Annotated in this window: 117 protein-coding genes and 6 pseudogenes (1 of these 123 running past the window's edge); 106 read left to right on the forward strand and 17 right to left on the reverse strand. The window is 41.8% G+C overall.

Annotation, left to right across the window (positions count from 1 at the left end; genetic code table 11):
- Window positions 1-94: 94 nt before the first annotated feature.
- Both NQ488_04345 and NQ488_04350 read left to right on the forward strand, forming a co-directional pair.
- Window positions 95-513, forward strand: a pseudogene (locus NQ488_04345) (recombinase family protein).
- A 15-nt stretch (window positions 514-528) separates the two neighbouring features.
- The gene (locus NQ488_04350; GenBank protein ID UWN96541.1) at window positions 529-1,005 is read left to right on the forward strand and encodes a hypothetical protein; all 477 of its coding nucleotides are present in this window, start codon (window positions 529-531) and stop codon (window positions 1,003-1,005) included.
- A gap of 184 nt (window positions 1,006-1,189) precedes the next feature.
- On the opposite strand, the gene NQ488_04355 is transcribed toward NQ488_04350, so the two are convergent.
- Together NQ488_04355 and NQ488_04360 are read right to left on the reverse strand one after the other, a co-directional pair.
- Window positions 1,190-2,407, reverse strand: coding sequence for an IS256 family transposase (locus NQ488_04355; protein UWN97103.1), 1,218 nt, complete (start codon window positions 2,405-2,407; stop codon window positions 1,190-1,192).
- Between the two features lie 155 nt (window positions 2,408-2,562).
- A pseudogene (locus NQ488_04360) lies at window positions 2,563-3,005 on the reverse strand (MerR family transcriptional regulator).
- Between the two features lie 174 nt (window positions 3,006-3,179).
- Between NQ488_04360 and NQ488_04365 the strand changes: the two are divergent.
- The 9 genes from NQ488_04365 (at window position 3,180) to NQ488_04405 (ending at window position 12,413) form a co-directional block, all read left to right on the forward strand.
- Window positions 3,180-4,841, forward strand: coding sequence for a methyl-accepting chemotaxis protein (locus NQ488_04365; protein ID UWN96542.1), 1,662 nt, complete (start codon window positions 3,180-3,182; stop codon window positions 4,839-4,841).
- A 423-nt stretch (window positions 4,842-5,264) separates the two neighbouring features.
- Entirely contained in the window at window positions 5,265-6,281 is a 1,017-nt protein-coding gene (locus tag NQ488_04370; GenBank protein ID UWN96543.1) for a ParM/StbA family protein, read from the forward strand.
- Window positions 6,282-6,291: 10 nt separating this feature from the next.
- Entirely contained in the window at window positions 6,292-6,789 is a 498-nt protein-coding gene (locus NQ488_04375; protein ID UWN96544.1) for a hypothetical protein, read from the forward strand.
- Between the two features lie 318 nt (window positions 6,790-7,107).
- The gene (locus NQ488_04380; protein UWN96545.1) at window positions 7,108-8,061 is read left to right on the forward strand and encodes an ORF6N domain-containing protein; all 954 of its coding nucleotides are present in this window, start codon (window positions 7,108-7,110) and stop codon (window positions 8,059-8,061) included.
- Between the two features lie 889 nt (window positions 8,062-8,950).
- Window positions 8,951-9,307 carry a plasmid mobilization relaxosome protein MobC gene (locus tag NQ488_04385; GenBank protein UWN96546.1) on the forward strand — a complete coding sequence of 119 codons (357 nt, stop codon included), beginning with the start codon at window positions 8,951-8,953 and terminating at the stop codon, window positions 9,305-9,307.
- A complete protein-coding gene (locus tag NQ488_04390; GenBank protein ID UWN96547.1) occupies window positions 9,308-10,879 on the forward strand; it encodes a relaxase/mobilization nuclease domain-containing protein in 1,572 nt (523 codons plus the stop codon).
- A gap of 93 nt (window positions 10,880-10,972) precedes the next feature.
- Window positions 10,973-11,536 carry a ParA family protein gene (locus NQ488_04395; GenBank protein UWN96548.1) on the forward strand — a complete coding sequence of 188 codons (564 nt, stop codon included), beginning with the start codon at window positions 10,973-10,975 and terminating at the stop codon, window positions 11,534-11,536.
- Window positions 11,514-11,681 (forward strand): hypothetical protein, encoded by a 168-nt coding sequence (locus NQ488_04400; protein UWN96549.1) that lies wholly within the window; start codon window positions 11,514-11,516, stop codon window positions 11,679-11,681. The genes NQ488_04395 and NQ488_04400 overlap by 23 nt, the downstream gene beginning before the upstream one ends.
- A gap of 216 nt (window positions 11,682-11,897) precedes the next feature.
- The gene (locus NQ488_04405) at window positions 11,898-12,413 is read left to right on the forward strand and encodes a hypothetical protein (protein ID UWN96550.1); all 516 of its coding nucleotides are present in this window, start codon (window positions 11,898-11,900) and stop codon (window positions 12,411-12,413) included.
- Window positions 12,414-12,437: 24 nt separating this feature from the next.
- Here the strand turns inward: NQ488_04405 and NQ488_04410 are convergent, their stop codons facing one another.
- Complete coding sequence (locus NQ488_04410; protein UWN96551.1) at window positions 12,438-14,846, reverse strand: ATP-binding protein; 2,409 nt, start codon at window positions 14,844-14,846, stop codon at window positions 12,438-12,440.
- 545 nt (window positions 14,847-15,391) lie between these two features.
- Between NQ488_04410 and NQ488_04415 the strand changes: the two genes are divergently transcribed.
- The 8 genes from NQ488_04415 (at window position 15,392) to fliB (ending at window position 21,953) form a co-directional block, all read left to right on the forward strand.
- Window positions 15,392-15,583 (forward strand): helix-turn-helix domain-containing protein, encoded by a 192-nt coding sequence (locus NQ488_04415; protein ID UWN96552.1) that lies wholly within the window; start codon window positions 15,392-15,394, stop codon window positions 15,581-15,583.
- 129 nt (window positions 15,584-15,712) lie between these two features.
- Complete coding sequence (locus NQ488_04420; GenBank protein ID UWN96553.1) at window positions 15,713-16,852, forward strand: site-specific integrase; 1,140 nt, start codon at window positions 15,713-15,715, stop codon at window positions 16,850-16,852.
- Window positions 16,853-16,935: 83 nt separating this feature from the next.
- A complete protein-coding gene (gene pyrE, locus NQ488_04425; protein UWN96554.1) occupies window positions 16,936-17,616 on the forward strand; it encodes an orotate phosphoribosyltransferase in 681 nt (226 codons plus the stop codon).
- Window positions 17,617-17,630: 14 nt separating this feature from the next.
- Window positions 17,631-17,783 carry a hypothetical protein gene (locus NQ488_04430; GenBank protein UWN96555.1) on the forward strand — a complete coding sequence of 51 codons (153 nt, stop codon included), beginning with the start codon at window positions 17,631-17,633 and terminating at the stop codon, window positions 17,781-17,783.
- A 29-nt stretch (window positions 17,784-17,812) separates the two neighbouring features.
- Window positions 17,813-18,259 carry a VanZ family protein gene (locus tag NQ488_04435; protein ID UWN96556.1) on the forward strand — a complete coding sequence of 149 codons (447 nt, stop codon included), beginning with the start codon at window positions 17,813-17,815 and terminating at the stop codon, window positions 18,257-18,259.
- Window position 18,260: 1 nt separating this feature from the next.
- Window positions 18,261-18,575 carry a DUF6142 family protein gene (locus tag NQ488_04440; protein ID UWN96557.1) on the forward strand — a complete coding sequence of 105 codons (315 nt, stop codon included), beginning with the start codon at window positions 18,261-18,263 and terminating at the stop codon, window positions 18,573-18,575.
- Window positions 18,576-18,598: 23 nt separating this feature from the next.
- On the forward strand, window positions 18,599-20,710 hold the full coding sequence (locus NQ488_04445) for an aminopeptidase (GenBank protein ID UWN96558.1): 2,112 nt from the start codon (window positions 18,599-18,601) through the stop codon (window positions 20,708-20,710).
- Window positions 20,700-21,953: a flagellin lysine-N-methylase gene (fliB, locus tag NQ488_04450; GenBank protein UWN96559.1), complete on the forward strand. Its 1,254-nt coding sequence runs from the start codon at window positions 20,700-20,702 to the stop codon at window positions 21,951-21,953. Before NQ488_04445 ends, fliB begins: the two co-directional genes overlap by 11 nt.
- Before the next feature lie 11 nt (window positions 21,954-21,964).
- Here the strand turns inward: fliB and NQ488_04455 are convergent, their stop codons facing one another.
- From NQ488_04455 to NQ488_04465, 3 genes are read right to left on the reverse strand one after another with little or no spacing between them, the layout of a single operon-like run.
- Window positions 21,965-22,480, reverse strand: coding sequence for a DUF4364 family protein (locus NQ488_04455; GenBank protein UWN96560.1), 516 nt, complete (start codon window positions 22,478-22,480; stop codon window positions 21,965-21,967).
- Between the two features lie 11 nt (window positions 22,481-22,491).
- Window positions 22,492-23,349 (reverse strand): TIGR01212 family radical SAM protein, encoded by an 858-nt coding sequence (locus NQ488_04460; GenBank protein UWN96561.1) that lies wholly within the window; start codon window positions 23,347-23,349, stop codon window positions 22,492-22,494.
- A gap of 56 nt (window positions 23,350-23,405) precedes the next feature.
- On the reverse strand, window positions 23,406-24,560 hold the full coding sequence (locus NQ488_04465; protein UWN96562.1) for an NADP-dependent malic enzyme: 1,155 nt from the start codon (window positions 24,558-24,560) through the stop codon (window positions 23,406-23,408).
- Window positions 24,561-24,910: 350 nt separating this feature from the next.
- Here NQ488_04465 and rho point away from each other — a divergent pair, with 350 nt between their 5' ends.
- The 22 genes and pseudogenes from rho (at window position 24,911) to NQ488_04575 (ending at window position 50,549) form a co-directional block, all read left to right on the forward strand.
- Window positions 24,911-26,254: a transcription termination factor Rho gene (gene rho, locus NQ488_04470; protein UWN96563.1), complete on the forward strand. Its 1,344-nt coding sequence runs from the start codon at window positions 24,911-24,913 to the stop codon at window positions 26,252-26,254.
- A 143-nt stretch (window positions 26,255-26,397) separates the two neighbouring features.
- A complete protein-coding gene (gene rpmE / locus NQ488_04475) occupies window positions 26,398-26,604 on the forward strand; it encodes a 50S ribosomal protein L31 (protein ID UWN96564.1) in 207 nt (68 codons plus the stop codon).
- A gap of 112 nt (window positions 26,605-26,716) precedes the next feature.
- Window positions 26,717-28,123, forward strand: coding sequence for a DUF1385 domain-containing protein (locus tag NQ488_04480; protein UWN96565.1), 1,407 nt, complete (start codon window positions 26,717-26,719; stop codon window positions 28,121-28,123).
- Window positions 28,113-28,982: a peptide chain release factor N(5)-glutamine methyltransferase gene (prmC, locus tag NQ488_04485; GenBank protein ID UWN96566.1), complete on the forward strand. Its 870-nt coding sequence runs from the start codon at window positions 28,113-28,115 to the stop codon at window positions 28,980-28,982. Before NQ488_04480 ends, prmC begins: the two co-directional genes overlap by 11 nt.
- Window positions 28,983-29,100: 118 nt before the next feature.
- Window positions 29,101-30,174, forward strand: coding sequence for a peptide chain release factor 1 (gene prfA, locus NQ488_04490; GenBank protein UWN97104.1), 1,074 nt, complete (start codon window positions 29,101-29,103; stop codon window positions 30,172-30,174).
- A 305-nt stretch (window positions 30,175-30,479) separates the two neighbouring features.
- Complete coding sequence (locus NQ488_04495) at window positions 30,480-33,662, forward strand: helicase-related protein (GenBank protein ID UWN96567.1); 3,183 nt, start codon at window positions 30,480-30,482, stop codon at window positions 33,660-33,662.
- Between the two features lie 15 nt (window positions 33,663-33,677).
- Window positions 33,678-34,379 carry an RES domain-containing protein gene (locus NQ488_04500; protein ID UWN96568.1) on the forward strand — a complete coding sequence of 234 codons (702 nt, stop codon included), beginning with the start codon at window positions 33,678-33,680 and terminating at the stop codon, window positions 34,377-34,379.
- 14 nt (window positions 34,380-34,393) lie between these two features.
- Complete coding sequence (locus NQ488_04505) at window positions 34,394-35,125, forward strand: DUF4391 domain-containing protein (protein ID UWN96569.1); 732 nt, start codon at window positions 34,394-34,396, stop codon at window positions 35,123-35,125.
- The gene (locus NQ488_04510; GenBank protein UWN96570.1) at window positions 35,118-35,663 is read left to right on the forward strand and encodes a hypothetical protein; all 546 of its coding nucleotides are present in this window, start codon (window positions 35,118-35,120) and stop codon (window positions 35,661-35,663) included. Before NQ488_04505 ends, NQ488_04510 begins: the two co-directional genes overlap by 8 nt.
- Window positions 35,664-35,695: 32 nt before the next feature.
- Window positions 35,696-37,261 (forward strand): site-specific DNA-methyltransferase, encoded by a 1,566-nt coding sequence (locus tag NQ488_04515; protein UWN96571.1) that lies wholly within the window; start codon window positions 35,696-35,698, stop codon window positions 37,259-37,261.
- Window positions 37,252-39,951 carry a restriction endonuclease subunit R gene (locus NQ488_04520; GenBank protein UWN96572.1) on the forward strand — a complete coding sequence of 900 codons (2,700 nt, stop codon included), beginning with the start codon at window positions 37,252-37,254 and terminating at the stop codon, window positions 39,949-39,951. Before NQ488_04515 ends, NQ488_04520 begins: the two co-directional genes overlap by 10 nt.
- Before the next feature lie 18 nt (window positions 39,952-39,969).
- Window positions 39,970-40,182: a PBECR4 domain-containing protein gene (locus tag NQ488_04525; GenBank protein ID UWN96573.1), complete on the forward strand. Its 213-nt coding sequence runs from the start codon at window positions 39,970-39,972 to the stop codon at window positions 40,180-40,182.
- Window positions 40,183-40,453: 271 nt separating this feature from the next.
- Window positions 40,454-41,056, forward strand: coding sequence for a TetR/AcrR family transcriptional regulator (locus NQ488_04530; protein ID UWN96574.1), 603 nt, complete (start codon window positions 40,454-40,456; stop codon window positions 41,054-41,056).
- A 121-nt stretch (window positions 41,057-41,177) separates the two neighbouring features.
- Window positions 41,178-42,968 (forward strand): ABC transporter ATP-binding protein/permease, encoded by a 1,791-nt coding sequence (locus NQ488_04535; GenBank protein ID UWN96575.1) that lies wholly within the window; start codon window positions 41,178-41,180, stop codon window positions 42,966-42,968.
- On the forward strand, window positions 42,965-44,698 hold the full coding sequence (locus tag NQ488_04540; protein ID UWN96576.1) for an ABC transporter ATP-binding protein/permease: 1,734 nt from the start codon (window positions 42,965-42,967) through the stop codon (window positions 44,696-44,698). The genes NQ488_04535 and NQ488_04540 overlap by 4 nt, the downstream gene beginning before the upstream one ends.
- A 97-nt stretch (window positions 44,699-44,795) precedes the next feature.
- The gene (locus NQ488_04545) at window positions 44,796-44,960 is read left to right on the forward strand and encodes a hypothetical protein (GenBank protein UWN96577.1); all 165 of its coding nucleotides are present in this window, start codon (window positions 44,796-44,798) and stop codon (window positions 44,958-44,960) included.
- Window positions 44,961-45,003: 43 nt separating this feature from the next.
- Window positions 45,004-45,129 carry a hypothetical protein gene (locus NQ488_04550; protein ID UWN96578.1) on the forward strand — a complete coding sequence of 42 codons (126 nt, stop codon included), beginning with the start codon at window positions 45,004-45,006 and terminating at the stop codon, window positions 45,127-45,129.
- A gap of 27 nt (window positions 45,130-45,156) precedes the next feature.
- Entirely contained in the window at window positions 45,157-46,056 is a 900-nt protein-coding gene (cysD, locus tag NQ488_04555) for a sulfate adenylyltransferase subunit CysD (protein UWN96579.1), read from the forward strand.
- A gap of 1 nt (window position 46,057) precedes the next feature.
- Entirely contained in the window at window positions 46,058-47,755 is a 1,698-nt protein-coding gene (locus NQ488_04560) for a GTP-binding protein (protein UWN96580.1), read from the forward strand.
- 230 nt (window positions 47,756-47,985) lie between these two features.
- Window positions 47,986-48,726 (forward strand): annotated as a pseudogene (locus NQ488_04565) (LacI family transcriptional regulator).
- Between the two features lie 51 nt (window positions 48,727-48,777).
- A pseudogene (locus NQ488_04570) lies at window positions 48,778-49,464 on the forward strand (sulfate ABC transporter permease subunit).
- Window positions 49,461-50,549 (forward strand): ATP-binding cassette domain-containing protein, encoded by a 1,089-nt coding sequence (locus tag NQ488_04575; GenBank protein UWN96581.1) that lies wholly within the window; start codon window positions 49,461-49,463, stop codon window positions 50,547-50,549. The pseudogene NQ488_04570 and the gene NQ488_04575 overlap by 4 nt, the downstream one beginning before the upstream one ends.
- A 38-nt stretch (window positions 50,550-50,587) precedes the next feature.
- Here NQ488_04575 and NQ488_04580 read toward each other — a convergent pair whose 3' ends face one another.
- Both NQ488_04580 and NQ488_04585 read right to left on the reverse strand, forming a co-directional pair.
- Entirely contained in the window at window positions 50,588-51,346 is a 759-nt protein-coding gene (locus tag NQ488_04580; GenBank protein ID UWN96582.1) for an ABC transporter ATP-binding protein, read from the reverse strand.
- Window positions 51,339-52,349, reverse strand: a complete 1,011-nt coding sequence (locus tag NQ488_04585) for an iron ABC transporter permease (GenBank protein UWN96583.1) — start codon at window positions 52,347-52,349, stop codon at window positions 51,339-51,341. The genes NQ488_04580 and NQ488_04585 overlap by 8 nt, the downstream gene beginning before the upstream one ends.
- Before the next feature lie 213 nt (window positions 52,350-52,562).
- Here NQ488_04585 and NQ488_04590 point away from each other — a divergent pair, with 213 nt between their 5' ends.
- The 11 genes from NQ488_04590 (at window position 52,563) to NQ488_04640 (ending at window position 61,032) form a co-directional block, all read left to right on the forward strand.
- Window positions 52,563-53,804, forward strand: coding sequence for a PLP-dependent transferase (locus NQ488_04590; protein UWN96584.1), 1,242 nt, complete (start codon window positions 52,563-52,565; stop codon window positions 53,802-53,804).
- A gap of 56 nt (window positions 53,805-53,860) precedes the next feature.
- On the forward strand, window positions 53,861-54,727 hold the full coding sequence (locus tag NQ488_04595) for a 4Fe-4S binding protein (GenBank protein UWN96585.1): 867 nt from the start codon (window positions 53,861-53,863) through the stop codon (window positions 54,725-54,727).
- Between the two features lie 66 nt (window positions 54,728-54,793).
- Window positions 54,794-55,045 carry a sulfurtransferase TusA family protein gene (locus tag NQ488_04600; protein ID UWN97105.1) on the forward strand — a complete coding sequence of 84 codons (252 nt, stop codon included), beginning with the start codon at window positions 54,794-54,796 and terminating at the stop codon, window positions 55,043-55,045.
- 11 nt (window positions 55,046-55,056) lie between these two features.
- Complete coding sequence (gene trxA, locus NQ488_04605; protein ID UWN96586.1) at window positions 55,057-55,377, forward strand: thioredoxin; 321 nt, start codon at window positions 55,057-55,059, stop codon at window positions 55,375-55,377.
- 100 nt (window positions 55,378-55,477) lie between these two features.
- A complete protein-coding gene (gene thiS / locus NQ488_04610; protein ID UWN96587.1) occupies window positions 55,478-55,696 on the forward strand; it encodes a sulfur carrier protein ThiS in 219 nt (72 codons plus the stop codon).
- Window positions 55,683-56,489 carry a thiazole biosynthesis adenylyltransferase ThiF gene (gene thiF, locus NQ488_04615; protein ID UWN96588.1) on the forward strand — a complete coding sequence of 269 codons (807 nt, stop codon included), beginning with the start codon at window positions 55,683-55,685 and terminating at the stop codon, window positions 56,487-56,489. The genes thiS and thiF overlap by 14 nt, the downstream gene beginning before the upstream one ends.
- Window positions 56,490-56,518: 29 nt before the next feature.
- On the forward strand, window positions 56,519-56,929 hold the full coding sequence (locus tag NQ488_04620) for a M67 family metallopeptidase (GenBank protein UWN96589.1): 411 nt from the start codon (window positions 56,519-56,521) through the stop codon (window positions 56,927-56,929).
- Window positions 56,923-57,819 (forward strand): FAD-dependent oxidoreductase, encoded by an 897-nt coding sequence (locus tag NQ488_04625; protein ID UWN96590.1) that lies wholly within the window; start codon window positions 56,923-56,925, stop codon window positions 57,817-57,819. Before NQ488_04620 ends, NQ488_04625 begins: the two co-directional genes overlap by 7 nt.
- Before the next feature lie 181 nt (window positions 57,820-58,000).
- Window positions 58,001-58,597 carry a 50S ribosomal protein L25 gene (locus tag NQ488_04630; protein UWN96591.1) on the forward strand — a complete coding sequence of 199 codons (597 nt, stop codon included), beginning with the start codon at window positions 58,001-58,003 and terminating at the stop codon, window positions 58,595-58,597.
- Between the two features lie 181 nt (window positions 58,598-58,778).
- Window positions 58,779-59,660 carry a formate/nitrite transporter family protein gene (locus NQ488_04635; protein UWN96592.1) on the forward strand — a complete coding sequence of 294 codons (882 nt, stop codon included), beginning with the start codon at window positions 58,779-58,781 and terminating at the stop codon, window positions 59,658-59,660.
- A 61-nt stretch (window positions 59,661-59,721) separates the two neighbouring features.
- Complete coding sequence (locus tag NQ488_04640; GenBank protein UWN96593.1) at window positions 59,722-61,032, forward strand: methyl-accepting chemotaxis protein; 1,311 nt, start codon at window positions 59,722-59,724, stop codon at window positions 61,030-61,032.
- Window positions 61,033-61,186: 154 nt separating this feature from the next.
- On the opposite strand, the gene NQ488_04645 is transcribed toward NQ488_04640, so the two are convergent.
- Both NQ488_04645 and NQ488_04650 read right to left on the reverse strand, forming a co-directional pair.
- Window positions 61,187-62,665, reverse strand: coding sequence for a sodium-dependent transporter (locus tag NQ488_04645; protein ID UWN96594.1), 1,479 nt, complete (start codon window positions 62,663-62,665; stop codon window positions 61,187-61,189).
- 2 nt (window positions 62,666-62,667) lie between these two features.
- Window positions 62,668-64,137, reverse strand: coding sequence for a sodium-dependent transporter (locus tag NQ488_04650; protein UWN96595.1), 1,470 nt, complete (start codon window positions 64,135-64,137; stop codon window positions 62,668-62,670).
- A 380-nt stretch (window positions 64,138-64,517) separates the two neighbouring features.
- Here NQ488_04650 and NQ488_04655 point away from each other — a divergent pair, with 380 nt between their 5' ends.
- The 9 genes and pseudogenes from NQ488_04655 (at window position 64,518) to NQ488_04695 (ending at window position 70,736) form a co-directional block, all read left to right on the forward strand.
- Window positions 64,518-64,961 carry an Rrf2 family transcriptional regulator gene (locus tag NQ488_04655; GenBank protein UWN96596.1) on the forward strand — a complete coding sequence of 148 codons (444 nt, stop codon included), beginning with the start codon at window positions 64,518-64,520 and terminating at the stop codon, window positions 64,959-64,961.
- A 22-nt stretch (window positions 64,962-64,983) separates the two neighbouring features.
- Complete coding sequence (gene sufC / locus NQ488_04660; GenBank protein UWN96597.1) at window positions 64,984-65,730, forward strand: Fe-S cluster assembly ATPase SufC; 747 nt, start codon at window positions 64,984-64,986, stop codon at window positions 65,728-65,730.
- A gap of 93 nt (window positions 65,731-65,823) precedes the next feature.
- Complete coding sequence (sufB, locus tag NQ488_04665) at window positions 65,824-67,230, forward strand: Fe-S cluster assembly protein SufB (protein ID UWN96598.1); 1,407 nt, start codon at window positions 65,824-65,826, stop codon at window positions 67,228-67,230.
- A 1-nt stretch (window position 67,231) separates the two neighbouring features.
- Complete coding sequence (locus NQ488_04670; GenBank protein UWN96599.1) at window positions 67,232-68,173, forward strand: SufD family Fe-S cluster assembly protein; 942 nt, start codon at window positions 67,232-67,234, stop codon at window positions 68,171-68,173.
- Window positions 68,163-69,386, forward strand: a complete 1,224-nt coding sequence (locus tag NQ488_04675; GenBank protein ID UWN96600.1) for a SufS family cysteine desulfurase — start codon at window positions 68,163-68,165, stop codon at window positions 69,384-69,386. Before NQ488_04670 ends, NQ488_04675 begins: the two co-directional genes overlap by 11 nt.
- Window positions 69,376-69,801 carry an SUF system NifU family Fe-S cluster assembly protein gene (locus NQ488_04680; GenBank protein UWN96601.1) on the forward strand — a complete coding sequence of 142 codons (426 nt, stop codon included), beginning with the start codon at window positions 69,376-69,378 and terminating at the stop codon, window positions 69,799-69,801. The genes NQ488_04675 and NQ488_04680 overlap by 11 nt, the downstream gene beginning before the upstream one ends.
- 122 nt (window positions 69,802-69,923) lie before the next feature.
- Complete coding sequence (locus tag NQ488_04685) at window positions 69,924-70,076, forward strand: spore coat associated protein CotJA (protein UWN96602.1); 153 nt, start codon at window positions 69,924-69,926, stop codon at window positions 70,074-70,076.
- Window position 70,077: 1 nt separating this feature from the next.
- On the forward strand, window positions 70,078-70,539 hold the full coding sequence (locus tag NQ488_04690; protein ID UWN96603.1) for a spore coat protein CotJB: 462 nt from the start codon (window positions 70,078-70,080) through the stop codon (window positions 70,537-70,539).
- Between the two features lie 2 nt (window positions 70,540-70,541).
- A pseudogene (locus NQ488_04695) lies at window positions 70,542-70,736 on the forward strand (manganese catalase family protein).
- 62 nt (window positions 70,737-70,798) lie between these two features.
- On the opposite strand, the gene NQ488_04700 reads toward NQ488_04695, so the two are convergent.
- The 3 genes from NQ488_04700 to NQ488_04710 all read right to left on the reverse strand — a co-directional run bounded on the left by NQ488_04700 (window position 70,799) and on the right by NQ488_04710 (window position 75,052).
- Window positions 70,799-72,406 carry a recombinase family protein gene (locus NQ488_04700; protein ID UWN96604.1) on the reverse strand — a complete coding sequence of 536 codons (1,608 nt, stop codon included), beginning with the start codon at window positions 72,404-72,406 and terminating at the stop codon, window positions 70,799-70,801.
- Window positions 72,407-72,621: 215 nt separating this feature from the next.
- Window positions 72,622-74,226: a GIY-YIG nuclease family protein gene (locus NQ488_04705; protein UWN96605.1), complete on the reverse strand. Its 1,605-nt coding sequence runs from the start codon at window positions 74,224-74,226 to the stop codon at window positions 72,622-72,624.
- Window positions 74,227-74,416: 190 nt separating this feature from the next.
- Entirely contained in the window at window positions 74,417-75,052 is a 636-nt protein-coding gene (locus NQ488_04710; protein ID UWN96606.1) for a helix-turn-helix domain-containing protein, read from the reverse strand.
- A gap of 148 nt (window positions 75,053-75,200) precedes the next feature.
- On the opposite strand from NQ488_04710, the gene NQ488_04715 reads away from it, so the two are divergent.
- From NQ488_04715 to NQ488_04730, 4 genes are all read left to right on the forward strand, one after another.
- Window positions 75,201-75,392 (forward strand): XRE family transcriptional regulator, encoded by a 192-nt coding sequence (locus NQ488_04715; protein UWN97106.1) that lies wholly within the window; start codon window positions 75,201-75,203, stop codon window positions 75,390-75,392.
- Window positions 75,393-75,435: 43 nt separating this feature from the next.
- The gene (locus NQ488_04720) at window positions 75,436-75,630 is read left to right on the forward strand and encodes a hypothetical protein (protein ID UWN96607.1); all 195 of its coding nucleotides are present in this window, start codon (window positions 75,436-75,438) and stop codon (window positions 75,628-75,630) included.
- Entirely contained in the window at window positions 75,617-75,907 is a 291-nt protein-coding gene (locus NQ488_04725; GenBank protein UWN96608.1) for a hypothetical protein, read from the forward strand. Before NQ488_04720 ends, NQ488_04725 begins: the two co-directional genes overlap by 14 nt.
- A gap of 72 nt (window positions 75,908-75,979) precedes the next feature.
- Window positions 75,980-76,129 carry a hypothetical protein gene (locus tag NQ488_04730; protein UWN96609.1) on the forward strand — a complete coding sequence of 50 codons (150 nt, stop codon included), beginning with the start codon at window positions 75,980-75,982 and terminating at the stop codon, window positions 76,127-76,129.
- A gap of 183 nt (window positions 76,130-76,312) precedes the next feature.
- Here the strand turns inward: NQ488_04730 and NQ488_04735 are convergent, their stop codons facing one another.
- Entirely contained in the window at window positions 76,313-76,531 is a 219-nt protein-coding gene (locus tag NQ488_04735) for a hypothetical protein (GenBank protein ID UWN96610.1), read from the reverse strand.
- 256 nt (window positions 76,532-76,787) lie between these two features.
- Here NQ488_04735 and NQ488_04740 point away from each other — a divergent pair, with 256 nt between their 5' ends.
- The 33 genes and pseudogenes from NQ488_04740 to NQ488_04900 all read left to right on the forward strand — a co-directional run bounded on the left by NQ488_04740 (window position 76,788) and on the right by NQ488_04900 (window position 102,339).
- On the forward strand, window positions 76,788-77,096 hold the full coding sequence (locus NQ488_04740) for a hypothetical protein (protein UWN96611.1): 309 nt from the start codon (window positions 76,788-76,790) through the stop codon (window positions 77,094-77,096).
- A gap of 152 nt (window positions 77,097-77,248) precedes the next feature.
- Entirely contained in the window at window positions 77,249-78,049 is an 801-nt protein-coding gene (locus NQ488_04745) for a hypothetical protein (protein ID UWN96612.1), read from the forward strand.
- Window positions 78,024-78,479, forward strand: a complete 456-nt coding sequence (locus tag NQ488_04750; protein ID UWN96613.1) for a hypothetical protein — start codon at window positions 78,024-78,026, stop codon at window positions 78,477-78,479. Before NQ488_04745 ends, NQ488_04750 begins: the two co-directional genes overlap by 26 nt.
- Entirely contained in the window at window positions 78,469-78,843 is a 375-nt protein-coding gene (locus tag NQ488_04755) for a hypothetical protein (protein UWN96614.1), read from the forward strand. Before NQ488_04750 ends, NQ488_04755 begins: the two co-directional genes overlap by 11 nt.
- 65 nt (window positions 78,844-78,908) lie before the next feature.
- A complete protein-coding gene (locus NQ488_04760) occupies window positions 78,909-79,490 on the forward strand; it encodes a hypothetical protein (GenBank protein ID UWN96615.1) in 582 nt (193 codons plus the stop codon).
- Window positions 79,491-79,501: 11 nt separating this feature from the next.
- Entirely contained in the window at window positions 79,502-80,101 is a 600-nt protein-coding gene (locus NQ488_04765; protein ID UWN96616.1) for a hypothetical protein, read from the forward strand.
- A gap of 9 nt (window positions 80,102-80,110) precedes the next feature.
- Entirely contained in the window at window positions 80,111-80,626 is a 516-nt protein-coding gene (locus NQ488_04770) for a hypothetical protein (protein UWN96617.1), read from the forward strand.
- Window positions 80,598-82,565 (forward strand): PcfJ domain-containing protein, encoded by a 1,968-nt coding sequence (locus tag NQ488_04775; GenBank protein ID UWN96618.1) that lies wholly within the window; start codon window positions 80,598-80,600, stop codon window positions 82,563-82,565. The genes NQ488_04770 and NQ488_04775 overlap by 29 nt, the downstream gene beginning before the upstream one ends.
- Window positions 82,566-82,574: 9 nt before the next feature.
- Window positions 82,575-83,861, forward strand: a complete 1,287-nt coding sequence (locus NQ488_04780) for a hypothetical protein (protein ID UWN96619.1) — start codon at window positions 82,575-82,577, stop codon at window positions 83,859-83,861.
- Window positions 83,862-83,884: 23 nt separating this feature from the next.
- Window positions 83,885-84,505 (forward strand): recombinase family protein, encoded by a 621-nt coding sequence (locus tag NQ488_04785; GenBank protein UWN96620.1) that lies wholly within the window; start codon window positions 83,885-83,887, stop codon window positions 84,503-84,505.
- Window positions 84,486-84,950, forward strand: coding sequence for a helix-turn-helix domain-containing protein (locus tag NQ488_04790; protein UWN96621.1), 465 nt, complete (start codon window positions 84,486-84,488; stop codon window positions 84,948-84,950). The genes NQ488_04785 and NQ488_04790 overlap by 20 nt, the downstream gene beginning before the upstream one ends.
- 7 nt (window positions 84,951-84,957) lie before the next feature.
- Window positions 84,958-86,088 (forward strand): hypothetical protein, encoded by a 1,131-nt coding sequence (locus tag NQ488_04795; protein UWN96622.1) that lies wholly within the window; start codon window positions 84,958-84,960, stop codon window positions 86,086-86,088.
- Entirely contained in the window at window positions 86,078-86,302 is a 225-nt protein-coding gene (locus tag NQ488_04800; protein UWN96623.1) for a hypothetical protein, read from the forward strand. Before NQ488_04795 ends, NQ488_04800 begins: the two co-directional genes overlap by 11 nt.
- Before the next feature lie 14 nt (window positions 86,303-86,316).
- Window positions 86,317-87,951, forward strand: a complete 1,635-nt coding sequence (locus tag NQ488_04805) for a phage minor capsid protein (protein ID UWN96624.1) — start codon at window positions 86,317-86,319, stop codon at window positions 87,949-87,951.
- A 2-nt stretch (window positions 87,952-87,953) separates the two neighbouring features.
- A complete protein-coding gene (locus NQ488_04810) occupies window positions 87,954-88,127 on the forward strand; it encodes a glutamyl-tRNA amidotransferase (protein UWN96625.1) in 174 nt (57 codons plus the stop codon).
- 226 nt (window positions 88,128-88,353) lie between these two features.
- Window positions 88,354-89,007 (forward strand): hypothetical protein, encoded by a 654-nt coding sequence (locus NQ488_04815; protein ID UWN96626.1) that lies wholly within the window; start codon window positions 88,354-88,356, stop codon window positions 89,005-89,007.
- Window positions 89,008-89,027: 20 nt separating this feature from the next.
- Window positions 89,028-89,924: a capsid protein gene (locus NQ488_04820; GenBank protein UWN96627.1), complete on the forward strand. Its 897-nt coding sequence runs from the start codon at window positions 89,028-89,030 to the stop codon at window positions 89,922-89,924.
- A 1-nt stretch (window position 89,925) separates the two neighbouring features.
- Window positions 89,926-90,150 carry a hypothetical protein gene (locus tag NQ488_04825; protein ID UWN96628.1) on the forward strand — a complete coding sequence of 75 codons (225 nt, stop codon included), beginning with the start codon at window positions 89,926-89,928 and terminating at the stop codon, window positions 90,148-90,150.
- Window position 90,151: 1 nt separating this feature from the next.
- Window positions 90,152-90,529, forward strand: coding sequence for a hypothetical protein (locus tag NQ488_04830; GenBank protein ID UWN96629.1), 378 nt, complete (start codon window positions 90,152-90,154; stop codon window positions 90,527-90,529).
- A gap of 6 nt (window positions 90,530-90,535) precedes the next feature.
- Window positions 90,536-90,874, forward strand: a complete 339-nt coding sequence (locus NQ488_04835) for a hypothetical protein (protein ID UWN96630.1) — start codon at window positions 90,536-90,538, stop codon at window positions 90,872-90,874.
- Entirely contained in the window at window positions 90,874-91,257 is a 384-nt protein-coding gene (locus NQ488_04840) for a hypothetical protein (GenBank protein ID UWN96631.1), read from the forward strand. Before NQ488_04835 ends, NQ488_04840 begins: the two co-directional genes overlap by 1 nt.
- Window positions 91,257-91,658, forward strand: coding sequence for a minor capsid protein (locus NQ488_04845; GenBank protein UWN96632.1), 402 nt, complete (start codon window positions 91,257-91,259; stop codon window positions 91,656-91,658). Before NQ488_04840 ends, NQ488_04845 begins: the two co-directional genes overlap by 1 nt.
- Before the next feature lie 2 nt (window positions 91,659-91,660).
- The gene (locus tag NQ488_04850) at window positions 91,661-92,119 is read left to right on the forward strand and encodes a hypothetical protein (protein UWN96633.1); all 459 of its coding nucleotides are present in this window, start codon (window positions 91,661-91,663) and stop codon (window positions 92,117-92,119) included.
- A 62-nt stretch (window positions 92,120-92,181) separates the two neighbouring features.
- Entirely contained in the window at window positions 92,182-92,505 is a 324-nt protein-coding gene (locus NQ488_04855; protein ID UWN96634.1) for a hypothetical protein, read from the forward strand.
- A gap of 20 nt (window positions 92,506-92,525) precedes the next feature.
- Complete coding sequence (locus NQ488_04860; protein ID UWN97107.1) at window positions 92,526-92,813, forward strand: bacteriophage Gp15 family protein; 288 nt, start codon at window positions 92,526-92,528, stop codon at window positions 92,811-92,813.
- 20 nt (window positions 92,814-92,833) lie between these two features.
- Window positions 92,834-95,485 carry a hypothetical protein gene (locus NQ488_04865; protein ID UWN96635.1) on the forward strand — a complete coding sequence of 884 codons (2,652 nt, stop codon included), beginning with the start codon at window positions 92,834-92,836 and terminating at the stop codon, window positions 95,483-95,485.
- Between the two features lie 16 nt (window positions 95,486-95,501).
- A complete protein-coding gene (locus NQ488_04870) occupies window positions 95,502-95,906 on the forward strand; it encodes a hypothetical protein (GenBank protein UWN96636.1) in 405 nt (134 codons plus the stop codon).
- Between the two features lie 17 nt (window positions 95,907-95,923).
- Window positions 95,924-97,819: a hypothetical protein gene (locus NQ488_04875; GenBank protein UWN96637.1), complete on the forward strand. Its 1,896-nt coding sequence runs from the start codon at window positions 95,924-95,926 to the stop codon at window positions 97,817-97,819.
- A gap of 16 nt (window positions 97,820-97,835) precedes the next feature.
- Window positions 97,836-98,036: a hypothetical protein gene (locus NQ488_04880; protein UWN96638.1), complete on the forward strand. Its 201-nt coding sequence runs from the start codon at window positions 97,836-97,838 to the stop codon at window positions 98,034-98,036.
- On the forward strand, window positions 98,029-100,284 hold the full coding sequence (locus NQ488_04885) for a pyocin knob domain-containing protein (protein ID UWN96639.1): 2,256 nt from the start codon (window positions 98,029-98,031) through the stop codon (window positions 100,282-100,284). Before NQ488_04880 ends, NQ488_04885 begins: the two co-directional genes overlap by 8 nt.
- 94 nt (window positions 100,285-100,378) lie before the next feature.
- Window positions 100,379-100,852, forward strand: a complete 474-nt coding sequence (locus NQ488_04890; protein ID UWN96640.1) for a phage holin family protein — start codon at window positions 100,379-100,381, stop codon at window positions 100,850-100,852.
- A complete protein-coding gene (locus tag NQ488_04895; GenBank protein UWN96641.1) occupies window positions 100,845-101,795 on the forward strand; it encodes a hypothetical protein in 951 nt (316 codons plus the stop codon). The genes NQ488_04890 and NQ488_04895 overlap by 8 nt, the downstream gene beginning before the upstream one ends.
- A gap of 109 nt (window positions 101,796-101,904) precedes the next feature.
- A pseudogene (locus NQ488_04900) lies at window positions 101,905-102,339 on the forward strand (manganese catalase family protein).
- 88 nt (window positions 102,340-102,427) lie between these two features.
- Here the strand turns inward: NQ488_04900 and NQ488_04905 are convergent.
- A complete protein-coding gene (locus tag NQ488_04905; GenBank protein ID UWN96642.1) occupies window positions 102,428-103,192 on the reverse strand; it encodes a type III pantothenate kinase in 765 nt (254 codons plus the stop codon).
- Between the two features lie 212 nt (window positions 103,193-103,404).
- On the opposite strand from NQ488_04905, the gene NQ488_04910 reads away from it, so the two are divergent.
- Complete coding sequence (locus NQ488_04910; GenBank protein ID UWN96643.1) at window positions 103,405-106,440, forward strand: gamma-glutamyl-gamma-aminobutyrate hydrolase family protein; 3,036 nt, start codon at window positions 103,405-103,407, stop codon at window positions 106,438-106,440.
- A 68-nt stretch (window positions 106,441-106,508) separates the two neighbouring features.
- On the opposite strand, the gene NQ488_04915 is transcribed toward NQ488_04910, so the two are convergent.
- Together NQ488_04915 and NQ488_04920 are read right to left on the reverse strand one after the other, a co-directional pair.
- Window positions 106,509-107,597: a hypothetical protein gene (locus NQ488_04915; protein ID UWN96644.1), complete on the reverse strand. Its 1,089-nt coding sequence runs from the start codon at window positions 107,595-107,597 to the stop codon at window positions 106,509-106,511.
- Window positions 107,598-107,615: 18 nt separating this feature from the next.
- Window positions 107,616-107,876 (reverse strand): hypothetical protein, encoded by a 261-nt coding sequence (locus tag NQ488_04920; protein ID UWN96645.1) that lies wholly within the window; start codon window positions 107,874-107,876, stop codon window positions 107,616-107,618.
- A 170-nt stretch (window positions 107,877-108,046) separates the two neighbouring features.
- Here NQ488_04920 and NQ488_04925 point away from each other — a divergent pair, with 170 nt between their 5' ends.
- The 7 genes from NQ488_04925 to NQ488_04955 form a co-directional block, all read left to right on the forward strand.
- Window positions 108,047-108,928: a DNA-3-methyladenine glycosylase gene (locus NQ488_04925; protein UWN96646.1), complete on the forward strand. Its 882-nt coding sequence runs from the start codon at window positions 108,047-108,049 to the stop codon at window positions 108,926-108,928.
- 232 nt (window positions 108,929-109,160) lie between these two features.
- Window positions 109,161-109,445 (forward strand): co-chaperone GroES, encoded by a 285-nt coding sequence (locus tag NQ488_04930; protein UWN96647.1) that lies wholly within the window; start codon window positions 109,161-109,163, stop codon window positions 109,443-109,445.
- A 77-nt stretch (window positions 109,446-109,522) separates the two neighbouring features.
- Window positions 109,523-111,145, forward strand: coding sequence for a chaperonin GroEL (groL, locus tag NQ488_04935; protein ID UWN96648.1), 1,623 nt, complete (start codon window positions 109,523-109,525; stop codon window positions 111,143-111,145).
- A gap of 162 nt (window positions 111,146-111,307) precedes the next feature.
- Entirely contained in the window at window positions 111,308-112,003 is a 696-nt protein-coding gene (locus NQ488_04940; protein ID UWN96649.1) for a DUF1275 domain-containing protein, read from the forward strand.
- Between the two features lie 29 nt (window positions 112,004-112,032).
- Window positions 112,033-113,373 (forward strand): MATE family efflux transporter, encoded by a 1,341-nt coding sequence (locus NQ488_04945; protein UWN96650.1) that lies wholly within the window; start codon window positions 112,033-112,035, stop codon window positions 113,371-113,373.
- Between the two features lie 143 nt (window positions 113,374-113,516).
- A complete protein-coding gene (locus tag NQ488_04950; GenBank protein ID UWN97108.1) occupies window positions 113,517-114,965 on the forward strand; it encodes a 4Fe-4S dicluster domain-containing protein in 1,449 nt (482 codons plus the stop codon).
- Window positions 114,966-115,005: 40 nt separating this feature from the next.
- Window positions 115,006-115,343, forward strand: partial view of a DUF2974 domain-containing protein gene (locus NQ488_04955; GenBank protein ID UWN96651.1) — the 5' portion only. The gene runs 775 nt beyond the window's last position; only the first 338 of its 1,113 coding nucleotides appear in the window; the start codon lies at window positions 115,006-115,008; its stop codon lies beyond the right edge, outside the window.

The raw sequence follows: 115,343 nt of genomic DNA on the forward strand, positions 1-115,343 counted from the left end.
GCTTAATCTATAAGGATTACTATAAAAGTATATAGTTGCAAATATATAAAACTGAATACATGCAATGAAAGAAGCAGATATGTGGAAATATTCCATGAATGTATTGAAAAAGAAAACAAAATGCTACATATATACTCGTGTATCAACAGCAATTCAGGTGGATGGTTACAGCTTGGATGCACAGAAGGACAAGCTTAGGGAATATGCTGAATTTCAGGATATGGAGATTGTAGGAGAATATTCCGATGAGGGGCATTCCGGTAAGAATATAAAAGGTCATCAGGAATTTATGCGGATGCTGAATGATATTGAAGATGGAATTGACAGTCCCAAAGAAAACGGTAAACTGCTATATCTATCATTGCTGCAGTAGCAGAGATGGAGAGGGGAAATATCAGAGTGCAGACAATGGCTGGGCGTGAGCAGAAGGCGAGAGAAGGTAAATAGAATGGCAGATTTGCTCCTTATGGATATAGGTTGGAAAATGGTGAACTTGTCATTGCAGAGGATGAAGAGGAAAGGTAGATAATGGGTGAAAAAAGTATAGGTGGTAAACTGATTATATTAGCTATGGTAATTCTAATTATTGCATTTATTTTTTGTTTGTTTTACGAAAGTATTTCTTACAAATCAAGATATATTAAAATCAATTATGTGTGTGAATTACCAATTAGCTCGAATATGGATAACATAGTTTTGTTGAAAGATCCATTTCCGAGATTGAGATGTATAAGTGTTTTAGAGTTTGAAAAACTTTTAGGAGGGATTCTTGATAGGACAGATTTGTCAGAGAGTGAGACTGACAATATTAAAGCTTTAATAGAAAATGTACCGGACGATAAGTATATCTATATTTCAATTAGATATAAACTGGAAGGTGTATTTTACAGTGAGAAATCTGGGTCCTATGGACACAATGGAATTTATGGTTCTCAAGAATATGAAGCAGTATTTATTTATTGGGCTGATGAACCATTGGGAAACATGATTGATGGTTATATCTAATAACGAATTGAGTGAAAAGTGGAGTGACGGGAGACCGTTTCAAGTTTTGTGTAAACGTTAAAAACTGATATAAGATTTGTGAATAGTTACAAATGGGCAGAGCCGATTTTCCGGATTCTGCCCATATCTGCATTATACAGTAGTTTTTTGGCATGTCAATAAAACCTGCCTAAAATTGACTGCTTTACAGGTTCCGTCCTGCCAGACGTTCTTCAAAATAAATTTCAAGCTGGGAATGGATCTGTCCCCAGTCCTGCCTGTGTCCGGTCCATTTTTTCGTGATATCCATGGTTGCCAGATACAGCATTTTCAAAAGGCTGTCATCTGACGGAAAAACGGTCTTGCTTTTGGTCACTTTCCGAAGCTGACGGTTGAATCCTTCAATGGCATTTGTGGTATAAATCAAACGTCTTACAGCTTCTGGATACTTGAAATAAGTGGACAGTGTTGCCCAGTTATCATGCCAGGATTTATAGATTTTTGGGTACTTGGAATCCCATTTATCCTTGAACAATTCTAACTCATTTAAAGCTGTTTCTTCCGTTGGAGCTGCATATACAAGCTTCAGATCAGCCATCAGTTTTTTGATGTCTTTGTATGAAACAAACTTCGTTGAATTACGAATCTGATGGATGATACACTGTTGAATCTCTGTTTTTGGATAAACAGCCTCGATTGCCTGTGGAAATCCATTTAAACCATCAACGCATGCAATCAGGATATCCTCAACGCCTCTGTTTTTTAATCCATTCATGATAGAAAGCCAGAACTTTGCACTTTCGTTTTCTCCAACATACATTCCAAGAACATCTTTTTTCCCATTCATATCGATACCAAGGGCAATGTAAACCGCACGTTTTACAATACGTCCTTCACTGCGGACGTGATAGTGGATTGCATCCATAAATACTACAGCATACACTTCTTCCAAAGGGCGTTCCTGCCATTCTTTTACAATCGGCAGGATTTTGTCTGTGATCCGGCTGATTGTGCTGTCAGAAATATCAATATCGTATAATTCACGCATGTGGGATTCAATGTCTCCAGTTGTCATTCCCTTGGCATACATGGAAAGTATTTTTTCTTCCATGTCCTGAGTTACGGTATTCTGATATTTTTTAATCAGCTGTGGTTCATAATCACCGTTACGATCCCTTGGTATAGCTACATCCATATCTCCATAACTGGTGTGCATGGTTTTGCTGGAATGTCCATTTCTACTATTGTCTGTTTCTTTGTTCCGATAGTCATACTTGGAATATCCTAATTCTTCATCTAGTTCTTCATCCAAAGCACCTTCCAAAATGACAGACATCATGTCACGCATGATGCTGTTAACATCAGTGCCATCTTTGATGCTGATATCATTATTTTTCAGATAGTCACGCATCATTTCTCTCATTGCTGCTTTTTGTGGGCTGTCTTTTCTTCTTGCCATAAAAATAACCTCCAAACTGAGTAATTTTATCTTACATCAGTTTGGAGGTTTACACAAACTTTGGGATACTCCCAGTGACAGCGAACTTTTTTCAATGGTTCGCCGTTGTTGGCTATTATTTATCTACATCCGCGCCATTTGTCATATAGCTCTTGTATATTTTTTGGAAGCTTGTCAGGTAACATGGCATTTATAGCATCTTCGTTACCATCTTTCGTTGCTGTTTTATAATACCAGCACTTAAACTTTAAGAGGGAGAGAGTTTTTTGAAGCTCCTGGATTTCAGTTTCAACAGCTGATTTTCTGGCTTCAAATAATGCTTTCCTTTTTTCATAGCTGGAGCTGCCTTCAGATACCAAGAAAAAAATTGCTTTATATCTTTAATCTCAAGACCGGATTTCTTCAGACATTCAATAATACGAAGTGCTTCTAATTCATTATCGCTGAAATAACGGATATTTCCCTTGCGTTCCAGATTAGGGAAAAAGCCTTCCTTGTCATAATACCTTAATGTAGAAACAGGAAGACCAAACATTGCAGAGACCTGACCGATTGTATACATAAAAAACCTTCTTTCAAAATACACTTGACCTAAAGTTAGCATTAGATTGTGTGATGTTTATATCATTCGCCAGTCCCAAAATGCTCGTCCTAAAACATACTTAGCCTTGCGCACAATATCCAATAAGTGTTAAAATATACTTTATAAATAATATATATAAGGAGAGTAAAAATTATGAAGAGTAAAAAGAAGAAGTACAGATATGGAATTAAGGAAAAGACACTGTCATTTATTTTATTCCCGTGTATAATGATTGCGCTGTTCTCATGCATTTACACCGGATACAGCCAGTATAATACGATTGAGGATGAGATAGGCACGGAGTTAAAGACAGCGGCATATGGTGCACGTATAATAAGTGAAAGTCTTGGAATGAATGCTGATGAGATGAAGTCTCAGATAGATACATATGCAGATGAAACTGACACAGAGATTACCATATTTAATGGCGATGTAAGAACTGTGACATCTATAGATAATGCGCTTAACACAAAGATGGATGCACATATAGAAGAACAGCTTATAAAAACAAAAGCAAATCTCTATGTGAAAGATGCTCTGGTAAATGGTGAAGAATATTTTGGATACTATATTCCGTTTGTGCAGAATAATGAATTACGTGGAGCAGCATTTTCAGGAATTCCCAAGGCAAAGGCACAGAGCATTATAATTAAGAAGGTAGTTGCCATGGTAATCAGCATAGTGATTATTATGGCAGTATTTGTAACGATTGCTGTTTTACAGATAGGCCGGATACTTAAGAAGCTTACAGTTGCCTCAGATTATGCAGAATCGCTGGATGAAAATGACCTATGTGTTGAATATGATAATAAGATAAAGAATGATGTCGATGAGTATACCGAGATTGCTAATATCCTTTACAGGGCAATTAATAAGTTACGCGATTTGATAACGAATATAAATACATCTTCACAGAGTTCTTTAAATATATCTTCAGAGCTGAGCCGGAACTCACAGAATCTCAGCCGTACAACGACTGAAATTGCCAACGTAATAAGTAATGTTACAGAAGGTGCGCAGAATCAGGCTGATGAGACGCAGAAGGTTGCAGAATCTATACAGAACATGGGTAAAGATATAGAAATAATCGTAGATAATGGGGACAAATTGTCTGAAGCAGCACAGAATATGTCAGCAGCACAGAATAAAGTAGTTGATACTATGTCTGTACTGCATAGTACGAACCAGACGATAATGAATGATGTAACAGAAGTTAATAATCAGATAGAAATAACCAACAATAGTATCAAATCAATATATTCTGCATTAAGTATTATTCAAGACATTGCAGAGCAGACGAACCTGTTATCCCTTAATGCGTCAATAGAGGCTGCAAGAGCAGGAGAGGCAGGTAAAGGCTTTGCGGTTGTTGCAAGTGAGATAAAGCAGCTTGCAGACCAGAGTTCTACCAACAGCTCTGAGATTGAATGCAGTCTTCAGGCGTTAATTGAGAACTATAAGCTCATCATTGATAAGATGGAGAATACAACAGCTAATATTGGCGAACAGAATGATAAGTTACGTGAGACAGAGTCTGATTTTGAGACATTAAACAGCGGTATTGCAGAGACTACAACTCAGATAAAAGAGATTAATGATATAGTTTCGGATATTAACAATCAGCGGGAAGTAATTAATGAAGCTGTTCTTAACCTGTCGGCTATTTCTGAAGAGAATGCCGCAAGCAGCCAGGAGGTTATGGCAAGCGTAGAAGAGCTTAACAGTATAGTATCGATTGTTGATGATAAGGCATCTGAACTTGAGAAGATGAATAAGGAGCTGAACGAACTGGTAGCGGTGTTCAGGATTGACTGATAAGCGTGCATGGGTGGCACTGGTGGTTGCACTTGAGGTTCAAATACACATTGAAACCAATAAATTTTTGTGGTAAAATGTGAACGATATTTGGAAGCTTTTATAATTTACATAAAAAATAACAATAACGGCACAAAGCCACATAAACAGGAGGTTCTAGGATATAATGGAAGCATATAAAAGTGAATTTATAGATTTCCTACCTGCTCCTTTATCTTAACCCTTGTGAATGCCCTCAAATGCTTGATTTTACAGGCTTTGAGGGCATTTTTAATTTGAGAGGAAACTATCGTAACTTATCATAAAATGGTGTAATTTGATGAAAAAAGTGTGTAGTAAAGTGTGTAGTAATTCGTAGGAAGGATACGCTAAATATCAAGAGTGGCAGTTGATTCGTCCATGTGTTTGTAGAGATACAGATGCATGGACTTTTTTATTTTGGTTACCGGCACAGATGCCGGAGAAAGAGAGGATTATATGACAGAGAAGATTAGAGAATACAGTATGAACGGAGCACTGATTATCGGTGTGGATAATGGCTACGGAAATATGAAAACAGCCAGAAGATGCTTTAAGACAGCAATTGCAAAGTATGACAGCGCACCTGTGTTAAGCAGAGATTATATCGAGTACGATGGTGGATATTATGTCATTGGAGAGGGAAGAAAGGGTTTTGTGGCAGATAAGCAGACTGATGACGACAATTATATGCTGACACTTGCGGCTATTGTAAAGGAACTGGAAGCAAGAGGAATGACAGACTCTGTAAACAGGGCAAGGATTCATCTTGCAGTTGGGCTTCCTCTGAAATGGGTGCAGGCACAGAGGGAGGACTTTAAGAGATATATGCTTAGAAACAGCAGTGTGGAGGTCGGCTATAAGGACAGACTTTATTGTATTGAGTTTGCAGGATGTACGGTTATGCCGCAGTGTTACTCGGCAGTGACAGAGAATCTGAAGGATTTTGCAGGTGTAACGCTTCTTGCAGATATTGGAAACGGTACCATGAATCTGATGTATCTGAATAACGGTAGACCAATGGAAAGCAAGGCATGGACCGAGAAGCTTGGTGTGTTCCAGTGCTTTCAGAAGATTCACAATATGGTGCAGGACAAAACGGGAGACAATCTTATGGATGATGTAATTGATAATATTCTCCGTAGCGGAAAGATTGAACTGCCGGATCCCCATGCATCACTCGTGGAAAAGGCTATTTGTGACTATGTGGAGGAGATTTTTCAGAAGCTTCGTGACCATGAATATAATGAGAAGCTGATGAAGGTTTACTTCATGGGTGGCGGAGCAAGGCTGGTTGAAAATTTCGGCGAGTACAATCCTGAAAATACAGTCTTTAACAATGATATCCGTGCTAATGCAAAGGGCTATGAGTATTACTGCTATATGCTTTTAAGACATCAGGAAAGAGCAGGCAGAAGGTAGGTGAGGCAATATGACAAAGCACTACAGGAATCACAACATCCGTTTCAATATGACGGATGAGGGAGGCGTGCAGGCGTGGGAACGCCTGCATTCCGCTGAAGTGGAACAGGACTTTAAGTCGCAGAATGCTTTTGTGGTGGCTGCGATTAATGATTATTATGAAAGGCATCTTGCCAAGAAAAACGATCCATATCTGGAGAGTCGGGAAAAGGAAGATGCCTTTGCAGACAGACTGGTGCAGACTGTGGAGCAGAAGCTTCTTTCAAATCTTCCGGCACTTGCAGCCATGTATCAGATGCAACAGCAGGCATTTTTTCAGGCGGGACTGCAGGCTGGTGGGATAATGCCTTATCCGTATCAGCAGGGAAATCCGGGAGCTGAGGCATCGGTGGGGGTAAAGCTAGTTACGGAACCGATACAGGGCAGTGAACAACCGATAGAAGTTGTAAAGCAAGAACTGTCGGAGCCAGAAGAGAATGAGTTTCTGGATTACTCGTTTGGTGTGTAAATTATGGATTCGTGTTGATTTTCAATTGATAAAAGAAGAAGTGGCATGATATAATTAACCACACAATGAGTGTGTGAGATAAAGGTTCAGATACCACTTCGAACGGTGGAAGAGTGGGAAGCGGGTCGAAGAAAGCCTCCTGAGTATATTCCACGGTTGAAAAAGTATCAGATTATGTATGAACAGCAATTTGGGAAGCAAAACAAGAAGGAACACGATGATACTGTTTGAGGTCACAGTTTGTGACCTCAGAATGAGTACACAGATTGTAGACTTGAAGTCGCAATTTGCGACTTCAAAAATGGATTGGAGGATTCGATGGCAAAAGATAATAGTGAATTGATTGACGTAAATTCAGATGTAAAGGATAGGGTTATGGAAGTGAGTCATATTCAGAGTCTTATATATGTTATTAGAGGAAAACAGGTAATGCTCGATAGTGACTTGGCAATTTTGTATCAAGTTGAAACAAAAACTTTTAATCAGGCTGTAAAAAGAAATATTGAAAGATTTCCTGAGAATTTCAGGTTTCAACTAAAAAAGGAAGAGTACGACTCTTTGAGGTCACAATTTGTGACCTCAAAAGAAGGGAGAGGTGGAAGAAGATATCTGCCATATGTTTTTACAGAACAAGGTATTGCAATGCTTTCTGCGGTGCTGAGGAGTGATATTGCAATACAAGTCAGTATCAGGATAATGGAAACATTTGTTGAAATGCGTAAATATATGGCAAACACGTCACTTTTGTATGATCGCATGAATGCAATAGAAGAAAGACAGATAACTTATCAAAATGAAACAAATGAGAAATTTGATAAAGTATTTGCATATATTTCTGACCACGAAGAATCACAGCAGAAAATCTTTTTTGATGGACAGATATATGATGCGTTTAGCTTACTGATAGATCTGGTAGCTAGTGCAACGAAAAGTCTTGTATTGGTCGATAATTATGTCGATGTGGGAACTTTAAATATTCTGTCCAAGAAGAAAGAGAATGTATCGGTAACGATTTACACAGTTAGAAAAACCAGATTGTCAGAAAAAGATATTGAAACTTTCAATCAACAGTATCCCAAACTTGAAGTGAACTACACAGGTGTATTTCATGACAGGTTTTTAATCATTGATGACAAAAAAGCGTATCACATTGGTGCATCATTAAAAGATGCAGGAAAGAAATGTTTTGCTATAAGCTTATTAAACGATTCTGGTGTGATATATGATATTTTACAGAGGCTGGATATAGAAACAGAAGAAAACGAATCATAAAGAGGGATAATGACTTGGGGTGGGTAACACCCAAGTCCCCCCCAAGTCACCCCCCCAAGTCTAACAGACTGATATTACAGAAAGAATTCTATTGTTTTGTAATGAGGGTAGAAGCAAGAAGGATATAGCCGATGATAATCAATTCAATTATCCAAGTAAACATCGGCTACATTCCCGGGTACAATTGCAGTAAAGACAGAAAGACACACCATCCCCTTTGTAGATGGTGTGTCTTTCTGTCTGGGGGTCTCGGGGGCGTAGCCCATGAGCAGGTAGCACCGATGGCGCAGACAATGAGGCGGAAATAAAATCAGGGTACCGGAGGGGACCCTGATTTTATTTTTGACGAGTTGGCAAGCCAGCGGTACTACCTGCCTATATCATCCCCACCACATCGGAAAGGGAATAGAAGATTTCAATAAGTAGTAGAGATGTGAAAAAAAGCAGTCCGAAGCGGTAAGCGAAGGGCTGCTTTTGTCTGTCTGACGGAGTCTTTTTTCCGTCAGGCTGACCTGTGGGGATGATGTGCCCTGCTGACGAAGCATCGCTTACACAAAGGCTACGAAGAAATACCAAGACGGATGCAGATGATAGCGGTTCTTATGGACAGTATAGCTATAACAGATACAGTTTAGACAACATCTGCAACCAAATGGCTACAAAGCAGAGCAACAGTAGAACCACAACAGGGGCATGACACTGCAATTTACCGGTGCAGACCACAATTTCTATTAGTATGTAGCCATAATCCGGTGCAATCGTAGCCAAAACACAATAACTGAAAATACCAAAAAATGAAGCCATGAAACAATTGGAAGAAAAGGCAGCAATGCCAATTCAACCAATGAGTTTTGTGGCTTTTTTTACAGATAAAAAGAAGGAGGACACTATGGGGAAACGAACAAGAGACGAGGTAATCTATTCTCGTGTGGATTACCGTGTAAAACAGGAATTTGAATCACAGATGAAGGAGAGCGGATATAAGACTTCCGCTGATTTCATCGACTATCTGCTCCGGGGCAACAAGGGCAGGCAGATTGACGGGACAACATTAAAGCAGTTTATGGAGGTCATGAATGAGGTCTGCTACGAACTGAAAAAGCAGGGAGTCAATATCAACCAGCTGGCAAGGAATATCAATGCCTATCCGGATTTGATATCCATGACAGCATTTGAACCGTTCCAGAGAGTATTCCGGCGGTTGGAAGACTCAGTATTAAAACTATATGAAAAGGTGGTGAGTTAGATGGCAGTATATGGAAATGTCAATGTAAAATATGCTCCATGCAAGTCTGTGGCACAGCTTCACAGTGCTGCAGATTATATTCTGGGGAAGAAGAAGGAACAGCTAAGTTCCAGTGTTATCAAGACAAAGTCGGAGTTATATAATGCTTTTGGCTGCAATCGGGATAACTTTGCAAACAGTGTCCTTATGACAAGGAAAATGCATCAGAAGAAGTATAGCCGGTTCTTCCCGCGGGACATTCTGGCACAGAAGCTATCAATATCCTTTCATCCGGAGGACAATGATAAGCTGACTTATGCAGAGGCTTACAAGATGGCAGAGGACTTTGCTCGTGAGTTCTTCTGGAAAAAGGGATTTGAGGTATTGTTTGCGGTTCATGTGGATACGGAGCATGTTCACGTGCATTTTCTGGTAAATAACTGTAATCAGAAGGATGGTTCTTCCTTTCGGAGAGGTCCGAAGGAGCTGGTGGAAATGTCGGAATATTTTGGAGAACAGTGCAGGAGCCGGGGCTTGACACACTCTGTCCGTGACAGCTTCTACAATCCGGATAAGACCAGGGAGGAACGCACCTTAGCGGAAAATCATATGCAGAAAAGGGGAAAACTTTCTTTCAAGGATGAAATGCGTGTGTATATCAGACTTGCCATGAATGATCCGACCACGCAGAACATTCATGATGTGGTGAATATGTTAGAAAGAACCTATCATATGAATGTAAGGCTGAAAGGTAATACCATTAGCTATGCCCTTCCCTATCGTAGCAGTAATGGAGGCAAGGTAAAGGCAGTACGAGGCAGTAAGCTTGGTAAGCGATTCACGGTTGCAGGCATCAGGGAGTATATGAAACAGAAGGAAAAAGAGGATTGGTTTGATTATCCAAGGCAGGAGCAGGACATCGAGCATTCCAGTCAGTCCATGAAGGATTATCCCAGATGGGAAGAGGATGAGGAGGAAGTGAAGGAGTCTGCTTCTAAGGCTAAAAAGCAGATACCAACACAGGAGTCACAGCCGACCAGAAAACCGGATGTTTCTGTATATGAGGCATATGACGAGTTTCAGGAAAAACATGAGATACCGGAGAATGACGAGTCTTTCTTTTATGGTGCTGCATTTGATGACTTCAATAAAGAGTGGCAGGGACTTGATGCAGGCGCAGGCTCGGTAAGTACTGAGTTTGGCACAACAAATAACTCAACCGACGCAGAACCATATAATGAGGATGAGTTAGACGAATTACTTGATAACAATTCGTCAACGGTGCCGGTTCAAAATAAGCCGTTTCCATCTCCAGCAGAATACCGCAAGCTCTCTCTGGAAAAACGTGCTAAACTTCTTCCGCCACCTTCTGATGACCGAATTGAAGAACTAAAGAAGTATCAGGACAGAATGGGATATACCGAAGAATCCATGCGGAGTATGCGTTACAAGATGTCTGTATATGATGATTTTACCGAGGAATATGATTATCGTGTGAAATACAACAGAAATCATTCTTCAGAGGAGCAGCTAAAAGCACAAGCGGAACAGCAGATAATCACACCGGTTCGTAGACGTGGGCGTGGCAGATGACAAGGCTTTGATTGCCTTTCAAACTCACTTTCGGTAAGAAAAACTCCATTGCACATAAAATGATTTTGAGCTATAATTTTAATGGATTTTTGTATGAAAGGCGGGTATGATATATTACCAAACATTATGCTGGTAGGAGCAGAGCAAGAGTTATCACAGACGGGAAAAGAACACCGTTTGAAAGAAGCTATTGCCCCCGTAGCGGAAAAGTATGATTATATCATTATAGACACGCCGCCCTCTTTGGGTGTGTTGACCGTAAACGCATTTACGGTGGCAGGTGATATTCTGATACCGACCACAGCGGGCATATTTGCCACAACAGGAATTAACCAGCTTAACGAAACAGTAAGGAGCGTACAGCGGTACTGCAATCCTAATGTAAAGATAACGGGTATTCTGTTTACAAGGTTCAATCCGAGAGCAAACATCAGCAAGCAGATAAAGGAACTTACGGAACAGTTGAGCGAGTACATTTCTGCACCGATATATAAGACCTATATTCGGTCAGCGGTAGCGGTAGAGGAAGCACAGGCAAACAGAACAGATATATTTGAGTATGCGGAGAAGTCCAACGTATCAGAGGACTATAAAGCCTTTATAGAGGAATTTTTGAAAGGAGAGGTAGAGAGTAATGGCAGGAAAGGCAAAATTTGACCAAGAAGCGGCGTTTAAGTCGATTATAGGTGCAGGAGCAAGCGAGGGTTCAGAGAAGCCAGTGGCAAAAGGCAGACCAAAAGCGGAGTGGGAAACAAAGAAGCCCATAAAAAAGCGTGTGAGCATTGGAACGAGGGTGGCTTAGCAAAGGTTTGGATAGATAAGGACGGGTATCTTTGTATCGAATATGAAAGCGGCGAATGGTGGCACTACAACGATAAAGGAGAGTGGTGGTAGATGAAAGTAGGAAAGTATCAGATAGGACGTTTCCATGCGATTATTCGCAAGGAATACGCAGACGGAAGTGTTGACTATTGGCAGGGATATAAGACATTATTAAATGAAGAATGAGGTGAAGAGAATGAATAAGAAACAAAAGAAAATATTTTTTTGTGTTTGTATGATTTTTTTTCTGTTTTTAATTGTTACTATATATTTATTGAAGCAGAAATCACCATATGAATATTTGAAAGAACAAAAAGGAATGACAGCACAAACTACTGCAAATGAATGTTTGGAAGAAATTCGATTCGACAATAAATATATAGTGTTTTTCATAAATGAGAATGGAAATCTATCATGTGCAGTTATGAAGAAGAAGATATTTTCTTATGAAATATTAAGAATTAGTGGAGAACTATCACAGAGCAAGAATAGTAAAAATTATTTATTTAGTTCATACGAAGATAATGGATATAAATGGATTGATTGGGGTGTGATAAATGATAGTGATATTGAATCAGTATTATCTAATGATAACAAGATGAATATTATTGATAATTTGCAGTATTCATTTAGAATATGTTGGATTATTGGAAACGGAGAAGAGAATACGCCACCAGAGCATGAAGAAATAAAAATAGGTAGTTCAATTTGAACTACCTATTTTTTATGGCAATACCTAATGCGTGCTGATTAGTATTTTTTTATATTGCTCCGCAAGCTCTTTCTTTCCCCATCTCATATACAAACTATACAAATAACGAGCAGTACTTTTGGAATAATCATTATCAGGGTTCTCGTTCATAACAGCATGAAAGACGGCATCTGCGTTAAGCAGGTGCTGTTCTGCTATCACAGGCTGAGAACGGGTATAAGCAATGACACCACGATAGAACTCGCACATACCATAATCAAGGTTATTTCTACCCATAACTTCATCAATGGTGGATTCACAGAAATCAATAATTTCCAGAGCAGAATCATATTCCTTATTCTGCACCAGCATGTTAGCAAGTGAGAGTGTCTGCTGCAGGGTATCATTATTCTCTATCAATCCAAGACTGGCATATTCCCTGCGTACTGTGAAAGCTGTCTTGAGTTCTGATACGGCTTCTTCCAGTTTCTTCCGGAACAGATAAGCTGTAGAGAGGTTGTTGTGCAGGTTTGAAAGCAGATTGGCGGAACGGGCATCCGCAGTATTGGTCTTATGGTAATTTTCCATGAGGGCAATCGCCTTTTTATATTTCTTAATGGCATTATCATATTCCTTGCGTGGGAACAGAAGCTGTGCTTTGTAATCTAATAATAATGCTTTGTCACAGGCAGAAATGTGGTTGGTTTCTTGCGTAATATCTGGTGTGCCTGATTTATCTGAATTATACGATTTACTCGTTTCATCCGACTTGCCCGAATCATTCATAAGATTCATCACATATTCTATACGTTCTACCAGCTCCGACAGATAATCGGTATCCAGATATTTGTCAAAGTAAGGGTACATATCCTGTAAGAACAGTAGATAGTAAGCCCTGTTATCTAGGATGATGTGTCTGTTGATGCTTTTCAGACATTCCATGACAGTCACCGGTCTTTTTACATCCAGACCGTGAGCAAGGCAAATCAAATGCAGGTGATTTAACATCACATGGCAGTCTGATACGGTTGGAATGGTCTCTGCGATTGCCACTTCCTGAATGAGAGGATGGAGTGCAATCGTCTTATTTTCGGTATCTTCACTGATAATGCCATAGCGTATCAGCTCATTAACATTTTTGAGAGAATCCAGTTCCAGCCACATTTTGAACGCACTTTTATAAACTCCTGATACCGGCAGGAGTGAGAGGTTACGGAGGATATCAATACTGTCCTCATTTAATCTATTAAGCTTCATCAACATGCGAAGGTGTCCTATCATACTGGCATAGGAGAATTCATCATCCTTGAATACCTCGATTTCTTCCATGTTCTGCCCGATACCGCAGGAACGCAGCTCCTGTAACAATTCTTCCGGTTCCATGCCGCTGGCTTCTAAGGTAAGAGCAGCCATGCAGACAGTCAGGGTATGACAGTTCACTTCTTCTATAATGGCAGACACACTGTCCGGATCACGTTTTGCAGAAGGACAATGCTTGTAGAACAGTTCTGTCAGTTCTTTTTCTTTATCCAATTCCTTTATTTCTATAGAATCATAATTCTTAAGTTTGCATCTGCTGGTAATCAATAGCTGCATATCATTCTTCATCAGTTCCTTTAAGAAGGGTTCGTCCTTTGGAAGCACATTGAAGTTGTCTAGAATCAGCAGTGTATCTGTGTGGAGTCTCTGCATCACCTTATAGTGATTCTGAAAACGGACTTCCTCATTCATTTCTACGGAATCATCTGCAAATGTAAGGTTTGCGATGTCTTTTCTCAAATCACCGGTGTAATACAGATAAATGATATTGGTGTACTTTTTACGGTTCGTCTGTGCATAGGCTTTGGCAACTTCGCTTTTTCCAATGCCTGCCATACCAGTAATGAATAAGACGGATTGATTGGAAAGATGGGATGCGATTGCTTTTATCTCATCCTTTCGTCCAATGAATGCCTGATTGCAGGAGGGAAGCTTATTGCAAAGAATCACTTCCGAAAGGTCGGGAGAATAGAGCGCACCTGTGCTATGGTCATTCAAAATCGCATATCTTACCACAGAGCAGAAAAAGGCTGCATTATCCGGCTCCTGAATCAGTGCATCAGCCATTTCCTGCCCGATGGTTTTTATACTGTCTGTAATCAATTCCTCCATCTGGATTCGAGCCTGTGCTTCGTTCAACAGGTTCGGAATAATCTTATCTCTGAAATCATCCTCCATCGTATCCCATTCATCCTCATCTTCATAAGTCTTTAGGATATCTATAGGAATCGGGCGGGCGCCATTGCACCAGCGGCTGTACATCGTCGTGTCATCTGCGATTAATTCCGAAGCTGTCAGAGTATCATCCAGATATGCAGAGAACAGACTGCGTACAAGCTGGTGCTGCGGGTAGGTTTTCTTTTTATTTTCCAATAATACACCAATCACATTGGCGAAGGTCAGTCTGTTTCTCATCTGTGTGCTCCTTTCAGAGAGGATTTATCAATCCCGCTATCTATCTTATCTGTCTTTCTATATTTTCATTCTTTGAAAAGTTTCTATGTCAAGTCGCGGTCAAGTGACCGTCAATTATTTTATTCTCTATATTTTACTACAATTAACTTACAAAACGTAGCCGGGCGGCATCAGAAATGAAGCAAATCGGCTACAACAATCATAACACAAAACAAACTTATGTTCTACAAGAATATCGAAATGTTTTAACTGTACATTGAAAACTTCATGAGTTGTATTCACAGTCAACGGACTTTGCGATGATACTTAAAGCAATTTAAGCGGAGCAAAGAACAGACACTTCCGTCAAGGGTGGGAGATGATCTCGCGCAGGAGAGGCCCACAGGCAGGTTTCAGTAGTGAGAAATCGGTGCTAAAGAATCCAGACAGTGGATACGTAGAAAACCAAACTAAGAGTACTGGAACAATCTTACTTTAGGAACCGCTTATTGCGGGTAGGAAAGAAGGTGGTTAATGAGAATATTACGAGAGGAGGCAGGACTACCATGAAAACAGAACTTGATACAAGAGCGTTATTAAATGTAAAGGAAATGTGTGAGTACCTTGGTATTGGACAGACGAAAGCAAGAGAATTGCTTTCCAATCCGGCCAATGGTTTCACGGTAAGAATCGGTAACAGACTATATGCTCATAAGGGCAGATTAGACCACTGGTTACTGAATCAGATTCTTTCATAAATAAGAACACGGAGGAGTTTCAAAATGAGAATTCAATTTTTGAAACGGATTGATAATTGTAAGGTTTTATGGTAGAATAGGGACGATATTTGGAATCCTTCCTATTCTACACTTAGGAAGGAGGCATAAATGGGTAAATCCCTTAATGGTAAAGAATTAGGTAAAGGCTTATCACAGAGAAAGGATGGTCTTTATCAGGGAAGATTCGTGAATCGTTTTGGCAAGAAGCAGACGGTTTACGCAAAGACGCTGAATGAGGTAAGACAGAAGCTTAGAAACGAACAGTATGAGGATGAAAAGGCACTCAATGTTGTTGCGAAGGACGTAACGCTTGACGAATGGTATGAAATCTGGATGGATACCTGCAAGAAGAATTGCAGAGACTCCACCAAGGAGACATACGCAGGTCATTATCGCAGAATACAGAAGGCTCTGGGATGGAGAAAACTCACATCCTTGAATTTACTGATTATGCAGCAGGCGATTAACGAACTGGAAACAGACAATGAGCGTAAGAATTCGAAAAAGATACTGGTCGATATGCTGGAGAAAGCAATAGACTCTGATTTACTTATCAAAAATTCTGCTAAGCAGATCAATACTGTGATTTCTAAAGAGGTTAAGAAAGAACGTAGAGTATTAACGGTAGGTGAAACGGAGCTTTTTTTTAGCTATGCGAAGGACACATTCTACTACAATTTATATGTAGTGGCAATCGACACAGGAATGCGTATTGGTGAGTTGATGGGGCTTCAGTGGTCTGATGTAGACTTTGAAAAGAAGGTTGTACACGTCAGACGTTCCTTATGCTATTTCCGCAAGGATGGCAAATATGTCTTTGAATGGCATGATACCAAGACGCATAACAGCAAGCGAACCATTCCCTTAACAACAAGAGCTATGGAAGCTCTGAAAAAACAAAGAGTTCGCGGGCAGGAGATTCTGCTTAAGAACGCACAAACAGCACAGGACGAATACAAGAATCTGGTTTTCGTAACCAGAAACAATCGACCTACACAGCAGTTCATCGTACAGGAATGTATGGATGTAACAACGAGACGAATTCAGAAGGAACACCCGGAATTTGAGAGGTTCTCTCCTCATTGTTTCCGTCACACCTTTGCAACAAGGGCAATCGAGAACGGAATGCAGCCTAAGAGCGTGCAGAAGCTTCTCGGACATGGCTCCTTACAGCTGACAATGGATTTGTATTGTCACGTAACAGATGATACCTTGTTTGACGAGATGAGGAAGATGGAAGCGGTGTAAAGTGTGTAAAAAGTGTGTAGTAAAGCAATTTGAGACAATAATAAAGGCGTGAAAGCCTTATAAACAGGAGGTTTTAAGATAAAATGGAACAGTATAAGCAGGAATTTATAGAATTCATGGTAGAGAGTGATGTGTTAAAGTTTGGAGAGTTTACACTGAAGAGCGGACGTAAGTCTCCGTTTTTTATGAATGCAGGAGCTTATGTTACGGGATCACAGCTTATGAGACTTGGTGAGTATTATGCCAAGGCTATTCATGAGACATATGGCGATGATTTTGATGTGCTTTTCGGACCGGCCTATAAGGGAATTCCTATAAGTGTAGTTACAGCTGTTGCATATAGCAAACTTTACAACAAGGAAGTACGTTACTGCTCAGACCGTAAGGAAGCTAAGGACCATGGTGCTGATAAGGGTAATTTCTTAGGGAGCAGCCTTAAGGACGGCGACAGAGTTGTCATGATTGAGGATGTTACTACTTCAGGTAAGTCAATGGAGGAGACAGTACCTAAGGTAAGAGGTGCTGCTGACGTAGAGATAGTCGGACTTATGGTTTCACTTAACCGTATGGAGAAGGGGCTCGGAGGAGTTAAGAGTGCGCTTGATGAGATTCGCGAGAAGTACGGATTTGAGGCTAATGCGATAGTTACAATGGAAGATGTGGTAGAGCACCTTTATAATCGTCCATGTCAGGGCAGAGTTGTGATTGATGATGAGATTAAGGCTGCAATAGATGCATATTACAGAGAGTATGGTGTACAATAAGGAGCATATATATTATGGATGAGAAGCTTTTTAAGAAGATGAAGTCAGTCGGGGCTGCTAATCTTGTGTGTGGAATAATTGCTATTGTAGCGGGAGTGGCAACGGGTATTGTGCTTATAGTCAATGGAGCCAGACTGCTTGCACATAAGTCAGACAGACTTTTCTGATTCTGTAAATATATATATTGGGAGAGTCTATGAGCAGTAAAAGAGGCAGGAACATTGTTAAGTGGATTATATTCATTGCCTATATTGCTGTTATGGTATATTTTCTGTTTTTTGCGGAATTGCTGGACAGAATGCCTGCTGAGAGTTACAGATACAATCTTGAACCACTAAGAGAGATTAAGCGATTTATTGCCTACAGGGACATAATAGGAACGAAGGCAGTATTGCTTAATCTTTTTGGTAATATTGCAGCATTTGTACCTTTTGGCATGGCACTTATATCCATGAGCAGTAAAAAGCCGGGCTTTATAGCAGCCGTTATTTATTCGGCGGCATTCAGCGCAGCAATAGAACTTGTGCAGCTTATTACACGTGTGGGAAGCTGCGACGTTGATGATATAATTCTTAACACATTGGGCGGTGCTGTCGGATATGTCCTGTATCGCCTGATTAAGATGTGTAAAAACGGTGGTTGAAATGAGATTATTTAAAAGATATAAATTCTCAGATAAGCAGCAGTCATTGGGCGGAACTATTTCAACATTGATGGGGCTTGGAGCATTAGCAATACTGATATATGGGATACGTCTGTCGTTTCTGGTGCAGGGACATGCAGGGGCATATGTCGGAAGTCTGGCATTGTGCAGCCTGCTGTTGTCATGCGTAGGATGCGGTATAGGACTTATCAGTTTCAGGGAAGAGGATAAGTTTTATTCACTTTCTAAGGCCGGCTCACTCCTGTGCGGTATGATTGCAATATTTATGATTGCAGTGCTGCTTATGGGAATATAGTGTTTTGAAGGGAATGGTAGTTTATGTATAATGACAATCTGGAAGAGAGATATGAGCTTGCTGTTGATCGCGTGAAGGATATTATTGAGGTATGTGACAGGGAGATAAGCGGAGAGTTTGTGTCATACTTTAGAAATGTTGCGAAGTTCATTATGAAGATGGATGAACTTAAGTCGCTGATAGATGGCAATGTCATTGATAAGATGAGCATGGAAGAGCTTGAGATGCTCAACAGGAAGCTTTACAGTGATGTGGCTGACGAGAACTATGAGACAAGCTTTGCCAATCCGGCATATGCCGTAAGCGTAATGGGCGAGCTGTACGGAAGAATACTTTCATTCCTGTACGTTGAATTAAGAGGTCTTATTGTGTATGCGTATGAGAAGAGAATGGCTGACATGACAGCGGCCGTTGAACTTTTTGTGGAGATATACTGCCTGTTTACTGCTGATGTCCGTCCAAAATATAAAGAAATATATGATACAGTATACTGGTATGTAAGTGATTACAGTGATGTTACGATTGAGGAGCGTGTTGCTGAGCAGCTCGATGTTACGAAGTCATTTGCAGTAGATATAATAATGAATTCGGATTTAAGTGACCTGAGATATCTCTACAGATTCGGTGAGTATATAACAGACAATGAGATTGAGACTGCAAAGTATCTTAATTCGCTTTCACAGGAAGAGATTGATGCAATGGCATCAACTTATACGGAAGGCTTTAGAATCGGCTTTGTCATTGGCAATAAGGATCTTACCAGGAAGAGCATTGTCAATATAAGATACTGCATCGGATTTGAACGTGTTGTAAAGGCTGCAATACTTCAGTTTGAAAAGATGGGACTTAAGCCGAGCATATACAGGGCAGCAGTCAACACGATTAACAAACGCATGAATGCAAAGATTGGTTATTACTCAACAAGCCCTAATAAGCAGATGGATTATGACCACAGATTTGATAATGCGCTGTATCTTGATAATGATTTTGTGGTAAGAAAGCTTGGTGCGCTTAAGGCAGCTTATGAAAAGTATAAGACAGAGGCAGCTGCATTTGCAGGACCTGCTGTAATAGAAGTGTTTGGTGAGAAGCCGTTCGCTCCTGTGAATAAAAAGGAAGCGCTTAAGCTTGATGAGAGGCAGCAGAAGCTTTCTGTTAAGTATGACAGTGAATCCGGCAGACTTGTAAATGAATATATAAAGGGAGAAGAACGCAGTTTTACGATTATTGCCTATCCGATTCCTGAGATTGCAGATACGATTGATGAATACAGAAAGATATTTGCAGAAACGGTCAGAATCAATACTCTTGATTATGACAAATATAAGCGTATACAGCAGAGCATAATTGATGTTCTGGATAAAGCGCAGCATGTTGTTGTTAAGGGCTGTAATGGCAATAAGACAGATATGAAGGTTAGTCTTATGCCAATCGGGGATCCTGCAAAGCAGACGATATTTGAGAACTGCCTTGCCGATGTGAACATTCCGCTTGGAGAAGTATTTACATCACCAAGACTTAAGGGAACTGAAGGAACACTTAATGTGAGCCGTGTCTACCTTAACGGGCTTCTCTATAAGAACCTTACACTTAAGTTCAGGGATGGAATGGTAGAGGATTACGTATGTGACAACTTTGACAATTCGATAGATGTAGATGACGAAGGTAATGCAATCAATAAGAATAAGAGTTACATCCGTGAGAACATTCTCTTTAATCATGATACACTCCCAATTGGAGAGTTCGCAATAGGAACTAATACGACGGCGTATGTCATGGCCAACAGATATGATATTGTCGGCAAGCTCCCTATCCTTATAGTTGAGAAGATGGGACCGCATTTTGCCGTGGGCGACACGTGTTATACATGGGCGGAGGATGTTGCTGTCTATAATCCGGACGGTAAAGAGATTATATCACGCGATAATGAGATAACTCTTTTGCGTAAGACAGAGCCGGAGAAGGCGTATTTTAACTGTCACACGGATATTACAATACCGTATGATGAGATTGGCGAGATAAGTGCTGTTATGTCTGACGGAAGTAAGGTACAGATAATTGCTGACGGAAGATTTGTACTTGAAGGAACAGAAGAACTTAACAGACCGTTTGACGAGGAAGCAGATGAAGCTTAGAGTACCTGATTATTACAAAGAATTCAGATGCATTGACAAGGACTGTACGGATACATGCTGTGCCGGATGGGAAGTTGATGTTGATGAAGAAGCATATGCATATTATGAGACAGTTGGAGGCGAGTTCGGTAAAAGGCTCGCTTCTGTAATGTCAAGAGAAGGCGGATGCCATTTTATCTTAAAACCTGATAAAGACTGTCCATTCCTTAATGCAACAGGTCTTTGTGACCTTTATACGGAACTTGGAGAGGATAAGCTGTGTGAGACATGTGCGATGTATCCGAGATTTGTGGAGGAATATGGCAATATACGTGAGATGGGAATAGCATTGTCATGTAAGACTGCTGCTAATCTGATACTTACTTATGAAGGCAAAGCCGGCTTTGAGACAATGGAGGATGGCAAGCCACTTACATCGTATAACGATATAGAACCAGAATTTTATTTTGCACTTATGCAGTCGCGCAGAGTTGCTTATGCAATTGTACAGAACCGTGCGTATGATATCAGAGAGAGAATAGCGGTACTTATGCATTACGCTGAGAAGCTGCAGAAGAGCATTAATGTACACAGATATTCATATATTCATGAGATTAATGCAATGTACACTGTTCCAGGTGATGACATCTATGCAGATGTGAGGACTGAGAAGTTTGATGAGGTCATTGCAAAGCTCAGACGCAAATATACAGATTGGTCGGGGGCTAAGAAAAAGAGTATGCCGAATGCATGCGGATATTATAAGCATACCGGTAGTCTGCTTGCTATATTTGACAGCATGGAGATGGTTAAGGGTGAGTTTCATGAGTTTATAGCGGCAGACAGAGACAGCTTTGGACGCATGCACGATGCCGTTGATGCTTCATTGACTGATGTTAAGAACTACATAAGTTCTGTGAGAAGGTTCTGGGCTTCATATCCTGAGTGTAACATGCAGTATGAGCATGTAATGGTATATTACATTTTCAGATATTTCCTTAAGGCGGTCTATGATTATGACCTGCTTGGCAAAGTTAAGCTTGCGGTTACAGGATATCTTATGGTTGTTGAGATGGATGTTGTAAGATTTATAAAAAAAGATTACACAATGCAGCTTACAGACCAGATTGAGATAACACATCTTTATTCACGCGAAGTTGAACATTCAGATGAGAACTTCGCGCAACTGGATGAGATGTACGGCACGGCTGAAGAGTTCGGGTGTGAAAGACTGTACAGGTCTGTACTTGCACCTTTGGAATAGAATCCCGGATATTACATAAGCTTGTGCATTATAAAATCATATATTTCCTGACTGGCGTCTTTCCATTTGGAACACATGGCGTTAGCCTGTTCTTCAAGAGGCACAGAGAGACTCAGCTCAATAAGGGTTGAGTCTCCTTCTTTTACTTGGCAGTGAACGATGTAGTCCTGATTGGTTGAGCGGTAAAAGTCGGCGATAGTGCCAACCTCATTCTTGAGTTCGTATTTGTTATCGGTAAGATACTGCTCGATATCATCCTTGATTGCGTTAGAGATACGTGTGTTGAAAAATGCAATTGTGTCAGTGCCTTCCTCTGTAAGATGATACTGCGTAGTGTTGCGGTATACATCGGCGGCTATAAAGTTGGACTCTGTCAGGTCATTAAGAACTTCCTGAAGTGTAAAATAATCAGTGTAGTTATTAGAGAGCATGAATTCCGAAATCTGATTATTATTCAGCGGAAAGTTAACTCTGCTTAACATATACAAAATCATAAGTTTATATAGCGTCATCGAATCAGAAGGCATAGTTGTTAATCTCACTTTCTATATAATGAACCCTGTATCAGGCAGTCATTCATAAATCTTTGGTTTATCGTGTTAAGAACATGTTTTTTATCTGCACTCCACATCGGAGCAATGAGAAGCTTCTTTGGACCGTCACCGGTCAGTCTGTGTACCACCATGCCTGGCGGAAGTCTTTTGATAATCTCCTCGAGTATATCAATATACTCATCAAGCTCCGGAAGGTGAAAATGCTGCGCAGCATAGTCATCAGCAAGGTCAGTGCCCTTGAGAATATGAAGAAGCTGGAGCTTTATTCCGTCTGCATACCGGGATATATACGAAGCAGTGGCAAGCATGTCAGCTGTAGTCTCTCCGGGAAGACCTATTATCATATGTGCGATTATATGTTCACAGGAATGAAAATGCCTGAGGCGCATGATGGCATCTGCAAAGCACTCATTCTTATATCCGCGTCTTATATAACGCACAGAATTACAGTTGGTTGTCTGGAGACCAAGTTCAATCCAGATGGGTTTGATGGAATTAATATCAGCAAGAAGCCTGCATATCCCATCATCAAGGCAGTCGGGTCTTGTTGCAATCGAAATTATACGGATATGGCTGTTAAGTGCAGCCTCCATGTATACATTGCGAAGATATTCGACAGGTGCATATGTATTGGTATATGCCTGAAAATACGCAATGTAATCGTCACCGTGATATTTGCCCGACACCTGGCTTATGCCGGCTTCAATCTGCTCTGTGACAGTAGGTGCATTCCCGGCAAAATCGCCTGACCCTCCGGCACTGCAGAAGATGCAGCCTCTCGTGTCAATTAGCCCATCACGATTCGGACATGTCATCCGGGCGTTCAGGGCTAATTTATACATTTTACTGCCAAATGTATTAAGCAGATATTCATTTAACGAATAATAATGAGGGAGCATTAGTCTTCAATGTTATCCATTACAGCCCTGGATACAACATCTGCAACACGAGGGTCAAAAGCCTCAGGAAGGATGTTTACATCACTGAGCTCATTGTCAGCTACAAGACCTGCAATTGCATTAGCTGCTGCAAGCTTCATCTTTTCTGTAATCTGCTTTGCACGTCCTTCAAGCGCACCCTTGAATATTCCCGGAAAAGCAACTACGTTGTTAACCTGGTTAGGGAAATCGCTTCGGCCTGTTCCGACAACTCTTGCACCGGCAGCCTTGGCCACATCAGGCATAATCTCAGGAACAGGATTAGCCATTGCAAAGAGGATAGCATCGTGGTTCATTGAAGCTACCATATCAGCAGTTACGATATTAGGAGCAGATACACCGACAAATATATCAGCACCCTTAAGTGCGTCGGCAAGAGTACCTGTCTTATGTGTAAGGTTGGTAACATCCATCATTGATTCCTGCATCCAGTTAAGACCTTCGCTGCCCTTGCTTAAGATGCCGCTCTTATCGCACATGGTCACATTCCTGAATCCATAGGTGAGAAGAAGCTTAGTGATTGCAACGCCGGCAGAACCTGCACCATTGACAACAACCTGGCACTCTTCCTTATTCTTGCCGGTAACCTTAAGCGCATTGATTATACCTGCGAGAACAACAATTGCTGTTCCGTGCTGGTCATCATGGAATACAGGAATATCAAGCATCTCCTTAAGACGTGTCTCAATCTCAAAGCAGCGTGGAGCAGATATATCTTCAAGGTTGATACCACCAAATCCGGGAGCTATTGCAGCTACAGTCCTGATAATCTCTTCAGTGTCCTGAGTATCAAGACAGATTGGAACGGCATTGACTCCACCGAACTCTTTGAAAAGAACAGCTTTACCTTCCATAACAGGCATTGCTGCGTAAGGACCTATGTTGCCGAGTCCGAGAACGGCACTGCCATCAGATACGACAGCAATTGTATTGGACTTGATAGTGTACTTATATGCAGCTTCCTTGTCTTTTGCTATCACCTTACACGGTTCGGCAACGCCGGGAGTATATGCAAGTGCAAGATCCTCTCTTGATGCAATTTTGCATTTGCTTGTAGTCTCAATCTTCCCATTCCACTCTTCGTGTAACTTAAGAGCCTGTTCATTAACTGTCATTGGTTATTACCAGCCTTTCTTAATTACTTATTGTGTTATTGTTATTTACTACTTATTATAAATATTCCGGCTTAACAGCCTATTTTTTTATGATATCACAATGACAGCAAACAAGCAATCAAATTATAAATTCCTTTACATTTGGAAGATGAGGCTGTATAATACAAGAGTAAATGAATCTATTTTATTCAATGACACTTTTCAAAAAATCCCCAGGTAAAGATTATTTTAAATATACGTTTGATAATGTAATTTGATTTAGAAGAGATATTATGTCCGGTTAATTCAGATTTATTTGGTTAGTTATTTTTGTGCTGAAAACAATTTATATAATAATGGAGATTAAAATTATGAGAGAAAAATTAATGACTTTGTCATTGGCTGCTCTTCGTGATATAGCCAAAGACAAGAATATCAAAGGAATAAGTTCTATGCGTAAGAATGAACTTATCGATGCAATTATTGCTGCAAGTGAAGCTGACGGAACATTGAAGCAGGAAGAGAAAGATAAGAAGATAGATAACGTACAGGAAAGACAGCAGGCGTATGAGAAGACGGCAATCAGGGAAGAAGGACCTGATGCTAACGGTATTCTTGAAGTTATGCCTGAAGGATTTGGTTTTATCAGATGCGAGAATTATCTTCCGGGTGAGAATGATGTATATGTTGCACCATCACAGATCCGCAGATTCGGACTTAAGACAGGAGATATAGTACAGGGACCGAAGCGTGCCAAGAATTCAGGAGAAAAGTTCAGTGCCATCTATCAGATTGATAAAGTTAATGGACTTCGACCTGAGGTCAACATGGCAAGACCGGCATTTGAATCGCTGACACCTATTTTCCCTAATAAGAGGATCCACCTCGAGCCTAATTCCAATTCAGTAGCGATGAGAATAGTAGACCTTATATCTCCTATAGGAATGGGACAGAGAGGTATGATTGTATCACAGCCTAAGGCAGGTAAGACAACACTCCTTAAGCAGATTGCCAAGGCAATTACAGTTAATAATCCGGATATGTATCTTATTATCCTTCTTATTGATGAACGTCCTGAGGAAGTAACGGATATTAAGGAATCAATAGAAGGCGAGCATGTTGATGTCATATATTCAACATTTGACGAGCTTCCGGAGAGACACAGAAGAGTATCTGAGATGGTTATAGAACGTGCCAAGAGACTTGTAGAGCAGAAGAAAGATGTAATTATCCTGCTTGACAGTATAACAAGACTTGCAAGAGCATATAATCTTACAATACAGGCAAGCGGACGAACACTGTCAGGCGGACTTGATCCGGCAGCACTCCATATGCCTAAGAGATTCTTCGGTGCGGCACGTAATATGAGAGAAGGTGGAAGCCTTACTATACTTGCAACGGCGCTTGTGGATACGGGAAGCAAGATGGACGATGTTATATTCGAGGAATTCAAGGGAACCGGCAACATGGAGCTTGTACTTGACCGTAAGCTGTCGGAGAAGAGAATATTTCCTGCAATTGATATAGCAAAATCAAGCACAAGAAGGGATGACCTTCTGTTATCACATGATGAATATCAGGCTATGGAGATAGCAAGAAAAGCTCTCAGTGGAATGCGTGCGGATGAGGCGGCGGAGAGAATTCTTGATCTGTTCCTGCATACGAAGAATAATGCAGAATTCGTTGAGAGAGTAAAGAAAAATAAAATTTTCTAATTTTCCTGAAAAATATATTGCATTAATAATTTGGGTATGATATACTTTAAAAGCTGTTTATCAGAAATAAGATTGGTTAGTCCAATTTTTATGATAAATTTGTTATTAACTATGAATTATCAGTAGAGTAAGAGGTGAAAGTAATGAGAGAAGGAATCCATCCAGAGTACTATCAGGCAAAGGTTGTCTGCAACTGCGGCAACGAGTTCGTAACAGGTTCAACAAAGCCTGAGATTCACGTAGAAGTTTGCTCTAAGTGTCATCCTTATTATACAGGACAGCAGAAGGCTGCTTCAGCACGTGGACGTATCGATAAGTTCAACAAGAAGTATGGTGTTGAGAGCAAGTAATTTGCACAAGAAGTTGATGGTGATAGGGTTGAGATTGTATAATCTCAACCTTTTTTACGATAAGGCAAATTACTTTTAGCGTATGGTTCGGTTGAACCAGACAGGAGGTTTCATGAAGCTATCTGGAATTGGCGGTCAGGCAGTCCTTGAGGGTGTTATGATGCGTAATAAAGATAAGTATGCAATAGCTGTGCGTAAGCCGGATAATGAAATAGATGTAGTAACAAGGCAGTGCAAGTCTGACAGGAACCGTAGTAAGATCTGCAATGTTCCTATTATAAGAGGCGTGGTAAGTTTTGTTGATTCACTGGTGCTTGGAATGTCTTCACTTACTTATTCTTCAAGTTTTTACGAAGATCCCAAGGAACAGGAGCCTACCAGGGCGGATAACGTGGCAAAGGCCATATTCAGGGAAAAGCTTGATTCGGTAATTATGACAATCACAATCCTCTTTTCTGTTATTCTTGCAATTGCCCTTTTCATGGTTGCACCATATTATATATCCAGACTTCTTGCAAAGTTCATAGTATCACAGTGGGTGCTTAATCTTATAGAGGGACTTGTAAGAGTGCTTATATTCATTATATACATATTGCTTATATCGCTTATGAGTGATATAAAGCGTACATTTATGTATCATGGTGCAGAACACAAATGTATCAACTGCATCGAACATGGAATGGCACTGACAGTGGATAATGTACGTGCAAGCTCTAAGGAACATAAGAGATGTGGTACAAGCTTTATATTCCTTGTAATGTTTATTAGTGTAATATTTTTTATATTCATCCGGATGCCTAATCCATTTTTACAGATAGCAGTAAGAGTTCTCCTTGTGCCTGTAATTGCCGGTGTTTCTTATGAAGTAATCAGATGGGCAGGAAGCAGTGACAGTAAGGCAGTTATGATAGTCAGCAAGCCGGGACTGTGGCTTCAGAAGCTGACTACAAGAGAACCTGATGATTCCATGATTGAAGTTGGAATAAAGGCAGTCGAGGCTGTATTTGACTGGAAAGAATTCCTTGATGAGTACTACGATGGTGTACCGGATGATCAGATTCCACCGGAAGCATTTTACTATGAGGATGAAGACGGTACTGCATATTCAGAGGCAGAGATTAACGAGATTGCAGATGATGGACAGGAAGCAGAGGAGCTTGATGCTGAAGGTTATCTTGAAGATGAAGTCGTGGATGAAGCTGAAGATGCGTACGAAGATGAGTCTGGTGAAAATGATGACGAGCCGGAAGATTATGAATCAGATGAATACGAAGATGAATCGGATGATGGAATAGAGATGCTGGATGATGATTACGAGCCGGATGATGCAGATGAAACTGATGCGGATGAAGCTGATGCAGATGCGGATGAAGCCGATTCTGATGATGATGATGATGATGACAAGCAGGATTCCGACGGTATTGAGTTTGTCGATGATGAAGAAGAGGAAGAAGAGATTGGCATAGAGATGCCTATATTCAAGCAGAGGCATACGGAAGTAGGCAGAGATGACAGATAGTACCGCACCGAAGCTGACATACAGACAGATGTGTCATAATGGTGCCGCAATACTTGCAGATGCCGGAATTACGGATGCGGAGTATGACAGCTTTGCACTGCTGGAGTATATTACAGGAATGGACAGGACTGCATATATCCTTAATGGGAGCAAATCAGTCCCCGAAGATATAGCTGAGCGTTATGACGCTGTTATTGACAGACGTTCATCGCATATCCCGTTGCAGCATATTACAGGGCAGGCATGGTTCTACGGACGCGGCTTTAATGTAAACAGTGATGTGCTGGTTCCGCGTCAGGACACAGAGGTGCTTGTATCAGAGGCGTTAAAAGTAATTAATGCCAAAGATTCAGTACTCGATATGTGTACAGGATCCGGCTGCATTATAATAACGCTTGCTCTGGAGAAGAAGCTCGGACGTGCTTTAGGAGCAGATATATCTGAGGCTGCGCTTAAGGTCGCCTCGGGTAACAGGGAAAAGCTTGGGGCAGATGATGTTACATTTGTAAAAAGCAACATTTTCTCTGATATAAATGTTAATGATGATGAATTGTTTGATGTAATAGTGTCGAATCCTCCGTATATTGCTACCGGAGAGATTGAGACACTCACTGAAGAGGTGAGAATTCATGATCCGTATATAGCACTAGACGGATTAGAGGATGGACTGCACTTTTACAGGGAGATAACACAGCAGTCCATGAATTACATTAAGTCAGGCGGATGGCTGCTGTATGAGATTGGCTGCACGCAGGCGCATGATGTCAGTGATATAATGTCAGAATATGGTTATAGTAATATAAAAGTTATAAAAGACCTTGCAGGTCTTGACCGTGTGGTTATGGGTCAGAGATTATAAGAGCCTGCAGAATGGATATTAGATTGAAAAAACAGAATTTTTTCAATCGCAAGATTTGTGCTTGCACACAAACTTGAGATGCCCGGAAAGACGGGCAGGAATGGAGATTAGTATGGAGATATTTGGAAGATTGGAAGATCTTGTACATCGTTATGAGGATATCACGCTCGAGCTGAGTAATCCTGATGTAGTTAATGATCAGAAGAGATTTCGTGATTTGATGAAAGAGCAGAATGACATTACACCTATTGTTAATGCCTATAATGAATACAAGTCATGCAAGCAGAATATAGAGGATAGTCTTACGATGCTTGACGAGGAGAACGACGAGGAACTTAAGGAGCTTGCCAAGGAAGAGCTTAATGATTCTAAGAAGCGCGCAGAAGAGCTTGAGAACGAGCTTAAGATACTGCTCCTTCCTAAGGACCCTAATGATGATAAAGATATAATCGTTGAGATCCGTGCCGGCGCAGGCGGTGATGAGGCAGCACTTTTTGCTGCGGAGCTTTTCCGCATGTATACTCATTACGCTGAGAGCCGCAGATGGAAGGTTGAGGTTGTCAACTCTGACGAGACCGGTATCGGCGGTATGAAGGAAATTGAATTCATGGTAAAGGGACAGGGTGCATACTCAGTGCTTAAGTATGAGAGCGGCGTTCACCGTGTACAGCGTGTACCTGAGACTGAATCTGGCGGACGTATCCATACATCTACGGCGACTGTAGCGGTTATGCCAGAGGCAGAGGAAGTTGATGTCCAGATTGATGAGAAGGATATCCGTATAGATGTTATGCGTGCTTCAGGTAATGGTGGCCAGTGTGTAAATACAACCGACTCGGCTGTGCGTCTTACTCACTATCCTACAGGAATTGTCATCTACAGCCAGACAGAGAAGTCACAGATTCAGAACAAGGAGAAGGCATTTGCACTCTTAAGGGCAAAGCTGTATGATATGGAATGCCAGAAGGCACATGACGCAGAGGCTGATGCCAGACGAAGCCAGATTGGAACGGGTGACCGTTCTGAGAAGATAAGAACCTACAACTTCCCACAGGGACGAGTTACAGACCACAGAATAGGTCTTACACTTTATAAGCTTGATAAGATTATGGATGGTGACATTCAGGAAATCATTGACGCATGTATTGCGGCTGACCAGGCTGCCAAGCTGGCGAAGATGGGTGAAAACTAAATATTATATAAGAATATTGAAAGACGGACTTTGATACCGGGTGGTGTTGGGGGACGTCTTTTTATGTTGGTAACAATATTTTAAATGAAATATTTTGTATAACGTATAAAATATATTGTGTGTTGTAAGAAATTTATGATACAGATGAAATCGTTAATGATTTGTGATACAATTATATTAAGATTTATATATTTAATACATATTACAGATAATAATAAACTATAAGCTGTTTTACAACTGATTTGTAATACTTAATCAGAACACCGATGGACCGGGGGAGTGTTTAGTAAGGAGTTGGCTGATATATGAATGCGATAAGTTCCAATGAGCAGATGATACAGAAAATTAATGAAGTTCTCCAGAACAAGAAGGATGCAATAGTGAATATTGTAAATGACAAGCTGACGATATCAGTATTCTCCTTGCTTGAGAAGAACCTGCAGAATGTGAAAGAGATTAATTTTGTTATTCGTGATGTGAAGTTCCTGCCACATCAGTCAGAGATAGCTCACGAATTTGAGATTAATCCTACAGATGTACTGTTTAATGCTTATGATATTACAGAGAAAAACAAGTTACAGCATTTTTCCAAAGCTAGGAGTATGCATGATTTTATCGAGAAGCACGTTAATATTCGTAAGGTCAATGCAGGTATTCGCATAGGTGGAAATATCTTGATAATAGATGATGACTTTATGATTCAGGGTAGCTCCTCGCTCGAAGTTTCAAAGAAAAGCAGCAGAGATGCTTTCAGTAATATTAACTTTGACACGATATTAAATGGTAGTGCTGATAAGGAGCAGATTCTGGCAGCTTTAGAAACCTTTAAGAAGATTTGGTTCAATGAACAGGTGTCTGTAGATTACAAGGATGAATTGCTTGCGAGTTTGCAATATGTATATAAGGAGCATGCTCCAGAGTTTCTGTATTATTTTACATTGAATGAGTTGTTTGGTAATCAGCTTGATGCCGGGGTAGAGCGTTTTGAAAGAGACAGTGTCAGATTTAAAAAGACAGAGATTTGGAATGCATTATATGATTTCCAAAAGGATTGCGTAGTATCTGCAATTCGTAAGCTCAATACTTATGGTGGATGCATTATTGCAGATTCAGTAGGTCTTGGTAAGACGTTTGAGGCTCTGGCGATTATAAAGTATTTTGAAATCGGAATGAACAGAGTTCTTGTACTGACTCCTGCAAAACTCTATGACAACTGGAATTCTTTCAGAGGAGATTATAAGGATTCATTTTTACATGAGACATTTAATTACAGAATTATGTTGCATACTGATTTGTCCAGATATAGCGGAATGTCAAGATCAGGACAAGATCTCAAAAAGTTTGACTGGGGATTATATGACCTTGTAGTTATTGACGAGTCACATAATTTCCGTAATAGAAATGACAGATATGATGATAACGACCAGCTGATAATGACACGATATGCAAGATTAATGCAGGATGTTATTAAGCATGGAAATAATAATACAAAGGTGCTGATGTTGTCAGCTACTCCTGTAAATAATAGCTTGGTAGATTTGAAAAATCAGATAAGCATTATTACAAGAGATACAGATTCTGCATTTGAAGAACAGGGCATCACGAGTGTTGAAAATCTTTTGCGTAGGACTTCAGCAAGTATCAATGCATGGGAAAAGATTCCACATCATCAGAAAGACCAGTTGTTGGATAGTCTGCCATCAGATTTCTATAAGTTGCTGGAACTTATGACGATATCACGAAGCAGAAAGCATATTACCAGTTATTATGGTGATAAGGGAGTAGGTCAGTTCCCGGAGAAGAACAAACCAGATACATATAATAGCGATATTGATACAAAGAAGGAACTTTTACATTTCAGAGAGACCAATGAGCTTCTTGAAGCCTTGATTCTCAGTGTTTATACGCCTACAAGGTACATCAAGGAAGAATACAAGAAGCTGTACATTGAAAAGTATTCCCTCAAAGGTAAGCATGGTGGAGACATGAACTTCGATACACAGGCGAATGGTATGATTATTCTTCATAGATTCAATCTGTTTAAGCGTTTGGAAAGTTCTGTGTATTCCTTTGAAGAAACGCTCCGTAGACTGTTAGAAAGAATTGAGCGTACAGAACAATTATTGTTGAAAGGAAGCGGGAATGTATCTGAGGAAGATGCAGATTTTGATGACAACGATTCAGAGGATGTATATATTGAAGGAAAATATGAGATAGATGTCAAACATTTAAGAGTGGATGACTACTTGGAAGACTTAGCCAGCGATAAATATATTATTGCTGAGATTCATAAAAGTGCAAAGCGTATCCTTGATGAGCAGAGAGACCAGAAGCTTCAAGATCTTATGGGCATTTTGGAAAGAAAGGTCAGAGAAACTCCATACAATGCTGGCAATCGCAAGGTTATTATATTTACGGCGTTTGCGGATACAGCAGATTATTTGTATAACAGTCTTTCAGAACATATGAAGGACTTAGGGGTATATTCAGCTTGCATTACAGGCAAGAGAGTTGTTACTAATAACAGGAATGTTGACAGTGATTTCAATTCAGTATTATGTGCGTTCTCGCCAGTATCGAAGATGAAAAAAGAGATACCTGCAGAAGAGCAAATTGATTTATTGATTGGAACAGATTGTATTTCAGAAGGTCAGAACTTACAGGATTGCGACACTGTAATTAACTTTGATATTCAGTGGAACCCAGTATCTTTGATACAGAGATTTGGTCGTATTGACCGTATAGGAAGTAAGAATACAAATATCCAAATGATAAATTTCTTCCCTAACATGGAGTTGAATGAGTATCTTGGACTTGAAGCACGAGTCAAAGGAAAAATGACAACATTGAATTTGGTATCTACTGGTGATGAAGACGTGCTTACTCCTGAGATGAATGATTTCAATTTCAGAAAGCGTCAGCTCGAACGACTGAAGGATGAAGTTATTGATATAGAGGATGCAAACGACAATATTTCTCTTACTGATTTGAACATGAATGAGTATTTGAATGAGTTGTCGGAATACATTCAAAATGTACCAGAGATTAAGAAAGTTCCAAAAGGTGTGTATTCTGTAACAGACGGAGATAATGCTGGGGTACTATTCTGCTTCAAGCATCGCAACGATGCAAATAAGCCTAAATCTGACAGCTCTTTGTATCCATATTACCTCATATATATGAGAAATGATGGAGAGGTACTCTTTGGAAATGGACAGGCTAGGGAAGTGGTAAAGCAGTTCCGTAAGCTATGCTATGGCAAGAGCAAACCTGTCATGGAACTATTTCAAAAATTCTTTGTACGCACCAATAATGCCAAGGATATGCAGTTCTATTCAGACCTGCTTAATAAAGCGATAAAATCAATCAAGGGCGAAGAGGAGTCAAAGGCTACTCAGCTTATGTTTGATTTTGGCGGATTTAATAATGCCTTTGCCGATGAAACTGCTGATGATTTTGAATTGATTTCATTCTTGGTGGTTGAATAAATATAGGAGCAAATAATGAATATTAATACATGTGAAGCGCTTTTAGCAGAACTTCAAATAATGCAGTTTAAGTTTGAGTCTTTAAATGGTCAAAATAAGGAAAATAATATTGCAAACATCGTTAGTACTCTTAAGAAATGTGATATTGTAACACCGAAGAAGGAAAAATGGTATAGGGCAAGGGAAATACAAAATAATGATGAAAATATTATATATAATGAGGTTGGAATACCAATAAGAGGATATGATTCTGAACAATCTGGGGTAGCACCTGCAAGATATATTTCAGAAGGTAGAGCGAATGATAAAAATGAGCAGGTTCTGTATGTTGCAGAAGATCAAAATACGGCTTTAAAGGAAATAAAAACGGTTAAAGATAGTTATATTTCTTTATCATATTGCGTTTTAAATAAGAATATAAGACTATTAGATTTTTCACCATACTCAAATAATGAACTTGAAGGATATGCAAATAATCAGTTTAACGATGGTACATATAAAATGATTTTTGTTGAAATACAAAGAATATTGACATTGCCGGAATATTCAGAAAACGAATATGTTATTTCAAGGAAATTGGTTAGATTAATAAAAGAGAATATAAAAGCATCAGGAATGCTATATATTTCACATTACACTGGAAAAAAGAATATAGCTATTTGGGATAATAATAAATTCATAACTTTTTCTGAAGGAAAAGTTGTACAGGGCATTTAAGGAAAGAGAGTATTATGTTTGGATTGCCAGATACATATAGAGTAAATGTTGATGTGGCTTTAAAAGATTTTATTCCGAAGGCTTTAAAGCCTAATGACAAAAAGAGAATAAAAGATGCTATTGAGTCTGTAAGGCTTGATTATCAGATTGCTGGAGAAGAGATTCCATCCGTAAACAATGAAGAGTATCGTTGTCAGGTCATACAGTTTTATGATATTGAAGTGATAAACATTAAGGATGCAAATTTTCTTGCATCCACTTATCAGAACCTTATAAAACCTTTATGTGTGATTCATATGCATGATACAAATGATGAAGTTTATTCAATGGCAATAAAGCGACTTAGCCAGATTGATGATATGCAAATTGTTGTAGAGCAGATGCTGCTTACAGATAAATATATGCTAGGTATTCCTGACAGTAACAGGGATAGACTTATGGCATATATGAATTATGCCACAGTAAAGAATAAGATAGACAAAGTACAGCTTTACAAAGAGTGGTTTTATAAAGCATATATGGTTGTTAATGAGAAAGCCTATATCCACACAGACAAATTGTTGGATGGCAATAGTTGGTATGATGCTGACAGAACTGCAAGAATATGCCAGAAATATGTAGAGCTGGTAACGTCCAGGGGTAGATTAAAAACAGCAGTTACTAATGCCGAAAAGATGAAACTCAATAAAGAGATTAAAACAGAAATATGTCAATTAACAGAACTTGGAGGTGTACAGGATGATTAGCTGTGTATGGAACGTGTTTGCAGATGCAATAATACCAATTGGGGTTGCTATATTTGGTGTGTATGTGGCAGAACATTATGCAAGAAAAAGAGACTGGAAACAAAAACAAATTGAAATACAGATTGATTATTTAAAAAGAGAAATTGAATATTTAACTGAAATGGAAAATGGGGTTATATCTGTCACAAGACTAGTCGATAAATGTTTGATAACTCGTGATACAGATAAAAAAGTTGAAATATATAATTTGGTAATGGGACGATTAAGTGAATTAAATATAAAAAGTCTTTCTGTGTATTATGAGCTTGATTGTTATAATAAAGCAATGAATTTGGAAATAGATATTGAAAAATATAAAAATTCAATTGGAACGTGTATCAGTAATTTTAAAAAAATGTGTGATAGTTGCCTACAAGAACCGAATAAAGAATTGTCTGAAGATAAAATAAATAATGAAATTAGTATTGTTAAGAATGAAATAGAGTGTGCTATCGAGAAGATTACAAATAAAATGGTGGAGTATTTAAAAGTAGAGTAATTTTGATATATTACGAATGGAGAATATAAAATATGAATAATAAAGTACCACAGCAGATTAATGATATCGTTGGAGATAATGTAAAGAAACTTGCTCAGTTATTCCCATCTGTTGTAAAGGATGGAGAGGTTGATTTTGAAGCCTTAAAAGAAGAACTTGGACAGTATGAGGAAGTAGGAAGCGAAAAGTATGAGCTTACTTGGGCAGGAAAAAAGAATGCAAAAAGGATTGCTCAGGAAGATGTTATTGGAAGAACACTAAAATTTATTCCAGAGGATAGTAAGGATGCAGATACTACAGAGAACCTCTATATTGAAGGGGATAATCTGGAAGTGTTGAAGCTACTTAGACAGAATTATTATGGTGCCATCAAGATGATTTATATAGATCCACCATATAATACTGGAAATGATTTTGTTTATAATGATTCATTTGAAATGAGTGAGAGTGAAAGCAATATAGTAGAAGGCACCATAAGTGTAGTTGGCGAAAAATATGTGATTAATAGTGCATCGACAAATAAATATCATGCTAAATGGCTAAGTATGTTATATTCAAGATTAAAGATTGCAAAAGATTTATTGAGTGATGATGGAATTATCTCGATTAGTATTGATGAGCATGAATTTGAAAATTTAATTAAATTATGTAAAGAAGTTTTTGGGGAGCAGAATTATATCGGATCTATAGTAGTAAAAAGCAATCCACGAGGTTCCATGTCTACAGCAGAATTGGCAAGTTTGCATGAATATCTCGTGCTATTTGCAAAAAGTAGGAATGATGTAAATATAATAGGTCATGCTTTATCTGAGAATATGTTATCAGAATATAAGTATGAAGATGCTGGAGGAAAATATCGTTTACTCGGATTGAGAATGAGAGGAGGATTTTGGAGAAGGAGTGAGAGGCCTAATCTTTATTTCCCTATATATGTCAATCCTAATACAGGGGGAGTGTCATTGAAAAAGAATTATGAATTTCCAGAAGAAGCACTTCCAATTCAGCCATCGACTATGGAAGATGGAACTTGGAGATGGAGTAAAGATAAAATATTATTAAACAGTGATCAGATAATAGGAAGGCAAGTCTCTAGGCAAGGAGAGCTTGAATGGGATATATTTCAAAAAGATTATCTTAGTAGAGGTGAAACAAGAAGGACTAAGGCAAAAAGTATTTGGGATGAGAGTGAAATAAATTATCAAAATGGTACGGAGGAAGTAAAGAGGCTGTTAGGAAAAGCAGGAGTTTTTGACTATTCAAAGCCAGTTTTTTTAATCAAACAAATAATGAATATGTTAGACTTGAATAACGGGGATATTGTTTTGGATTTCTTTTCAGGTGCAGCAACTACGGCTCAAGCGGTATTTGAGTATAATATTGAAAATAACGCTCAATTGTTTTTTGGATTAGTTCAACTGCCAGAATTATGTGATGAGAAGACAGAGGCATATAAAAGTGGGTATACGAATATTTGCGAAATTGGAAAAGAACGCATTCGTAGAGCAGGAGATAAAATAAAATCAGAGCATCCAGATGCAGATATAGATATTGGGTTTAAAGTATTTAGAACTGCTGATACCAATATCAAATGGAATTAGCTGACCATTTCAAGAGACTTTACAACATTGATATTGGTAAGCATAGCTTTATTTATGACAGTAAAAACCCAAAGCAAATCAGTTCAAAGTTAGTTGAGAGTAATGATTTAAGCATTTGTGTGTTAAATATTCAGGCATTTAATAAAGATACAAATATACTTAGGAAAACAGATGAGTATGAGCAAAATCTTTGGGAAGATATCAAATATATCAAGCCGATTGTAATTATTGACGAGCCACAAAAGATTGAAGGTACTGCAAAGAAAAAGTCAAAATCTTTAGTTGCTATTGAAGAATTAAAGCCACTTTTTACTTTGCGTTATTCTGCTACGCACAAGCAGTTATACAATCAGATTTATAAACTGGATTCCTATGCAGCATATCAGAAGGATTTAGTTAAAAAGATTGTTGTTAAGACAGTCTATGGGGTGATTCCAAAGGATTATCCATATGTCAGATATCTTGCATTTACTTCCGATTTGAAAGCAAAGATTGAGATATTTTCGCAAGATCAAGGTGGAACAATCAGATTTAAAACTTTCAATGTAGGTGGCGGAGCATCTCTTGAAGAATTATCGGGTGGTTTATCTCAGTATAAGGATTATCGCATTGCAGAGGAACCTCATAAATTAAAGCCATTGTCAGTTGCTACTAAGGAAGGATTCTTTGGTCTGGAGCTTGGACACAGTAATCATGAGATAGAGAAGAATGAGGCTGTGCGAATTCAAATAAGATTAGCGATACAGAACCATTTCACAAAACAGCTCAACATTATTCGTTCAGGTAGGAAAATCAAGGCTTTAACATTATTCTTTATCGATGCTGTAGATAAGGTGCGTGATGATTCAGCTCCTGATGGAAGAGGCGAGTATCTGCGTATTTTTGATGAAGAGTACAAAAAGTATGTAACAACTCATGCGCATGAGCTGGAAATGAATAAAGAATATTTTCCAGACTACATGAACGTACAGGCTGTAAGAGAGGGATATTTTGCCAGAGACAAGAAGAATAATGCGGTAGATGTTGAAGGTTGGGATTCATCTTTAGACGATAGCGATGTGAAACTAAAGGCAAAGTCACAAGAAGATATTGATAGAGGTATCAGTCTTATTCTTGAAAAGAAGGATGAATTGATTTCATTTGAGGAACCTCTTGCGTTTATCTTTTCACATTCTGCATTGAGAGAAGGATGGGATAATCCAAACGTGTTTACACTTTGTACGTTAAAAGCTGGCGGTTCTGATATTGCTAAAAAACAGGAGATTGGTCGAGGATTAAGATTGCCGGTTGACAACACAGGTAATCGTTGTATTGATCGTAGAATTAATGAATTGACTGTAATAGCAAATGATTATTATGACCATTTTGCATCTGCACTTCAGAAGGATTTCAATGATAATATGCATTTTGTCAAGGATGAGGTTACTGCTGATATTTTGATTGAAACATTAAAATCGGCAGGAATGCCAGAGGAGAAAATCAGTCCTAAACTGGTGGATACACTTAAGGAAGAACTGGTGTCTGTCGGAGTGATGAATACAGACAATGTGCTGAAGGGTTCTTCACAGCAGATAACAAAAACTCTGGATAATATGGTGTTTGTTGATGATACCTTGAATGAGCATGCACAACTGATTAAGCAACAGTTCAAGGAACTGATGGTTCAGAAAGGTACCAGAAAGATTGAGATTACAAATGGTGATAATGCTCCATATGATAATGGTGTTAGAGCCTATGTGACGCAAGGTGAGTTTGAAAAGATATATCTTGGACTTCGCAAGAATCTTATGCAGCGTTCTATTTATAAATTTAAGATTGACAAGGACAAGTTTATAGATGACTGTACTTTTCAGATTAATCAGTCTTTATTATTCAAGAAAGCAAAGAATGAATACAAGGTTGAAACGGGTAGAGCAAAATTTAATACATCGCAGATGTTTGTAATGGAAGAGTTAGCTTATGGCGATAAGGAGCTGGAAGTGGAAATTACTTCTGATCCAAAATCTGATTTTGAAATTGCAAATTTTATAATGTATCATACAATGTTACCTAGACTTGCAATTTTCAAGATTTTGCAGGGAGTTACTAAACGTGAGTTGCTTAATAATCAGGATATTTTGGATGAAGTGACTCAGTTAATCAAAGGAATTCTTAATGATACAAAGGCTTCCAATATTACTTCTTATGAAGTGATAAACGGATATGAATTAGATGAGCGAAATATCTTTGAGCTTGATACCATTACAGAGGCAGATTTCGAGCAGGAATGGAGAGTGTTCAAAGCAAAATCTGACAGAAGTTCTGCGATGAATGAATATTACAAGCTTGATAGTGAAGGTGAGTCAAAGTTTGCTCATAAGCTGGAGAATAATGAGAATGTTTTACTTTTTACAAAGCTGAAAAAGGGTGGATTTGTAATAGATACACCATATGGTAATTACAGCCCTGACTGGGCGGTAGTATGTCGTAAGGAGGCTTTGAAAGACCCATCAATCGGAATATATTTCATCGTTGAAACAAAAGCAGGTAAGACATGGGCTGACCTGACTGATGTGGAAAAGAACAAGATTCATTGCGGAGAACTTCACTTCAAAGCTGTATCCGATGATACCAAGTTTGATTGGGTAAATGGCTATGAGGATTTTGTAAATAAGTTTGGGGTTGCTGATTCTAACATGGAGGATTTATAAACATGGTAGATGTATTCAATGATTGAGGCTGATTATCTTATGGAAAATAAAATGGAAAGCAGAAATTTATTTTTATCAAATGATGATGGAGATAAATATATCTGTCGTTCGTTTTTTCCAGAAGAAAAGATGGATTATTCAAAGAATCAGGCATCATGGATACTTATTTATAAGAAAAAGACAGATTTAATAACAGAAACAGAGACAGTTCTTCACAATAGATTAAAATAATATATTTTTATAAGCCATTTGGACTAACGATCCATATGGCTATTTTTATGCTCCAATAATTACTTATATAACTACTTATACATACATGATAAAAAATATCACTAAGCACTCTTTGCGTTGACAACAGTAACTTTTAAACATAAAATAACACTGTTATTATAACGGCGTTACGTTAATGCCATTATATAGGCGCCGTTATGCTGAAAGGTTTGCGGTAGCATTATTTTGACTGCGGAGAAATACTCACGCATACTGAAAGGGAATACCATATATGAGAAAAGAGGCAGCAGGTGTTACGGAAAAGCTTATAGCGAGCGCAAAGAAGGAATTCCTTGAACATGGTTTTCACGATGCAAGTCTAAGAAGAATATCGTCAGACAGCGGAGTAAGCACCAATTCAATATATACACGCTTCGGAGATAAGAGCGGCCTGTTTACTGCGATTGTAAAGGACGCCGCAGACGGACTTATGGAGATATATCTTGACAGTGTCAGCAAAGCGGCAGACTCACATGATGTTGACAAGGCTGTGCATGAAGGCGAGAGAGGAACTTACAGTGTGCTTGAATATGTATATAAGCATTTGGATGAGTTCAGGCTGATATTCTGTCACTCGGAAGGTACAGAGTACGAAGGTTACTTCGATGAGCTTGCACGGATTGAAGAGGAGTATTACCTGGAGTTTGCAAAGCAATATTCAGATGGCAGTCATAAAGTCGATGAATTTTTCATCCATGTATATTGCAGAAACGGATGGCAGTATATTTGTGAGCTTATTGAACATGGCAAAAGCTTTGAGCAGGCATGTGAATTCATGGAGAATGTAAGGCTGTTTAACAGTGCGGGCTGGAAGGCTGTATTTGGGATTATGTGATATCAGATATATAAAAGAAGGCAGTAGCAATGCTGCCTAAAAAAATGATAATAGGTTAGACACAACTAACTTATTGATATATTTTATCAGCACAACAAAAATAATAGTAAAGGAGAGGACTATGAAAACAAAAAAACAAAGCGCTCTGTCAAGACTCATGGACATAGCCGGAGAACATAAATATCTGGTGTATCTGTCATGGATTCTTGCAGTTCTCAGTGCATGGATTGCACTTGTTCCTTTTTATGATGTGTGGCGCATCATAAAGGAAATACTGGAGGTAAAACCTGATTATGCCAACGCAACGCATATAACAGCATATGGATGGAAGGCTGTAGGCTTTGCCCTGCTGGCAATGGCGGCATACATAGCGGCGCTTATGTGCTCACATAAGGCGGCATTCCGTGTGCAGTCCAATATGAGAGTAAGCATGATGGAACATATCATGAAGCTTCCGTTGGGATATGTCGAGTCTCAGGGAACGGGTAAGATACGCAAGGTTGTTAACGATTCAAGTGCGGCAACAGAGACATTTATCGCACATAACCTGCCTGATAAGGCAGTGTCGGCCGCCACACCCGTAGGACTGCTTGTAATGATGATGGTATTTGACTGGAGACTCGGACTTATTAGTCTTATACCGGCGGCTATTGCATTTATACTGATGGGAACACTGATGATGGGCCCTAAGATGGCTGAGGATATGAAGCAGTACCAGAATTCGCTTGAAACAATGTCGGCAGAGGCAGTTGAGTATGTACGCGGAATTCCGGTCGTAAAGACATTCGGACAGACCGTATTTTCATTTAAACGCTTTAAGGCGGCGATAGACGATTATGAGAAATGGACACTTGACTATACTAAAAGCATGATGCTTCCTATGACAGGCTTTACAACAGCATCTAACGGAATATTTGCGGCACTGATTATAGCAGCTTATACGCTTGGCGGCAATCAGATAACAACACAGTTTGCACTTAATCTTATTTTCTACATACTTATTACATCAACGCTTACAACAACGTTAATGAAGGTTGCGTATGCAGGCGAGTCACAGATGATTGTTGAGGATGCACTTAACAGAATGGATGGAATATTTGCAGTATCACCGCTTCCACAGTCAGACAAAAAAAGCATTCCGAAGGATTCTTCAATAAGCATTGAAAACGTAACATTTGCGTATGATGAGTCCAAGGATAATGCAATTGACGGAATAACGATGCATGTAAAGGCGGGAGAGCATGTGGCGCTGGTAGGTCCGTCCGGAGGCGGTAAGACAACACTTGCTTCGCTTATTGCAAGATTCTGGGATGTTAAGTCGGGAAGCATCAGGCTTGGAGATGCTGATGTAAAGGATATTGACGCAAAAGAGCTTATGAATCAGGTTTCGTATGTATTTCAGGACAGTAAGCTTCTTAAGATGAGTATCCTTGAAAATGTAAGAATGGGAAGGCCATATGCCGGTGATGATGAGGTTATGAAAGCACTTCAGGCTGCACAGTGCATGGACATAATTGAGAAATTTCCGGATGGCGTCAATACCGTAATAGGTTCAAATGGAATATATGTATCGGGCGGAGAGGCACAGAGACTTTCAATTGCAAGAGCTTTTCTTAAAAATGCACCGGTACTGATACTTGACGAGGCAACAGCATTTGCAGATCCTGATAATGAGAGGCTTGTGCAGAAAGCGTTTGAGAATCTTGCCAAAGATAAGACCGTAATTATGATTGCACACAGACTGTCAACAGTGACAGATGCAGACTGCATATATGTACTTAAAGACGGCAGGATAGCAGAGAGCGGAACACATGATGAGCTTACGGCAAAGAACGGAATATATACACACATGTGGAATGAATATAACAAATCTGTTAACTGGCAGGTGGGAAGGAACGGTGAAAAATCATGACAGAAAAGCTTAAGCATAAATATGCTCTTTCGGATAAGGGTGCTCATGATATGATGCGCGCATTTGCTGCGGTTACAATCGCCAATCTTGTATTGATGCTTCCGGTTGGACTTTTGTATGTGCTTTCTTCATACCTGATTGAAGGAAGCCTGCCGCAGGATAAGAAAATGTTCTTTATCGCCGGTACTGTCGCAGTACTTGTGCTTATAATACTTACAACATTATTCCAGTACAGGTCAACCTTCCTTTCTACATATGTAGAGAGCGGTGTAAGACGAAGAATGCTGGCAGAGAAGCTGAGAAAGCTTCCTTTATCGTTTTTTGGCAAGAAGGATCTTTCAGACCTTACCAACACAATTATGTCAGACTGTGCGCTTATAGAGACGGCAAGCTCACACTGGATTCCTGAGCTTGTGGGAGCATTTGCATCAACGACAGTAATTGTAATAAGTCTGTTCTTCTTTGAATGGCGTATGGCACTTGCGGCTGTATGGGTTGTCCCGATTGCATTTTTTATAGTTCTTTATTCAAAAAAGGTAATGGATAAGGCACATAATAAGACTATTGAATACAGACTTGCATGTCTTGACGGCATACAGGAGGGGCTTGAGACAATCAGGGATCTGCGTTCCAACAATATGACGGAAGAATATATGTCCGGTCTTAATGTAAAGATTAAAAACGTTGAGAAACATGCGATTGTAGCGGAATTTGCCAATGCGGCATTTGTGTGCTCGGCACAGATGATTCTCAAAATCGGTATCGGAACGGTCTGTGTTGTCGGAGGTTCGCTGCTTGTAAAGGGTGAAATCAGCGTACTTACATTTTTTATGTTCCTTCTTGTGGTTACGAGAATGTATGAACCGTTGCAGATTTCACTCCAGAATCTGTCAGCAATAATAAGCATTAATAAGAACTGTGAGAGAATGGATGAGATACTTTCGCATGATGAGCAGACAGGAAAAGAAATCCTTGATAATAAAGGATATGATATTACTTTTGATCATGTTTCATTTGCGTATAAGAAGGGTGAGCAGATACTGAAGGATGTCAGCTTTACGGCGAAGCAGGGAGAGGTTACGGCACTTATCGGCCCGTCAGGAGGCGGTAAGACAACGATATCAAGGCTTGCTGCAAGATTCTGGGACAATGATGGAGGCAGGATTACTGTCGGTGGAATGAATGTATCTGAGATTGACCCTGAGAAACTTCTGTCGCTGTATTCAATTGTTTTCCAGGATGTAACACTGTTCAATAACACTGTAATGGAGAATATCCGTATAGGTAAGAAGGATGCAGCTGACGAAGAGGTAATGAATGCGGCAAGACTTGCCAACTGTATTGATTTTGTTGAGAAGCTTCCGGATGGCTGGAATACGATGATAGGCGAGAATGGATCGGAGCTTTCGGGCGGTGAGAGACAGAGAATATCAATTGCAAGAGCATTTCTTAAGAATGCACCAATCATACTTATGGATGAAGCCACAGCATCACTTGATGTAGATAATGAATCGGCAATTCAGGAATCAATATCAAAGCTGATCAGTGATAAGACTGTTCTTATAATTGCGCACCGAATGAGAACTGTAGATGGGGTTGACAGAATAGTTGTTCTTAAAGGTGGAACTGTGGCTGAGCAGGGCACTCCAAAGCAGCTTAAGGCGCAGAACGGAATATACAGACATATGGTGGATATGCAGCTCGCATCGGAGCAGTGGAAATACTGTTAAAAATGCATTATAAATGCCAATAAATATTTGTTTTGGGTATTGTATTTTCTCCGGTTTGACAGTAAGATAGTTAAGTATTCAAAGATTGGAGAAAGATATGAAGAAGAAACAAATCGGAATGCTTATATTTATCGCACTGATTGCGGTACTTTGCATTATATCATTCAGAACACCGGGGACGATTGCAGATTCTGAGAGTTACAGATGTGCGGCTTATTCAACAATATTGTCACTGCTGCTGGGGCTGCTGCTCATGTATTAAGGAATGCCACTTTGATGCGATAGGTCTCTATCTTGGAGCTGATATGGGAGGAATGGGAAGTGTCATGACAGTTAATTCCAAGGGACAGTTTCTTAACTGGAATATCCATAAGACAGACGGAAGCACAGAGACAATAGTTATTGATAAGAAAGAATCTAATAAATATTAAATTATACTTCGCAGGGAGGAATTATTAATGGAAAAGTTATCACATTTGGATCAGCTGGAGGCAGAGGCAATATACATAATCCGTGAAGTTGCGGCAGAGTGTGAGAAGCCTGTAATGCTCTATTCAATCGGAAAGGACAGCTCAGTAATGCTTCATCTTGCAATGAAGGCATTCTATCCTGAGAAACCGCCATTCCCATTCTTACATGTTAATACAACATGGAAGTTCAAGGAGATGATAAAGTTCCGCGATGAGCAGGCTAAGAAGCTTGGCATAGAGATGCTTGAGTATATCAACGAAGACGGAGTTAAGCAGGGAATAAATCCTTTTGACCACGGCTCAGCATATACCGACATCATGAAGACACAGGCATTGAAGCAGGCACTTAATAAGTATGGCTTCACGGCAGCATTCGGCGGTGGACGAAGAGATGAGGAGAAGTCAAGAGCCAAGGAGAGAATCTTCTCATTCCGTAACGAGAATCATGCGTGGGATCCTAAGAATCAGAGACCTGAGATGTGGAAGCTCTACAATTCAAAGATTCACAAGGGTGAGAGCATAAGAGTATTTCCTATCTCTAATTGGACTGAGACAGACATCTGGCAGTATATAAAGAGAGAGAATATAGAGATAGTACCTCTCTATTTTGCAGATGTAAGACCGGTTGTATACCGTGACGGTAATATTATCATGGTTGATGATGACAGAATGAAGTTAAGGCCGGACGAAAAGATTGAGATGAAGAGTGTAAGATTCCGTACGCTCGGATGCTATCCGCTTACAGGCGGCGTTGAGTCAACAGCCAGGACACTTGATGAGATTATAGACGAGACACTTTCTGCAGTATCATCTGAGAGAACTACAAGAGTTATTGATAATGAGGCGGCAGGCAGCATGGAGAGAAGAAAAAGGGAGGGTTATTTCTAGGATGAGAAGCTTATTAAAATTTATAACATGCGGAAGCGTGGATGACGGCAAGTCAACACTTATCGGACATATTTTGTATGATTCAAAGCTTTTATATGCAGATCAGGAGAAGGCACTGGAGCTTGACAGTAAGGTCGGAAGCCGTGGCGGTGCAATAGATTATTCACTCCTTCTTGACGGACTTATGGCTGAGAGAGAGCAGGGAATTACAATTGACGTAGCTTACAGATATTTCACAACAGATAACAGAAGCTTTATCGTTGCTGATACTCCGGGACATGAGGAGTACACACGTAACATGGCTGTAGGTGCTTCATTTGCAGACCTCGCGGTAATCCTTATTGATGCCAAGCAGGGTGTTCTCGTTCAGACAAGAAGACATGCAAGAATCTGTGCACTTATGGGTATTAAGTACTTTGTATTCGCGGTTAATAAGATGGATCTTGTCGGATATGATGAGAACAGATTCAATGAGATAAAAAAACAGGTTGAAGAGCTTGCAGATGAACTTAAGCTTGAGAGCATCTACATTATTCCGGTATCGGCTACAGAAGGTGACAACGTAACAACGAAGTCAGAGAACATACCTTGGTATAAGGGAGAGGCGCTTCTTCCATATCTTGAGAATATTGATGTTACCGAGAAGAAGCAGGAAGAGGGCTTCTACATGCCTGTACAGAGAGTATGCCGTCCTGACCATACATACAGAGGCTTCCAGGGGCAGATTGAATCAGGAGAGATTAAGACAGGTGATGAGATTATAACACTTCCAAGCAATGAGCGCGCTCATGTTAAGAGCATTCTTGTAGGTGACAGGGACTCAGACCATGCATTCATGGGTCAGCCTGTTACAATCCAGCTCGACAGGGAAGTGGATGTATCAAGAGGCTGTGTGCTTGCTGCGGGTAATAAGCTTCCTATAAGCAAATCATTTACAGCTACAATCCTGTGGATGGATGACAAGGAGCTTACACCGGGAACAGACTACATCGTAAAGCTCGGTACTAAGCAGATGCCTGCAATTCTTAAGAATATCCAGTATAAGATTGATGTTAATACAGGCGCATATATTCCTGCCAATAGCCTTAAGAAGAATGAGATAGCAGTATGTGATATCTCTCTTCAGGAAGAAATTGTACTCGATGAGTTCAAGAAGCATAAGACACTCGGAGAGCTTATACTTATAGACAGAATTACCAACATGACATCAGCATGTGGCGTAGTCGAGAAGCCTTCTGTAGATGACAGCAGGGATCTTAAGACTGCATTTGTATATGGTTCGCTTAAGGCAAACGGTGATATCTTTGAGGAGTTCTACTACAATCTTGACAGTATGACAATCAACAAGGTAAGACCTTCAGGAAGAACATATACGGTTGGTGACGAGATTCCTGTTAATGGTGAGAGCTACAGCTATCCTGACAGCTTTGACGTTGTTGTGCTCCGTGACAAGGTTGCCGTTAAGGTTCGTGATCGTAAGGTTGAGAGTATCGGAGAGCTTGCAGATTACAAGTATTCAGGAGTACCTGTGATTAACGGACGAGGCTTTGAGGTTAAAGTTAATGATGAAGCTTCATATGCTGCATTCGCAGAGGAACTTGCACAGCAGAAGGACAGCATAAGCAGCGGGTTCTTCAATAAGTGGCTCACATTTGAGACATACAGAAAGATAGTATTTAAGGACGAAATCTGGAACTAAGTATGGATAAAGCATTGCTGCTGTCAGCGGGGAATCCCCACACAGACTTATGCTGACACGGGCACGCCTGCGCTTGGTTGCAGCCGCAGCGGACATGTAAGGCGACAAAATACGGCGCCTTACGTGCCGGCGGCTGCAAAATGCCCGCTTACAGCACAAGCCGGTGTGTGTTTTCTTCCGGCTGTGGGGTGGAGAATGGAGGTCACATGTCAATTAAGAAAATCGCACAGATGACGGGAGCCTCGGTATCTACAGTGTCGCGTGTGCTCAATAATCCCGATTACAAATGCCAGGATTCCAAGCTGCGTGACAGGATATGGAAGGCAGCGGTTGAGATAAATTATGTACCCAATGAAGCTGCAAGAAGTCTTAAAAAGGGCGGTAATGCTGACGGACCGAAGAATTATTACATTAATATTCTTCTTACAAGGTCTGACAGTTCACATTCCGACCCTTTTTTTGATGAACTTCTGAGAGTTATTGAGTCAGAGATACATAAGAATTCCTGCATATTGTCGAGAGTATGGTACAATTCAACATTCTCGGATGACAGAAGGGCGGCAAGGGAGAAGGCTGACAGGCTGGCGGATGAGATGTATGAGCAGACCGGTGACAGATGTGACGGACTTATAATAATAGGGCGGTGTTCTAAGGATGCACTTAAAAAGCTGAAGGCAGCATTCAAAAATGTTGTATCAGTCAATCGTAATTCTACAAATTACGAGGTGGACGAGGTGCTCTGTGATGGAAGAAAGATAGCATCTATGGCAATTGAACATCTGCTGAAGCTTGGACACAGCAATATTGCATATGTAGGCAATATACGCAATGAAGCGCGTTTTGAAGGATACATGGAGGCGATGAGAAAGCATGACATAGAAGTGCTTCCGGAACTGATATTTGACACTGACCAGACAGAGAGCCATGGTTATGAGGTCATGGAAAATGTATTGAAAAGCGAGGAACGTCCGACGGCATTTTACTGTGCCAATGACATTACGGCAGTCGGTATGATAAAATGCCTTAAGGCTGTCATTGACAGATATGCGGTAAAATCAATATTGCTTACGGTTGAGGTTACACTGATAACCGTTACGGTTAATACGATATTCGGAATATTTGCGGCATGGGTGATTACAAAATACAGATTCAGGGTTAAGAAAGTACTCTCGGCTCTTATAGATCTGCCGCTTACGATATCACCGATAATAGCGGGACTTATATTTGTCCTGACATTTGGAAGAAACAGTATATTGTACCCATTGCTTACATCTCTTGGAATTAAGATAATATTTGCAGTTCCGGGCATAGTGCTGGCAACAATATTTGTGACATTTCCATTCATATCAAGGGAACTTATTCCTGTTATGACAGCAGCGGGAACAGACGAGGAAGAGGCCGCGGCACTGATGGGAGCGGGATTTTTCAGGATATTCACGCAGATAACGCTGCCTGATATAAAATGGGCGCTGATGTATGGAATAGTTCTCTGCTCTGCAAGGGCAATGGGCGAGTTCGGGGCAGTGTCAATCCTGTCAGGACATCTTAGAGGCAGGACCAATACGATGCCGCTTCATATTGAAGTAACATATCAGGCATTCGATTTTACGGGAGCGTTTGCAATGTCGGCAATACTTGTGGTGATGGCTCTGGTAATTCTTGTTATAAGAAATATACTTGAATATCGCGGGAGGAGAAATGACTTATGACATTAAAGGCAGTAGAAAATGATACATATGTTGAATTGAAAAATGTCAACAAACGCTTCGGCAGCTATGAAGCATCAAAAAATATAAGCTTTGCGGTAAAAAAAGGAAGCCTTGCAGCACTCTTAGGTCCCAGCGGAAGTGGCAAGACAACAATACTTAAGATGCTTGCAGGTCTTGAGAATGCCGATTCCGGCGATATTATCATTGACGGAAGAAGGGTTAATGACATTAAGCCGTCCGAAATAGGTATCGGTCTTGTGTTTCAGAACTATGCACTTTTCAGGTACAAGACAGTGTTTGAGAATATTGCATTCGGTTTAAGGATTGAAAAATGGAGTAAGGCCGATATAAAAAACCGTGTTGATGAGCTGATAGAGCTGGTTGGTCTTAAAGGACTGGAAAAGAGATATCCGCGCCAGTTGTCAGGCGGGCAGAGGCAAAGAGTTGCATTCGCAAGGGCGATAGCAGCGCAGCCGCAGCTGCTTCTGCTGGATGAGCCTTTTGCAGCAATTGATGCCAAGGTCAGAAAGGAATTAAGAAGCTGGCTGAGAGAACTTATTAATGAAGTTGGAATAACAAGCATATTTGTTACACATGACCAGGAGGAGGCTATCGAATTATCTGACCAGATAATCCTCACGAACGCGGGGCGCGTGGAGCAGACAGGTACTCCGATTGATATTTATAATAATCCGCAGACGCCTTTTGCGGCAGGCTTTATCGGAGAGAATGTAAAAGTGGAAAATTACAGAGAGTTCAAGGGCTTTGAAGATATTAAAGAAGGTGATGGAGCATTTATAAGACCAGAAGCAGTTAATGTCACACGTGCCGATAAAAGGCTTCAGTACCAGGCAACAGCAGAAACAGCGGTAGTTACGGATGTTACATTCAAAGGGAATATAATTGAATTAAAATTATGGCTGCATGGCAATACAATAACTGCATACCGTCAGACAAACCAGACACTTGTAGCACCGGGAGATAAGGTGAAAGTGTTTATAGACAGGATGTTTGTTAAAGAAGGTGACAGAACATATACACAGGTGAATGGTATATACCGCAATGTCGAAAGTGTGGTTATATAGTGTGCTGATTCCCTGCATGAAGGGTAAGATGGGGATTATTACGTGAAAAGGTAATAAGTCCCCTCTTCGTCGTGAAGTTCGCGGCATTGTGCGTGAAATACGTCTTCAAGTATGTGGCTTTCTATGCAGCCGGCGGGAGTGCCGCCGAATACAATCTCAGAATTATTCATTACAATTATCTTATCAGATATGGACAGTGCTTTTGATATATCGTGGAGGACGAGCAGAATCGTCTTCCCTTTTTCTTTCAGCTCGAGAATCATATTATAAAATATGCGCTGTCCTTCAATATCAAGGTATGTTGTAGGTTCATCAAGAATGATGGTGTCACAGTCCTGCGCCAGTATCATTGCAAAGAACACGCGCTGCCTGATTCCGCCTGACAGTGTATTGGCATACATATCTCTGTACTTATCTATCCCTGTAAAATGCATAACTTCATCTACAATCCTGATATCCTCGGCTGACTTTTTGCGTGCAAATCCCAGATGAGGGAAGCGCCCGTGCTCAACGAGAGTCTTTACCGGGAGAGCAGGAATTATCTGCCTTATCTGTGGAAGAAATGCGATAAGCCGGGCGCGTTCTTTGTATGAAAGCTTCAATATATCAGTGTCATCAAGTAGTATTCTTCCGCCTGTTACGTCTGAGCTGCCGTTTATTGATGATATGAGCGTTGTCTTGCCGCAGCCGTTAGGACCGAGAATTGTCGTTATGCACCCTGTAGGAATCTGTTCGGTGATTCCGTGTAATATCTCTTCGTGCCTGTATGATACATTCAGATTGTCGAATCTAAGCATTTACTCTACGGCCTCCTTTCCTGCGCAGAAGCAGATATAAAAAGAACGGACCGCCGACAAAGGACATGATTATTCCTGCCGGAAGTTCATAAGGAGCAGCGATTACGCGGCCTGCCAGGTCACACAGAATAACAAATACTGCGCCGAGAAGCGCACTGCATGGCAGCAGTATGCGCGCATCATTGCCGAACAGCCTGCGTCCGATGTGCGGTACAATAAGACCTACAAAGCTGAGAAGCCCCGCATAGCTTACAACACAGCCTGCCATGATACTTGAGAGCGTAAGCAGGATAAAACGTGTTACTGTAACATTAAGTCCAAGAGAACGTGCAATGTCTTCTCCCAGATTGAGAATATTGATGGCACGTCCAAAAAACATAGCTATTATTACCGCTGCAATAATTCCTATAGCGGGAAGTCTTATGGCACGGGCTGTAACACCGTTAAGCGTGCCTATCATAAAAGTTGTAATATTAAGAGTTATCTCGTTATCAATAAGCTTTATTGTATTAATTCCCGCGCCGAGAAGGGAGGATATAGTTATACCTGCAAGAATAATGGTTGTTCTCGACTGGTCGCCCATGTATGCAATCGCAAATACAAGAAGTGTCGTTATAAGTGCTCCGGCAAATGCAAATACGGAGGAATATGCTGCGCTTCCATGCATGATAAGAAGTCCGGCCATGACGGCAAAGCCCGCACCTGAATTCACACCTATTGTATTAGGGCTTGCAAGTGAGTTATTCATAACACTCTGAAGGATTACGCCTGCACACGAAAGCCCCATTCCCGCAAGAAGAGCTGCAAACATGCGTGGCAGCCTTATGCCGTATATAAGAACGGAAGCAACAGAAGATGCATCGCGTCCGGTCAGGCACGATATAACCTCACCCGGCTCAAGCCTTACACTTCCAAGGAGAATACTCAGGAACATAGATATAAGCAGAATAAAAATCAGCAAAATAAATATAGATAGCTTTTTGTGTTTTGTATTAAATATCATATGAAATATATCCTTTCAAACTGCATTTTATCATATAAAAAAGCATAGCACAAGAAGACCGTAATAAAAAAATATTACCCTCAAACGCCCTGTTTATGCTAATTCATACTAAAATAATATAAATTATATGAATTTGTAGTTGACAATTGGAAAAATAAGTGTATTATATTTATCATAGTAATTTGATAGGATTTATATAAAAAGGGGCATCACATGAGATTTAATACTGCATTACTGCATGGTGACTTCAGAGGAGATAAGGCAACGGGAGCCACGCTTACTCCTATATATCAGTCAAGTGCATTTGAACATGATTCAGCAGTCAAGCTGGAGAAAATATTTCATAATCAGGCTCCGGGATTCTCATATACGAGAATAAGCAACCCGACAGTTGATGCATTCGAGAAGAGAATGACGGCATTGGAGGGAGGTATTGCCAGCGTGGCATGTGCGTCAGGTATGGCAGCCCTGTATAATGCGTTTTGCAATATATTAAGAGCCGGCGATGAGATAGTATCAAGTGCCAGCCTGTATGGCGGAAGCATTGATCTGTTCAGGGATCTTGAAAGCTTTGGAATAACAACAAGATACGTTGAGAATAACAATCTTGAGGAATTCAGGGCAGCAACGAATGAGCATACAAGGCTTTATTTTGCGGAGACGATAGGTAATCCAAGACTTGATGTTACTGATATAGAAGCACTTGCCAAGCTTGCACATGATAACGGTGTGCCGCTTATTATGGATAATACCGTTGCGACGGCATATCTGGTACAGCCTCTTAAGCTTGGTGCCGATGTGGTAGTCAATTCAACATCCAAGTATATCAATGCAAACAGCAGCGCGATATCAGGTGTGATTACCGATGCGGGAAGATTCAAGTGGGATGAAGACAGATATCCGGGAATGAAGGAATTTAAGAAGTTTGGTCCATTTGCATATACGGCGAAGCTTCGTAACGGATTATTCAGGAATACAGGTGCATGTCTGTCACCGCAGAACGCATTCTACAATAGTCTGGGAATGGAGACTCTGGGACTTCGAATGGAGCGTGTTTGCAGCAATGCGGCAAAGCTTGCACAGTTCTTTACTGAGAATTATAAGGATATAACAGTTAATTACCCCGGACTTACAGACAGCAGATGGCATGATATAGCAGCAAAGCAGTTTGGCGATAACGGTTACGGCGGAATAATCACGATAAGGACAGGAAGTAAGGAAAAAGCGTTCGGTATAATAGATGCGCTTAAGCTTCCACTGATAGTTTCCAATATCGGCGATACAAAGACACTTGTAATCCATCCTGAATCGACGCTTAACGTACACAGCAGTGAAGAGGAGAAGAAGACAGCAGGCGTATTTGATGACCTGATAAGAATAAGTGTCGGCATCGAGGATATCGAAGATTTGATTGAGGATTTCAGACAGGCAGTTGATTCAGTTGAGAATCTGTAGAATACAGAACAAATCCGGTACAACATATTAATATTTATGACATGGAGGATACAACAATGGCTAACATTGATTATGCAGCATTAAAAAAAGGCGGTTTCATGAGACAGAAGCAGAAAGGCTATTTCTCTCTGAGACTTCAGACTGTCGGAGGTAATCTTACTGCGGAGAATATAAAGACTGTTGCAGAAGTAGCAGAAAAATATGGCAAGGGCTATATTCACATGACATCAAGACAGGGCATTGAGATTCCTTTCATTAATTTTAAGGATATTGAAGAGGTTCGCAGCAAGCTTGCAGACGGAGGTGTTAATCCGGGAGTATGCGGTCCGAGAGTAAGAACCATAACAGCATGTCAGGGACGTGAGATCTGTCCGAGCGGCTGTATTGATACATATGAGCTTGCCAAGAAGCTTGATGAGCATTATTTCGGAAGGGAGCTTCCGCATAAGTTCAAGTTCGGTGTTACAGGATGTCAGAATAACTGCCTTAAGGCTGAGGAGAATGATATCGGTATCAAGGGCGGAATGGAAGTAAACTGGGTCTCAGACAAATGTATCAACTGCGGTGTGTGTGAAAAGGCATGCCGTGAGCAGGCAATAACATTTACAGGAAGCGAGATAATTCTGGATAAGTCAAAGTGCAATAATTGTGGACGCTGTGCTAAGGCATGTCCTACAGATGCATGGGATACTGAGAGCGGATTCATCGTATCGTTCGGTGGTCTGTTTGGTAACAGGATTTACAAGGGGGAACAGCTTCTTCCTATGATTAAGGATGAAGAGACACTTTTCAGGGTAACAGATGCAGCAATCGGATTCTTTGAGGAGAATGCTAATCCGGGTGAGAGATTCAGACTCCTTCTCCAGCGTGTGGGTGAAGATGAATTCAGAAAGAGAATACAGGCAGCATACGAAGGAAAGTAATCTGAAAAGCTGTGCATATACACAGGCTTGTATGCCGGAAAAGGCAGGAAAGGAGAATATATGGAAATAGCAGGAATTAAGATAGATGATCAGGTGGATATAACAGATAAGGTATGCCCGCTTACATTTGTAAAGGCAAAGGTTGCTCTTGATGAGCTTGAGGACGGCGAAGTTATTGCAATTCGAATGAATGACGGCGAGCCGGTACAGAATGTTCCGAGAAGCATTAAGGAAGAGGGACATCAGATACTTAAGCTGGTTAATAATGAGGATGGCACATATAATCTGATAGTTAAAAAGGTTGATGACGAAGCATAAGAGAGGTACATATGGCAGCTAGAGTAAGTAAAGCAGATTTTGATGATAAGGTGCTCGGAAGTTCACTTCCGGTTCTGGTTGATTTTTATTCAGACAGTTGTGTGCCATGCAAGAGAATGTCTCCTGTAGTAGGTGATGTTGAGGATGAGAGAGAAGGCAGCCTGTCAGTGTATAAAGTCAATATTAATTTTGATACAGAGCTTGCAGAACAGTATGACGTACAGTCAGTTCCTACACTGCTGCTGTTTAAGGGCGGGGCAGAGGTTGCAAGACAGTCAGGTGCAGTAAGAAAAGATGCACTGAATGCATGGATAGATGACAATGTTAAATAAACATACGAGGTATTAAGCGTACATGGTATGTTAAGCGCACTTCATTTTAGCGCACAAATAAAGCAAAATATTAAGCCGCAGAGGCAGAAATGAGGAGATTATGAAGATCACAGTTTCAGGAACAGCAAAAGAAGTAAAAGACGGACTTACATTACCGGAGCTTATCGAACTTGAGAATGTTGAACAGCCTGAGTATGTTACAGTATCAATTAATGAGGAATTTGTTGCAAGTGCAGATAAGGACAGCACAGTTCTTAAGGATGGTGACAGTGTAGAATTCCTTTACTTCATGGGAGGTGGAAGCTATGGCGTTAACTGATGAGCAGATTGAAAGATATTCAAGGCACATTATTCTCAAAGAGGTAGGTGCCAAGGGACAGAGAAAGCTTCTTAATGCCAAGGTGCTTATAATAGGTGCCGGCGGACTTGGAGCACCTGCAGCAATGTATCTTGCGGCAGCAGGCGTAGGAACAATCGGAATCGTAGATGCCGATGAAGTAGACTTGAGCAATCTTCAGAGACAGATAATACATCAGACAGCAGATGTCGGCAAGGCGAAGGTTAAGTCCGCAAAAGAGACAATGAATGCAATGAATCCTGATGTAACTGTCAATACATACAGAGAGTTTGTCACAAGTGAGAATATTATGGACCTTATCAGGGACTATGATTTCATAATTGACGGTACAGATAATTTCCCTGCAAAGTTCCTTATTAATGATGCCTGTGTAATGGCTAAGAAGCCTTTTTCACATGCAGGAATCATCAGATTCAAGGGTCAGCTTATGACCTATGTTCCTGGAGAAGGACCATGCTACCGTTGTGTATTCAAGAATCCACCACCAAAGGATGCAGTGCCTACATGCAAGCAGGCAGGCGTTATCGGCGCAATGGGCGGTGTTATCGGAAGTCTGCAGGCAATGGAGGCAATTAAGTATATTCTTGGAGTTGGAAAGCTTCTTACAGGATACCTTCTTACTTATGATGCAATTAATCAGGAATTCCATAAGATTAAGCTGCCATCAGATACATCAGGATGCGCAGTATGCGGTGACCACCCTACAATTACAGAGCTTATCGATTATGAGCAGGTAGAGTGCACAGACCACTAATGTGACAGCCTGCAGAAATGAGGTAATTCATGATATCAATGAAAAAGTCAGATTATGATCTGATTCTTGAACATGCAAAGTCTGTTGTGCCTGAAGAGGCATGCGGACTCATTGCAGGAACAATAGATAATGGCAGTAAGACCGTTGGGAAGGTGTATATTCTTACCAATATTGACCATTCTAATGAGCATTTTACACTTGATCCGAAAGAACAGCTTGCGGCAGTTAAAGATATGAGAGCATCAGGCCTTGTTCCGCTCGGTAACTGGCATTCTCATCCGGAGTCTCCGTCAAGACCTTCAGAAGAAGATAAGAGACTTGCGTATGACAGCAAGGCAAGCTATATGATTCTGTCACTTATGGATGCCGGTAATCCGGTACTTAATTCATTCCACATTGAAGGAAATGAATCAACGAAGGAAGAGCTTGTTATATGTTAGATGTTATTATTATAGGCAGTGGTCCGGCAGGGCTTACAGCCTCAATATATGCAAAGCGTGCAGGACTTAATGCAGTTGTTGTTGAAAAAGAATATATGGGTACAGGTCAGATAGCCGACAGCAGCAGAGTTGATAATTATCCGGGAATGCCCGGAGTAGACGGATATTCTCTTGGAGAGAGCTTCCGCAGCCATGCAGAATCACTTGGCGTGGAATTCATTGAAAGAGAGATTGTAAAGCTTGATAACAGCAAAGGCAGCTGGGTATGCACATGCGATGACGGAAGCACACTTGAAGCTCAGACAGTACTCTATGCGGCAGGATGCAGGCATCGCAGTCTTGGAATAGACTCCGAAAGTGTATTTCAGGGAAAAGGTGTTTCTTACTGTGCAGTCTGCGATGGGGCATTTTACAGGGATAAAAATGTGGCAGTAGTTGGAGGTGGAGACACAGCGCTTGATGATGCACTGTACCTTTCTGATATATGCCGTAAAGTATATCTTATCCACAGACGTGACGGCTTCCGCGGTTCGGCATCAACACTTGCCAGGCTTAAGGAAAAGGCAGATATCGAGATTATAACCAATGCAAGGATAGAGCAGATTACGGGTGATAAAAAGGTGTCAGGTGCAGACTTAAGCAATGGTGCCCATGTTGATATTGACGGAATCTTTGTTGCTGTTGGCATGATTCCGCAGACTTCACTGCTTGAAGGCTTTGATGTGCTGGATGACAGCGGATATGTTGTTGCAGGAGAAGATGGTGTAACATCATGCAGTGGGCTTTTTGCTGCAGGTGATGCAAGAACCAAGAATCTCAGACAGGTAATAACTGCGGCTTCGGATGGTGCCAATGCCATGTACTCAGTCATGCATATGTTGTCAAAATAGACAAAAATAACGTCAAAATTTCTTAAAATTTGGTTAATCTGTTTAGCAACTAGGCGCTATAATATACGCGTAACAAGAAAAAGCAATACTTAACAAAACCTGCCTATAGCGATATGGTGTACAGCCATAAGATATAAGTTGAAGGCTGCTAAGCAAATCAGATTTTTGGAGGAAAAGGTAAATGAATACTTTAAAAGCTGAAAAGAGAAGTTTGGATGTTAAGGCAAAGAGATTAAGACGCGAAGGATTTGTTACGGGCAATGTATTTGGCAGAGAATTAGCAGAGTCAATACCTGTAAAGATGCAGAAGGTTGATGTGGAGCGTATGATGAAGACAGACCATAAGGGCAGTCAGATTATGCTTGATGTTGACGGAGAACAGTATGATGTTCTTATTAAGGATATTGCATTTAATCCACTCAAGGGTATAGTCGAGGAGATTAGTTTTCAGGCATTGGTAAGCAATGAGATGGTACATTCTGTAGCTGAGGTAATACTGGTTAACCATGATAAGGTTGCCGAAGGTGTCGTACAGCAGCTCCTGAATGAAGTTTCATATAAAGCATATCCGTCAGCAATCGTAGATTCAGTTAAGGTTGATGTAAGCCAGATGAAGATTGGTGATACAATCAGAGTTAAGGATCTTGATATTGCGGCTGATAAGGATGTAGAGATTCATACAGACCTCGAAGCTCCTGTTGTAACGGTAACAGCAGTTCATAATGATGTTCCTGAGACAGATGAAGAATCAGCAGACGGTGAGGCAGCAGCAGAATAATCGGAACAAAAGCAGTAGATTGTTCTGTATGCATTATTAGAACTTAATATGTAGTATTATAAAGGCGGCATTACTCCGGCAGAATTGTTGGAGGTGCCGCTTTTTGCTTGAAAATATGGCATAATTAGGATATAATTCAACATATTAGCGGACAAATACATAAAGAAAAGGAACAGGAAAAATGGCTAACATGAATATGGATTTTCCACCACAGGTAGTGGAAGGCAACATAAGGGCAGAAGTTGACAGAGTTAATATGCCTTTTGTAAGAATGGTACTTCTTGGAATATTTGCAGGAATGTTTATTGCCGGAGGCGCTGCAGCAAGCAGTGTGGCAATGCATGCGATAAGTAACGTAGGACTGGCAAGGCTTCTGGGCGGCGTAGTATTCCCGGTAGGACTTATGATGATAGTATTTATCGGTGGAGAACTTTTTACCGGTGACTGCCTTCTGATACTTGGCTTTATTGATAAGAGATATAAGGTTACTGCAATGATAAGGGTTCTGGTTGTTGTATACATAAGCAATCTTATAGGAGCGATGGTGATAGCACTTCTTGTATCGCTCAGCGGTCAGTACAATTACACTGACGGACTTCTTGGAGCGTATACAATCAAGGTTGCGATGGGGAAGGTTAATATGTCCTTCGGGCAGGCATTCTGTTCGGGAATTATGTGCAACATATTTGTGTGTGCTGCGGTACTTATGGCAGCGGCAGCCAAGGATATCGCAGGCAAGGTATGGGCTATATTCTTTCCGATAATGGCATTTGTTGTAAGCGGATATGAGCACTGTGTAGCCAATATGTATTATATTCCGGCAGGAATATTCGCACTGGGCAATGAAAAGTATGCAGCCAGGGCAGCAGCGGAGTACGGATACACATATGAGCAGATGTCGGTTGTTGACTGGAAGCACTTCTTTATTAACAGCTCAATTCCTGTAACTCTTGGCAATATTGTCGGAGGCATGCTTTTTGTAGGAGTAATTCTTTATCTTATATATGGTAAGAATATCCGGCATGATTCAACACCGGCATCACTTAAAAAGGAAGCAAAGTAACATTAGGATTACAAAATATAATTAGAATGTGCAGATGAGAATGCACGGAATGGAGGCAGATATGAATTCTAACAAAGGATCCAGAATAGCAAAGGCAGTTGCACCGGCAATAGTTGTCCTCACAGTTATGATATTGTGGCAGGTGATTGTGTTAGAGCTTCTTGAGAAAGGAATTATTAACACACTTATTGCATTCATACTTCAGACAGTATTAATCGCAGCAGTAGCAATTCTTGTAATTCTTATGGCTAAGTCAATTGTCGACCAGATTAAGGCAGCATCTGACGGAACAGGACAGGCAGAGAACAGTAAGTTTGCACAGAAAGCAGATAAGCTTGCAAGACGTGATGACAGCCTTGGTGAATTAGTCAGGACAATAAGAAAAGCAGCATCATCATTTGCGGGGATTGTAGGAGGAATCAATGTCGCAACTAAGGAACTCGGAGAAGTTTCTGAAGAGTTCAATGCAATATTTACGGACATGCAGAATTCTCTTGGAATGACTAATGAGTCAGTCAGCCTTATTGCAAAGAATACAATAGCACAGGCTGACAAGACTAACAGGATTAAGGACAGAATTGATGAGATAAGCCGGTCAATCAGCGGAATATCGGATAATGTCAATGCACTTACCGTAAGTGCAGATAAGATGGAAGAATGCAACAGCAATGCTGAAGAGATTATTAATAAGCTTATCGAGATAAGTGTCCAGTGTAAGGAAGCAATTGAGGATGTAAGAAAGCAGGCAGATCTTACTAATCAGTCTGCACAGCAGATTCAGACGGTTACAGAGATAATAGCGGATATATCGAGCCAGACCAATCTTCTTGCACTTAATGCTTCGATTGAAGCAGCAAGAGCGGGAGAGAACGGTAAGGGCTTTGCGGTAGTTGCAGAACAGATAAGGGTTCTTGCAGACCAGTCAAGAGAGTCAACGCAGAAGATTAATACACTTGTTACTGATCTTATCGGTAATTCAGATGTCAGCGTACAGATAACGGAGAGAGTATCAGAGGCTGTTGTGGAGCAGAACAATAAGATTAAAGAGACGGAAGAGATATTCAAGACACTGAATAACGAGGTAGGACAGGTTGGCAATGCAATATCAGGAATCGGAACTGAGGTTAATGACCTTAAGAACAGCAGTGACGAGATTGGTGCGGGTATTGAGTCACTTACTGAATTTGCTGATCAGAATGCTGAGAGTGCAAAGATAACAACAGATAAGATGGAAGACCTCAAGAAGACAGTAGACGGATGCACACAGGCAACAGATAAGGTAGTAAGTGTATCTGAGCGCCTTGTAAGTTTTGTTAAGGATGCAGAGAACGCAGGTTCCAGAGTTACACAGGTAAGAAAGAATCTGAAGTAAAGCAGGAATAATAGAATAGAATATCCCCATGTGTGGTGAAGCTAAGTAGAATGTTAAGCCACACATGGGGATATTTTTTATACTAATCTCAATTCCGAAGGCACAAAGTGCCGTAAGAGCCGCGAGCCGGATGTCAGATATGGCTCTGCGAAATTTATGCCTTTTCTTTGCGGCTCTTTGAAAATGTAATGAACATTATCAATCCTACAAGAATTACAGCGAATGCCATCCATCCGATGAGAACGGGAAGAGTTCTTGATGAGAATGTATCGTAGTAACCTTTGAGATAGATAAATATGATTATTGCCGGCAGTATGTAGCTCATGTAAGTACGAAGTGCAGAGGCACCTGAAAGCTTAAGTCCTTTACCGGTATCGGCCTCACTGATGAAGCTGTTCCAGCCCCATCCATTGCTGCGTGTACAGAAGAGCACGAATACGAGGCTTCCGAGAGGAAGAAGATTATATGAAACAAGAAAATCTTCAAGGTCCATTAATGTTGAACCGTCTCCAAGCGGCTGAAATCCTGATAATATGTTAAAGCCGAGTACAGCAGGCATTGAGAGTATTATTATAAGTACAATATTGAAACAGACTGCTTTGCGGCGTTCCCATCCACCCATATCAATGAAGAAGGATATAATATTTTCAAATACAGCGATAATTGTTGATAATGCTGCAAATGACATAAATATGAAGAAAGAACAGCCCCATATATTACCGCCTGCCATATTGTCGAATACGTTAGGCAGTGTAATAAATAGAAGAGACGGACCGGCACCCGGCTGTACACCATAGGCAAAGCATGCCGGAATAATTATAAAGCCTGCCATAAGTGCAACAAATGTATCGAGCAGAACGATATTTATTGATTCACCAAGCAGTGTGCGTTCCTTATTGAGGTAGCTTCCGAATATTGCCATGGCACCGATACCGATACTAAGTGTAAAGAATGCATGTGACATTGCGGCAAATACAACATTGCCGATGCCGGCTTCCTTTACAAGCTGGAAATCAGGTACGAGATAGAACTTAACGCCCGCACCTGCGCCCGGAAGCACAAGTGAATGAATGGCAAGGATAAGCATGAGCACCATGAGAATCGTCATCATTACCTTTGTAATCTTTTCAACACCCTTCTGGAGACCGAGGGCACATACACCAAATGAAAGAAGTACTGTAATTATCATCCAGAATGTCATCTCACCCGGAGATGCAAGCATTGCTGAAAATGTATCTGCAACTGCTGAAGGAGTGACATTGGTAAGCTGTCCGGAAGCTGTCTTGAATACATAACCTATCATCCATCCGCCGACCATTGTGTAGAACATCATAAGCAGATAACAGCCGAGTATGCTGATCCACTTAAGCCAGTGCCAGCGTGAACCTTTTGCTTCAAGTATGTCAAATGCAACAGCCATGCCGTGACCGCTTCCGCGTCCTACCGCAAATTCACATATTATAATCGGGAGACCGAGTATAGCAAGAAATACAAGATAAATGGCGATAAATGCCGCACCCCCGTATTGTCCGCAGATATACGGGAACTTCCACACATTGCCAAGACCGATGGCGCATCCTGCTGATACGAGGATGAAACCAAGTCTTGAACTGAAATTTTCTCTTGATGTCATAATTAATTTCCTTTCCTGATTTTTGCAAATGCTGTATAGATTATTATTCCGACAAGCAGGAGTGCAAATATCATCCAGCCTGTAAGTACTGCCGTACCCTGTCCGGCAAATGTATCATAGTAGCCCTTTAGGTAGATGACTACGATAATAAGCGGAAGTATGTAAGTCATGTAAAATCTTATCCATACAGGAAATTTCATTCCGAGTCCTGTGTTAGCTTCGGTAATAAAGCTGTTCCAGCCCCACCCGTTGTTATGTGTACAGAACAGCACGCTCATGAGGCTTCCGAGAGGAAGGAGATTGTACGATACAAGGAAATCTTCAAGATCCATTATCGTAGAGTTGGCTCCAATCGGCTGAATCCCTGACAGGACATTATAACCGAGTACTGCCGGAATTGATAATATTATTATAAGTATAATATTGAACTTAACGGCCTGTGAACGTGTCCATCCGCCAAGATCTATATAGAATGATATTATACTTTCAAATACTGCAATTATCGTTGAAAGTGCAGCAAATGACATAAATATAAAGAAAGCACATCCCCAGATTCTGCCTCCTGCCATGTGATTGAACACATTAGGCAGTGTAATGAACAGGAGTGACGGACCGGCATCAGGCTGTACACCGTATGCAAAGCATGCCGGAATAATGATAAAGCCTGCTGTAAGAGCAACAAATGTGTCAAGAAGCACAACATTTATTGATTCACTTAACAGACTGCGCTCTTTGTTAAGGTAGCTTCCGAATATCTCCATTGAACCGATACCTACGCTGAGTGTGAAGAATGCGTGTGACATTGCCGCAAATACAACATTGCCGATTCCGTAATCTTTCATATTATTAAAATCAGGAACAAGATAGAATCTTACACCCTCTGACGCACCCGGAAGCACAAGGGAGTGCAGCGCAAGTACTATCATAATAACAATAAGAATCATCATCATCACTTTTGTGATTTTCTCTACTCCGTTCTGAAGACCAAGCGCACATATTCCAAATGAAATAACAACGGCTGCAATCATCCATCCGGTCATCTGTACAGGTGACTGGAGCATGTCTGAGAAGGAACCGGCAATCTGTACCGTGTCAAGTCCGACAATCTGACCGGAAACATATTTCCACATATAGCACAGCATCCATCCGCCGACAAGTGTGTAGAACATCATAAGAAGATATGAACCTGCCATGCAGCCCCACTTAAGGCGGTGCCAGCGTGTCCCTTTCTTCTCGAGAGTATCAAGTGCGACGGCCATGCTTCCGCGGCTTGCGCGGCCTATGGTAAATTCGCACACTAAGATAGGAAGTCCCAGGATGGCAAGAAATACCAGATAGATAACTATAAATGCGGCACCCCCGTATTGGCCACAGATATAGGGAAACTTCCATACGTTTCCAAGACCTATGGCGCATCCGGCGGATACAAGGATGAAGCCAAGTCTTGATGCAAAGGTTTCTCTTTGTTTCATTGTTTTCCTCTTTCTAATACATTATTTACCCCTGACTATCGCAAACGATAGACAGCAATAATTAATGATACCATAAATTAAGAATTATTGGAAGATGAGAAAAGAGTGTGGATATTTAAGGTAAATAATAAAATAATATTAAAATAGCTGTGACACCTAATCAAACAAAGGATGTCATGGCTATTTTATTGTAATAATATGTACGGGTATATAAATGATATAATCAATATAATCATATGAAAAAATATATATAATTAATTATCTGGTTGAGAAAAATTGTACAGAAATAAATACATGCTATTCACCTATTGACATAGTAGGTAAATAGGCGATACAATTCATATACGCAATAAATACCGCAAATGCGATTGGAGTAGAGTATGATGATATCGACTAAGGGCAGATATGCCCTGAGGGTTATGACTGATCTGGCGCAGCATGGAACGGGAGATTTTATTCCGTTGAAGGAAATATCGGCCAGACAGGGTATCTCCTTAAAATATCTGGAAAGTATAATGACTATACTGTCCAAGGGACATATGGTCAGGAGTGCAAGTGGCAAAGGTGGCGGTTACTGCCTGATAAAGTCACCGGAGGAATACAGGGTCGGAGATATACTCAGGCTGACTGAGGGCGACCTTGCACCGGTTGCATGTCTTGCTCCTGATACGAAGAAGTGCGACCTTACGAATGAGTGTTATACACTGCCGTTCTGGAAGGGACTTGGAGATGCGATTAATGAGTATCTTGACGGACATACGCTCGCAGATCTGGTGTCAGGCAGCAGTATGCAGCATTGTACTGCATCACACGACAATAATTAATAATATATAGCAGGAGGATTATATGGCTGGCAAATCATTATTAGAGGTAAAGAATTTACACGTTAACATCGAAGATAAAGAGATTCTTCATGGTGTTAACCTTACTATAGGTGAAGATGAGACGCATGTACTTATGGGGCCTAACGGAACCGGTAAGTCAACTCTCGGATATGCGGTTACGGGCAATCCAAGATATTCAATATCAGAAGGACAGATAATATTCAATGGCGAGGACATTACCAATATGCCTGTCAATGAGAGAGCTAAGAAGGGCATATTCCTTTCATTTCAGAATCCGCTGGAAGTACCCGGAGTTACACTGAGTGCATTTATCAGAAGCGCACTTGAGCAGAAGACAGGCAAGAGAGTACGCCTCTGGGATTATAAGAAGAAGCTTGCACAGACAATGGAACTTCTTTCAATGGATGAATCTTATGCAGAGAGAGATCTTAATGTCGGATTCTCAGGCGGTGAGAAGAAGAAGGCTGAGATTCTTCAGATGCTTATGCTTGAACCGTCACTTGCAATCCTTGATGAGACAGATTCAGGTCTTGATGTTGACGCTGTTCGCACAGTATCAAAGGGCATAAGTATTTACAAGGAGCAATGCAGGGGAAGCCTCCTCATTATAACACACAGTACACGAATCCTTGAGTCACTTCATGTTGATGTAACACATGTAATGGAAGAAGGAAAGATTGCAAGAGAAGGCGATGCATCACTCGTTGATGAGATTAATGAAAATGGATTTGAAGATATAAAGGCGTAAATAATATATAGAATATATAGTTGGGGCTTTTGCCCGGCATTATCTGATCTGATTATTGCAGATTATTATAATACGCTGGATTGGAGTATTGGAATGAAAGAAAAGAGTCATGTAGATGATATAGACAGAAGTGTCTATGATATCAGGGATAAAGAGCATGATGCTTATAGAATCGAAGCAGGACTTACACCTGAGATAGTTGATAAGATATCAAAAGAGAAGAATGACCCGGAATGGATGCATGAGTTCAGACTGAAGTCACTCGAGATATATAATGGCATGAAGATACCTGACTGGGGTCCTTCAATTGAAGGTCTTGATATGGAGCATATTGCAACGTATGTAAGACCTAACACAAAGATGCAGGGTGACTGGAAAGATGTGCCACAGGATATTAAGGATACATTTGAAAGACTTGGTATTCCGCAGGCTGAGAGGAAGTCACTTGCAGGTGTCGGTGCACAGTATGATTCAGAGCTTGTATACCACAATGTAAAGGATGAGGTTGCAGCACAGGGCGTAATCTATACTGATATGGAGAGCGCGCTTAAGGGTGAATATGCCGATATGGTACATGAGTACTTTATGAAGCTTGTAACACCCAGAGACCATAAGTTCGCGGCACTTCACGGAGCTGTGTGGTCTGGCGGCTCATTTGTATATGTACCGAAGGGCGTTGATGTTTCAATACCTCTTCAGTCATATTTCAGACTTAATGCCAAGGGTGCAGGACAGTTTGAGCATACACTTATAATTGTTGATGAAGGAGCAAGCCTTCACTTTATCGAGGGATGTTCAGCACCTAAGTATAATGTTGCCAACCTGCATGCGGGATGCGTTGAGCTTTTTGTTAAAAAGGATGCAAAGCTCAGATACTCGACAATTGAGAACTGGTCTAAGAATATGTACAACCTTAATACAAAGCGTGCACTTGTAGAAGAGGGCGGTACGATTGAATGGGTGTCAGGCTCATTTGGTTCACATGTAAGTTATCTCTATCCTATGAGTATTCTCAAGGGAAGGGGTTCTAAGATGGAGTTCACCGGTGTAACATTCGCCGGTGAAGGACAGAACCTTGATACGGGTGCCAAGGTAATCCATGCGGCACCGGATACAAGTTCATATATGAATACACGTTCAATAAGCAAGAGCGGTGGAATAAGTACATTCCGAAGCAGTGTTGTTGTGCAGAAGAATGCATCTAATGCAAAGTCTGCGGTATCATGCCAGTCACTTATGCTTGATTCAGAGTCAAGGTCTGATACAATTCCGGCTATGGACATCCGTACTAAGGACGCAGCGGTCGGACATGAAGCCAAGATTGGAAGTATAAGTGATGATGCGGTGTTCTATCTTATGTCAAGAGGCATGAGTGAAGAGGATGCAAGAGCACTTATCGTAAGTGGATTCGCTGACAATGTTTCTAAGGAGCTGCCACTTGAGTATGCCGTTGAGATGAATAATCTTATACGTCTTGAGATGAAAGGAAGTATTGGCTGATATGACAAACAATGAAAATATAATTATCAACAGACTGCCTGCCAAGACATGGTACTGGCTTGATGTTAACGAAACAAAGCTTCCATGGGACAGAAGCAATACAGTTGAACTTGAATCACAGACGGTAACGGCAGCAAAGGCAGAGAAGCATGCGCCTGTGAGGATTCATGTTAATACAGTTGACGAATACAGTAATAAAAATATAAGGCTGGAAGCCATGACAGGCGGAGAGCTTACGGTATTCATGAATTATGGCACAAGGTATAATCTTGCGGTCCATACAGAGATTATTGCACATGAGAATTCGGTTGTGCGTCTTGTACAGACACAGCATACCGAAGAGAATGCCGTATTATATAACGAGATAAAGGGTGAATGTGCAAAAGGCGCTAGAGTTGAGCTTATTCAGGTATTCCTTGGCAAGGGCGATGTATACTCAGACAGCCGCTTTGAACTTTCAGGTGAGAAGAGCAGCCTGAAGGCTGATATAGGATATATAGGACAGCATGAGCAGAAAATAGACATCAATGTTGTTGCTAATCATACAGGCAGAGAGACGGAGAGTGAGATTAATGCCGGCGGAGCGCTTAAGGACGCATCTAAGAAGGTATTCAGAGGCACGATTGACTTTAAGAGGGGTGCCGTTAATGCTGTAGGCAATGAGCAGGAGACAGTGCTTATGCTTGGTGATGATGTGCAGAATAAGACGATTCCGCTTATACTGTGTGCTGAGGAAAATGTTGTAGGTAATCACGGAGCTACAATCGGTGAGCTTGATGATGATACGCTGTTTTACTTTGAAAGCAGGGGAATTGACAGGGAGCATGCAGAGAATATCATGGCAAGAGCTTCAATCGACAGGCTTTCAAGAATGACGGAGGATGAAGAAACACAGAATATCATAAGTGACGGTCTTAAGGAGGTGCTTGGATATGACGAATAATTCATATGATTATCGTCAGGACTTTCCGCTTCTTATGCAGGACAGGACAATATATATTGATAATGCGGCAACATCGCAGCGTCCGCAGTCCGTTATAGATGCGGAGATGGATTTTTACAGAAATCATAATGCCAATCCACTGCGCGGTTCATATCCGCTCAGCGTGGAGGCAACTGATATATATGAGAATGCAAGAGTTACTGTTAAGAATTTTATAAATGCATCCTCAACAGAAGAGATTATATTTACACGCAATACAACAGAAGGACTCAACCTTGTAGCATACAGCTATGGTCTTACTAATATCAGCGCCGGCGATGAGATAGTTGTCTCAATAATGGAGCATCACAGCAACCTTCTCCCATGGCAGATGGTATCAAGACAGACCGGTGCCGCTCTTAAGTTTATTGAGTGCGAGCAGGATGGAAGCGTTGATCTTGATAAGGTGGCCGCACTTATAACGGATAAGACAAAGCTTGTTGCAATGACACATGTATCTAATGTGCTCGGACGTGAGAATCCGATAGCAGAGGTGGCTGCACTTGCACATGCTAAGGGTGCGGTTATGGTAGTTGACGGAGCTCAGAGTACACCGCATATGGCAATTGATGTCAGGGCACTTGGGGCAGATTTCTTTGCATTCTCAGGTCACAAGCTTATGGGGCCTATGGGAATTGGTGTCCTATACGGACGCAGGGAACTGCTTGATAAGATGCCTCCGTTCTTATCAGGCGGAGAGATGATTGACTCAGTTACAAGAGACGGTGCCAAGTTTGCCGAGCTTCCGCATAAGTTTGAAGCCGGTACTGTCAATGCAGCAGGTGCAGCAGGGCTTGATGCTGCAATTAAGTATATTCAGTCGGTAGGATTTGATTATATGCAGGAGAGAGAACTTGCTGTTACCCGGCGTGCTCTTGAAGGAATGAAGAATATTCCGCATGTTCATATATTTGGTTCGGATAGGGCGGAAGAGCACACAGGCATTATTACATTTGCAATTGATAATGTACATCCGCATGATGTAAGTGAGGTGCTTATTGCCGACGGTATAGCAGTACGTGCCGGACATCACTGCGCACAGCCGCTGCTTGCATATCTTGGCGTTAATTCAACAACAAGAGCAAGCTTTATGTTCTATAATACTGAGGAAGAGGCTGATGCATTTGTTAAGAGTGTTGCAAGCGTAAGGGAGAGAATGGGATATGGAGAATAGAAGTTTTTATAACGAGATACTGACGGAGCACAACATACGTCCTGAATTCAAGCATGACCTTCCTGATGCGGATATCGTACTTGAAGGAGTTAATCCAAGCTGCGGAGATGATATATGGCTTAAGCTTAAGGTTGATGGTGATGTTATAACTGACGGAGCCTTTGTAGGCGACGGATGTGCAATATCACAGGCTTCTGCAGATATCATGCTTGGAATGGTTATCGGCAGGAAGAAGGAAGAGGCTCTTAAGATGGGCGAGATATTCATGAAGATGATAAAGGGCGAGGCAACAGAGGAGGAGATTGACAGCCTTGAAGAAGCTTCTGCACTTAAGGATATAGCTCATATGCCTGCCCGTGTAAAATGCGCAGTGCTCGGATGGAGAACTCTCAAGGAGGCAATTCAGGAGAACTGATATTATTCAGGGGAAAAATGATTACAGAATAAGAAGCCCATATATATCAGACTACATTTAAATACGAACAATTTCCACAAATCTCCATAGAATAGTATAGAAAACAATATGGAGATTTTTTTATGGAAAGACAACAGATTCCACCATCAGCTCCGCTTGCTATGGCATATGTGCCGTGGCAGGAATGGAACAGCCTGTTTGCTCTTGATGAAGCACTTCGCTGCGGTACGTTATTTAAAACTCTGTACAAACCATTTATGGGAGGTGGCAGGTAATATGATGAATTCTAATATGAACCGCCGCAACGTGCAGTACAGACAGGACCGCCAGCCGATGCCGCAGCCGGCAGTACAGCCACAGTGCCAGCCTTCATGCCAGACATGTCCGGGAACATGTAATGATGGCAGCATGATGACGGGGAATAATGGTAATCCCCAGATGATGCCTGCCGGCGGACCGGGACCTGAGAGAAGGCCGATGCCGGTACCTGACCACCAGACACTTATGAATGAGATATATCAGCTTGGCTTTGCAATTGTTGAGACAGTGCTTTATCTCGATACGCACCCGTCTGACGCTGATGCCCTTAACTATTATAATCAGATAAAGAGACGCTACAGCCATGTCATGGAGATGTATTCAAGAGAATACGGACCGCTTCTTAATACAAATGTTATGAATGACAACTACTGGAGCTGGGTGGCAACACCTATGCCTTGGGAAGTGGAGGGCTGTTAGATATGTGGAATTATGAAAAAAGACTTGAATACCCTGTAAATATCAAGAATCCTGACCCGGCGATGGCAGCTATGGTAATAAGCCAGTACGGCGGCCCTGACGGTGAACTTGGAGCATCAATGCGATATCTGTCACAGAGATACACAATGCCATACAGGGAAGTGGCGGGAATATTGACTGATATAGGCACGGAAGAACCGGCGCCACAATGATAACTGTGGCTCTGCTGCTGGGATTGAAGGCCTTTTTTTACCTGATTTCAGAATCTGAACTTAATCTCAAGCCTGAACGGAGGAGAATACCATCCACCTCTTTTAGCCATATCTCTATAATTTATACCATAATCTGAACAATTATCCGCCGTCAGCCTTACGGCACCAGGACGGGTATATATCATGTCATTTATTATCGCCTTAAGATACTGATTCTTAATCTCAGCACTTGCGGCAGGATTCTGCAATGCATTAAGTGCGTCACCAAACTTCGCTATACGCTCCCGGTAGTCAACCGGATCCGGCGAATCCTTTCTTGCCTGCTTAAGAGCACGCTCAACCTCTGCTTTATCTTCTTTGACATGCTTGTTGAGCTTATCGAATATAGCCCGCGGCATACCTTCCATTGAGTATACTTCCCATTGCTTTACTTCCTTGGCTTCAAGCGCTGTAAGCCGCGCCTCAAGGTCCGTGACAAGCGCTCTGTGTATATCCACTTCGTTAGCATTATCATGCTTAACCTTAATCTTAAAATCATCTATGTAAGCAGTAAGCACCTTACAGATATAATCAATCAGCTCTTCATAGCCAATGCTTCCGCTCTTACAATGCCGCTGGTCATCACATGACAGACGCAGGCTGCCGCGCCCATCATGCCGCAGGCTCATGCTGTAGCCGCAGGAGCAGTGCAGGATGGATGCAAACACGTTGGACACCCTGGTATCGGGGCGGCACCGGTGGGAACGTCCCTGTCTGGCAAGTGCGGCGTGGAACAGCTCTTCACTTATGATAGCTTCATGGCGTCCATCGAATATAAGCATGTTCTCATTCCAGGGGCGTGTCTTATAGACCTCCTGATTATCAACAACAGTTATTGTCTTGCGCCGGTTCCATACAACCTTGCCAATGTAATGATAGTTGCGGAGAATATCCTTAATAACGGCAGGGTTCCAATGAGCATTGTGCAGCGGATGTATCCCAAGGCTGTCAAGGTGGTTGGCAATACGCTGTGCGCCCCAGTCTTTGTTGACATACAGCTCATATATAAGGCGCACTACGTCAGCCTGCTCCTTATTGACTGCAAGGGTAGGGCAGTTCTTCTTGCCAATGCGGATTACAGCCCTGTCATATCCGTATGGAGGCTTTGAGCCGAGATAGTTACCCTCCTGAACAGACTGCAGGCGCCCACGCGCCTGTATCTTCTTAAAGTATTCAAGGTATTCGTTGCCACGCTTAAGCTCACGTTCAAATATATCACGGTCCCACTCATCCCTTAAGTCATATGTCTTCATGGGAGTTATTACCTGCGTATTAGTGTATCTTAAGAGCTTCATAAGCCTTCCGGCATCTTCAAGGTCACCACGGCTCAGACGCTGCACATCAACAACAAGAACGGCACGTATATCCGGTGATTCAATGGCACGGAGCAGACGGAGCATCTCTGGGCGGCCGTCTATAGTCTCGGAGGATGCCACTTCCCTGTACACGTTGCAATCAGGTACCGGAGCACCGAAGTGATTAACTGCAAAGTCACGCAGCATGTGCTCATGCTTCTCAAGCACCTCTTCAATTGTCATGTTAGGGTCATCAGAACGGGACTTACGAAGATACTGTATAACCTCTTCCGGCCTGAATGAGATATCATAACTGTTCATATTGCATCCTCCTTCTTAAAAGTATGAAAAAAGGGTATAAAAAATACGCCTACTTGCAAGCCGGGCGCATTATATGATACAATATGCAATGTGTTTGGGTATTGTATCAGGCTCCGGCTTGGTAGATATCGGTAAAGCTCTTGTGTTGGTAGCACAGGGGCTTTTATTATATTACCCTATTTGCTAATGTTCTACATATGAAAAAGCAACAGTTACTATTCTTCATCATCTTCATCATCAATAGAATATGAATTAGTATAATTCGAGTCAGATGAAAGTGATTGATGGTATTCACCGGCAATCATTGTTTTATTAAATTCTGCTGTTGGCTCTATTTCCTCAACTATTTTTTCAAGTTCATCTATAGATATCTTGAAAAATTCTTTGCGCATATTAACTTTATTTACACGTCTGTCATTAAGAATTTCATGCATTTTATTTTCAAGAGCAACAGCATCTTGAGAAAATATAAAGCTGTGTACATCGAATTTGAATGGAACACTCGCATTTCCTAGTTCATTGATTCTATCCTGAGGCTCAAGTCTACGTGTCATACCCACTTTAAAGATATCTTCACCAAAGGAACCTAAGTTACTGATTATATAAACAGTACCAGCCTTACCATTTTGCAGATTAGTAATTTCATGTTTTTTTACAACAACTTCGCCTAATTGTAATTGTAGTTCAAGAATCCTTGCTTTAAGTTTATCAATTTCGGATGAATCGGTTGCAGAAGATATAGTATCTTGTAATTTACTGATTTCGGTGTTGAACTTTTGTTCCTCTCGTAAAATACGTTTTTTCTCTTGTTCGAGGGCTTTGCGTTCTTCGACTTCTTGGCGCATTTGTTCTTTAAGAGCCATTTGCTCTTGTTTAGCTTGTTCACGTTTAACATAGTAATTGTATTCTATTTTAACTGCATTAATAAAAAGATATTCGATTTCTCCTATGAACTTTGTAAGCGTTCCGGCAATAGTTTGATTGCCTTCACCAGCAATTTTGAGATATTTTGCAGAGATATTTTTTACATGTTCAATTGATGTATCAAGTTTTTCATATTTTAATGCATATAAAACATTCTGTAATTCCGCTCTTAATGCTATAACCATTAAGTCATAAATTGATTTATTAGCTTTAGTAGTGTATCTATTTGAATATTGCTGCAGAAGATTGTCTATAAGTTTTTCGTTATCCTTATAAGCTTTTCTTAAACTCTTTACATCCATACAATGTAACTTAAGTGTTACTGATGGGGAAATTTCTTCAATATCTTCTAAATCTTTGGCGCTTAATAAGCAATTATTATAAGGAATTTGCAATGCTAAAAAGTTATCAAATGCATATGAACAACTTTTGTACAGTTCGTTGCAACGTGATATTTTATGTTGCTGAGAAGCAACAGACCTTTTTAGTTTGTCATCTTGTTGTTGCAGTTCACTTATTTCCGTCCTTAATTTATCGATTAAGACATTATTGCTTTGTATTTCATTATTAAGCAAAGCAAGATTTGCATTTGCATTACTTTCTGCAGATGCAATTTTTACAGCGGATTCTTGCTCCATTTGCTCAATCATTCTCTTTGTTTCTATATATTCAGTTGTACCAATTTCATCACAAGTTCTTCTCATTTCAGAATTTTCTTGTAACAATTGATTATTCTGAATAAGTGTCTGAGTAAATAGTTTTTGTTGTTGCTTATCATTTACAGCCTTTATGATAAGAAGAATAATACCTATAATAGGCGGAATGATAAGAAACCAAAATGCACATAAAAGTGCAATAAACCAAGTGCTTAAGTACCATTTGTTTTTTGTGTTCATAAGATTCTCCCTTTATTCTTTATGTGCTAAGGTTTCAATTAATTCGACGGATATTTTTTTATCAAAATCACCATTAATTATATACAGGAAATTGCACCGGTTTAACCCCAAACAATTCTCCCATAGCTTTCTGTGTAAGCCAGAATGACTCATCGTAGTATGCACATTTATACCTCATAAATAACGAATATCAGAACTTCCCTCTCAGCTCAACAACCTTACCGATAATTCTGACGGGCTTTGTCTGCACGTCCATATCAGAGAAGAACATAGGCTTGTATGAAGGATTGTTTGATATAAGCTCAATGCCGTCCTTGTATTTTCTCAGGCGCTTGCAGGTGGCATCATCACCATTCACCATAGCAATAATAACATCGCCATTCTCGGCTTCATCCTGTTTGCGGACAATTACGACATCACCGTCCATAATACGAGGCTCCATTGAGTTGCCTTTTATCTTAAGAGCAAAGAAGTCGCCTGTTTTAGCCATCTCTTCAGGAATCTCTTCGGTGTCTATAATATCGGTTGTAGCCTCTATTGGTATGCCGGCTGCTACGCGGCCAAGGACGTTGATTACAACTCCTTTGTGGCCTTGCGGCGTATGTTCAGTTTGTGAATTATGTTCATCCCATCCCATTAGTTCACCGGGTGATACTTTTAATGCTTTAGCAAATTCTCTGATTTTTGATTCTGAAATATCTACCTCGCCTTTTTCAATTTTAGCAATAGAAGACCTGTCTCGATATCCAGTAAGTTCGGCTAACGTATCTTGAGACATTTTAAGCTCAATACGTCGTTCCCTGATGTTTTTATATAAGTTGAGCATAAGCAGAACTCCTTCCATCTGATTGTAAGTACATAATAGCATGATGTGTAAAATAATTCAACAAAATTATTAAAAAGTGTTGACAGAAATTCACAGCGGTGATATAGTGAATTTAGTTCACGGAAGGGAGGTTATAATTTTGGCAAATGTGGAACTGTTAAAAAAGAAAATGGAAGAATCTGGAATGACTGTATCGGCCATAGCTGACAAGTCCGGAATCCTAAGAGAAACGTTGTACAATAGAATGAAAACTGGCAACTTTTATGCATCAGAAATTGTCTCGCTCACAAGAGTATTACGACTCACACGAAAAGAAAGAGACGAAATTTTTTTACCATAATACGTGAATTAAATTCACACAAAGCAGAAAGGAGGGTGAAAGGATGCAGAAAAGAACAGAAAAAGTAGCTTTTAAGGATGAAAGCAAGAGGGTAAAGAAGATATACCGGAAGCCGGCAATTATCAGAATGCCAGCCTCCGGAAAAGTAGATGCAGACAGAGTGGTTGAAAATCTTACTCATCAAATTCAAGAACATCTGTCAGAACTGAATGAAGGAATAAGCCATGACAATGAATAAAAAGGAATTTTTCAAAACCGAATTCGGAGCAGAACTTGAATGCACAGTGAAAGCCCTGAATATTGCACTTGAAGAAAGAGCAAAGTGTGGAAACCATAATTTCCAGGAAATAAGGAAAGCGAGCAAAGCAATAAATGAGCTAATGGCCAGGCTGGATGTTTATAAGCAGGGGCTCAGAACATTCTACGGATTGGATTTGCATTTCACCCGCACAGATGAATATTTTGGGCTATGCACAGAAGATGAAAGCTATTACCTGATGAAAGAAAAATATTAAGGTGAAGGTAAGGCGAGTAACACAGACACGCTGTACCGCATAGGATACAGCAGAACATGAAAGGAGAACGGCATGGAGAGAGTAATAGAACTTGAAGGTTGTACTGTAGTGCTGAACACTCCGGATATATCAGATGAGGAGAGAGCTAAACGCCGCAAGGCATTTGAGGAGGCAACAGCGAGATTCCTTATCAGGGTCGAAGAGGAGATGAGCAGGAAATGATAGAAATTCACGAAGGCACTGCTGAAAGACTAAAAGTCAGAAGCAGAGAACAGAGCGGCGATTTGACATTAAGGATTGAAACTGAGGCAGAGAATCAGGTGAACGCCCGCAGACTTTTAAGAAAGATAAGTGCGGCAATCCATAAGGAGGAACGCCGCACTAGAACGAGAATTTGTTATGAAATCAGTTGTCAGTTTTATCGATAATGGAGTAATTAGGTGGAAGCTCTACAGAATCGACAAAATCTTCACTACCTTCAAGTGAATCTACGATGTAATTGAGCACTAAAGATTCATCAGAATCTTCATCAGCTTCAATCAGGCTCAAATCAACGTATTCATAGCCATCGTGTTGGCTGCTTTGGAGAGTAGAAAGAAGATCAGAGATTTTATAAATAGCCATTTGAATGCATCCTTTCGTTTATATTTCAGCACGGAGGCTGATAAGGCGATTATAGGACGAGCAGGAGAAAAAGACAACAGAAAAGGCTTTTGAATCTGAAAATATTGAAAGGAGAGAAGAGAGATGGATACTAATTTAATCTATGGTGGCGCGGCCACGCTGGAGGACCTGTACAGGCTCAATGAGCTTGGATTTGAGTTTGTTATTGAGGATGGCAGGATAGTTGATGTCCTGCATGGATAAAAGGAGGCAGACAGTGTTAACAAGTGAGCAGATAGTGGACAGGCTCCGGGGACTCCCGGACGTTTTTGAGCAGGCAATGAAGGATAAACAGTATTACAAGGCGAAGTACTGTTATAACACGGCAGTGATAGTTGCAAGCTTCATTGAACTTGACAATACGGTCAGGGAAGAACTGTTCGGAGTGCATGGAGATGTGAATAAAGAGGTAAAGGAAGGCAGATTTGTTGATAAATGGGTCTGTAAAGCGTATGAGGAGTGCATAAAGCGCGACATGACGCATGAACACAGCATGCCTGTAAGAGTTGAATTTAAAAAGAGCTGATGCATTCGGCAAAACGCATCAGCCCAAGTGTTCCGCAATGGAAACCACAATACATCCAAAGTATACCATTGCGGAGCTGCAAAGTCAATAAACATGGGGCCGGGCGGCTCATTTTTATAACTATATAAGTATATTAAAGTTAGGACAACGGCATGGCATACAGACAGTACGAATGGATTTTTGACAACAGCATAGAGACAGATATTGTGTATGCCGGCAACTATGGTGCAAAGGGTGAGAAGAGAGCACCACGCAGGAAGGCAACACCGGAGCAGGTGAAGAGGCAGAACCAGAGAAACAAAGAGATACGGATGAGGAGGCTCATCAAGGCAAACTTCAGGGAAGGTGACCTGTGGGTCACACTCAAATATCCGGCAGGAACACGTAAGGAAGTAAAAGATGTACAGGCTGACCTTACAAGATTCCTGCGGAAGCTCCGTGACCGGTATAAAAAGCTCAATGTTCCGCTGAAGTTCATATACCGAATTGAACTTGGAACACAGGGAGGCATCCACACACATCTTCTGACCAACCGTGTACCGGATGCTGACAGGATTATACAGAGGCTATGGATCCATGGCAGGGTGAACTGGACAAGCACATATGAGTGCGGCGGGTTCAAAAGCCTTGCGGAGTACATAGTAAAGGAACCGGAAGAGATAGAGGGGCAGATGTCGCTCTTCGATGAGTCTGACAGGGGGAAGCTGATTAAGTACAGCTCATCACGCAATCTTGTCCGCCCGGAGCCGGTGAAGAAAGAATACTCACGCCGTACTGTCCGGAAGATACTGCGTGACGGTCCGAAGCCGCATCCGGGGTTTTACATTGAAAAGAATTCCATATGTATCGGTGTTAATCCATACACCGGCTACAGTTACATACACTACACGGAGATACGAATAAAACGAAAGCAGAAAGGAGGCAGTGATGCAGCATGTGAATATCTATGTTGAGAGCACATGGCGGGGACCACGTCATGCATCAGGCGTCTATGAATTTATCATGGAAGTACATATGCAGCCGGGACAGGATCCTGTGACACTCACGAAGCATACAGAACTTGATGACAGCACGGAGAACACATCATACGTGCAGGCAGCGGCGGAGGCTGTAAACCGCTTAAAGTCTAAATGCGAGGTCACTTTTTACACGCCGAACAGGTTCTTCAACATGGCGGTCAATGAATACCTTCCACGCTGGAAGAATAACGGCTATCTGTCAGCACGCGGGGACCTGATAGCAAATGCGGCCGAATGGCAGGCAATAGCACAGAAGACGGCAGCAGTCCGGGCAGAAGACCAGCACCACACATACCAGCAGTGCATGAGGGATGACATACGCAGGCTGCATCTGAAAATCAATGAAAAGCATCATGCAGAATAAGGCGGACGGCTGCTGTTACCTGTGTGCAAGGCTGCATGGCATATATGACCGGCAGGACAACCTGCAGGAGCATCATGTCATCTTTGGCAGGGCAAACAGGAGGCTGTCGGAAAAGTACGGCCTTAAGGTGTATCTGTGCCTGCATCACCACACAGAAGGACCGGAAGCGGTACACCATAACGCACAACTCCGGCAGCAGTTGGAGGAGGATGCACAGAGGGCATTCTTAAGGACGCATACAATGGCGGAATGGATGTCGATATTTGGCCGCAATTTCATCATGTCCGACAGCCCGCCGCATTTAGACTTTAAGCCAAAAAGTGAGGATTTGGGAATAACATTTTTTGAAGAGGACAGGGAGTGATGCATGTGTACGTCAGAGCCCCGCCGGAAAAAAGAATTAATATCATACAAAACAGGAGGTACAGGATGTTTTATTACAAAATTACAGATACGTCAGACGGTTCAGAACAGTTTCTGAAGCCGTCAGAGGCAAGAAGATTCTTAAGCCTTGAGGACGATGCCCTTAAGGCATATGCAGACATGGGGGCAAAGTTTGGCAGGTTTGTCATAAATAAGCTCACCGCTGAGCAGGCACTGTATGAAAAAGAAGAATTAAGGTTAAAGAGGCAGAAGACTGCAGAGGCAGACAGTCGCAGAGAGTACATAGCAGAGCATGGGGCAAGCATATGGTGCGGATATCTTCTGTTCGCGGCGAAGTTCCTACACAGGACTTCGGCAGCAGTCAGCATTGATATCAATATCAGGACATTCCGCAATGCAGACATATCAGGAATAACAATGCCATGTGTAACAGTATACGCCAGTCCGTCAGATTATCCCGGCTGGTATGTAGCAAGGCTGTTCGACCATGGACATCCGCTTAATGTCCATATACGCCGCAGAACAGTTGAGGAAATACGTGCGGACATAATCCGGAGATTCCCGGGAATGATTCCGTTTGCACCGGGAGCAGATGACGAACCCTGCATTGTGGAAATATGGTTATAGAGGAGGCAGTTATGTTTATCAATAATACAGAATTTAAGAGAACACTTAATAATTCATACAAAGCCGAGGGCATTAAGATAGCAAGAGCCTACTCAGAGGCAGCATCTGCCGGAATGCTTATGCTTGCCGGGGCTGACTGGATCATAAACATGAATGAGGCATATATCCCAAACAAAACAAAGGGTATCCTGTTTGAGATACTCGGTGGTCTCCCGCTTGACGGACAGTGCCTTGCCATGCGTGCCGGCAGGGAGATGCAACAGATAACAACGCCTGCGTGGATGGACCTGTACGGGATGCAGAACAGGTACACACAGAAGTACGGGACAACGAAGATGTCATATGGAATCAACGGCATGCTCCAACAGCCGGACAGCGGAAAGATATATCTTGTAAATGGCAGCAGGCTCAACCTGATAGGCCGCAGGGAGCTTAACCTTGACATTGAGACATCACCGGAAGGGCCATACGCAATGAATGAGGTTGACGGTTACACGGGATTCCTGTGGTACAACAACATCTGTGCAGTATCCGTGCAGAACATACGCATTGATAATCCTGATGTGCAGATGGTTGTTGAGGCACTTGAGAAAGTAGAGCTTGCGGGATAGGAGGCAGTTATGTTCGATAAATATGGGGAATTTGATTCGGCAGAAGAGCTAAATGCTGCGGCAGCAGGACAGAAGGCGGAAGGTGACACGGGAGCACTTAAGGAGCTGGCAGAAGAGAACGGCATCGATGAGGATGATGTACAGGACTACATGGACGGCGTTACAGACAGCCTGTGCACACCACTGACCGCGGCATACGGAAAGCTTGCAGTTGAGACGGCAGTGCTCAGACCTGTCGAGATTGTTGAAGACTGGGTAAGCTACATCCGTGTACAGTGCATGGACAACCCGGATATGGCAGCAGCAGTCCGGAGAAAGGACAGGCACTTAAAAGACTGCATAGCAAAGATACTTACATGGTCATTTAAGAATGCATATGAGGTTGACGAAGACATTGTCGAGGCAGCAGGCATCACTGCCAGTGTGAAGATGGGCATTCCCGGAATGGCAAGGGTGAAAAAGATCATATGTGACTATTATCTTGGAGGCGGTAAAAGTGAAAAAGAAGTCGGTACTCGCAATTGAACCTGTAAAGCCGAAGATACAGGAAAAAGACATGCTTACCGTACAGGAAGCAACAATAAAGGATGAAAAACACCTTATCATAGATTTGTTTGAGAACGGGGAAGCAGCATACAGGATTGCGCTGGCAGCAGATGATTACGCACATTACAGCTACGGCACCGGGATATGGGATGCGAAGACAGGCTGGAATAATCCATACAACACGGCAATATCAATGGCACACATATCACCAGCACATGAAAGGCTGCTGAAAAGGTGGACTAAGAAACAAAAAAGATATGCGGATGGAGATATTGCGGATGAAATATTCAGGTATGAATATGATATCAGCGGACGCCGGGACATGGCAAAGCAGAAAAAGGAGCAGGAGGAAATGGAGAAGCTTCTTGCAGAGATACCGGACGATATACCGCAGGCATTCCGGTCACGCATCATGAACAATATAGACGTATGCAACGTGATAGCGTACAAGCGTCACGGAAGCTGCGCAGATTACCGGTGCCTACAGTGCGGTGGACAGTCATCACGTAACCTGCGTGTGCGTGATCCACTTACCGGAATATCAGAGCTGCAGAATGTTCCAAGGGATGGAGAGGCATATATATGCCCTGTGTGCAAAAAAGCAGGGCGCCTGCGTCCGATAGGGTATATGAATCAGTGCACGGCATATGGACAGGAATTTGATTCTGTACTGTACCAGACATCAGGGGAAAAGCTTGTAATAAGAATCTTCAGGACAATAGTGACAAGGCGCATTACAGACAGCATGAGCATAGACACATATGAGCGCGGACGAATTATTTTAACCAGAAAAGGCGACAGGCAGTATATACAAACCTACTCTGGCAGCTGGATTAAGGCAAAGAATGTGGCAATCAATGCTCTTGCTGTTGAGTATGGCAGGGAGAAAGCAGTTGCGGACAGCATGTTCAGGTACTGCCCTGAAAATATGTACAGGCTGCTTAACTGTGACAGCAGTAAAAATAAGAACATGGCAGTCATCCAGGCACTTGTGACATATGCAAACTGTCCACAGACAGAGGCACTGTACAAGGTCGGGCTAAAAGGCATATGCCGCCGTCTCATGTATGTACAGGGACACACAAGAAAAATTGACAGGAGTGCAACAGAGGCTGCAAAGATACTGAAGCTGTCAAAGGAAGATTTCAGATATCTTGTTGAAAAAGCTGAAAAAGGCCACGATGAATCCATGACTCTGAAAATGATCAGATATGCAGTCTCAAGGGATATCAGCCGCAGGCATTATGACCGGCTGCAGGCGATATACGAAACTGCAAGAGGTGATGAAAAGGAGTGTGACATGCTGCTCGGTTATCAGAGCATTGACAAATTATACAATGCAGTCAGCAGGTATAAGGAGGAATATCGAGGTAAGTTCAGGGAAGCACTGAGAGAGTATGCGGATTACCTGCATGAAAGGCAGGCAGCAGGCGATGACATGACCAATGAGATATATCTGAGACCGCGGAGACTGCATGAAACGTATACACGGCTCAGGATTGAAAATGAGCATAAAAAGGACGAGATGTATGTGGAACGGATGAAAAGCATATATCCAAAAATCCCGGAAGCATGCATGAAAATCAGTAAAAGATACACATGGCAGCAGGGCGGGCTTATGATACGGCCCGCGGCTGATGCCGGTGAGATAGTCATGGAAGGACGCATCCTGCATCACTGCGTGGGGAGTGAATACCAGAGCTACATGAAGAACTACAACAATAACAAAGGGTACATTCTTTTTGTCCGAAGGGTGGAGGCTCCTGATGTGCCATATGTCACGGTAGAGATTGCAGGAGACAGGATACGGCAGTGGTACGGGATACACGACACACAACCTGACAGGGAAGAGATTGAAGGCTTCCTTGAAGGCTTTGTAAAGCATCTTAACCCAAAGAAAGTAAAAGCATCAGCATAGGAGGCAGGCATGGAAGAACTTAAAAAGACATTTGCAGGATATGAAGAGTTCAAGCAGACACTTGACACGGAGCTTACGAGGACAACGGAAGGCTTTGTAAGAATCGGATTTCTGCTAAAGACTGCAAGGGACAATCCGGCCATACTTGCAGGTTCGGGATATGCCAATATTAATGACATGGCAGCAGCCGAATATAACATAGATAAGACGATGGTAAGCAGGTTCATAAGCATCAATGACAGATTCTCGGAAGGCGGCAATTCGGACCGCCTTCAGGATAAATACGGAGGCTATGGATATGCCAAGCTTGCTATAATGCTGCAGCTCCCGGATGGGATTAATGATGAGATATCACCGGAATATTCCAAGAGTGAGATAAACACGATTAAGAAAGAATATGACGCGGAACAGCAGGTAACCCCGCTTGAAGTGCTGGCAGAGCCCAAAGATGCGACAGCCGACACACTTACACAGACAGAGCAGGTATTCTATGTGGTGATGCATAACGAACCGGAACTGTACAGACAGTTATGGGAAAGCATAACGGAATGGAAGAAATATCTGGACATACTTGCACCGGCAGGCGAGGCGGTATACATAGCAAGAGTATCAGGTGCCGGCAAGTTCATGGTGTCGGTAAAAGCTGACGGGATTACAGTGGTAAACATGAGAGACGCCTCAGACCGGGAGCAGATGTCTGGAGAAGGGTTCATACAGCTGTGTGGGAAGCTTTTTGCACATGATGAGCCAACAGTGGAAAGCAAATGGAAGGCACTGTTCAGGGAGGACATGCCGGAAACTGCCAAAGTTGCACCGGTGCAACAGGATAAAAAAGCACAGGCTAAGAAGCAACCGAAGGTTACCGTGACAAGACAGGACGTCAAGCCGAAAAAAAGCCCGGAAAAAGAGCCGGATAATCCGGTTAAACATGAAGAAGAACAGCTCAGGGGACAGATGAATGTGGGAGATTATCGGGGGGTGGTTCCTGAAAACAATAAGAATGACACAGATGCGGCTGATACTGTGCCGGACGAACAGCAAAAGAAACAGTGTATCCCTTACAGACCGATTAGAGAAGCATGGCATTCAGCAAAAGACAGCGTCCCGGACGATGACAGATACATACTGATATCGGTTGCAAGCAGGGCCGTGCCTGTAATCGGCATATATGACACGCAGGAGGCATCATTCTTCTTTCAGGATGATACAAAGATACATTATGCGGAGGCATGGATGGAGCTGCCAGAGCCGTATGAAAAAGAGGGAGGCGGCACCATAGCAGGAGCCGCCATGTAAGAAGTCAGAAAGTGAGGGATAGTATGGAATACGGCTATGTAAGAGTTTCTTCAAAAGAACAGAATGAAGCCAGACAGCTTGACGCTCTCTGCAAGCAAGGAATAGAAGATTGTAACATCTTTATAGACAAGCAATCTGGTAAAGATTTTAACAGACCAAAATATAAAACCTTATACCGAAAGCTGAAAAAAGGGGATGTACTGTATATAAAAAGTATCGACCGGATGGGAAGAAACTATGATGAGATAATTCAGGAATGGCGCAGAATTACACGTTTCCGCGAAGCGGATATTGTAGTGCTTGACATGCCATTACTTGATACGAGACGTGGAAAAGACCTCATGGGTACATTTTTAAGTGACATAGTATTACAGGTACTTTCTTTCGTAGCAGAAAATGAGCGCACAAATATAAAACAAAGGCAAGCAGAAGGAATTACCGCTGCAAAAGCAAGAGGCGTGAGATTTGGCAGACCGCCATTACCAATTCCAGATAACTTTTATCAGATGCGAGAGGATTGGAGAACAGGGAAAATTGCAATAGAAGAAGCTGCAAAGGCTTGCAATATGTGTCCTAAGACGTTTTACAGCAAAGCAGTGAAATACGAAAGGAGAGGTAAAGAAAATGGCAAAGAAAGAAGTTGACGGAGTAGTAGTAGAAGCAAAAAGCATATTGACAGCGTTGAGAATAATCAAGACAGTGTGCGGCGACAACATCCAATGTGAAACTTTTATATCACGATTAGAAGAAATGAGAAAAGAAAAAGGCTTCACCCAGCGAGAGCTGGCTAGTAAGGTCGGTGTTAACGAAGTATCTATGTCTAGGTACATCAAAGGTGAGCGAGTACCTACAGTCACGACAATAGTTAGCATAGCACAGGTACTGGGTGCAAGCGTTGACTATTTGGTTGGAACATCAAACGTAAAAAAGAGACAAAACAATGCTGACAGGATAAGGAATATGTCGGATGAAGAGCTGGCGCAGTTTCTTTGCAAAGTAAAATCAGATTATCAGTGGATGGAGCATGAATTTCCGAGTGAAGAAGAACATAGTGAGTGGGAAGAATGGCTTCAATCAGAAGCAGAATAGGAGAAGAATGAGACTAATAGACGCAGATGACCTTATAGCGTATCTGAATGATTACGCAAGACAGGAAACATCCTACAGCGATGAAGATAATGCAGATATACGTGATGTAATACAGGAGTGCATAGAAGCGGTTGAGGAGCAGCCAACCGCCTATGACATTGATAAGGCTGTTGAAAGATTAAAGGAAGAGAGCCGGCATAAAGAAGGCAGTAATATATATGTACTTCACGAACATTACGGACATGGATATATCATCTATAAGCTTTACAAGGATGAAGAAATGGTTGATATGAGTGCGGTCGAAAAGTTCCAGAACCTGCATGACGTGAAATTTGACAATAATGTAATGCTTGCAGTTCCAATCAAAGTCTATGAGAGTACAAAATACGAGAACAGGGGCGGCTCAATCTTTGACGGCAAGATAGATGCGTTTGATGCATTTGACGAAGTGTGGAGTCAGTGGATGGATGCCGTAAGGGCAGGAAGAGCCAAGACATATATTCCAGAGTCATATATCCCGAGAGACATGGATACCGGAAAGCCGATGTCACCAAATCCGTTCGATAACAGATTTATCGCCGGCGACAATGACATGTCGGAAGGCGCCAAAAACACAATCACAACGGAACAGCCGGACATACCGCATGACAGTTATGTAGCAAGCTACTGTACAGCACTTGATATATGTCTTCAGGGTGTAATAAGTCCTTCAACGCTGGGTATAGATGTTAAGAAGCTTGATAATGCCGAAGCACAGCGTGAAAAGGAAAAGACCACGCTTTATACGAGAAATGCAGTAATTGAAACCCTGCAGAAGAATCTTCCGAAGGTGGTTGAAGCCTGCCTGAATGCAGAGTATATGCTTAACAAACAGCCGGTAAAGAATGTGGATGTATTCATAGACTGGGGAGAGTATGCCAATCCGTCATTTGAAAGCCAGATAGAGACACTGTCAAAGGCAAGGACAGGCGGAGTGATGAGTATAGACCGTGTGGTAAATGAGCTTTATGGTGATACGATAGACGAAAGCGAAAAGGAAAAAGAGATAATGCGCCTGAAAGCAGAACAGGGAATAGAACACATTGCAGAGCCTGACATGAGTACAAAACAGGGAGAATTTGAAGTCAATGAAAGTTAAAGTGGGAAATAACCTTTACAGCATGAGCACCGGAGAGTACAGGGGGCTGTTAAAGACCGCAAGCGAACAGGTGCCATTCGGAATATACGCAGTGGAAAGAAACGGATATGCCGAACTGAGAAATGACAGATGCACAAGCATGTCACAGCTTAAAAACCTCACAAGGCAGTACAGGGCAGCAGGATTTAATGTGAAGTCCAATAAGGATAAGTAAAGGCAGGTGTAAACATGGATTATGATATAGGCGAAGCTTTTGCTGCTATTGAGGATGAACTTATATCATCCATGATACGTAATTTCGACAGGCATAAAGCTGAAGAAGACGAACTGGGCTTCAACTGGTCAATGTGGCAGGCAGAACAGCTGAAGTCACTTGAGGTATATAAGCAGACTAGTGCAAAGGTATATAAGGCACAGTTCAAGGACATTAATAAAAAAATAGAAGCACTGATCCAGATGTCAAGACTTGAAGGAGGCTTGGAGCAGGAACAGGAAATCCTTAAAGCAATCAGGAAAGGCCTCAAAGCACAGAAAGGCCCAAAGGGAGTAATGGGGCAGTTCTTCCGTCTTAATGACAGAAAGCTTGAAGCACTTATGAAAGCAACTGTAAACGATGTGAAAAAGGCAGAGACGGCAATATTGAGAATGGCCAATGATAAGTACCGCAGAATAATATATAATGCGCAGGTTTTTGCCAACACCGGCGCCGGCACATATGAAAAGGCTGTGGACATGGCAACAAAGGACATGCTCCGTGCAGGGCTTAACTGTGTGGAGTATTCCAATGGAGCAAGGCATACGCTTAAGGATTATGCAGATATGGCAGTGAGGACAGCCTGCAAGAGGGCATATCTTACCGGAGAGGGCGAGAAACGTCAGGAATGGGGAATATCCACAGTAATCATCAACAAACGTGGAAATCCATGCCCCAAATGTCTGCCATTTGTGGGGAAAATACTGATTGATGATGTATGGAGCGGAGGAAAACCGGAAGACGGATCATATCCTCTTATGAGCACGGCAATAGCAGCAGGACTGTACCATCCAAGATGCAAAGACAGCCACACCACATATTTTCCGGGAATATCCACTGCAGATGACAGATGGACCAAGGAAGAACTTGAGAACGTAAGGCAGGCTAATAAGAAGGAAGCGGAGCAGCAGTACGCCAGGCAGCAGTATGAAAAATGCTCAAGGATGTCAAAGTATTCGCTTGATGAGGATAATAAGAAAATATATGCAGCCAGGGCAGCCGACTGGAAAGTCAGGGCGGGTGAGGAAATTGCCAAAGATGCACTTGAAAAAGTTGGGGAAAGTAGTAAAATTAAATCATTAGATATTGATGATTTTAATATGATGGCTTCTTCAAATAAAATAAAAGACGAAGTATCTGCTGTGATAGGTAATACTATAAAAGAATTTGAAAAAAGTGGTGGAATGTATATTTTCGAAGCACATTTTGGTGAATTCTACAATGATGAAACTGGAAAACAAGCCTTATTTCAAATTTTTAATGGAACTAATGGGTTAACACAGTTAAATGTAAACAGTCGTATTCTTGGTGGAAAGACAGTTGATGAAGTTAATGCATTGTTAGCAGGAACAAAATCAAATCTTCCACAAACCATTGAAGAAGCTATTGCGCATGAATGCGGTCATGCAAAAGCATATTATGGAAAATCAGTTAAAGAAATTGAAGCCATGAATGAAGAATTAAAAAATATGGGTATTGAAGGAATTAGCCAAGATGCACTGCGTGATGGTGCTGAATGTATTGCTGAAGTGGAAGTGTTGATTTATCGTGGTTCAAAAGTTCCAAAAGCAGCAATGGATTTATATAATAAGTATGTAAGAGGTAAGTAAGTATGGTTTGTGTTGGATATGATTGTGACAACTGCATACATCAAAAGGAAAATATTGATGGTTGGAAATGCTGCTGTGATGCATTCCCTGAAGGTATACCTGAAGAAATACTTTATGGAAATCCCAGTCAGCTTAAAGAGTGCAGCAATGGTATTAAATTTGAAGAAAAGAAGTAAGGCATCTTGCAAATGTCAGGGTGCTTTTTTAATACAAAAAATTCCACAAATCCCAAAGTTGCACCGGTGCAACAATAATTTAGATATTAAGCAGTCCAAAAGGGCTGCTTTTTATATGCCTAAAAACAGGTCCAAACATGAGAAGACCAAAAAAGCTGCGTGGCCGGAGACACCGAAGACAATGGATTTAACAGGGCGACACCCTTAAAACGGAAAGGAGCAGCACATGAACAAATCAACAATGCTTCCGTACAACCTGCAGTTCTTTGCCGAAGACGGCAGCGAACCAAACGGACAGAACGGAAACCAGCAGCAGTCAAACCAGCAGGCAAATGAACAGAATGGCGGGCAGCAGTCAGGAGGCCAGAGCCAGCAGTCAATTGACTATGACAAGATTCAGCAGATGCTTAACGGGACACTTGCTGCAAAAGAAGAGACGGCATTAAAGGCTTATTTCAGACAGCAGGGATTAAGCCAGCAGGAAGTTGAACAGGCTATTGCATCCTTTAAGGAGCAGAAAGCGGCCAATCAGCCGGATGTAAATGCCATGCAGACAGCGCTTGATAAAGCGAACGATGCAATGAAGCAGGCACAGATTCAGAGCGAAGCGACCATGGCAGCAGTATCACTCGGAATTGATGCCAAGACAATTCCATACGTGCTTAAGATGGCAGATTTAAGCCAGGCTGTAGGGCAGGATGGAAAGATTAACACCGAAACAATCAAAAATGCCTTAAATAAGGTCATGGAGGATGTGCCGGCATTGAAACCGCAGCAGGCAGGTGCTTCGGGCTTCATTCAGGTAGGAGCATCAGGAGGCTCTGGCGGAGCAGGTGCAGTTGATAACGAGCTTGACCGCATTTTTGGCGTAAAAAAGTAAGAAAATGGAGGAATTAAACAATGGCAGTATTGAATTATGTAACACAGTTTGACACAAGAATCCGTGATATGTACGGACATGAGCTGGTATCAGATGCACTCTACCACACAAATGAGGACATCAAGGTCACAGGAGCGAAGGAGATTAAGATTCCACGCATGCAGGTAAGCGGTTATAAGGACCATGACCGTAAGACGCTGGGATTCAACAGCGGCAATTATTCCAATGACTTCGAGACCAAGTCGCTTGATCATGACAGAGACATTGAATTTGCAATTGATCCTATGGACGTTGATGAGACCAACCAGATTGTATCGATTGCCAATATCCAGGCAAGATTTGAGAAAAAGCAGGCGATTCCGGAGCTTGACTGTTATACATTCTCAAAGCTTTATTCAGAAGCGAAGAGAGTGGGTGCAGTAATCAGAAACACAGTCATCACACGCGCTAATATCCTTGAGGACTTTGATGAAAACTGTGAAGCATTTGAAAATGCAGGCGTACCCCTGTCAAGATGTATCCTTTACTGCACGGCAGCATACCGCAGGGAGTTAAAGAACGCTGATGGAATCCAGAGAACACTTGAGGTAAGCGGCGGCAGCAAGTCACTTGACAGAAGAGTGCATACTCTTGATGACCTGAAGGAAATCAAAACAGTGCCGGTTGAACGCTTCAAGACAGCATATGACTTCACGGAAGGTTATAAGGCTGATGCTTCCGGAAAGCAGATTAATTACATCCTCATTGATCCGGAGGCACAGGTATCGCGTGTCAAGTATGCTTACATTAACACATACACTCCGGGACATGATTCGAGAGTGGCTGATAATTATCTGTATCAGAACAGAAGATACAACGGTACTTTCGGACTTGATGAGGAATTAAAGCAGGCGTGCATTATTAATGCGGAGGCATGATATGAAGGCGAAGAAGGAAAATAAGATATATAAGATTGTCACTGAAGAGGAAAAAAACAGATACCTGAAGGAAGGATTTGATATTTATGATGATTCCGGCAAGCTGCTCGAGTATTCACCTGCAAAGAAGATAGCTTACAGCGAATACGCAAAGCTTCTGAAAGAAAATGAGGAGCTGAAGGCAAAGCTTAAGGCTTTAGGTACAAAGAATAAAGCTGGTGACTGATATGCTGTACGTTGATAAGGAGTTTTACAGGAACGAATATAAAGGGACTGCAATTCCTGATGAAAGCGTTGATAAATATCTGAAAATGGCATGCCATCACATTGATTCCCTGACTTACAACAGAATCGTAAGTCAGGGATTTGATAATTTAACGCCTTTCCAGCAGGAAATGGTGAAGGAAGTTGCATGCCGGCAGGCTGATTTTGAGTATGAAAATGATGACGTAATACAGAGCATATTATCATCATACAGCATTAACGGAACATCGATGCAGTTTGGAAGTTCATGGAATGTACATATGGACAAAGGTGTTGCAATGCGTAAGGACCTGTATGCGCTTTTGTCGCAGACAGGTCTGTGCTGCAGGTTAGCGAGGTGATTGTGTATGAAATATCCGTGTCTGGTACCGGCAAGAATGTGTAAGACAGATATCATGGTACATCTTGAGTCAGAAGAGGTTGACGAGTGCAGTAATCCTGTAAGAGCAATTGACATTGAAACAAAATGCAATTATCAGGACAAGGCAAAGACGGTATTAACAGCTGAGAAGAAACTGACGCAGATTACCGGAACGGCACTTTTTGCCGGAGACATTGCACCTGAATTTCCGACTGTCGGATGTGGATATGTTGTGATACATGGTGAAAAACGCATCATTGCACAGGGAAGCAAGGCACGTAATCCTGACGGAACTGTCAATTACACATCGCTGGAGGTGAAGTAATGGTTAAGGTAAGCTCCACTGTCAAGATCAACACAGGTATGATAAACCGCCTTAATGCGGCAGTATCGAAGGCACTTGAACAGACCGGGGAAGCACTGCACACGGAAGTTGTTCAGGCGCAGGTAATGCCAAGGGATACGGGTGCAATGCAGAATGAGAGTACATTTGTCGATTATTCGCAGTCTGATTCTGGGAAAGTATCAATAGTAACTTCAACACCATATGCCAGACGCCTTTACTATCATCCGGAGTATCACTTCGACAAAAGTGAGAATCCGGATGCAAAAGGCAACTGGTATGAGGACTGGATGGAGACAGGTAACAGGGCTGATTTTGTACCGAAGGCATTCAGCAGCTTTTATAAAAGGGAGGCAGGACTTTAATGCTGTCACTAAAAGATATCAGAGAATATGTGGACAGTCTTGGCATTGCCGAGAATGTCTATATTGGCAAGATGGACAACAAAAAGCCAAAGTCAATAGGAGTATACAACAGGCCGGCATCAGGACCACCGAGGACAACACTCGGAGGTCCTGAATATGGTACCTACAGAATAAAGCCGGTATCGCTGCTTATTCACTGGAATAAAAACAAGGATGAGGCAGAAAAGGCGGCATTCAGTCTGTTCGAGCAGATGGAAGGAATAAGCGGCATCAACATCAATAATACTGATGTCAGATATATTCAGCTTCAGGTGCCTGAGCCGCAGGATGTAGGAACTGATGATGCAGGCATATACGAATATGTGATATGGCTTGATTTTATCTATAACAAGGAGGAATAACAATGAAGGGAAAAGTATATCCGGTACATAATAACAAGTTCAAATTCGGCACGAACGGGCTTGAAAGTACTACAGAAGAAATGGTAATGCCAAAGGACCTTGAAAATTTTGCACCCAAAATTGACGGAACGGTTGAAGAATGGTATGCAATGGATGCTGCAGGCTGGGCGAAGTCATCTATGACAGGCAAAAAGCTGTCATGGACATTCAGCGGCAAGAGAAGCGTAGGCGATGCGGGCAATGATTACATTGCAGGCCTTGCATGGAAATTCGGACAGGATGTAATGACAAAGTTCGAGTGGGAGATGACAAGCGGTGCAAAGGTAGCATGTGATGTAGTGATTAATGTTACCACACCGGGCGGCGGTGACTCAACTAATATTGACAAGCTGGAATTTGAGGCAATCTGCTACGGCGAGCCGACATTTACTCCGGCATTAACGTCATCAACAGGCATTTAACAGGTTAATTTAATTGTTCAGGGGCGGAGATCACGGTCTTCGCTCCGGTAAAGGAGAAAAGCATGGCAAAGATAGTAGATATTACAGATAAACTTAGTTTTGACGAAAATCCGGTGATGGTAATCAGAGGACATATGATTACAGTTAATTCAGACGCACCAACAATGCTGAAGATTATGGCAATAGTGCAGGATGCTGACAAGAGCGAGATAGAAGCAAGCCTTGAAGCTTATGAGCTTCTGATTGGCGAAAAAGACAGGGAAGTCATAGACGGAATGCATCTGCAGTACAAGGACTTTATCAAGGTTATTAACATAGCAATGGATATTGCAACCGGAAGGGATAAGAATGACACGGGGGAAGTGCAGACCCATACTACGACATAATTGATGATTATGAACTGATAATATCATCATTTCAGGCGCAGTATGGGATAAGGCTTACAAGAGAGCTTAATGACATGAAATGGCAGGAGTTTAAGAGCCTGCTTGCAGGACTTGGACCTGACACACCTCTTGGCCGTGTAGTAAGTATACGTGCAGAGGATGATGCGGAAGTGCTTAAGAGATTCACGAAAGAGCAGCACCGCATACGTAATGAATGGCAGGAAAAGAGTGCCAGCAGCATGACACAGCAGCAGTATGATGCTGAAATGAGCAATCTGGAAGCTTTGTTTGCCTCTATGTGCAGTTAGGAAAGCAGGGAGGTGAAATAATGTCACAAGGAGCGATAGGTGAAATAGCGCTTGATCTTGTGGTTAACAGCCAGAAATACAAAAGCCAGATGGCGGGAATACAGAATATGGCAAAAAAAGCAGGATTGGCTCTTGCAGCTGCATTTTCTGTAAAAGGAATAACTGATTTCACAAAACAGTGTCTTGAACTCGGATCCGACCTTCAGGAAGTACAGAATGTTGTTGATGTCACATTCCCGTCAATGAAAGAAAAGGTTAATGAGTTTGCCCAGAGTGCGGCACAAAGTTTTGGACTTAGTGAGACGATGGCAAAAAAGTATACCGGAACATTCGGAGCGATGTCCAAGGCTTTCGGCTTTGGTGAAAGAGAAGCATATGAGATGGGCAGTACGCTTACCAAACTTTCCGGTGATGTGGCATCGTTCTATAATATAACGCAGGACGAAGCCTACACAAAGCTGAAATCAGTGTTTACCGGAGAGACGGAAACATTAAAGGATCTCGGTGTGGTAATGACACAGGCAGCGCTTGATGCGTATGCACTTGAAAATGGTTTCGGAAAGACTACAAATTCCATGTCGGAAGCTGAAAAGGTGGCATTAAGATATCAGTTCGTGCAGGAGAAACTGTCAGTGGCCAGCGGTGATTTTGTGCGGACATCCGGAGGCTGGGCAAACCAGATAAGGGTGCTTACACTGCAGTTTGATTCGTTAAAGGCAACACTGGGACAGGGGTTTATAAATCTGTTCACGCCAATAATTAAAGGAATCAATGGTGTGATTGGAAAGCTTCAGACACTTGCCAATGCTTTTAAGAGCTTCACGGCATATATAACGGGAAATGACACCGAAGAATCGACATCAGGAATCAGCAGCGGACTGTCAGAAGCTACAGATGCGGCCAACTCACTTGAAAGTGCCACAAGCGGGGTGGGAGATGCCGCCAAGAAGGCTGCAAAAGAACTGAAAGGTGTAATGAGCTATGATGAGGTCAACAATATTTCAGGCAGTTCGGACGAGGCATCAGGCACATCAGGTACATCCGGTACATCCGGGGAAAGCATTGACTTTGGTAATATCAATGCAGATGATGAAAAGCTTGCAGACAAGTTTGATGCCATAACAGGCAAAACGAAAGTATTCTTTGACAGGATAAAGAAAATTGTTGAAGATTTCAAAGCTGGTGACTATTTCCATGCAGGACGGGACACATCAGAGCTTGTGACCGGTATTTTCAATTCCTTTGCAGATGCCATAGATAATGTGGAATGGGAAAAGCTTGGCAAAAGCATCGGAGAATATCTTGCAGGAATTAACTGGAAAGACGTTATTATAGCAGGCTTTAAACTGAAATTCAACATATGGAAAGCTATAGCTGAGGTCTGGTTTGGCTCATTCAAGGCAGCACCGATTGAAACAGCGGTAATAACCGCCATTGGTGCGCTAAAGTTTACAGGACTGGGGAAAAAGATAGCCCCGGCACTTGGCAAAGCCATCATGGGCAGCAGTCTTGTTACGTCTATGACTTCTGCATGGGCTTCACTTGGCGGAATTGGCGGAATACTTACTATGGATGTGGCAACCGTTATTGGAGCTGGAACGGCAGCAGAAATTGGAACAATGCTTGCTACCGGTATCATAGGCGGAATAGTGGCGGCATTTGCCGGATGGAATATTGGTCAGGAAATATATACTAAAATTTCCGGTGAAATAATAGATATGTCTTTTGGCGAACAGATGGCATACCTGTGGGATTCAATTTTAAAGGGAGATTTCTTCCCGGCAGCAGGCAAACTGTTAGCAGAAGGACTTAAAGGAATATTTAACTGGAACGAAACGCTTGACTTGTTCTCAATGGCAAAAGAATCTTTTGGAATGGCTGCGGAAGCATTCAGAGAGCAGGACTGGGGAAGTATAGCCACTAACATACTTGAAGGAATTGTGCTTGGATTTACCGGTATACTGGATTTCTTTGTAGAGCCTATAAACGATTTATTCAAGGCGGTATGGGACGGAATATGTAGCATCTTCGGAATACACAGCCCTGCAACAGAGATGGAGCCAATTGGAGAAAATATTCTGCTGGGAGTAATTGAAGGCTTCAGAGGAAAGTTTTCTGAATTTGGCGATGCCATGTCTGAATGGTGGGATAAAAAGGTTAAGCCGTGGTTCTCAAAGGATAAATGGGTTGAAGGAATGTCAGGAATTAAAGATGCATTCCGGGAGATTTTTAAAAACGCATGCAATGCGGCAGCAGAAAAGTTCAACAAGCTTATCACATGGCTCAATGAGAAGCTGAATATCAGCTGGGAGGGATTTAGCGTGGCAGGAAAAGAAATCATTCCTGCAGGCTCTGTACAGCTGGTTAATATCCCTGAGATACCAATGCTTGCCAATGGCGGATACGTGAGAGCCAACACACCACAGCTTGCCATTATCGGCGATAACCGCCATTATGGCGAGATTACGGCTCCTGAAGACAAGATGGAAGCCATGGCAAAGCAGGCAGCGTTAGAGGCATTAAAGAACAGGGGCAGTGACAATAATGCTGATAACCCACAGCCGGTAACAGTAAAGGTATATCTTGAAGGAGATTCCAAGAAGATATTCAGGGTTGTACGCACGGAAAATGAGGCATACAGGCAGCAGACAGGGCATCCTGCATTTGTATAGTTGATGAGGAGGACATATGAGCTACAATGGATATATTTTAAAAATATCGGGGAATGTATTTCCAACAAAATACATAATAGCGGACACTTATACGGCAACTCCAAATCAGAGGACGGATAAGGATGATTACAGTGATGCGGATGGATACTTCCACCGCACCACACTGCCTCATACCAGGACAAAGATTGAGTTTCAGACACCTCCGCTAAAAACGGCGGAAAAGGATGAAATCATGGACCTGTTCAGAAACAGCTATATCCATGAAGGGCAGCGGATGGTTGATGTTGAGTACTGGGATGATGAAAATAGTGATTATTCATCAGGAACATTTTATCTTCCGGATATTGAATTCAAGTACAAGCAGCTGAAAGAAGACGGAATCATTTACAGTGGTATAAGGATTGCACTTATTGAGTACTAGGAAATGGAGAGATTAATATGCTCAAGATATCAGACGAACATAAAAAATTGTATGACCGGGATACCGTGCGGAAAATTGTCAGCATAAGCTTCCCGGGAACAGACATAGAAGATATCACCAATAACAGGATATACGGCGAAAGCCTTTCATTTACCGAAACGCTCTGTGATGAAGGCAGGCTCAGATTTGGCGCATGTACCGCATCAGAGATAAGCATACAGGTAAGGGATGGAGTTAATGCCGTGTCGGGACTTGAGATGCAGGTGACAATCCGGGCGGAAGGAGCCGACACGGCAATTCCGCTCGGGCTGTTTACAATTACGAAGCCGAAGATGGCAGCCAACATGGGATATAAAATCCTTACCGGATATGACAGGATGACATGGCTTGATATCGATGTGTCAGACTGGTATGAAGGTCTGTATCCCAATATAAAGTCGAAGCATACGGTTAAGGAACTAAGAGAAAGCCTTCTTGATTTTGTCGGCATACCATATGAGGATGTGAGCCTGGTCAATGACAGCGTTATTGTCGGTAAAAACATTGACACATCGGGGACGCTGACGGGACGTACCGTTATGGAGCAGTTGTGTGAGATTAACGGCGTATTCGGCAGGATATCACGTGAGGGGCAGTTCATATGGAAGTCTCTTAAAGGAGTGTCTTCACTGTATCCGTCAGAAGACCTGTATCCGTCAGAGGACTTATATCCCATGGATGCGAGAAGCAATCCCAATGCGAGAGTGCTGTCAGCGTATATATCCTGTGATTATGAGGATTATATCTGCCGGAAGATTGACGGTCTACAGCTGAAAGAGACGGGCGGCAACGAGTATCTTCTTGGCAATGCCGATGACAACATCTATTCTATACAGGACAACTTCTGCATCATCGGAAAAAGCATTGATGAGCTTCGGACAATTGCCGAAAACTTACTGGATGTCATGGAATACATTGAGTATATCCCGATGGAAGTATACTGCCGGGGTGTCCCTTATGTCGAGGCAGGAGACGGATTTGTTCTCGAGACGAGTACCGGAAAGACGATAGAAAGCATCATCATGACACGAACGCTTAAAGGCATACAGGGGTTAAAGGATACATATGCTGCATCAGGCCCTGAGTATCTTGACGGAATAACGGAAAGTCTTACGGACAGTCTGCAAAGACTTAATTCCGCCCTCTATAAGACAAGGATACGTGTGGAGCGTACCGATGATGCACTGGAGGCGGAAGTATCAAGGGCACAGTCAGCTGAAGAGAATATCAGTGCCGAACTCATTGAGAAATACAACGCATCAATCAAAATATCCGCTGATGCGATAGAGAGTGCGGTGACAAAAGAAACTCAGCGTGCGCAGGAAGCGGAAAGCAGCCTGTCAAGCAGGATAACGCAGACAGCGGAAAGTGTCACGGCAGAAGTAAAAAGATCCAAGCAGGCTGAGGAGCAGTTATCCGCCACTGTCAAAATTACGGCCGAGGGGATATCGCAAACGGTAAAAAAGGGCGAAGTGATATCCGAGATTAATCAGGAAGCCGGAAAGATTAAGATGGAAGCGCTTGACATCGACCTGTCGGGCTATGTTACGTTCAACAGCCTGTCAGCATCAGGAACTACAAAAATTAACGGTGACAACATCACTACAGGTACAATCAGGGGCAGGGTAGGTCTGTGGGTGGAATCGGACGAATCGGAAAAGGTAGTAACCATTAACGCACACGGAATTTACAATGCGGCAACGAGCTATCTTAATAATGTTGCCATATACGGCTCGCTTGTAGATGGCAATGGCAATCCGATAGTACCTGCCGGTGTACAGTACTTGTCTGACGGCTGGTGGGGAACATTTCCCGCAGGAAACGGATGGACAGTGACGGTGCAGAACGGAGTCATCACAGGTGTTGAAGCCTGAGCGTAAGGAGGCAGGAATGGACAAACCAACATCAATCAGAATAAAAGAATTCTGTCAGGGAGTCAGTGAAGCTTGCAATAACTCGGGACTCCCTTTTTACATTCTGGAAATCTATATGGAAAATGCCCTTGCACAGGTAAGAGATGCAGCGCAAAGACAGCGCATACTTGAGCAGGAGCTTTATGAGAAAGAGAGGAAGGAGGAAGAAAATGTTTAACTGGGAGAAAGTATTTGCAAGACGGAACTGGGAAAACAAGCCGTCCCAAAAGACACCGCTGAGCGCATCAAATCTTAATTCGGGTGATTATGCGATTAATGAACTGGACAACCGTGTGATTGCACTTAATACGGCAAAGTTTGACAGGACGGATGCGCAGGGACTTTTTAAAGACGTTTCGCTTGATAAAAAAACAGGCGTAATCACATTTACGCTGGTTAATGGCAGCACAAAGACACTTGATACGCTGCTCGAGAAGATAGCGGTCAATTTCGCCTTCGATGAAGAGACGCAGCAGCTTGTAATCACGCTTGATGACGGTACCGTCAAAAAGATAGACATGTCGGCACTCATAACACAGTATGAGTTCCTTGACAGTGATACCATCGCTTTCGTTCTTGAGGGAGGTAAGGTTAAGGCGATAGTTAAGGAAGGCAGTATCAGCGAGAAGCATCTGAGAACGGATTACCTTGCAGAGATTAAGGTACAGTCGGCAGGTGCAGCATCAAGTGCGGCATCAGCTGCATCAAGTGCCAATGACGCTGATTATGATGCCAAACTGGCACAGAGTTATTCAGTCGGCGGCAGCGGCATCAGGGAGAATGAGGATGAAGATAATGCAAGGTTTTACAAGGAGCAGGCAGCATTAAGTGCGACAGAAGCTATTCAGTCGGCATCAGGTGCGGCAGAATCAGAAGAAAAGTCTGCATTAAATGCAGGTCGGGCAGAATCATCAGCTACAGATGCCATTACAGGTAAAAAAGAAGCTGCACAGTCAGCCTTAAGCGCAGCAGAAGCAGCACAGTCAGCAGCAGGTGCAGCAGCCGGTGCGAAGTCGGAAGCAGAAGCGGCAGCAGTCAGTGCGAAAGCGGCAGAAAATGCCAAAGCAGAAGCGTCAGAAAGCGCAGCAGGAGCAAAGGAAAGCAAAGGCAGCAGTGAATCCGCTGCACTGTTAAGCCAGAGCTATGCGGTGGGCGGTACAGGCAGCAGAGAGGGAGAAAATACTGACTGTGCCAAATACTATTATGAGCATACAAAGGAAATATCCGGTGCTGATAACTACCTTCTTAAAAGCCAGGTCGGAGCCGCACTGGGTGTGGCAGGACTTGATGAGAACGGCTTTGTTCCTGCAAGCCAGCTTCCGAGCTTTGTTGATGATGTAATTGAAGGACAGTATATCAACAGTACTGAATTTGTCGGAACAGACGGAGTTGTAATTGTACCTGAGAGCGGCAAGGTATATGTGGATGTATCGGCCGGCAACATCACAAGCGGCAGGACGTACCGCTGGTCCGGAACACGTTATGTGGTGATAGGAAGTGACCTTGCCCTTGGCGAGACATCGTCAACAGCGTTCAGGGGCGATTATGGCAAGGTAGCATATGACCACAGTCGGCAGACGGGTAATCCGCATGGCACTACGGCAGCAGATGTCGGACTTGGCAATGTTCCGAATGTTGCTACGAATGAACAGCGTCCGACATTCACACAGGCGGATTCACGGGCGAATATTGTCAGCAATGAGAAAATGACAACTATCTTTGGTAAGATCGCCAAGTGGTTCAATGATCTTAAGAATGTTGCATTTACAGGCTCATATAAAGACTTGATTGACAAGCCGTCAGTAGATACGGCACTGTCTACAGCAAGTACTAATGCAGTGCAGAATAAGGCGGTTGCATCAATCGTGTATGGAGATGAAATCAGCACGAACGACGACTGGGATAACATTACAATCGGATATCATGTAGTCAATGGCGGTTCCCAGTATCCCTGGTCGGCAGACAAACATGCACCGGTTGGAGCGTGGGGCTGGGGATATGTTATTGCTTGGGTATATGGCACGTGCGGTTATCAGATATACATAACAGCAAGCAGTAGAAAGATGTATATACGTAGCAGATACGGATCTAATTGGACAGGCTGGGGCGAGTATGACAAGATAGACGCCGCTTTTGATGGAGCTATAGACGTATCTGCATATACATCGGCTTCACCGTATACAACGCAATCTGATGGATACCTGACAATGACTATTAATGGTTATGCAGGACAATATCTCCAGATGAGTATGAGGGATAAGAATGGAACCGAAGTCGATGAAATAATATTCCCGGATGGATCCAATGGTTACGGATGTTCGAGAAATGTCTATGTGCCAAAGGGCATGCGTGTATACAAAAAGGCAGGCAATCTTGTAACCGGAGGCATATCAAGTGCGGTATTCAGACCATTTAACAGAACATGATGCGGATATCCGGAAGAAGGTGATGCGTATGCTCTGAGAATTGCACCGGTGCAACTTACAACATATAAAATAATAGAAAAGGAAGGATAAAAAGATGGACAGATACGAAAAAATCAAGGCGGTAATTATTGCCTTATGCGGAATTATATCAGGAAGGCTGGGAGTGCTTGCAATACCTATGATACTGCTCATTGTATGCAATGTGATTGACTATGCGACAGGCATATTTGCATCGCATTACAGGAACCAGGAGATTGATTCTTACAAGGGGATAAAGGGAATTACAAAAAAGATATGCATGTGGCTGCTTGTTGGCGTCGGGGTTGTCATTGATAATCTGCTTGCATATACATCCGGAGCGGTCGGCATAACACTGCCGTTTTCATTTCTGGTTGCCTGCATCGTGGCGGTGTGGATTATCTGCAATGAGATTATAAGCATCCTTGAGAATATCAATGATATAGGCGTTACACTTCCGCCGTTCCTCATGCCGATTGTCCGCAATCTTAAGTCACAGGTGGAGGATAAGGCTGACATACTGAAAGAGGGAGGCAGTAACGATGATTAAGAGGTATCTTATGAGCGCAGGCGACATTCAGTTGTCTGCGCATTTCAGACTTCATGAGTTCCAGAGCCGCAATGGCTGGGATGAGGTTCTTGTGGATGAGGCGCTTATTGACATGCTTGAAAAGATCTATAAGCACTTTAACTGCTCAAAAGCTGTAATCAATGACGGCTTCAGACAGCCGGGAGAATACTGTCGTTCAATCGGAGAAAGCGACAGGGATGCGCATGCGTATGGAATGGCGGCAGATGTTGTATTCTTTGATTCTGAGGGAGATGTAATATCAGGCAGGTATATATGCTGCTATGCTCAGGACATCGGAGTACAGGGCATTGGCTACATGGGGAATGCCGTGCACCTTGATACACGGGGCAACGGCGGTTATAAGAATACGCATTGGTGGGGCGACGAGACCACCGGAGCTACGGTGACTGACTGGCACAGCTACTTTGCAATAACCAATTACCCTGCCGCTGAACCGGATGAGAATGAGGAAGACATCACGGATAAGCCGGATGATGAATCAGACAATCCTGCGGAAGATGGCAGCAGTTCAGATAATAACGTGACAGACTTTGACGGAGGTGATATGATGAACAGAGAGATTAGCAGGGAACAACTTAAGTATGAGGTGAACAGATACGCACTTACAGTGCTCGGACGTGAAATCGGTGATGCGGACACTTATGTGGAACTTCTCAGCACAGGTCAGCTTGACTGGTATGAATTCACTAAGAGGCTTCAGGAGAGTGAAGAAGGCGTAAAGCGCTGGATTAAGTATACGCTGTTTGTGGACATACTTGGACGTATACCGGAGCAGTCAGAGATAGACTGGTGGTACGCTCAGTATTCATTAAGATACGAAGTCAATAAAGCGCTTATGGCTGAGAGGTTCGCAGAAGACTATGAGCAGTTCAAAGATGAGTACATGAATAAGCCGTTATAAAGACACCAAAAACAGGTAAGAACAGGCAAAAAACCGTATGTCACAGATTGTGACAAAAAAATAATAAAAATGCCTTCAATCACAGAGGGAGAGCCACATATAACATCGAGGCACGGAAGAACTTGCACACCTCGAGATGGTCAGCACAATAGTTCACCAGCTTACACGCAATCTTACAGCTGACCAGATTAAGGGTACACCGTTTGAGGCATATTATGTTGATCATACAACGGGAGTATGGCCGCAGGCGGCGGGAGGAGTGCCGTTCTCAGCAATGGAGTTCCAGTCGACAGGTGACCCTGTAACAGATCTTGTTGAAAATATGGCAGCAGAGCAGAAAGCCAGAACGACATATGATAATCTCCTTAGAATCAGCTGTGATCCGGATGTGACAGAGCCGCTAAGATTCTTAAGGGCAAGGGAAATTGTACATTTCCAGAGATTCGGTGAGGCACTCAGAATAGTTCAGGACAGACTTGATGCACGTAACTTCTATGCATTCAATCCTGCATTTGACAAACAATCCTGCAACTGTAACAAATAAAATGCTGGAGTATACAGTATAGAAGTAAAAATGACACCGGGAATGGGCAGATATAATCAGACTGCTTCAATTCCGGTGTCATTCTGCTTCAGGCATTCTTGTCATAGAGAAGCTTAAGACCCATAAGTAAAAGTCTTGGTTCGATGATGATATCATGCCTGCAGTAGGGAATAACTATTCCGCTCAGACCTCCTGTGGCGACAACGGTTGTCCTGTAACCAAGTTCATCCTCAATTCTGTCAATCATTCCGTCAATACATGAAGCATTACCGAGTATAATACCGCTTTGCATGCATTCAACAGTATTCTTGCCTATTACTCTTGATGGAGCCTGAAGCCCTACATTAAAAAGCTGGGCTGCGTTGGAAGAAAGTGCATTCATTGCAATATTAACACCGGGAGTAATGGCTCCACCGATATAATTGCGGTCTTTGTCGATTACACTTATTGTTGTGGCGGTTCCCATGTCTATAATAATAAGTGGAGCTCCATATCTGTTAATTCCGGCTACGGAATCAACAATCAGATCACTGCCCATCTCTCTGGCATTATCCATCTTAATATTAAGACCTGTTTTAAGTCCGGGACCGACTATAAGCGGAGCCTTATTTATTATTTTTTGGACAGCCCTGCTTATCACCTGTTGAAGTGAAGGTACAACGCAGGATATTATTGCACCGCTTATATTATCAGAATCTATATTGTAAAGTTCAAGAACTGTCTTAATTCCCATTGCGTATTCAAGTGGGGATTTGGAGAGGTCTGTGGATAATTCTTCTGTAAAATATATCTTTTGATCGTCAATACATCCGAGAACAGCTGCTGTATTACCCATGTCTATTGCGAGTATCATTGTAATGTATGTTCCTTTCTTAATAATATCACGTAAGATACTCCGATTATATTCCAGGATGATTAAAATAACAATATTTATTGATTTATTTTGATTTATTAGGATAAGTTTATTGCAAAAAAGACACATTTTTTTTATAATTCATATATAGTTAAATGTGTTTATGATAATTATGACGATGTTGACAGATAATATCAGGAAATGAGGCAGATATGGGAAAAATTACAGGTAATATCATTTCTACGAAGGCCAACACCCTTTATGCGATGAAGAATCTCATAAAAAAAGCAAGAATAGAGAAGATGTATATTCTTAAAGTTGAGGATTTCTGGCGGGATAAAGAGCGTGTATGTCAGGAAATCAGGGAACGTTTTGAGGGCAGCAGGATTGTAGTTAGAAGTTCATCTACGCAGGAAGATTCCCTTAAGTATTCTAATGCAGGACATTACAAGAGTATTCTGGATGTTGATTCAGCAAGTCTTGAGGAGATTCAGGATTCGGTAGAACAGGTAATCGCGTCATATCAGGAAGATATGGAATCTGTACTCGGTGAGCAGGTACTTATACAGAGGCAGGCAACAGATGTGTGTCTGAGCGGTGTAATATTTACAAGGGATCTTAAGGGAGACAGACCATACTATCTTGTGAATTATGATGACAGGGGTTCAACAGACAGCGTAACAAGCGGACGTGGCGGTAAGATGCTCTGGATAGCCAAGGATATAATGCCTAAGAAGCTTCCTCCGCACTGGAAGAGCCTTGTACAGGCAGTCAGGGAAGTAGAGAATATTATAGAAGGTATACCGCTTGACATCGAGTTTGCTATTGACAGTAATAATGAGATAATACTTTTTCAGGTAAGACCGCTTGCGGCAGGTTACCATGAGACAGATATTAAGGATGACCATGCATTTTTCCTGCTTAAGAAGAAAGTAAGAGAGCAGTATGAACGTAAGGTTGATATAATCACGGGACGTACCATGAAGCTCTCGGATATGGCATTCTGGAATCCTTCTGAGATAATAGGAACTAATCCAAAGACACTTGATTATTCACTTTATCGTGAGATTATCACACATAATGCATGGAACAGTGGAATAAATAAGCTGGGCTACAGAAAGCTCGACCAGGATCTTATGTATCAGGTAGGTAATAAGCCGTATATTAACCTTAATTATTCTTTTTATTCACTTATACCGGCATCGGTTTCAGAAGGTCTTGCGATGAGGCTTGTCGATTTCTACCAGAAGAGGCTGGAGGAGGATTTGTCGGCACATGACAAGATAGAGTTTGAGATAGCCTACAGCAGCTATGATTTTATGACGGAGAAGAACAGCCTTAAGATGCTGGAGTATGGCTTTACTGAGGAAGAACGCCGTACACTGATAGATGCTGTCAAGGAGATTACGATAGATGCAGTCAACAATCAGGACAGGCTTATAAAAGAGGATATGGAATCGCTGGCTGTTCTTGATAAGTGCCGTGATAAGATGGAGCAGCTGCGCCGTTCGGATGCGGGAATATATGAGATTGCGAAGGGAATACTCGAACTTCTTAATACACTGGAGACGTATGGTACGCCGCAGTTTGCAAGACAGGCAAGAATTGCATTTATTGCGAGGTCATTTATAAGAACACTTTCAGAGGCAGGATATTACTCACATGAGGAGACTGACGGCTTCATGAAGTCAATATCTACGGTCTCTTCTGCATTCAATGATGATTTTGAACAGTTCTCCAATAATAAGATGAGCAGCGAGGAATTCTATGCCAAGTACGGGCATTTGAGAAGTGATACTTATGATATACGTTCAGAAAGATATGATGCCATGAACTTCAGGCCGGTATCTGCCAGGAATAAGACACCTAAGAATTCAAAGTACCTTGATATTGACCTTGCACCGCTTAAAAAAGCTCTTGATGATAATGGAATAGATATACCTGAGAAGGATTTTAAGAAGTTTCTTATTAAGGGAATAGAGCAGAGAGAGTATTTTAAATTTGAATTTACCAAGTCGCTCAGTCTTGTACTTGAACTTATACGTAAGATAGGCAATATTGCCGAAGTACGGGTTGAAGACCTGTCATGGCTTTCTGTTGCGGATATAAGGGCAATCAGAAAAGATGTACAGAGTGAGGCTCTTAAGGAAAAATGGCTTGAACTTGCGTATACAAGACGTAAGCAGTACCGTGAATACAGAACACTGCTGCTTCCTGAGGTAATTCTATCACCGTTGAGCTTTGATATTATTCCGGTATATGAGGCAAGACCTAACTTTATTACATCCAAGAGGATAGAGGGCGAGGTTGTGATGCTTGAGGATGACAAGGATGCGGATATTACAGGCAGGATAGTAGTCCTTACCAAGGCAGACCCCGGATATGAGTGGATATTTACCAAGAATATTAAGGGATTTATCACCAAATACGGCGGAGCGGCATCACACATGGCAATAAGATGCGCAGAGTTCGATATACCTGCTGCAATAGGTTGTGGAGAGAAGATTTATAATGCGGTATCCAAGATGGATTATCTTGAACTGGACTGTAAGAACGGAGAGATTAAGCCGGGAATCCAGTATAACAACCTGCATGCCCTTATAACACAGAGAGAAGGCGTTAACGCATACGGAGACCCTACAGACATACTTGAATCGGCATACATGCGTTTTTATGAGCTTATGGGATTTATACCTAAGCCGGTATCTAATCATAACAGGAATATAGAGAAGCTGTTTGATGATAAGATAGACCTTCTTATTGTTGTAGGAGGCGGCTCATTGCAGCCGGAATGTTATGACAGGCCTCATAATGATGAGATACAGCCGCACAGGGATATTACTGAGGAGAAGCTTATACGATACTGTATTAAGCATGGAATACCGATAGTTGCTACATGCCGCGGAATGCAGTATATAAATGTTCTTTTTGGCGGCAGGCTCCATTACCATCCTAAGCTTAAGATTGAAAGACCGAGAGGAGTAGACCATCCTGTAAGACTTGTTAAGGAAGACAGAATAATACAGGTTAATAACTATCATCAGGACGTAATATATGAGGGAGAGCTTGCACCATGCTTTGAGGTGCTTGCGGTAGATGAGCAGAATCATACGATAGAAGCGTATGGCTCTGAAGAGATGAAGCTACTGGCACTTCAATGGCACCCGGAGAGAAAGTTTGAGACCGCAGAGGCACAGGATGAGACACGTAAGATAATTGTTAATTTTATACAAAGCCATATAAGGTAACAGATGATTATCCAATAAAATAACTGCCGTATGCTCTGTTCGGATGACAGATGCGTACAGCAGTTATTTTAATATTCAAATGTAACGGTATAAGTTGAATATCCTGTGCGTTCAGTTGCCAGGACACGATAAGATACAGTCTTTTTGCCACATTTGACACCCGCGCGGATGTCAGGAGTGAAACCACGCGTCATAAAATTACATGAGGCGGCATGTGACTTAACCTGTGAAGCAAGATAATGATTGAGTTCGCTCTGTGATGAGAAAAGAGTATATCCAAGAACATTATAGTAAGCCAGATCGGTGCCTGCGGCAGCCGGATGCCAGGATTCTATTGTGTGGTCAAGCAGGATGTCATCATCGGTTATATTAAAGTAATTATGTCTTATGGTACCATCTCCTCCAACCGGGTCATCCCATGTAGTATCGACATGATACCACTGACCGTCTAAGCATACCATATTCCATATATGGCTATCGCCTCCGGCTTGCCCGGTGACAGGGATGCATCTGATTCCTGCCATATCCATCAGGGTCTGAAATACTTCTGTATATCCTGAGCATGAAGCACTTCCGTTAAAAAGCGCATCATATGCAGGCGAGTCAGAGTTACGGTCAAGAACATACCGGACATTATTTACAATGTAATCATGAACGGTAAGCTCATTGATGACATCAGGATTAGATGATGATACAGTGGAGCTGAGTATATCACAGTATCTGTCATACATGGCAGTCTGCTGTTCATTGAGAGCTGATATATCATTGGAACGGTAAGCGTATATTATCGGATAATTGTCCCAGTATTCAATCTGTGCAGTAACCTGACAGAAACCTGAATATGTAATATATTCGCAATGTATTTTGTTAAGTCCTGCAAGTGAGTTCAGCCATGCATCGGCGTCAACGTATGATTTGTCTGGTACATTGAATGTGCATGAATCTTTATTCTCATACATGGTCTGCAAAAGCAGGCTTGTTATGTCATCCTGACTGGTACAGAGTGTATATCTGCTGTCAGCTGATGCGGCTTTGGAACCTGACAGTAATGTATCAATATCATATATATTACCGCAGGCGGACAGAGCCTGACAAAGCAGTACCATACAAAGAATAAGAGAGCATTGCACAAGATATCGGCCAAAATGTCGGTTCATATAATCTCCGTTCAGATATTATCGGTCTGTGTCATCAGATTCTGATATATTTTTAGAAGAATTGCCTGTTATATTTATTGCAACGTATTCACGCGTAGTTGTGTCCGGGTTAATGTTATCTAATGTATCGATATCGCCAAAATCATCATCATCTTCATTCTCATATGCAGTGAGCGTATCGTTGTCTTTTTTGAACTTAAGGAGAAGTGCACCTGCAGCAAATGCAGATGCGGCAACGGCAGCAGCTTTTGCAATTAATAAACCAGTGTCCTTTTTCATGATAGTGTATTCCTCCAGAATTTATATATTCAAAATATAATAAATATAATGTATAATATCGTAATGAATATTGTACTCTATTTTACCATAAAATTAAAGGCGTACAATTTATAAATTTTTGGAAAATACTTAATGAATTATGTGCAATATGTGCATGGAACGGAGATAGGATGAAGATAAAAGAATACGGTAAGGATCTTGAGATTGCGGAAGTCAGTGATTTTGACATAGCGCAGACGTTAGAGTGCGGACAGTGCTTTCATTTTAACAGGATTGATGACCATGATTACGCACTTGCAGCTAACGGTATGCTCCTTCATGCAGCGCAGACAGATACAGGGATTGTGTTGTATGATACGGACAAAGGGCAGTACGAGAATATATGGCGGTCATATTTTGATATGGACAGAGACTACAGCAGCATCAAAGAATATCTTGTCAGATATGATTCAAGGCTTGAAGATGCCATTAATGCAATGGGAGGAGTAAGGATACTCAATCAGGAATTCTTTGAGACGCTGATGTCATTTATAATTTCACAGAATAAGCAGATACCGCATATAAAACAGATTGTGGCACAGATATCACATGATTACGGCACATATCTCGGAGATATTGCCGGACAGGAATATTATGCATTTCCTGACTGTGATACGCTCTACAGTAATGCGGGAGTTGAAGCATTCAGAGCGTGCAAAACAGGCTTCAGGGCACCATATCTGTGGGATGCGGTATGCAGTGTGAAGGAAGGCCGTATTAATGAACGGAGGCTCAGGACAGATGGAATTGCGGAATGTCTTGAAGAACTGATGCAGATAAAGGGTGTAGGTACTAAGGTCGCGAGCTGTGTCGCATTGTTCTCTCTGGGACAGACTGCAGCATTTCCGGTTGACGTGTGGATAAAAAGAATGATGGAACAGATGTATTTTGACGGCAGAGAGACACCAAAAAAGGTAATAGAGAGTTTTGCTGCTGAGCATTTTGGAGAGTATGGCGGCTTTGCACAGCAGTACATATTTTATTATGGAAGAGAAATGTCATCAAAATCTTAACAAAATATAAAATAATCAAAATGAGATAAAGTGAGAAAAATAGAGATAATGAGAGGAAACAAGAGAAAATACCAGAAAATAGAAAAAACATGGGAGCAAAAAACAGTTGCATTATAAGGGCAAATTGAATAATATATGTTCAAGGTTTAGCACTCGAGATAAATGAGTGCTAACAATACTAAAGCAATAGAATATTAAGACTGTGTGCATTGAGCACAAGAAGGAGGACATAATGAAGTTAGTACCATTAGGTGACAGAGTAGTAATCAAGCAGTTAGTTGCAGAGGAGACAACAAAGTCAGGAATCGTTCTGCCGGGTCAGGCAAAAGAAAAACCACAGCAGGCAGAGGTAATCGCAGTTGGTCCTGGCGGAGTTATAGATGGCAAAGAGGTTACAATGCAGGTTAAGCCTGGTGACAAGATTATCTATTCTAAGTATGCCGGAACAGAAGTTAAGCTTGAAGATGAAGAATATATCATTGTTAAGCAGGGAGATATTCTTGCAGTAATCGAGTAATCAATTCGGATATGTAGTAACGCATACAGGATAACATTTTATAAATATTATCAGAATATTAGGAGGACTAAGATATTATGGCAAAGGAAATTAAGTACGGAGCAGATGCCAGATCAGCAATGGAAGCAGGCGTTAACAAGCTTGCCAATACAGTAAGGGTAACACTTGGACCTAAGGGTCGTAATGTAGTTCTTGACAAGTCATATGGTGCACCGCTTATCACTAATGATGGTGTTACAATTGCCAAGGAGATAGAACTCGAAGATAAGTTTGAGAATATGGGCGCACAGCTTGTTAAGGAAGTTGCAACAAAGACTAATGATGCAGCAGGTGATGGTACTACAACAGCAACAGTACTTGCACAGGCAATGGTTAATGCCGGTATGAAGAACCTTGCAGCAGGTGCTAATCCAATCATCTTAAGAAAAGGCATGAAGAAGGCTACTGATTGTGCAGTTGAGGCTATTGCACATATGAGCGAGAAGGTTACAGGCAAGGATCAGATTGCAAAGGTTGCATCAATCTCAGCAGGTGACGAAGAAGTAGGCCAGATGGTAGCAGATGCAATGGAGAAGGTTTCTAACGATGGTGTTATCACAATCGAGGAATCTAAGACAATGAAGACAGAGCTTGACCTTGTAGAAGGTATGCAGTTTGACAGAGGTTATATCTCAGCATACATGGCAACAGATATGGATAAGATGGAAGCTGTCCTTGACAATCCATACATCCTTATCACAGATAAGAAGATTTCTAACATTCAGGAGATTCTTCCAATACTTGAGCAGATTGTACAGAGTGGTTCAAAGCTCCTTATTATTGCAGAGGATGTCGAGGGCGAAGCTCTTACAACACTTATTGTTAATAAGTTAAGAGGAACATTTAATGTTGTAGCTGTTAAGGCTCCGGGATATGGCGACAGAAGAAAAGAGATGCTTAAGGATATCGCCATTCTTACAGGTGGTCAGGTAGTCTCAGAAGAACTCGGACTTGAGCTTAAGGATACAACAATGGATATGCTCGGCAGAGCTAAGTCTGTTAAGGTTCAGAAAGAGAACACAGTTATCGTTGACGGTGAAGGCAACAAGGCTGATATCGATGCAAGAGTTGCACAGATTAAGGCTCAGATAGAAGAGACAACATCAGACTTTGATAAGGAAAAGCTTCAGGAAAGACTTGCAAAGCTTGCAGGCGGCGTAGCTGTTATCAGAGTAGGTGCTGCTACTGAGACAGAGATGAAGGAAGCTAAGCTTCGTATGGAAGATGCCCTTAATGCTACAAGAGCAGCAGTTGAGGAAGGCGTTATCTCAGGTGGTGGTTCAGCATATATCCACGCATCTAAGGAAGTTGCAAAGCTTGCTGCTTCACTTGCAGGAGATGAGAAGACAGGTGCTGAGATTATTCTTAAGGCACTTGAAGCTCCACTGTTCCACATTGCTAACAATGCAGGACTTGAAGGCGCTGTTATTATCAACAACGTAAGAGAGTCTGAGGTTGGTACAGGATATGATGCTCTTAATGAGAAGTATGTGAACATGGTTGAGGCTGGTATCCTTGACCCTGCTAAGGTTACAAGAAGTGCTCTTCAGAATGCTACAAGTGTTGCATCTACACTTCTTACAACTGAAGCTGCTGTTGGAACAATCAAGGAAGACGCTCCGGCAATGCCAGCAGGTGCAGGCATGGGTGGAATGATGTAATCCAATCCTTTAAGAACAATATATAATATAATGTGTACCTGACAGGTGCATGGGAATCATACCTGGCGCAGTTGAACTGCGTCAGGTATTTTTTATGTATTCACGGTTGACATAAAGCACAAAAAGGCGTATACGTTAATGTTGAAAAGTGAGGAAATATATATGAAAGAAAAATGTGAAACAATGTTTACAAAGCTTCTGTCAGAAAAACAGATGTCAGAAGCATTTATCAACAGCATATTCCTTGCATTGTCAGGAGGATTTCAGGATGCGTATACGTATAATACGCGTGATAAGGTATTCTCAAATGCGCAGACAGGTAATGTGGTGCTGATGAGCCAGTATTTTATGGATGGCGACTGGAGCAGGGCTCTGCATTATTTTGTACCGCTGATTGCATTCGGACTTGGAGTATTCTTTGCAGAGAGAGTACAGAACAGGTTCAGATATGCACAGAAGCTGCATTGGAGACAGGGGATACTTCTGCTGGAGATAATTATTCTCGGGATTGTAGGTTTCATACCGGTTGATTTTAACATGGTGGCGACAACACTTGTATCATTTGCATGTGCAATGCAGGTTCAGACATTCCGTAAGGTGAACGGTTATTCATATGCAAGTACTATGTGTATAGGTAACCTGAGAAGCGGAACAGCGGCACTTTCCCTCTATATGAGAGAAAAAGATTCTGAAAAGCTAAGACAGGCAGCGTATTATTTTGGGATAATATTCTTCTTTGCAATAGGTGCCGGAATCGGAGGCGTAATGTCTGTAAGATACGGAATACATGTAATATGGATGTCGGTTGCACTGCTGCTCATAAGCTTCTGTCTGATGTTTGTTGAAAAACTGAGATAGATCTGTGAATGTTGAATGGAGGATTAAATATGAATAGGGATTTGACGAAGGGGAATCCGTCGGCAGAGCTGGTTAAGTTCTCACTTCCGCTCCTTGGAAGTATGATATTCCAGCAGCTTTATAATATTGCCGACAGCTTTGTCGCAGGCAAGTTTATACACGAAAATGCTCTTGCAGCAGTAGGTAATTCATATGAGATAACGCTGATATACATAGCATTTGCATTTGGATGTAATATGGGATGCTCGGTTATAGTATCCAATCTGTTCGGTGGCAAAAGATATTCGGCAATGAAGACAGCTGTAAGTACAACGTTCATTGCGAGCGGAATACTGTGTGCCGTACTTATGGCAGTGGGACTTCTGTTTGGCAGGAACATGCTTGCACTTATAAGAACACCGGATGACATTATGGCAGATTCACTGCTGTATCTTAATATCTATACGATGGGACTTCTGTTTCTTTTCTTCTATAATATTGCAACGGGCATATTTTCTGCGATGGGAGATTCCAGAACGCCATTTATATTGCTGGCGTGTTCATCGACGGCTAACATATTTGTTGATATTCTGTTTGTTAAGGAATTCCAGATGGGAGTTGCGGGAGTCGGCTGGGCAACATTCCTGTGTCAGGGAATAAGCTGCGGTGCAGCAGTTTTACTCGTATTCAAAAGACTTGCAAAGATAAAGAATGAAGATGTACATAAACCGCAGATATTTTCATGGGGGCTTCTTGGCAAGATAACCAATATAGCGGTGCCAAGCATACTTCAGCAGAGCTTTGTGTCTGTAGGCAACATAATAATACAAAGTGTAATTAACGGATATGGAGCGCCGGTTATTGCAGGGTATTCGGCGGCAATTAAGCTTAATAATATGGTCATAACTTCATTTACGACACTTGGTAACGGAGTTTCCAACTTTACGGCACAGAATATGGGTGCCGGCAGGACGGAACGTGTCGGCAGCGGACTTAAGGGAGGACTTAAGCTTGTATATATTATCTGTATTCCTGTGGCTGCGCTCTATATGCTTGGAGGAAAAAGCATATTACTTCTGTTTATAAATGACAGAACCGGAGATGCTATGAAAACAGGGATTCAGATATTAAGAATTCTTGCACCGTTTTATTTTGTTGTGTCTACAAAGCTTATGTGCGACGGCGTATTACGCGGTGCAGGTGCTATGAAGTCATTTATGATAACAACATTTACGGATCTTATACTGAGGGTTGTACTTGCAGTAATGCTTTCAGCAAGATTCGGAGTAGTAGGCATATGGAGTGCATGGCCGGTAGGATGGTCAATCGGTACAGCCATGTCAATATATTTTTATGCAGTAGGCAGATGGAAAAGCTATTCCATAACATAACGAATATGGAAATATCGCCGGAATAAGTTATAAAAATAAATATTATTTCTCATTTACAAATGATAAAAATTTGCATATAATGAGTGTGAAAATATTAACATAATAGTTATAACATAACAGTTATGCGGATTTGGAGGTCTATGATGTTATCTAATGATGCAACAATAATTAAGATAAAGCACGAAGTTTATTATCAGGTAGCGAAGCTTGCTTTTGAAGGAACATTTGATGAGAAGAAGGATGATATACCATATAATATGATTCCCGGTCCTAAGGCGCAGTTCCGTTGCTGTATCTATAAGGAAAGAGAGATTATAAGGCAGAGAATACGTCTGGCAGAAGGTCTTAATCCTACAGATTCTGATTCTGATAACATTATACAGGTAATTAATTCGGCATGTGAAGAGTGTCCGATTGCAAGATATACAGTTACGGATAACTGCCGTCTGTGTATGATGAAGGCTTGTAAGCAGGCCTGCAAGTTCGGGGCTGTAAGCATGGGACGTGACCGTGCATATATAGACCCTCAGAAGTGCCGCGAGTGTGGTCAGTGTGCCAAGGCATGTCCTTATAATGCAATTGCGGATCTTATAAGACCTTGCATGAAGACATGTCCGGTTGGCGCAATTGAGATGGATGAGTATGGTGTAAGTAAGATAGATGAGAGCAAATGCATCGAGTGTGGCAAGTGTATTCACAGCTGCCCGTTTGGTGCAATTGGTTCCAAGGCATACATAGTTGATGTTATCAATGCAATCCGTGCAGGTAAGCATGTATATGCAATGATTGCGCCGGCATCGGAAGGACAGTTCGGAGCTGACATAACTATGGCAAGCTGGAGGACAGCACTTAAGAAGGTCGGTTTTTCAGATCTTTATGAAGTAGGTCTCGGCGGAGACATGACAGCATATTCGGAAGCCAAAGAATGGCTTGAGGCGTACAGGGACGGTAAGAAGATGACAACGTCATGCTGTCCGGCTTTTGTTAACATGGTTAAAAAGCATTTTCCGGAACTTATGGAGAATGTCTCTACAACCGTATCACCTATGTGCGCAGTGTCAAGAATGATAAAGGCTAAGGACGAAGGCGCCATAACGGTATTCATAGGTCCATGTGTTGCTAAGAAGTCAGAGAGTAAGGACAAGTCAATAAAAGGTAATGCTGATTATGTTCTTACATTTGGCGAGATACGTGCAATATTAAGGGCAAAGGATGTTGTGCTTGAGCCTGAAGAAGATGACCGTCAGGAAGCAAGTGTATTCGGTAAGAGATTTGGTAATGGCGGAGGAGTAACGGCAGCTGTCCTTGAAAGTATGAAGGAGATGGGACAGGAGACAGATGTCAAGGTGGCAAAGTGCAGTGGCGCAGCTGAGTGTAAGAAGATACTTACACTGTTTAAGTTTGGCAAGCTCCCTGAAGATTTTATTGAAGGAATGGCATGTGAAGGCGGATGCGTAGGCGGTCCGAGTGCACACAGAGCTGAGCTTCCATCCAGGAAGGACAGAGATACGCTTATAGCTCAGGCTGATTCAAGGAATATTGAGCAGAATCTTGCCGGATATGATATGGATTCATTCTCAATGCACAGATAGTAATGGCACAATAGTATATAGTGCACAGAATGGAGGCTTTATGGCTAACATGCTTGATTATATTGACTGGCGTGGGGACATAACGATTCACCAGTCAGGAATTAATGATGTTGACTGCCTTATTATGGCACAGATTTCATATATGAATTTTGATGGTGTTGTGGGGAATGAACCTGCAGCATCTTTTGGTGAGGCCGTTGTGACGCTTTCGGAAGCGTCACAGCGGTTATTTGAGCTTAGGGACAGTGCAACAAAAGGATTGCTTTTGTCAGACAATGATACGCTGCTCCTTAAAAAGCTTGCGTCAAGCAGAAGATTTGGCAGTATGAAGCTTGCAGCATACAGAGCTGTGGCTGATGAAGAGGAGGAGAAACAGTT

The sequence above is a fragment of the [Bacteroides] pectinophilus genome (genome assembly GCA_025146925.1).
GTDB classification, from domain to species: Bacteria; Bacillota; Clostridia; order Lachnospirales; family Lachnospiraceae; genus Bacteroides_F; species Bacteroides_F pectinophilus.

Coding starts and splice junctions, on each gene's coding strand:
- NQ488_04350 (UWN96541.1), top strand. CDS start 529: ATGGGTGAAAAAAGTATAGGTGGTAAACTGATTATATTAGCTATGGTA.
- NQ488_04355 (UWN97103.1), bottom strand. CDS start 2,407: ATGAGAGAAATGATGCGTGACTATCTGAAAAATAATGATATCAGCATC.
- NQ488_04365 (UWN96542.1), top strand. CDS start 3,180: ATGAAGAGTAAAAAGAAGAAGTACAGATATGGAATTAAGGAAAAGACA.
- NQ488_04370 (UWN96543.1), top strand. CDS start 5,265: ATGGACTTTTTTATTTTGGTTACCGGCACAGATGCCGGAGAAAGAGAG.
- NQ488_04375 (UWN96544.1), top strand. CDS start 6,292: ATGACAAAGCACTACAGGAATCACAACATCCGTTTCAATATGACGGAT.
- NQ488_04380 (UWN96545.1), top strand. CDS start 7,108: ATGGCAAAAGATAATAGTGAATTGATTGACGTAAATTCAGATGTAAAG.
- NQ488_04385 (UWN96546.1), top strand. CDS start 8,951: ATGGGGAAACGAACAAGAGACGAGGTAATCTATTCTCGTGTGGATTAC.
- NQ488_04390 (UWN96547.1), top strand. CDS start 9,308: ATGGCAGTATATGGAAATGTCAATGTAAAATATGCTCCATGCAAGTCT.
- NQ488_04395 (UWN96548.1), top strand. CDS start 10,973: ATGAAAGGCGGGTATGATATATTACCAAACATTATGCTGGTAGGAGCA.
- NQ488_04400 (UWN96549.1), top strand. CDS start 11,514: ATGGCAGGAAAGGCAAAATTTGACCAAGAAGCGGCGTTTAAGTCGATT.
- NQ488_04405 (UWN96550.1), top strand. CDS start 11,898: ATGAATAAGAAACAAAAGAAAATATTTTTTTGTGTTTGTATGATTTTT.
- NQ488_04410 (UWN96551.1), bottom strand. CDS start 14,846: ATGAGAAACAGACTGACCTTCGCCAATGTGATTGGTGTATTATTGGAA.
- NQ488_04415 (UWN96552.1), top strand. CDS start 15,392: ATGAAAACAGAACTTGATACAAGAGCGTTATTAAATGTAAAGGAAATG.
- NQ488_04420 (UWN96553.1), top strand. CDS start 15,713: ATGGGTAAATCCCTTAATGGTAAAGAATTAGGTAAAGGCTTATCACAG.
- pyrE (UWN96554.1), top strand. CDS start 16,936: ATGGAACAGTATAAGCAGGAATTTATAGAATTCATGGTAGAGAGTGAT.
- NQ488_04430 (UWN96555.1), top strand. CDS start 17,631: ATGGATGAGAAGCTTTTTAAGAAGATGAAGTCAGTCGGGGCTGCTAAT.
- NQ488_04435 (UWN96556.1), top strand. CDS start 17,813: ATGAGCAGTAAAAGAGGCAGGAACATTGTTAAGTGGATTATATTCATT.
- NQ488_04440 (UWN96557.1), top strand. CDS start 18,261: ATGAGATTATTTAAAAGATATAAATTCTCAGATAAGCAGCAGTCATTG.
- NQ488_04445 (UWN96558.1), top strand. CDS start 18,599: ATGTATAATGACAATCTGGAAGAGAGATATGAGCTTGCTGTTGATCGC.
- fliB (UWN96559.1), top strand. CDS start 20,700: ATGAAGCTTAGAGTACCTGATTATTACAAAGAATTCAGATGCATTGAC.
- NQ488_04455 (UWN96560.1), bottom strand. CDS start 22,480: ATGCCTTCTGATTCGATGACGCTATATAAACTTATGATTTTGTATATG.
- NQ488_04460 (UWN96561.1), bottom strand. CDS start 23,349: ATGTATAAATTAGCCCTGAACGCCCGGATGACATGTCCGAATCGTGAT.
- NQ488_04465 (UWN96562.1), bottom strand. CDS start 24,560: ATGACAGTTAATGAACAGGCTCTTAAGTTACACGAAGAGTGGAATGGG.
- rho (UWN96563.1), top strand. CDS start 24,911: ATGAGAGAAAAATTAATGACTTTGTCATTGGCTGCTCTTCGTGATATA.
- rpmE (UWN96564.1), top strand. CDS start 26,398: ATGAGAGAAGGAATCCATCCAGAGTACTATCAGGCAAAGGTTGTCTGC.
- NQ488_04480 (UWN96565.1), top strand. CDS start 26,717: ATGAAGCTATCTGGAATTGGCGGTCAGGCAGTCCTTGAGGGTGTTATG.
- prmC (UWN96566.1), top strand. CDS start 28,113: ATGACAGATAGTACCGCACCGAAGCTGACATACAGACAGATGTGTCAT.
- NQ488_04495 (UWN96567.1), top strand. CDS start 30,480: ATGAATGCGATAAGTTCCAATGAGCAGATGATACAGAAAATTAATGAA.
- NQ488_04500 (UWN96568.1), top strand. CDS start 33,678: ATGAATATTAATACATGTGAAGCGCTTTTAGCAGAACTTCAAATAATG.
- NQ488_04505 (UWN96569.1), top strand. CDS start 34,394: ATGTTTGGATTGCCAGATACATATAGAGTAAATGTTGATGTGGCTTTA.
- NQ488_04510 (UWN96570.1), top strand. CDS start 35,118: ATGATTAGCTGTGTATGGAACGTGTTTGCAGATGCAATAATACCAATT.
- NQ488_04515 (UWN96571.1), top strand. CDS start 35,696: ATGAATAATAAAGTACCACAGCAGATTAATGATATCGTTGGAGATAAT.
- NQ488_04520 (UWN96572.1), top strand. CDS start 37,252: ATGGAATTAGCTGACCATTTCAAGAGACTTTACAACATTGATATTGGT.
- NQ488_04525 (UWN96573.1), top strand. CDS start 39,970: ATGATTGAGGCTGATTATCTTATGGAAAATAAAATGGAAAGCAGAAAT.
- NQ488_04530 (UWN96574.1), top strand. CDS start 40,454: ATGAGAAAAGAGGCAGCAGGTGTTACGGAAAAGCTTATAGCGAGCGCA.
- NQ488_04535 (UWN96575.1), top strand. CDS start 41,178: ATGAAAACAAAAAAACAAAGCGCTCTGTCAAGACTCATGGACATAGCC.
- NQ488_04540 (UWN96576.1), top strand. CDS start 42,965: ATGACAGAAAAGCTTAAGCATAAATATGCTCTTTCGGATAAGGGTGCT.
- NQ488_04545 (UWN96577.1), top strand. CDS start 44,796: ATGAAGAAGAAACAAATCGGAATGCTTATATTTATCGCACTGATTGCG.
- NQ488_04550 (UWN96578.1), top strand. CDS start 45,004: ATGGGAGGAATGGGAAGTGTCATGACAGTTAATTCCAAGGGACAGTTT.
- cysD (UWN96579.1), top strand. CDS start 45,157: ATGGAAAAGTTATCACATTTGGATCAGCTGGAGGCAGAGGCAATATAC.
- NQ488_04560 (UWN96580.1), top strand. CDS start 46,058: ATGAGAAGCTTATTAAAATTTATAACATGCGGAAGCGTGGATGACGGC.
- NQ488_04575 (UWN96581.1), top strand. CDS start 49,461: ATGACATTAAAGGCAGTAGAAAATGATACATATGTTGAATTGAAAAAT.
- NQ488_04580 (UWN96582.1), bottom strand. CDS start 51,346: ATGCTTAGATTCGACAATCTGAATGTATCATACAGGCACGAAGAGATA.
- NQ488_04585 (UWN96583.1), bottom strand. CDS start 52,349: ATGATATTTAATACAAAACACAAAAAGCTATCTATATTTATTTTGCTG.
- NQ488_04590 (UWN96584.1), top strand. CDS start 52,563: ATGAGATTTAATACTGCATTACTGCATGGTGACTTCAGAGGAGATAAG.
- NQ488_04595 (UWN96585.1), top strand. CDS start 53,861: ATGGCTAACATTGATTATGCAGCATTAAAAAAAGGCGGTTTCATGAGA.
- trxA (UWN96586.1), top strand. CDS start 55,057: ATGGCAGCTAGAGTAAGTAAAGCAGATTTTGATGATAAGGTGCTCGGA.
- thiS (UWN96587.1), top strand. CDS start 55,478: ATGAAGATCACAGTTTCAGGAACAGCAAAAGAAGTAAAAGACGGACTT.
- thiF (UWN96588.1), top strand. CDS start 55,683: ATGGCGTTAACTGATGAGCAGATTGAAAGATATTCAAGGCACATTATT.
- NQ488_04620 (UWN96589.1), top strand. CDS start 56,519: ATGATATCAATGAAAAAGTCAGATTATGATCTGATTCTTGAACATGCA.
- NQ488_04625 (UWN96590.1), top strand. CDS start 56,923: ATGTTAGATGTTATTATTATAGGCAGTGGTCCGGCAGGGCTTACAGCC.
- NQ488_04630 (UWN96591.1), top strand. CDS start 58,001: ATGAATACTTTAAAAGCTGAAAAGAGAAGTTTGGATGTTAAGGCAAAG.
- NQ488_04635 (UWN96592.1), top strand. CDS start 58,779: ATGGCTAACATGAATATGGATTTTCCACCACAGGTAGTGGAAGGCAAC.
- NQ488_04640 (UWN96593.1), top strand. CDS start 59,722: ATGAATTCTAACAAAGGATCCAGAATAGCAAAGGCAGTTGCACCGGCA.
- NQ488_04645 (UWN96594.1), bottom strand. CDS start 62,665: ATGACATCAAGAGAAAATTTCAGTTCAAGACTTGGTTTCATCCTCGTA.
- NQ488_04650 (UWN96595.1), bottom strand. CDS start 64,137: ATGAAACAAAGAGAAACCTTTGCATCAAGACTTGGCTTCATCCTTGTA.
- NQ488_04655 (UWN96596.1), top strand. CDS start 64,518: ATGATGATATCGACTAAGGGCAGATATGCCCTGAGGGTTATGACTGAT.
- sufC (UWN96597.1), top strand. CDS start 64,984: ATGGCTGGCAAATCATTATTAGAGGTAAAGAATTTACACGTTAACATC.
- sufB (UWN96598.1), top strand. CDS start 65,824: ATGAAAGAAAAGAGTCATGTAGATGATATAGACAGAAGTGTCTATGAT.
- NQ488_04670 (UWN96599.1), top strand. CDS start 67,232: ATGACAAACAATGAAAATATAATTATCAACAGACTGCCTGCCAAGACA.
- NQ488_04675 (UWN96600.1), top strand. CDS start 68,163: ATGACGAATAATTCATATGATTATCGTCAGGACTTTCCGCTTCTTATG.
- NQ488_04680 (UWN96601.1), top strand. CDS start 69,376: ATGGAGAATAGAAGTTTTTATAACGAGATACTGACGGAGCACAACATA.
- NQ488_04685 (UWN96602.1), top strand. CDS start 69,924: ATGGAAAGACAACAGATTCCACCATCAGCTCCGCTTGCTATGGCATAT.
- NQ488_04690 (UWN96603.1), top strand. CDS start 70,078: ATGATGAATTCTAATATGAACCGCCGCAACGTGCAGTACAGACAGGAC.
- NQ488_04700 (UWN96604.1), bottom strand. CDS start 72,406: ATGAACAGTTATGATATCTCATTCAGGCCGGAAGAGGTTATACAGTAT.
- NQ488_04705 (UWN96605.1), bottom strand. CDS start 74,226: ATGAACACAAAAAACAAATGGTACTTAAGCACTTGGTTTATTGCACTT.
- NQ488_04710 (UWN96606.1), bottom strand. CDS start 75,052: ATGCTCAACTTATATAAAAACATCAGGGAACGACGTATTGAGCTTAAA.
- NQ488_04720 (UWN96607.1), top strand. CDS start 75,436: ATGCAGAAAAGAACAGAAAAAGTAGCTTTTAAGGATGAAAGCAAGAGG.
- NQ488_04725 (UWN96608.1), top strand. CDS start 75,617: ATGACAATGAATAAAAAGGAATTTTTCAAAACCGAATTCGGAGCAGAA.
- NQ488_04730 (UWN96609.1), top strand. CDS start 75,980: ATGGAGAGAGTAATAGAACTTGAAGGTTGTACTGTAGTGCTGAACACT.
- NQ488_04735 (UWN96610.1), bottom strand. CDS start 76,531: ATGGCTATTTATAAAATCTCTGATCTTCTTTCTACTCTCCAAAGCAGC.
- NQ488_04745 (UWN96612.1), top strand. CDS start 77,249: ATGGCATACAGACAGTACGAATGGATTTTTGACAACAGCATAGAGACA.
- NQ488_04750 (UWN96613.1), top strand. CDS start 78,024: ATGCAGCATGTGAATATCTATGTTGAGAGCACATGGCGGGGACCACGT.
- NQ488_04755 (UWN96614.1), top strand. CDS start 78,469: ATGCAGAATAAGGCGGACGGCTGCTGTTACCTGTGTGCAAGGCTGCAT.
- NQ488_04760 (UWN96615.1), top strand. CDS start 78,909: ATGTTTTATTACAAAATTACAGATACGTCAGACGGTTCAGAACAGTTT.
- NQ488_04765 (UWN96616.1), top strand. CDS start 79,502: ATGTTTATCAATAATACAGAATTTAAGAGAACACTTAATAATTCATAC.
- NQ488_04770 (UWN96617.1), top strand. CDS start 80,111: ATGTTCGATAAATATGGGGAATTTGATTCGGCAGAAGAGCTAAATGCT.
- NQ488_04780 (UWN96619.1), top strand. CDS start 82,575: ATGGAAGAACTTAAAAAGACATTTGCAGGATATGAAGAGTTCAAGCAG.
- NQ488_04785 (UWN96620.1), top strand. CDS start 83,885: ATGGAATACGGCTATGTAAGAGTTTCTTCAAAAGAACAGAATGAAGCC.
- NQ488_04790 (UWN96621.1), top strand. CDS start 84,486: ATGGCAAAGAAAGAAGTTGACGGAGTAGTAGTAGAAGCAAAAAGCATA.
- NQ488_04795 (UWN96622.1), top strand. CDS start 84,958: ATGAGACTAATAGACGCAGATGACCTTATAGCGTATCTGAATGATTAC.
- NQ488_04800 (UWN96623.1), top strand. CDS start 86,078: ATGAAAGTTAAAGTGGGAAATAACCTTTACAGCATGAGCACCGGAGAG.
- NQ488_04805 (UWN96624.1), top strand. CDS start 86,317: ATGGATTATGATATAGGCGAAGCTTTTGCTGCTATTGAGGATGAACTT.
- NQ488_04810 (UWN96625.1), top strand. CDS start 87,954: ATGGTTTGTGTTGGATATGATTGTGACAACTGCATACATCAAAAGGAA.
- NQ488_04815 (UWN96626.1), top strand. CDS start 88,354: ATGAACAAATCAACAATGCTTCCGTACAACCTGCAGTTCTTTGCCGAA.
- NQ488_04820 (UWN96627.1), top strand. CDS start 89,028: ATGGCAGTATTGAATTATGTAACACAGTTTGACACAAGAATCCGTGAT.
- NQ488_04825 (UWN96628.1), top strand. CDS start 89,926: ATGAAGGCGAAGAAGGAAAATAAGATATATAAGATTGTCACTGAAGAG.
- NQ488_04830 (UWN96629.1), top strand. CDS start 90,152: ATGCTGTACGTTGATAAGGAGTTTTACAGGAACGAATATAAAGGGACT.
- NQ488_04835 (UWN96630.1), top strand. CDS start 90,536: ATGAAATATCCGTGTCTGGTACCGGCAAGAATGTGTAAGACAGATATC.
- NQ488_04840 (UWN96631.1), top strand. CDS start 90,874: ATGGTTAAGGTAAGCTCCACTGTCAAGATCAACACAGGTATGATAAAC.
- NQ488_04845 (UWN96632.1), top strand. CDS start 91,257: ATGCTGTCACTAAAAGATATCAGAGAATATGTGGACAGTCTTGGCATT.
- NQ488_04850 (UWN96633.1), top strand. CDS start 91,661: ATGAAGGGAAAAGTATATCCGGTACATAATAACAAGTTCAAATTCGGC.
- NQ488_04855 (UWN96634.1), top strand. CDS start 92,182: ATGGCAAAGATAGTAGATATTACAGATAAACTTAGTTTTGACGAAAAT.
- NQ488_04865 (UWN96635.1), top strand. CDS start 92,834: ATGTCACAAGGAGCGATAGGTGAAATAGCGCTTGATCTTGTGGTTAAC.
- NQ488_04870 (UWN96636.1), top strand. CDS start 95,502: ATGAGCTACAATGGATATATTTTAAAAATATCGGGGAATGTATTTCCA.
- NQ488_04875 (UWN96637.1), top strand. CDS start 95,924: ATGCTCAAGATATCAGACGAACATAAAAAATTGTATGACCGGGATACC.
- NQ488_04880 (UWN96638.1), top strand. CDS start 97,836: ATGGACAAACCAACATCAATCAGAATAAAAGAATTCTGTCAGGGAGTC.
- NQ488_04885 (UWN96639.1), top strand. CDS start 98,029: ATGTTTAACTGGGAGAAAGTATTTGCAAGACGGAACTGGGAAAACAAG.
- NQ488_04890 (UWN96640.1), top strand. CDS start 100,379: ATGGACAGATACGAAAAAATCAAGGCGGTAATTATTGCCTTATGCGGA.
- NQ488_04895 (UWN96641.1), top strand. CDS start 100,845: ATGATTAAGAGGTATCTTATGAGCGCAGGCGACATTCAGTTGTCTGCG.
- NQ488_04905 (UWN96642.1), bottom strand. CDS start 103,192: ATGATACTCGCAATAGACATGGGTAATACAGCAGCTGTTCTCGGATGT.
- NQ488_04910 (UWN96643.1), top strand. CDS start 103,405: ATGGGAAAAATTACAGGTAATATCATTTCTACGAAGGCCAACACCCTT.
- NQ488_04915 (UWN96644.1), bottom strand. CDS start 107,597: ATGAACCGACATTTTGGCCGATATCTTGTGCAATGCTCTCTTATTCTT.
- NQ488_04920 (UWN96645.1), bottom strand. CDS start 107,876: ATGAAAAAGGACACTGGTTTATTAATTGCAAAAGCTGCTGCCGTTGCC.
- NQ488_04925 (UWN96646.1), top strand. CDS start 108,047: ATGAAGATAAAAGAATACGGTAAGGATCTTGAGATTGCGGAAGTCAGT.
- NQ488_04930 (UWN96647.1), top strand. CDS start 109,161: ATGAAGTTAGTACCATTAGGTGACAGAGTAGTAATCAAGCAGTTAGTT.
- groL (UWN96648.1), top strand. CDS start 109,523: ATGGCAAAGGAAATTAAGTACGGAGCAGATGCCAGATCAGCAATGGAA.
- NQ488_04940 (UWN96649.1), top strand. CDS start 111,308: ATGAAAGAAAAATGTGAAACAATGTTTACAAAGCTTCTGTCAGAAAAA.
- NQ488_04945 (UWN96650.1), top strand. CDS start 112,033: ATGAATAGGGATTTGACGAAGGGGAATCCGTCGGCAGAGCTGGTTAAG.
- NQ488_04950 (UWN97108.1), top strand. CDS start 113,517: ATGTTATCTAATGATGCAACAATAATTAAGATAAAGCACGAAGTTTAT.